The organism is Xanthobacter luteus, from assembly GCF_040049235.1.
Lineage (GTDB): Bacteria > Pseudomonadota > Alphaproteobacteria > Rhizobiales > Xanthobacteraceae > Xanthobacter.
In genome coordinates this window covers 455076-537444 of record NZ_JBDZDO010000002.1, presented here as the reverse complement: position 1 = coordinate 537444, position 82369 = coordinate 455076, and the positions used below count along the sequence as shown (strand labels likewise).

The window sequence follows — 82369 nt, the reverse complement described above, 5'->3', positions numbered from 1 at the left end:
TCGCCCCGCCGCTCTCCGCCAGCACCTTCGTGATCGCAGCCGTCAGCGAGGTCTTGCCATGGTCAACGTGACCAATGGTGCCGATGTTGCAGTGCGGCTTCGAACGGTTGAACTTCTCTTTGGCCATCGTTCTCTCTCAGTCGCTCGGGGCGCCTGCGCGGCCCGCAAAAAAGCCGCCGTGGGATAGGGGGTTTCGCGTTGGGATGCAAGAGGCGAAGGGCCGCCCGGCCTGCCCGCAGAAGCGCTCCCCCGGCACAAGCGCTTAACCCGGAGGGTGGAGCGGGTGAAGGGAATCGAACCCTCGTATTCAGCTTGGAAGGCTGCTGCTCTACCATTGAGCTACACCCGCACGGCGTTAGCGCTTATCACGGCCGCGTCGGACAAGGAAGGCCTCGCGCATCCGCCCGCCAGCGCGCGCGCGGCCGTCAATTGGCATTGGGACGGGGCGCGCCGAGGGGGGATTCCAGGCCCGCGGCCCGGGTCGGCGTGGGCAGCGCGTCGCGCGGGATCCTGGCAAACAGCCAGCGCGCCCCCGTGGCGCTCAGGTGGTGGGAGTCGCGATAGAGCAATTCCGAACCGTTGAATGCGCTGCATCGTTTCTCGTCGCACAGCAGCGTGTCGGGGAAGACCACGGTGACGTCGGGGTTCTCCCGGGCGACCTCGGCCAGGATGGCGCGCGCCGGGCCCACGGTCGCGGCGAATTCCTCGCGGCTGATGACGCTGCATTCCTGCGCGCTCACGCCGAGGAAGTCCTTTCGGACCAGGCAGCCCGTCACCTGATGCTTGAATTCCGGCACCTCGCCGAAGAGCACCACCTGCCGCCCCATCGCGCGCAGCTTGCGAACGGTCTCGTTGAGCGCCGCCTTCAGCACCCGGCGCGAATTTTCCGCGGAAAGCTCGTCGCTCCGGGCGTCGATGAGGTAATTGATGTCGGCGCCGAAATTGCTTTGGCCGAGCCAGTCGGACCAGCGCCCGGCGATATAGACGGTGCTCACGTCCTTCACCGCGGCCAGCTCGGCCATCACGCGGATGTTGAAGGCTTCGCAGCGGCTGCCGCGGCTGCGCTGGCGCGGGGAATAGCCGGTGGCGCCGATGAGCGGCGGGCACCCGGCCTTGCTCACCTGGCGCAAGGGCACGTCCTGGCCGAGATAGGCCCTGAGCCCGGGCGTCAGTGCATCGGCGTGGGAATCCCCCCAGATGAGCGCGTGATAGGGCGCCGAAGACGGTCCGCTTTCAAGAATGCAGCGATCGGCCGGGGGCAGACGCACCGTCTCCTTCAGTGAAAATCCCTGATTGTTCAAGCAGTAGCGTGTAAGCGGATTGCCCTTTTCCTGGGCCATCAGTTCCCGGGAGGCGGGCGACATGCGCCCCGCGAACCCGTTGTTGCCGACGATGGCATAGCCCACGCCGATGGCCAGGAGCATGACGCAGGCCGTCCCCAGATACCGCATCCGCAGGCTGGGAAAAAGCGCGCCCCGCCGGAACGGCGCCTCGACGAAATGCAGCGAGAAGGCCGCCAAGGCGACGGACAGCGCGATCAGAACCAGCGTCGGCACCCAACCCATGTCGCTGCCGAAATAGAGATACCCGAACACCAGCAGCGGCCAGTGCCACAGATAGAGGGAATAGGAAATTCGTCCCACATAGACGAGCGCGGGGTTGGACAACAGCGTCTTGACGGTGCCGCCGGCGCCCGACATGCCGGCATAGATGATCAGCGCCGAGCCCAGCACCGGCGGCAGCGCGGTGATGCCGGGAAAGGTCGTCTGCGACGTATAGAGCCCCATCGGCACGACGAGCAGAACAAGCCCGAGCCATGCGACCCATGGGGCGTGGCGGGAAGGGAGCGGCCGCAGCACGGGCAGAGCCAGGAGCGAGCCGGCCAGCAGCTCCCAGGCGCGCGTGGGCAGCATGTAGAAGGTCAGGCGGGGAACCTCCTGGGCGCCCCACCAGGACGCGGCGAGCGAGACCGCCGCCACGGCCGCGAGCGCCACGAAGACCGCCCGCGCCTTCAGGAAGCGCATGGCCACGATCAGGAAGATCGGAAAAAAGATGTAGAACTGCTCTTCGACCGCAAGCGACCAGGTGTGCAGGAGCGGGAGCGGCCGTTCGCCGTCGGAAAAATAGTCGACGCTACCCCAGAAATAGATATTGGAGGCAAATAGCGTTGTCGCAATGACACTTCGCCCATAATCAATCAGATCGGCGGCCGGAAACAGTGCAAAGGCCAAGCCGGTGACGCAAAAAATCATGAAGAACAAAGCTGGTATGATGCGCCGGATTCGCCGATCATAGAATTTTATGATCGAAAAATTGTTATCAACTATCTCACTGTAAATGATATTTGTAATCAAGAAGCCCGAAATCACGAAAAATACATCGACACCGACGAATCCGCCGGTGACGATCCCCCCATGAAACAAGACGACTGGAAGGATGGCCAAGGCTCGCAGGCCATCGATATCAGCGCGATACTTCATCGACTCCCCCGCCTGGTGAACATCCGCAGCGCTCCCCCCTCCCGGCAGACCGGGCCGGAGGGCATCAAGAATAGGCACACCAAGCTAGCACAGCTGGCTGCGTTGCAGCGCGGTAGGAGGCCGAAATGTTTGACCATTTTTACCTCGGGCCCGGCACCGGTGCGATCGCGAAGCGGCTGGCGCCAGCGCGTGAGGCGGCCGCTCAATCGAGCGGGGGCAAGGCCAAGGCCGTGGAGCACGCGCAGCACCTGGTGTATACTGAATTGTTGGTCGCTTTAAGCTGGATCACACCTGCCCTTTGGCGTGTTCATCTGTCTTGCCGTGTTCGCCGCCGGCCTTGCGTCCCCGGCCTTGCCTCCCCGGCCTTGCGCTAGGTTCGGCGCCGGCCCGGAAGACCTGGACATGCGGCGCTCCCGGCATGATATCGGGCTCCTATGACGGCGGCAGCGCGGCCTATCCCAGCTCGAGGGATTTTCCTTTGGCGGCCCGCACGGCGTGACGCGCAACGCGGCGGGTTCCATCGCCACCGGCACCACGGCGAACGGAACGAAATTCACCTGCGAAACGTCGTCGGCCGGATGTCGCAACGCGCATGCGCGGGGCGCCGGCCGCGCCGCCGCGGAGCGGCGTCCGCTTTGGCCCGCCGGCGGGCCAAAGCGTGCCCGGATCGGTGGCGGCACGGCGCCGCGCGGCTGCCGGGTCGAACGACGGGTGGTGGAGGGGGTTGGATTCGAACCAACGTAGGCAGAGCCAACGGATTTACAGTCCGTCCCCTTTAACCACTCGGGCACCCCTCCAAACGACGCCCGTCGTCCTCATGTCCTCCCCCGCGGGAGGAGGCCTGTCAGCCTGGCCGGTGATGGGAATTGCGCCATCGAGCCACGCGCGGCGGCGGGCGCAAGGCCCGGAACCGCGCCGAGGAGCGGCTTTATGTGAAACCGGGCGGCCCAAGTCAACCGGAAAAGTCGGCCGCGCCCGGACCCCGCTCCGCGGTGTGGACGACGCCGGAAACGGCGCCGGCCGGCGCTCGCATCCACCGGCCGGCCGCCGCGGGCGCGCACTGCGCCCTTGCGCCGGCGGCCCGGCTCTGACAAAGCCTCGCTCATGAGCGAACGCCCGCCCCGCGAGCCGCGCCGTCCCGGCGCCCGGCCCCCTTTCCCCGGCCGTCCCGGCGCCCGGCCGGCCTTTCCGCCGCGCCGCCCCAAAGGCGGGCGCCCGCCGCCCTGGGAGGGCGCGGACGACGTCGCGCTGCTCTATGGCTGGCACACGGTCGCCGAGGCGCTCGGCAATCCCAAGCGGCGCTTCCGGCGCATCCTCGCCACCGAGAACGCCATCAACCGGCTCGCCGAGGAGGGCCTCGCGCTGCCGCTCGCGCCCGAAATGGTGCGCCCCTCCGAGATCGACAAGCTCTTGGGGCCGGACGCGGTGCACCAGGGCCTGCTGGCCGAGGCCGACCACCTGCCCTCCCCGCCGCTCGCGAAGGTGGCGCAGGCGGAGCTCGTTCTGGTGCTCGACCAGATCACCGACCCGCACAATGTGGGCGCCATCGTGCGCTCGGCGGCGGCGTTCGCGGTGGGCGCCATCGTCACCACCGCCCGCCACAGCCCGCCCGCCACCGGCGTGCTGGCGAAGAGCGCCTCCGGCGGCCTCGAGCATGTGCCCTTCTGCCTGGTGCAGAACCTGGCGCGCGCGCTCGCCGAGCTCAAGGACAACGGCATGCTGGTGGTCGGCCTCGACAGCGCCGGCCCCGCCGACCTCGAGGACACGCCCCTGCGGGCGCCGCTCGCTTTGGTCCTCGGGGCGGAGGGCAAGGGCCTGCGGCAGCTCACCCGCGAGACCTGCGACGTGCTGGCGCGCATCGATCTGCCGGGCGCCATCAAGAGCCTCAACGTGTCGAACGCGGCGGCGCTCTCGCTCGGCATGGCGCGCCGCGCCCTCAAGCGTAAGTGACGCTTGGGAAAGGAAAAAACCGGGCGTATGCGTCCTTTCACGTAAGACCAATTGCCAATCGCCAGGACCGGCGAGCTCCGTCAATGTGACCGCAACGCACCCTGAGGCGAGACTCGTCCGCCGGGTGCCGGATCTGCCGAACCGGGCTTGAAGACCCGGCGCCGGTCAGACCTCGGAGGACACGCCAAGAACGCCGCGCCCGACATGCGCGCGTATTTTCTGGACATCCAAAGAGGCCGTCGGACGGCAGGGTTGCGGGAACGGGACGCGCACCGGCGGAGCCTTCGCCCGCCGCGCGGCCATCCCTGACTTTGAGATTGAAGCCGACCGGCGCCGGGCCGGGCATCGGAGCGCGGTTGCGCGCCTCCGACATGCTCCCGCGTGCCAGTTCGGCCATCAGCTTTGCGAGCGGACGTCCCCATCGGGGGCGACGGGCGGTGGCCTATGCCTCGCGCGTCCCGCTCGCGCCGTTCCAGCATTCGGGGGCTGCACCCGGAATGCGTCAGGGCTCAAGTCTGGAGGAAACGTGACATGAGTGTGGCATCAACCGTAGCGGCTGCTCCCGCGAGCCGTCCCATGAGCCGGGAGGAGAAGAAGGTCATCTTCGCGTCCTCGCTCGGCACCGTCTTCGAGTGGTACGACTTCTATCTCTACGGCTCGCTCGCCGCGATCATTGGCGCGCAGTTCTTCTCGGCCTATCCCCCGGCGACCCGCGACATCTTCGCGTTGCTGGCCTTCGCCGCCGGCTTCCTGGTGCGCCCGTTCGGCGCCATCGTGTTCGGCCGCGTCGGCGACCTGGTCGGCCGCAAGTACACCTTCCTCATCACCATCCTCATCATGGGCCTGTCGACCTTCATCGTCGGCATCCTGCCCAACGCCGCCACCATCGGCATCGCCGCCCCGATCATCCTGATCGCCCTGCGCCTCGCCCAGGGCCTCGCGCTCGGCGGCGAGTATGGCGGCGCGGCGACCTATGTGGCGGAGCACGCGCCGCACGGCCGGCGCGGCTTCTACACCTCCTGGATCCAGACCACGGCGACGCTCGGCCTGTTCCTGTCGCTGATCATCATCCTCTTCACCCGCACCGTCACGGGCGAGGCCGCGTTCGCCGACTGGGGCTGGCGGGTGCCGTTCCTGGTCTCCATCGCGCTGCTCGGCGTGTCCGTCTGGATCCGTCTGCAGCTTTCGGAATCGCCCACGTTCCAGAAGATGAAGGACGAGGGCACCACCTCGAAGGCGCCGCTGAAGGAGGCCTTCGGCAAGTGGGCGAACCTGAAGTTCGTGCTGCTCGCTCTGTTCGGCCTCGTCGCGGGCCAGGGCGTGGTGTGGTACACGGGCCAGTTCTATGCCCTGTTCTTCCTGCAATCGATCCTCAAGGTCGACGGCTACACCTCGAACCTGCTGATCGCCTGGTCGCTGGTGTTCGGCACGGGCTTCTTCGTGTTCTTCGGCTGGCTGTCCGACAAGATCGGCCGCAAGCCCATCATCCTCGCCGGCTGCCTGATCGCCGCCGCGAGCTACTTCCCGCTGTTCAACATGATCACCACCTTCGCGAACCCGGCGCTCGAGAAGGCGATCCAGAACGTGCGGGTCACGGTGGTGTCCGACCCCGCCAATTGCGGCAGCCTGTTCAACCCGGTCGGCACGCGCGTCTACACCCAGCCCTGCGACGTCGCCCGTGACTTCCTCGCGAAGTCCTCGGTGAAGTACTCCACCACGGCCGGCGCCGCCGGCTCGCCGGTGCAGGTGAAGATCAACGACACCGCGATCCCCTATGCCGGGGCCGACACAAACAAGACCGTCACGGCGGCCTTGCAGGCGGCGGGCTATCCCAGCGCCGCCACCAACAAGGACGTGATCAAGATGGCGCACCCGTTCGACATCTTCCAGCCGCGGGTGGCGACGGTGATCGGACTGCTGTTCATCCTGGTCCTGTTCGTGACCATGGTGTACGGGCCGATCGCGGCGGCGCTGGTGGAACTGTTCCCGGCCAGCATCCGCTACACCTCCATGTCGCTGCCCTACCATATCGGCAACGGCTGGTTCGGCGGCCTGCTGCCGGCCACCTCCTTCGCCATGGTGGCGGCCACCGGCGACATCTATTTCGGCCTCTGGTACCCGATCGTGATCGCCCTCATGACCTTCGTCATCGGCCTTCTGTTCGTGCCGGAGACCAAGGATCGCAACATCGATCACTGGCACTGAGGCGCCGGCGGCCCGCTTGCGGGCCGCCCGGACCCCCAGGCCGGCCCCGTCCCCCGCGCGGGGCCGTCAATTCCCCCAAAGGTCCCGGCCCCGCCTCACGGCGGGGCCGCTTTCGTTCCGGGCGCTGGCGCGGCGGCGGCTTGACGCCCGCGCCCGCCTGGAGGAATAAGGCGCGCCCGCCGGCCGCAGGCGCCGCCCGCCGTTGAGGGGCATTGGCAAGCGCGCGCCATTGCGGTCGAATGCGGGCAGGGCCGGGTTAGCACAGCGGTAGTGCAGCGGTTTTGTAAACCGAAGGTCGGGGGTTCGATCCCCTCACCCGGCACCATTTTAGGTCGAAGGGGCCTCGACTGATGCCCGCAAGGTTTTGGAAAAACTCAATTTCCCCTCGTGCATCGTCGGCTGACGGTGCGGGCTGCGCGGCGCCCGATCAGCGCGAGCACCCGGAACGCCGCCTGCCTGCTTGGGTGAGGAAGTCCACAAGCCGCTGGTTGAAGGCCGCTGGCCTGTCCAGCACTGCCAGATGGCCCGCGCCCGGCATCACCTCGAAGGCCCCTTGCGGCAGGCACGCCGACAGACGCCGACCGACCTCCTCCGGCGCCCGCCGGTCCTCCTGTCCCGTCAGGACCAGAGCCGGGACGTCCAGGGTCGGCAGCAGGGCTGAGACGTCGGCGGTGAGGATCGCCTCGAGAGTATCGAGATAGTCGGCAGCCGACATGCCCGCAATGGCATTCGCCACCAAAGCGCGGGCGGCCTCGGGACTGTCCGGGAGCACGGTATCGGCGGCATAGGCCGCGCCGAACGCCGCCATGGCGGTGCCGGCGAGCAGCGCGCGCGTTGCGGCGAGCCGCGGCGGGCCGGCGGCGCCGACGCCGGCATAGGCGCCGGTCAGGAACAAGGAGGCCACGCGATCCGGCACGGCGGCAGCGAGCGTCACCGCCATCAGCCCGCCCATGGAGATTCCCACCACATGGAAACGCTCATGGCCGAGTTGGTCCATGAGGGCGCGGCCATCCTGCGCCACCGCCGCCACGGAAAAGCCGCCGCGATTGGTGCTGCCGCCGTGGCCGCGGCAGTCCATGGCGACCAGGCTGAATTGTCCCAAGAGGGCGGCGAACGTGCTGGCCCACAGCCCCGAATGGGTGCCGAGGCTATGGATCAGCAGCACCGCCGGACCTTCTCCAGTGCGGCGGAAGGCGATGCGCTCGCCATTCACTTCGACACATTCGGCCGCCATGGCTCAGGCCTCCCGCGAGGAGAGCACACACGCCAGCAGGTTTGCGGCGAGATCGCGCCTGGGCTGCGGACCAAGATCCGGGGCAGCGCGCAGATAGTCCTTCACCGCCACCAGGGCCGCCCGCGAGCGCGATGCGAGCGTCCCGAGGAGCGGCCGCGCACCGGCGACCGCATCGCCCTCCACCACCCGGCTCACGAGGCCGATGTCCCGCGCGGTCGCCGCGTCGATCTCCTCGAGGCTCAGCACAAGGTATGACAGCGCCTTGGTCGGCACGCGCCGTAGAAGCGCCGAGAGCGCAAGGGTGGGCGGCAGATCCTTCTCCATCTCCGGCAGAGCGAACCGCGCCGAGGCGCAGGCGATGGTGACGTCGCAGGCTCCGGCGAGCGCCGCGCCAAGCCCGCGGGCGGCGCCGTTCACGCTCGCCACCACCGGCACCGGACAGGCGGCGATGGCATCGTAGAGCAACAGGATCGGCGCGATGAGCCGCTCGCGCACGTCGAGCGCTGTCGCTGTCTGCGGACTGCCAGAAGGATCACGGCCGCGGCAGAAGTCCGCGCCGGCTCCGTAGAGGTGGACGGCCTTCGCGTCCGCCGGCACGGCGCGCACCGCGGCCGTCAGCGCCGCGACCATGTCGAGGGTGAGCAGATTGCCCCGCTCCGCTCGGTCGATGACGATGCGCGCAACCGCGCCGTCCAGGCTGGTCAGGATGGCGGCGGCGCTCATGCGGCACCCGTCCGGCTCGGAGCGGCCTGCCCGGCGCCGGCGCCGCGGCGTCCGATCACGCCCTCGGCGCGCAGCGCGGCGATGCGCTCGGCCGGAAGCTTGAGCAGGCGGGCGAGCACGTCTTCCTCATCGGCGCCGAGGCGCGGAGGGAAATGAGGCGCGGGCTCGACCTCGTCGAGGAACTTGACCGGGTTGCCGGCGACACGAAGCGCCTCGCCATCCGGTCCTTGGGCTTCGACCACCATCCGGCGATGACGCACATGCGGGTCCGAGAGGCTCCTATCCAGGGTATTGACGGCTGCCGCGGGAATTTCGGCTGCCACCAAGGCGTCCACCCATTCCGTCGCCGGTCGCGAGCGGAACACCGCCTCCACGATCTCCCACAAGGCCAGGCGGTTCTCGTAGCGCCTGGCATTCACCGAAAAGCGCGGATCGTCCGCAAGCTCCGGCCGGCCGAGGACGCCGCAGAGTGCCTGCCACATGCGCTCGGTGTTGGCGGTGATCACCACGTCCGCCCCGTCGGCGCAGGCGAAGGCGCGATAAGTGGGGATGGAATCGTGCCCTCTGCCCTGGCGCCCCGGCACATGACCGGAGGCGAGGAAATAGGCGGCCTGATAGCTCAGCATGGCGATCTGGCAATCGAGCATGGCGACGTCCACCGCCCGGCCCCGGCCGCTGCGGTCGCGGTCGGCGAGCGCGGCGAGGATGCCGATCACGCCGTACATGCCGGCGGCGATGTCGCCGAGCGGGATGCCGGAGCGCACCGAGGGGCCGTCTTCGTCGCCGGTCAGCGACATGCCGCCGGACATGGCCTGGACGATCATGTCGTAGGCCGGTCGGTCCCGGTAGGGACCGTCCTGGCCGAAGCCGCTGATGGAGCACCAGACGAGGTCCGGCTTCTCGGCCGAGAGCTTGGCGTACGACAGCCCCAGGCGATCGAGGACGCCGGGGCGGAAATTCTCCACCACCACGTCGCAGGCGCGGGCGAGATCGCGCACCAGCGCCCGGCCGGCCTCGGACTTCAGGTCCACCGCGAGGCTCTTCTTGTTGCGGTTGACGCTGAGATAATAGGCGCTGTCCTCACCCACGAAATAAGGCGGCAGGCGGCGCGTCATGTCGCCCTCCGGCGCCTCCACCTTGATGACCTCGGCGCCGAGGTCGCCGAGAATCTGGGTGGCGTAGGGCCCGGACAGGAACTGGGTGAGGTCGAGCACCTTCAGGTGCCGCAGCGGGCCGCCGTCCTGCGGGCCGGCGGGAAGGATGGCGGCGGGTGCGTTCATGCGGATCTGGCCTGGTTCGGGAGGGAGAGCGGATCGGGGGCGCCCAGCGCCCGCGAGAGCGCCTCGGCGTGGCGGCGCACCAGCGCGGCAAGCTTTGCCTCGTCGGCCTCGCCGATGCGCTGCTCGGGAACAGTGACGCCGAGGCTGCCGATGACGGCGCCGCTGGCGCCGAACACCGGAGCGCTGATGCCCACCGCGCCAGCGATCTTCTGTCCGTGGGTCAGCGCGTAGCCCTGGCGGCGCACCTCTGCGAGCTCTGCTTCGAGCGCGGCGAAGGACGGCACCTTCTGCCCGCTGGCCGGCGCCACGCCGGTCACCTCAAACAGGCGCTTGCGCTCCTCCTCGGGCAGAAACGCCAGAATGGAGCGTCCGCTCGCCCCCCACGCGACCGGCAGCGGCGTATTGAGCGCCAGCTGGTAGCGCAGCAGCTGGCTGGAATCGCACTTCTCGGCGAACACCATGTGGCCTTCCGCCGGCTGGTACAGGCTCAGCACGCAGGTCTCGTCGCACGCGTCCACCACCTGCTGGAGGAACGGCCGCGCCAGGCTGCGCACGTCGAGATGGGTCTGAACCAGCGCCGAGAGGCGGAAATATTCCGGGCCCACCCGGTAGCTGCGCCGCGCCGCATTGCGCTCCACCAGCCCCTCGCGGGCGAGCAGGTCCAGCATGCGGTGGCAGGTGCTCGGGACGAGGCCCAGCGCCGCGGAGAGATCCTTGATGGTGGTCTCGCCCCGCTCGGCCATGTGGCGCAGGATCTCCACCACGCGCTGGACCGTACCCAGACTTTCGCCCTTGGCGCTCATGATGCCCTCTTGTAGGCGCCCGCCGCCGTCAGCGCCTCGACGATGCGCTCCGGCGTGAGCGGCGTTTCCGAAAAGCGAATGCCGTACGGCGAAAGCGCGTCCTCGATGGCGGCGACGATGGCCGCCGCAGCCGGGATCGTGCCGCCCTCCCCGGCGCCCTTCACCCCCAGCGGGTTCAATGGCGAGGGGCTCTCCACATGGGTGATCCGGCAGGTGGGCACGTCGGTCGCCATGGGCATGAGGTAGTCCGCGAACGTGGTCGTCACGGGCTGCGCGTTCTCGTCGTACTTCATGAATTCCATCAACGCGTTGCCGATGCCGTGGGCGACCCCGCCCTGCACCTGCCCGTCGACGATGAGCGGGTTGATGAGGTTGCCGCTGTCGTGCGCCACGCAATAGGTCAGGAGCCGCACGCCGCCGGTCATGATGTCCACCTCCGCCTCCACCACGTGGGTGCCGCTGCAATAGGAAGCCTGGGGCGGGGTGAAATAGGCGGTGTGCTCCAGCCCCGGCGCATCGCCGGCGGCCATGGAGAAGCCCGGCATGCCCTGGGAGAGCCGCGCCAGGTCGCCGAAGCCGACCTCGGGCCGGTTGCCGCTTTGAGCGACGGCCTTGCCGTCCTCGATGGCAACCTCCGCCTCCGGCACGCCGAGCGCGCGGGCGGCGAGTTGCACCACGCGGGCCCGCACCACCTCGGCCGCCATCGCTGCGGAAGAGCCCGCATTCACCGCCTGCCGGCTCGCGAAGGCGCCCACGCCGTTGGCGATGGCGGCGGTGTCGCCGATGCTCATCTCGATGTCCTCGATGCGGCAGCCGAGCCGGTCGGCGACGATCTGGGACAAGGTGGTGCGGGTGCCCTGGCCCTGATTGGTGGCGCCGGTGGCGACCAGCACCTTGCCATTCTGCTGCACCCGCACGGTCACGCCCTCGAACGGGCCCAGGCCGGTGCCTTCCACGTAGTTGGCAAGGCCGATGCCTATATAGCGGCCGGCCTTCAGCGCCGCCGCCTTGCGCGCCGCAAAGCCCGCATGATCGGCGAGCGCCAGCGCCTCGGCCTGGGCCTTCGGATAGTCGCCGCTGTCATAGATCAGCGGCTTGCCGTCGCGAAAGATCAGGCCCACCGCATAGGGCATCTGCTCGGGCTGGATGAAGTTGCGCCGACGCACCTCGGCCGGGTCGAGGCCGAGGCCCTGCGCGACCCGGTCCATGAGGCGCTCCATGGCGAACACCGCCTGGGGCCGGCCGGCGCCGCGCACCGGGGTGGTGGCCACCTTGTTGGTGAGCGCCACCTTCACGTCGAGCCGGTAGGCCGGCAGAACATAGGGCCCCGGCACGGTGGCGGAGGCGATGTAGGGCATGATCACGCCCCATGGCACGAAGGCGCCGGTATCGTGGATCAAGCTTCCGCGCACGCCGCGGATCCTGCCGTCCGCCTCGACGGCGATCTCCACGTCCCAGTGCTGGTCGCGCTCCTGGGTGGCGGCGAGGAAATGCTCGCGCCGGTCCTCGATCCACTTCACGGGCACGCCCAGCGTCAGCGCCGCGGCGGCGATCACCGCCTCCTCGGCGTAGAAGATCGCCTTCGGCCCGAAGCCGCCGCCCACATCGGGCGCGATGACGCGGATCCTCTCCGGGCTGCGGCCGAGCAGGTCCGCGATCATGCGCCGACCGATATGGGGGGTCTGGGTGGCCGACCAGACCGTGAGCAGGTCGGTGGGCCGGTCGTGGTGGGCGACGACGCCGCGCGTTTCCAGCGCCATGCCCCCGCCCCGGTGCTGGAACAGGCTCTCCCTGAACACATGCGGCGCTCCGGCGAAGGCCGCCTCCACGTCGCCGAAGGATTGGCGGAAGGCCGAGGCGAGGTTGTCCGGCAGGTCCCGGTGCGCCGTCGGCGCGCCCGGCTCCAAGGCGGCGCGGCAATCGCTCACGGCGGGAAGCGGGTCGTAGTCCACGTCCACCATCGCCGCCGCGTCCTCGGCGAGGTACCGGCTCTCGGCGATCACCACCGCCACCGTCTGGCCCACATAGCAGACCTCGTCGCGGGCCAGGCAGTGCTGGGTGCGCAGCGCCGCGATGGCAGCGTTCGGCACCAGCATCGGCATGCGCGCGCCGGCCATGGGCGCGGGCAGGTCGTCGGCCGTCAGCACGGCGACGACCCCCGCCATCTGCCGCGCGGCAGCGGCGTCGATGGACCGGATGAGCGCGTGACCATGGGCCGAGCGCACGAAGCAGGCGTGCACCATCCCCGGGATCTTCACATCGTCCACATAGCGCCCGCGGCCCGTGAGGAGCGCCGGGTCTTCAAGCCGCGTGACGCGGGCGCCGAAATGCTTCACGCCCATGGCTCAGGCCTCCCCTTCGCGCAGGCGCCGCGCCGCGTCGAGGGCGGCGGCGACGATGCCGGAATAGCCGGTGCAGCGGCACAGATTGCCGGTGATGACCTCGCGCACCTCGTCCTCGGTGGGGTCGGGATTGTCGTTCAGCAGTTCGGTGAGCGTGGTGAGCATTCCGGGCGTGCAGAACCCGCACTGGAGTGCGTGATGGCGCTGGAACGCCTCCTGAAGCACGCCGAGCATCCCCGGCGCCGGGCCGAGCCCCTCGATGGTGGTCAGGGCGCGGCCATCCACCTGCACGGCGAAGGTCAGGCACGAGCGCGCGGAGCGGCCGTCGATCAGCACCGTGCAGGCGCCGCACACGCCGTGCTCGCAGCCCACATGGGTGCCCGTCAGGTCCAATGTGTGGCGCAGGAAGTCCGCGAGCGTGAGGCGCGGCTCGATCTCGGCCTGGCGCGGCGCACCGTTCACCTCGACGCTGATCTGTCGTTTGGCGCTCATGGAGTGGTCCTCGCAGCCGCGCGCGCCGCGGCATCGCCAAGCGCGCGCTCGGTCAGCACACGGGCGAGATGGCGCCGGTAATCGACGCTCGCATGGATGTCGGCGAGGGGCTCTATCGCCCCTGCGAGGTCGGCGGCCGCACCGAGGACGGCCGGCTCGGGCGCGCGGCCGACCAGCGCCGCCTCGGCCTCGCGCAGGCGCACCGGCACGACGGCGACGCCCGCAAGCGTCAGCGAGGCACGGACGATCCGCCCGTCTGGCCCGAGCGTCAGCAGCGCGGCGGACGCGACGATGGCGAAGTCTCCGTGGCGCCGGGCAAATTCATGGAAGCCCCAGCCGTGGCCCTGAGGCCAGAGCGGAATCTCGATGGCGGCGAGAATCTCGTCCGGCGCGAGCGCGGTCGTCATGAAATCGAGCCCGAACTGCGCGAACGGCACCCGCCGCACCCCGCGCGCGGAGGCGATCTCGATCACAGCGTCGTGGGCCGCGCACATCATGGGCTGCTCGGAGGCCGGGTCGAAATGGGCGACGCTGCCGCCGAAGGTGCCGCGGTTGCGGGTCTGGCGGTGGCCCACTTGCTTCAGTGCGGCCTTGAGCAGCGGGCAGCGCCGGGCGACCAGGTCCGAGAATTCGAGCTCCCGCTGGCGCGTCATGGCGCCGATACGCAGCGTGTCGCCCGCGAGCGTGATGCCGGCGATCTCGGCGATTCCGCCGAGGTCCACCAGGTGGTCGGCGATCACGTAACGGAAGTTCATCATCGGGCCGAGGGACTGGCCCCCGGCGATGACCTTGGCGTTGTCGAGCCGCGCCAGCAGGCCGGTGGCCTCGGCGAGGCTCTGCGGCGCGTGATAGTCGAACGGTGCGGGTTTCATCGCGCGAACACGTGGATCGAACAGGCGCCGTGATCGAGCCCGGCGATGCCGCCCCCGGTGGCATGGGTGACACCCACCTTGGCGTCCGCCACCTGGTGGGCGCCGGCGCGGCCCTCCAGCTGGCGCGTCACCTCCACCGCCTGAGCGACGCCGGTGGCGCCGATGGGGTGGCCGCGCGACAGCAGGCCGCCCGAGGGATTGACGGGGATGGAGCCGCCCAGGGACGTGGCCCCGCTCTTCATCAGGGAATAGGCCTCGCCCCGCCCGCAGAAGCCGAACGCCTCGTAATACATCAGCTCGGCGATGGTGAAGGCGTCGTGGATCTCGGCCACGTCCACGTCCTCGGGCCCGATGCCGGCCATCTCGAAGGCACCTTCGGCGCCGCGGGCGGTCAGCTCCGGCCACGTCATGTCGCGGAAATGGTCGGTATAAAGGCCCGAGGTCACTTCCGATGCGGCGACGCGCACGGTCTTGCCGTCGAGCCGGCGCGCCACGTCGGCGCTGGCGAGCACCACGGCCGCGGCCCCGTCGCCGGTCGGGCAGCAATGCCAGAGCGTGAACGGCTCGGTCACCGGGCGCGCCGCCATCACCTCTTCGAGGGACACGCGCTTCCTGATCTGGGCGTTGGGGTTCAGCGCGCCATGCGCGTGCGCCTTCACGGCGACTTCAGCGAGCTGAGTCTCGGTGAGGCCGTATTCATGCATGTAGCGCCGGGCGCGCATGGCGTAGAGGGCGGGCATCACCATGCCCTGATTCACCTCCCAGTCCTCGCGCTCCAGAGGCAGCATGCCGCCGCCGAACTTGGTCAGCTTCTCCGCGCCCACCACCACCACCACGTCATGCTGCCCGCTCGCCACCGACAGCCAGCCCAGCGACAGCGCCGAGGACGAGGAGGAGCAGGCGTTCTCCACATTGATGATGGGCATGCCGGAGATGCCGAGCGTCTTCATGATGCGCTGGCCGGCGAGCATGCCGCCGAGGGCGGTGCCGCAGAACACGCCGCCGATCTCCTTCGGCTTCACGCCGGATTCAAGGATCGCCTCGCGCACCACCGGCCAGGCGATCTCCGCCAGCGTCTTGTCAGGGAACTTGCCGAACGGGATGAGCCCCGTGCCGACCACGCGCACCTCGCGCAGAGCGTTGGACGTCATGGGCGCCTCCTCAGGCGGGAACGAAGGTGTAGGTGGAGAGCGGCGCGCCGCCGGCATCGGCACCGACCACGCCAAGCGCGAGGCGCACCCGCTGGCCGATGGCGACTGCGCCCGCAGGCGCGTCGATATGGGCCAGCACCCGCAGCCCGTCCGGCAGGTCCACGTAGCCGAGCACGTAGGGCACGTCCCAGCCCTTGGGCGCCTGGTGCACCACGGAATAGGAATAGAGCTTCCCCTCGCAGGCCAGTTCCACCGGGTCGACATCCAAGGCGAGGCAATCGGTGCAAACGGCCGCGCGGGGGAAGCTCCGGGCGCCGCAGGCGCGGCATTGGCCACCCACGAGGCGCGGCGCGCCGCCCCCCCTCACCTCCACCAGCGCGGGATTGATGAGCTGAAGCGAGTCGGCATCGGCGGTCATGACGCGTTCCTCTGGACCAGCCGCGCAAGGCGGCCGCGAATGTAGGTGAAGAGCAGGGCGAGCACCGACAGACCCTCGGCCGGGCGAGACGGCGCGGGCGAGGCGTTCCGATCGGCCGGCTCGGCCTCGTCAGCAACGGGCCGCTCGGCCGCAAGGCGCGCCGCGAGATTGGCGGCGAACTGATCCACCAGCACCTGGGCCACTCCGGCGATGACGCCCTGGGCGCGGCCATATTGGGCGACGGCGCCGGCGAGGTTCACCTCGGTGGTCACGTCCACCCGCGAACCCGCGCCATCGGGCGACAGGCGGAAGACGACATCGGCCGAAGCGTTGCCCCGGCCTTTCGTCTCGGTGCCGCTGGCCTTGGCGCGGACGCTGCGCGCGGCCTCGTCCACCGCGATGATCTCTGCGCGGCCCTGGAACGCCACGGCGACCGGGCCGAGCTTCAGCTTCATCTGCCCGCGATAGGCCCTCTCCCCCTCGATGGAGGTGAGTTCCGCGCCCGGCATGCAGGGCACCAGCGCGGGGATATCCAGCAGCACCCGCCAGGCCTCTGCCGGCGGCAGGTCCACGCGGAAGGCGTTCTCTATCTTCATCAGGCCGCTCCTCGGCCGTAGCACTGGGCGTAGAGCGCGCGGGCCTCGCCTACGGTGGCGCGGCGCACGCCCGGCTGGTGGATCACGTGGCTGTCGCGCACCTCGCCCTCGGGCATCGCTCCGCCATAAAGGCCGGGGATGGCGGCGGCCGCCATCTCGGCGAGGCGCGCCTCGGGCAATTGCTCCTGCGTAAGGTGGGTCGGCGTGCCGACATCCTCGAACAAGCGGAAGAAGGCGTCGCGGATCGCCGCGACCGTGCCGCGCAGGTCATCGGCGGGCGTGGCCCCGAGGGCGAGCGCGAGCGCGCGCGCCTTCTCCGGTGCCACCGGCGCGTTGAACGCCACCACGCGCGGGATCAGCACCCCGACGCCGATGGTGTGCGGCAGATCGAGCCGCGCCTCCAGTGGCAAAGAGAGCGTATGCGCGAGCCCGAGCCGGGCGTTGCCGCACGCCATGTTGGCCATGGAGGAGGCCAGCAGGTTGTTGGCCCGCGCCGTCTCGTCGTCGGACAGGATCGACCGGCGCATGCTGCCGGCCTGGAGCCGCACGGACTCGAGCGCCAGCGCGTCGGTGAGCGGGGTGGCGAGCGCGGAGAACAGCGCCTCCACCGCATGGGTGAGCGCGTCGACCGCGGAGCCGGCGGCGGCGCGCGGCGGCAGGGTCGCGAGCGTCACCGGATCGAGGATCGCCACGTCGGGGAAGCTCAGCGGGCCGCCGCCCACGAGCTTGCGGTGGGTCGCCTCGTCCTTGACCAGGGTGAACTGGGAGACTTCGGAGCCGGAGCCCGCCGTGGTGGGCGCCATGATCATGGGCAGCGCCTTGTTGCGGAAGTTCGCGACGCCGGTCATGTCGGCGAAGCTCTTGCCGTTCGGCGCGACGATGGCGATGCCCTTGGCGGTGCAGATCACCGAGCCGCCGCCGATGGCGATGACGCCGTCGCGCGCCTCGCTGCGCACGCGCTCCGCCTCGCCATCCACATGGGCGAGACGGGCGTCGATTCCGCAACCCTCGAAGGTCGCCACGTCGAGCCCGGCGGCCCGCAGGCTCGCGAGCGCGCCGTGATAGAAGGCGGTCGCGGCGATGGCGGGATCCGACACCACCATCGCGCGCGTCATGCCGAGGCCGCGCGCGAGCGCGCCGATCTGGCCGAGCGCGCCCGGTCCGTGGACGAGGCGGGTGGGCATGTAGAAGTTTGCGATCATCGAGAAGTCCTGTCTTCGCTTCGCAAGCGGCGGGGGGACGTGCGCCGGCCCCGCCCCGATCGGTGCCGGTGGCCTATTTGTGGGTGGCGACGTATTGCGTCGCGAGGTCGGTGGTGAAATTGGCGCGCACCGCCTCGAGGCCGTAGGGCTTCGCCTTGTTCACCCTGAACAGGCTGGAGGTGAGGGGCGGACGGCGCTTGTCGGGGGCGCCGTAGACGTGGTCGCCGGTGATGCCGCCGAACGACATGGTGGCGATGCCCTCATAGGCCTTTGCGAGACCGGCCTGCGAGAGATCGCCGGCCTTGACCGCCGCCTCCAGCACCTCGGTCGCCGCCTGGGCGGACTTGTAGCCGATGGTGAAGAAGAAATCGGGCTTGGCTTCCGGAGCGTACTTCTTCTGCAGCTCCACCATGCGCGCCATGCCGGGCACGCTCATGTCGCCCCATTCCGGGCCCTCGGAGGCGATCATCAGGTTCTTCGCCATGTAGTCGTAGGCGGGGTTGTCCACCAGCACGCCGGACCAGGTGGGGAACTGGCCGAGCCACAGCGGCGCGAAATTCACGCGCACCGCATTGCCCACCATGCGCACGAACTGGGGCGGGATGGTCGTGACATAGACCAGCTGGCACCCGGCCCCCTTCAGCTGCGCCATCTGGCCGCTGAAATCCTGGTCGGCGGCGGAGAAGCGCACCACGGCGGTGATCTTGAAGCCGAGCTGCTTGGCCGCGAACTCGACACCCTCCAGGCCCGCGGCGCCATAGGGGTCGTCGCGGATCAGGGCACAAACCGCCTTGTCCTTGTAGCCCTGGTTGTTCCAGAGCTCCGCGAGCGCGTTCACCGCCATGATCTGGTAGGGCGAGCCCACCGGCAGGAGCTGGCGCTCCTTGAAGAAGACGTAGTCGTACCCGCCGGCGCCGACCAGCATCTTGTCGTCGTTCACCTGCGGCAGAACGGCGAGCGTGGTGTGGGTGCCGAACAATTGGGCGATCATCACCACGTCATTCTTGATCTTGTTGTAGGCCTGCACGGTGGGCGCCTGCTGGTTCATGTGGTCCTCGACCACCAGCTCCACCTTGTACTTGCCGGCGACGCCGCCCCGCTCCTTGTTGACGTAATCGAACCAGGTGCGGGCGCCGGCCACCACCGGCTGGCCGAGCACGGCGGCCGGCCCGGTGAGCGGCTGGATCAGGCCGAGGCGGATGGTCTTGCCGTCGAAGCCGTTGACCGGCTTCGGCTCGCTCTGGGCGACGGCGGGCGAAGCGGCGAGCGCCGCGGCGAGCGCGCCGACGCAGGCGAGCAGACGGGAAGTCGGGGCCATGGGGTCTCCTCCAGCTTTGTCTTTTTGGTGTCTCGGGTCACGTCTTGAGGGGCGGCTTGCAGCTAAGGCTTCGGCGCTGCGCGGCGGCGCGCGGCGAGCCCGGCGAGGCCACGCGGGGCGAACATGAGGAAGGCGATGATGAACAGCCCGAACAGGATCTGGTTAAGCGCGAACAGACTGACGATGCCGCCGTCGCCCGGGGTGAAGGACACCAAGGGCAGGTAAGGGCTCGCGAGCTTCACCGCCTGCGGCATGAGGGTCACGAACAGCGCGCCGAGGACCGAGCCCAGCACCGAACCGGTGCCGCCCACCACGATCATCGCGAGGTACTGCACGGCGAGCAGAAGGTCCCATTCGGTGGGCGCCGCATAGCGCACATAGCCGCCATAGAGCGCGCCGCCCGCCGCCGCCAGCATGCTCGAGACGACGAAAGCGAGGATCTTGGTGCGCGACACGCTGATGCCGATCACCGAGGCGGTCATCTCGCGGTCGCGGATCGCCATCAGCGCCCGCCCCGAGCGCGAGTTGAGGATGTTGAGCACGCACAGCCCGGCGCCGAGTGCGCAGAGCCAGATCAAGATGAACCAGCCCTGGTTTCGCGCGAGCGCGCTCCCGAACGCCGAAAGGGCCGAGAAATCGATCGGGCCGAGCTTGGCCGCGATGGCGATCGAGCGTCCGTTCGCCCCGCCCGTGAGCCACGGCATGTTCTGCCAAAGATGCAAGCCGATCAGCACCAGCCCGAGCGTCACGATGACGAGGTACTGGCCGCGCAGCCGCAAGGCGAAGGGCCCCACGAGACCACCGACGAGCCCGCCCATGAGCATGGCGGCGGCGAGCCACAGCGGCAGCGGCAGGCCGAGCTCCTGCCCCGCGAAGGCCGCCGCATAGCAGCCCACCCCCATGAAGAAGGGCTGGCCGAGCGAGACCTGGCCGGTATTGCCGGTGAGCAGGTTGAGCCCGATGGCCCCGACAGCGGCGATGCCGGCATAGTTCAGGATCGAGAGCCAGAAGTCGTTCACCACGAACGGCAGGATGAAGATCGCCCCGAGCGCGGCGGCGAGAGGACCCCAGCCGATGCTGGCGGGCGGCCGCGCGCGCCGGCTGGAGGCCGGCACCGGGACCGCCTGCGGCACTTCGGCAGCGGTCCCGGGCAGGTTCAAGGGCGCGTGCATCAACCCCTCCGCACGGCTTTGGTGCCGAACATGCCGTAGGGCCGCACCAGGAGGAACGCCGTCATCAGCAAATAGGGCATGACAAGGTGGAAGTTCTGGCCGAGGAACGGGGCGTGCTGGGCCACGTAGCTCGCGGTGAGCACCTCGGCGACGCCGATGGCGAGGCCGCCCACCACCGCGCCCACGGGGGAATCCATTCCGCCGAGGATGATGGCCGGGAAGGCGCGCAGCGCGATCAGGGAGAGCTCCGGGCTCAGCCCGCGAACCCCACCCGAGAGCATCACCCCGGCGAGCGCGGCGATGACCCCGGCGATGGCCCAGGCGAGGGCGAAGACGAGGCCGGGCGAGACGCCTTGCGCCATGGCCGCCTCCTGGTCCAGCGCCGAGGCGCGCATGGCGAGCCCCCAGCGCGAGCGGGCAAAGAACAGGTAGACAGCGAGCATCACGGCCGCGCCCACGCCGAGAGTCCACAGGTCCACTTCCAGAACCTGCACGCCGCCGACGCCGGCCATCCGCATGCCCCAGGGATCGCCGAGCGTCAGCAGGTCGTAGCCCCACACTGCGGCCGGCACCTGCTCGAGGATGATCAGCAGGCCCCAGGTGATCATGATGACCGCGAATACCGGCTTGCCGATCATCCGCCGCATGACCAGCCGCTCGATCAGCACGGCGACCAGCGCCGTGGCCGCTACCGCGAGCAGCACCGCGAGAGGGAACGGCAGGCCCAGCGCGTTGCGCAGCGCGTAGCAGAAGTAGGCGCCGCACAAGACGAGGCCACCCTGCGCGAAATTGAGCACGCCGGTCGACTTGTAGACCACCACGAAGCCCAGGGCGATGAGGGCATACATGGAGCCCAGCGACAGGCCGCCGGTGACAAGCTGGATGAGCTCGCTCATGCCGCTCTCCCGAGATAGGCTTCGATGACGCGCGGATCGTTCTGGATCTCGTGCGGGGTTCCGGTGGCCACGTGCTGGCCGAAATCGATGGCCATCAGCCGGTCGGATATGGTCATCACCATCCGCATGTCGTGCTCCACCAGCACCATGCCGGTGCCGTGGCTGCGGCGGACGTCGAGGATCGCCTCGCTGATGCGATGGGTCTCCTCGTGGTTCATGCCCGCCACCGGCTCGTCGAGCAGCAGCAGCTTCGGTTCCATGGCGAGCGCACGGGCGATCTCGATCAGCTTGCGCACGCCGTAGGGCAGGACGCCGATCGGGGTATCCGCCTCGCGCGCCAGGCCGAAGAGATCGAGAATGTCGACGACGCGCGCGCGGTTCTCCCGCTCTTCCCGCACCGTGGAGCGAAGCCGCAGCGCATTGCCGAGAAGCGAGGTGCCCATCAGGTGGTGGCGCCCGAGCAGCACATTCTCCATCACGGTGAGGTGCTCGAACAGGCCGAGATTCTGGAACGTGCGGGCGATGCCGAGGGCGGCGAGGTCCTTCGGCGGCAGGCCCACCAGATCACGGCCTTCGAGCCGGATGGCGCCTGCGGCCGGCCGGTAGAGGCCGCTCAAGCAGTTGAAGATGGTGGTCTTGCCGGCACCGTTCGGGCCGATGATGGAGAAGATCTCGCCCCCCTTCACGTCGAACGAGACGCCGGAGAGCGCCTTGACGCCGCCGAACGAGACGGACAGGTCGCGCACTTCCAGGAGGCTGGTCATCGCGGCGCCTCCCCGGAGGCGGCGGACATTTCCGCCTCCCGCGCTCCGACGATGCCGAGATAGAGCTCCCGGATCATCGGATCCTCCTTCAGGGCCGGCCCCGGACCCTCGAGCGCGATGCGCCCGCTCTCCAGGATGTAGCCGTAGTCGGCAAGGGAGAGCGCCATGTCGGCGTTCTGCTCCACCAGCATCACCGAGACGCCGCTCGCGGCGATCCGCCGGATCACCTCGCGGATCTGCGTGACGATGATGGGCGCGAGCCCGAGCGAGGGCTCGTCCAGCAGCAGCAGGCGCGGGCGCGCCATCATGGCGCGGCCGATGGCGAGCATCTGCTGCTGGCCGCCGGAGAGATAGCCGGCCGGCTGCGCGAAGCGCTCGCGCAGGATCGGGAACTCCTCCAGCACCTGCTCGAAGGTCCGCCTCGTCTCGCCGCCGTCGTGGCGGGTGAAGGCGCCCATGCGCAGGTTTTCTTCGACCGTGAGCTCGCCGAAGATGCGGCGCCCCTCCATCACCTGGGCGATGCCGCGCCGGACCAGCAGGGCGCCGCCGAGGCCGGTGATGTCGGCGCCGTCATAGGCGATCCGCCCGCGGGTGATCCGGCCGCGATGCCAGGAGAGCAGGCCCGATATGGCGCGAAGCACCGTGGTCTTGCCGGCGCCGTTGGCGCCCAGCAACGCGACGATGCCGCTTTCCGGCACCCTCAGGCTGACGCCGCGCAGCGCCAGGATGGAGCCGCCATAGACCGCCTCGACATCGTCGAGCGCGAGCAGGGGCGCAGAGTTGGATGCCGCCATGCCCTCCCCCTCAGCCGATGGTGAAGGGGTCGCGGGTGGCGCCGGACAATTCGACCCAGACCGTCTTGGTCTCGAGATATTCCTCGACCGCGCCGGCGCCGTTCTCGCGGCCGGAGCCGGACTGCTTGTAGCCGCCGAACGGGGCGTTGTAGGCCACCACCCGGTAGGCGTTCAGCCACACCGTTCCGGCGCGCACCGCGTTCGCCACCCGGTGGGCGCGCTGGATGTTGAGGCTCCAGATGCCGGCGGCGAGGCCGAACTCGGTGTCGTTGGCGATCGCGATCGCCTCCTCCTCGGTGTCGAAGGGGATCACCGAGAGTACCGGACCGAACACCTCCTCCCGCGCGATGGTCATGTCCGGCGTCACGTCCACGAGGACGGTGGGCGGCACGAACAGACCGCCCGGCCCCGCATCCGGCCCGCCGCAGGCAAGACGCGCGCCTTCGGCCACCGCGGCCCGGATCATGCCCGTGACCTTGGCGTACTGCTGGGGCGTCGCCACCGGCCCCATCTCGGTCTCCGGCATCCCTGGATCGCCGAGCCGGATGGTGCGCGCGCGCTCGATCACGCGGCCGAGCACGTCCTCCATGATCGCGCGCTGGATCACCAGCCGCGAGCCCGCCATGCAGGTCTGGCCGGAGGCGGCGAAGATGCCGGAGACGACGCCGTTGGCGGCGGCGGCCGGATCGCAGTCGTCGAACACGATGTTGGGAGACTTGCCGCCCAGCTCCAGCAGCACGCCGGTCAGGTTGTCCGCCGCCGTCTTGGCGATGGCCTTGCCGACGTCGGTGGAGCCGGTGAAGGCGATCTTGTCCACACGGCGGTCGGAAACCAGCGCCCGCCCGGCCGCCGGGCCGCCGGTGACGACGTTGTAGACGCCGGCGGGAAAGCCCGCCTCCTCCACCAGCCGGCCGAGCTCGATGGCGGAAACCGGCGTGTGCTCGGACGGCTTGACGACGAAGGTGCAGCCGGCGGCGAGCGCGGGGGCAAGCTTCCACGCCAGCAGCAGACCGGGCGAATTCCAAGGGGTGATGGCGGCCACCACACCCACCGGCTCCTTGCGGGTGAAGGCGGTGAAATTCGGCCGGTCGGACTGGAGCGTCGCCCCCTCGATCCGCTCGGGGGCACCGGCGAAGTAGAAGAACCAGTCCGGCATGTACCGCCATTGCGCTGTCATCTCGCGCAGCAGCTTGCCGTTGTCGCGGCTCTCCACGGCGGCGAGGCGATCGGCGTCGCGGGCGATCAGCTCGGCGAGCCGACGCAGCAGCGCCGCCCGTGAACGGGCGCTGGCGCGGCCCCATGGTCCATTGTCGAACGCGGCGCGCGCGGCGCCCACCGCAGCGGCCACGTCCTGCGCGCCCGCATCCGGCACCGTGGCCCAGGTTGCCCCGGCATAGGGATCGAGGCTGTCCATGCGCCGGCCGGAGGCGGCGCCGACCCAGCGTCCGTCGATCAGCATGTCATAGGCAATCGGCGCCTGAGGCGCGGGCCGATCCAGCATGGCGTTTCCTTTATTCTATTCATTAGAATTTTATTCTACATAATAGAAGCATCGCCGCGAACCAGAGTCAACCCTGCGCGGACGAGCCAAGGCGACGGCCAAGATGTCAGGCGGCTGGAATCCGAAGAACTCGCCGGTGGCGCGCAGCCCGCCCTCGGCGGAAGCGCTCCATGGAGGCCATCGGCAGGCCGGAAGGCCGATCGGGACAAGCTGACGCCAGCGGGGTTGGACGTCTTCACCTTCGATCAGGAAGCGCTCGCCTTCGCGCGGCGCACGATTTTGTCGCCAGAGTTCGACCCGATGCCCGCATCGTCATCGCGCCGGGGATGGCCGTGCGCGGGGCACCGGTTCTGCTGCTGCGGGCGGCGGGCCCAAAGCGTGGGCGCCTCGCCATCCGGCGGCCCGACGTTCCGAACGGGTGCCGCTTGGGCCATCCCAGCGTCAGGCGCCGGCAGGCGCGGCTCTGCCCGTGTCCCAAGCGCGCTGTCGCTGTGCCGCCCCCTCGCCCATGTCCATCAACGCCGCCAGGGCGGCGAACGTGGTGGCCGCCCTCACCGCCGCCGCCCTCAACGGCGGCACGCCGGGCCTAAGACAGGTCCGCGCCGAGGACGGCGGCAAGGGCAAGACCCCGATCTGGCTTTGGGAGGAGGCGGCGCGCCGACCCGTGTCGGTCGAACGCGCCGCCGGTCACGGCCGCGCCTCGAAGACCAGGTTGAAAGGGGTTTCGGCCACCCGCTTGAAACGGCGGAAGCCGGCCCTGCGAAACACCTCTGCGAGGCGCGCCTCGCCGGCCTGCGCGCCGAGCACATGGTGCCCGCCCTCCGAGATGGCGTGGGCGCAGCAGATGGTGGTGGAGGCTGCGTAATAGAGCCGGGCGATCGACGAGACGTTGTCCTCCAGGCTGTCATTGGCGAAGGGCTCCACCAGCATCACCCTCCCGCCGGGAGCGATGGCGCGGGCTGCGCGGGCCGCGGCGGCGACGGGATCGCCGAGATCGTGCAGGCAGTCGAACAGGCAGACCAGGTCGTAGCCTGCGGTCGGGAACGCGTCCGCCCGCGCCGTCTCGAACCTCACCCTGGCGCCCATCCCCGCTTCCTCAGCAAGCCGCCGTGCCTGCGCGATCGAGTCCGGATGGGCGTCGAAGCCGTGGAACTCGGAGCGCGGGAAGGCCTCTGCCATCAGCAGGGTCGAATGGCCGTGACCGCAGCCCACGTCGGCGACGCGGGCGCCGGCTTCGAGCTGGTCCACCATGCCGTCGAGGGCGGGCAGCCAATCGGCGACGAGGCTCGCCCGGTAGCAGTTGCGGTAGAGCGCCGAGACGCCGCAATAGAGCCGCCCGTCATGGTCGCCCCACGGCACGCCGGCGCCGGTGCGGAAGGCGTGCACCGCCTTCTCCACGTCCGCCCACATGGACGCGACCGTCAGCCAGCCGCTGGGGATGAAGGCCGGGCTGTCCTCGTCGGCAAGGACCATGGCCTGCTCCGCCGTCAATTCGTAGGTGCCGCTCACCGGATGGTAGCGCACATAGCCGCCGGCGACCTGCGAGCCCAGCCATTCGCGGACATAGCGCTCCGCGCAGCCGGCACGGGCTGCGAGTTCCTGCGGCGCCAGAGGCCCGGCTCCGGACATGGTCCGATAGAGGCCGAGGCGGTGGCCGAGGTGGACCATCACCCCGCCATAGCCGGCCGACAGGTCGCCGGTCGCGCGCGCCACGAAGGCGTCGCGTGTCGCGGCATCGATGATGGAATGGTGCTGGTGCATGGGGGGATCTCCGAGCTCGCTCCGTCGCGGAGCGCCGGGACATTCACCGCATCGGCCGCCCTGGGGCAGAGCCGTGCCAGCCACAATCGGGCCGATCGCGCCACGTGCCGTCGCTCTCCGCGCGATCGCGCGGCGCCCGGGCATTTTCCAGCCTGGGCCAAGCTCTTGAAGCCAAGATGCTCTAAACTGGGCGCAAGCCTTCCTCGGGAAAGCTCTGCCTCGGGAGACCGTCGCGCCGCCATGCCAGCCTCGCAGCCGATCCATGTGAGCCTCGTCGCGATACCGGAGGCTGTCGTCTCGACGCTCAGCGGCATCTTCGACGTCATGAACGCCTTCGCGATCCTGCCTGAGAGCGACGGGCTGCCGGCCGCTCCTCCGTTCAAGGTGGAGATCGTGGGGCTGTCGACCGGCCCCCTTGAGCTCGCGAGCGGCGTTCCAGTGAGCGTGCAGCGCGCGATCGCCGACGTGTCGCACACCGACATCGTCATCGTGCCGTCCGTGCTCCTCGGGGGGCAGGGCTGGCCGAAGGGGCGGCACCACCAGATCGTCGCCTGGCTCGGCGCGATGCACGAGCGTGGGGCGCTCCTGTGCTCGGCTTGCTCGGGCCTGTTCCTTCTGGCGGAGACGGGCCGGTTCGACGGGATGCCGGCCACCGTGCATTTTGGCTATGCGGACGCCTTCCGCGCCGCCTTTCCCCAGGTGCCGATTGCCGAGGAGAAGGTGCTGGTGGTCTCCGGATCGCGAGAGGAGCTGGTCACGTCGGGGGCGTCGATGACTTGGCACGATCTCGTGCTCTATCTCATAGCGCGTCATGCGGGCGCCACCACGGCGCAGGCGGTGGCACGCTTCTTCGCCCTGCAATGGCACCAGGAGGGGCTCGCGCCATTCATCGTCTTCGCCGGCCGCACCGACCATGGCGACAGCGCCGTGGCGGCGGCCCAGGCGTGGATCGCCAGGCACGCCGCAGTCGCCGAGCCGCTGGCCGAAATGGTACGTCACAGCGGCCTGTCGGAGCGGACATTCAAACGGCGCTTCCGTATTGCGACCGGCCTCAGCCCGGTCGCTTATGTCCAGCGGCTCCGCATTGAGGAGGCCAAGCGCCGCCTGGAGCGCACCGAAGCCTCGGTGGACGAGATCAGCTGGCTGGTGGGCTATGAAGAACCGGCATTCTTCCGCCGGCTCTTCCGGCGCCTTACCGGGCTCGCCCCTGGCGCCTACCGCAAGCGGTTCCGCATTCCTGACTTCGCCAGGGGGCGCAGCTAGGCCGCGATCGCCTCGTCTGGCACCATTTTCCCGATCCGGGCCGACAGCGCACCGAAGACCCCTCGGACGCCGGCAGCGCGGGCCCTCCAGGGGGCAAGCCCGGCAAAGCTGGGAAACATGCCGAAACCATTTGAAGCCTGGGCGTCCCGCTGCGGACACCATGGCCGCCACATTGGGCCGCGACCTCAGATCGATGACGGTGCAACGGCCCTGTGCAGGAGAAACCCATTTCCTTCCCGCGTTCCGGCGCCCGCGCCGGGCGGCGCCAAGCTGTGGCGCGCCGGGTTTTGGCCGGCGGCGCTTTGGCGCGGGCGCTCGCCGGGCTCATGAGCGTGCTCGCGCTCTCGGCCTGCGCCGTCGGGCCCGACTATGCGACGCCGGATCTGCCGCTGCCGGCCCATTGGAGCGGCGGCACGCAACCGGCGGCGGGCGCGCGCGCGCCGATCGCCCGCTGGTGGCGCCGGCTCGGCGACCCGGTGCTCGATGCCCTCATGGGCGCGGCCGTCGACGGCAGTCTCGACGTGGCCACCGCCAAGGCCAAAATACGGGCGGCGCGCGCCAGCTACCGCCAGCAGGTGGGCGCGCTGTTTCCTGAGCTCACCGGCACCGCCTCCGCCACCCGCGGCGACAATGGCGGGCGCATCGGCAGCGATGGCGACGTCACCGTCGGCGGCGGCTATGGCGAGTACCAGGCCGGCTTCGACGCCAGCTGGGAGATCGACCTGTTCGGCGCCAACCGGCGCGGCGTGGAGGCGGCGCGCTACGGCGCCGACGCGGCGGTGGACGACCTCGACGCCGCCTTGCTCACGTTGGTCGGCGACGTGGCGTCCAACTATCTCGACGCTCGTGGCTACCAGGCGCAGATCGCGCTCGCCCGCCGCACCGCGGCCTCCCAGCGCGCCACCGAGGCGCTGACCCGCCGCCGGCTCGAGGCCGGCGCCGCCACCGCCGTGGACACCGCCAACGCCACCGGACAGGCGGTGGGCACCGAGGCGGACATTCCCGAGCTCGAGGCGGCCTATGCCGCCAGCGTCAACCGGCTGTCGGTGCTGACCGGGCAGGCGCCGGGGGCGCTCGCCGGCGCGATGGCCAAGGCGCGGCCCGTGCCGGCGCCGGGCGCGGAGGCCCAGCGCGGCATTCCCGCCGACGTGCTGACGCGCCGCCCGGACGTGCGCGCCGCCGAGCGCCGGCTCGGCCAGTCCACCGCGCTGGTCGCCCAGGCGGAGGCGAACCGCTATCCCTCGGTCAGCCTCACCGGCACCATCAACGCCACCGGCGCGCAGCTCGGCGACCTCGCCCGCTCCTCGTCCATCAGCTGGTCGTTCGGCCCGACGCTCTCGGTGCCGATCTTCACCGGCGGCCAGCTCAAGGCGGCGGTGGAGCTGGCGGAGGCGGAGCGCGACCAGGCCTTCCTTTCCTTCAAGGCCGCGGTCCTGACCGCGCTCGAGGAGGTGGAGAACGCCGCCGTGGCGCTGGCCCGCCAGCGCACCAAGAGCGTGAAGCTCGCCGCCTCGGCGGCCGCCTATGGCGAGGCGGCGCGGCTTTCGCGCGCGCTCTACGAGGGCGGCGCGTCGAGCTTCCTCGACGTGCTCACCGCCGAGCGCGCGCGCTATGCGGCCGAGACCAGCCTGATCCAGAGCCGGGTGGCGACGGCCAAATACTACGTCGCCCTCAACAAGGCCCTCGGCGGCGGCTGGGACGGCGCGGTGGACACCGCGCGTCCCGAGGTGGTGGACCGCGACACCGGCCCGCGCTTCGCGCCGCTGCCCGTGGCGGCGACACAGTGACCGGACACGCGCCATGAACGCTTCCCCTCCCCTCGACCAGATCAGCACGGCGGCGCCGCGGCCGGCGGCCCGGCCGCGCCGGCGCGCGTACCTCTTTGGGCTCCTCGCGCTCGCCCTCGCCGCCGGCGTCTATGCCTATGTCCGGTCCGCGCCGACGCCCGCGACCACCCTCATGAGCGCGCCCGTGGTCCGCGGCGACGTGGAGGAGACGGTGCTCGCCAGCGGCACGCTGAAGCCCGCCAAGCTGGTGGCGGTGGGCTCCCAGGCGTCCGGCCGCATCACCGCCTTCAAGGTGAAGCTGGGCCAGACGGTGAAGACGGGCGATCTCGTGGCCGAGATCGAATCGGTCACCCAGGAGAACGCCTTGCGCACGGCGCAGGCGGCGCTCGCCAACGTGCGGGCCCAGAAGGCCGAAAAGGAGGCGACGCTGGTGCTCAACGAGCAGACGCTGGCGCGCCAGAGGACCATGGTGGCGCAGAAGGCGGTGTCCCAGGCCGATTTCGAGGAGGCCGAGGCGCAGGCCAAGGTCACCAAAGCCCAGCTCGCCGCCCTCGACGCCCAGATCATCGAGGCCGAGATCGCCGTGGAGACCGCGCGCGCCAATCTCGGTTACACCCGCATCACCGCCCCCATCGACGGCACCGTGCTCTCGCTCGTGGCCCAGGAGGGCCAGACGGTGAACGCGACGCAGACCGCGCCCACCATCGTCATCCTCGGCCAGCTCGACGTGATGACCGTGCGGGCCGAGATCTCGGAGGCGGACATCGTTGGCGTCGAGACCGGCCTGCCGCTCTGGTTCACCGTCGTCGGCGCCCCCGACGAGCGCTATGAGGGCAAGCTCGAATTCATCGAGCCGGCGCCGGAATCCATCAAGAGCGACAGCAGCTTCTCGAGCACGAGCAGCTCTTCTTCCTCCTCCTCGACCTCCTCCTCGTCCAGTTCCTCGTCGGCGGCGATCTACTATATCGGCGTGTTCGACGTGCCCAATCCCCGGCTCCGTCTGCGCACCTACATGACCGCCGAGGTGCACATCGTGCGCGGCCGCGCCGCCGGCGTGCTCACCGTGCCGACGACCGCGATCGAACGCGACGGGAGCGGCCCGTTTGTGCGGGTGCTGAGGTCCGACGGCTCCGTCGAGCGCCGCAAGGTCGAGGTGGGGCTCAACGACAAGGTCGCCGCCGAGATCCGCGCGGGGCTCGCGGAGGGCGAGCGCGTGGTGACGGGCGAAGCGGTCGCGGCCGGCGCCGGCCCCTCCGGCGGACCGCCGCCGCCCATGGGGTTCTGACCATGGGCGAGCCGCTGATCGAACTCCGAGGGGTGCGCCGCGAGTATCCCGCGGGCGAAGGCACCCTCTGCGTCCTCAAGGACATCGACCTCACCATCGCGCGCGGCGAGATGGTGGCCATCGTCGGCGCCTCGGGGTCCGGCAAGTCGACGCTCATGAACATCCTCGGCTGCCTCGACCGGCCGACGTCCGGCAGCTACCGGGTGGGCGGCCGGGAGACCGCCGCGCTCGACGCCGACGCGCTCGCGGCGCTGCGGCGCGAGCATTTCGGCTTCATCTTCCAGCGCTACCACCTGCTCGCGGAGCTCACCGCCCTCGGCAATGTGGAGATCCCGTCGATCTATGCCGGGGCGCCGGTCGCGGCGCGGCGGGCGCGCGCCGAAGCCCTGCTGGACCGCCTCGGCATGGCGGACCGCGCCGGCCACCGGCCGGGGCAGCTCTCGGGCGGCCAGCAGCAGCGCGTGTCGATCGCCCGCGCGCTCATGAACGGCGCCGACGTGATCCTCGCCGACGAGCCCACCGGGGCGCTCGACAGCCGCAGCGGGGCGCAGGTGCTGCGCATCCTCGACGAGCTCAACGCGGAGGGGCGCACCGTCATCATCGTCACCCACGACATGAAGGTGGCCGAGCGCGCCGGGCGCATCGTCGAGATCGCCGACGGCGAGATCGTCGCCGACCGGACCACCGCCGTCCGCCCGGGCGCCGCCGCGCCGACCGCCGCGCGCCTTGCCCCGGCGGGCGGGCTCGCCCGCTGGCGCGCCGGCGCCGACCGGCTCAAGGAGGCGTTGGCGATGGCGCTCCTCGCCATGAACGCGCACCGCCTGCGCACCTTCCTCACCATGCTCGGCATCATCATCGGCATCGCCTCGGTGGTGTGCGTGGTGGCGCTCGGGGAAGGCTCGCGCCGGCGCGTGCTCGCCAACATCTCGAGCCTCGGCACCAACACGCTGGAGATCTTCGCCGGCCGCAGCTTCGGCGACACCCGCTCGGGCCGCATCACCACCTTGGTGGCGGCCGACGCCGACGCTTTGGCGCGCCAGCATTACGTGGCCGCGGTGACGCCCACGGTCTCCACCCAGAGCACGGTGCGGTTCGGCGCGGTGGAGGCGAGCGCGCTGGTGAACGGCGTCGGCGTCGGCTATTTCGCGGCGCGCGGCACCCGGCTCGCGGCCGGGCGCTTCTTCGACGCCGCGAGCGTGAAGACGCGCGCCCTCGACGCGGTGATCGACGAGAACACCCGCAAGACCCTGTTCGGCACCGTGGCCGGCAGCCCGGTCGGCAAGGTGATCCTGGTGGGCGACGTGTTCTGCCGCGTGGTGGGCATCGCCGCACCGCAGCAGTCGGGCTTCGGATCGAGCCAGAACCTGTCCATCTATCTGCCCTACACGGCGGTGCAGACGCGCTTCCTCGGCACCCGCACGCTGCGCTCCATCACCGTCAAGGTGGCGGACGACGCACCCATGGCGGCGGCGGAGCGCGAGGTCGCCCGCTTCCTCGCTTTGCGCCACGGCCGCACCGACTTCTTCATCCTCAACACCGACGACATCCGCAGGACCATCACCTCCACCACCGAGACCATGACGGCGCTGATCGCCGCCATCGCCGTGATCTCGCTGGTGGTCGGCGGGATCGGGGTGATGAACATCATGCTGGTGTCGGTGTCGGAGCGGGTGGCGGAGATCGGCGTGCGCATGGCGGTGGGGGCGCGGCGCGCCGACATCCTGCACCAGTTCCTGATCGAGGCGGTGCTGGTGTGCCTGGCGGGCGGGGTCGCCGGCATCGCCCTCGCGCTCGCGGCGGGCGCGCTGCTCCAGGCCCTGGGCGCGAACTTCCAGCTGGTCTATTCCGCCACGTCCATGGTGGCGGCGGTGGCGTGCGCGAGCCTGATCGGCGTCCTGTTCGGCTACCTGCCGGCGCGCAACGCCTCGCGGCTCGATCCGGTGGCGGCGCTGTCGACCGCCTGAGCGCCGTCGCGGCCCGCCGTCCGGCCGGACGCGCGCCGGGTCAGGGCCGGCGCGCGCGGCGCCAGGCGGCGGGCGTGTCGCCGCAGATGCGCCGGAACATGCGGGTGAAGTGGGCCTGATCGGCGAACCCGGCGGTGAGTGCGATCTCGCGCAGCGGCATGTCGGACGTGGCCAGCAAATGCTGCACCCGGCGCATGCGCGCCTCCATGTGCCACTGGCTGGGCGGCATGCCGGTGGCGGCCTTGAAGGCGTGGCTGAAATAGGATTGCGACAGGTCGGTCAGGGCCGCCAGCTCCTCCAGCCGGATGTTGCGGAAGCTGTTGTCCTCCAGGAAGGCGGTGACCCGGCGCAGCTGGCGCGCCGACAAAGGCGAGCGCCTGGACGCCGGATTGCGGCCGAGCTGCAGCAGGTCGATGAACAGCGCGAGCACCAGCCCATCGCCATAAAGGTCGTGGCGCGCGTCCGGCCCCGTGCATTCGCGCGCGATCATGCAGGCGAGCGTGTGGATGCGCGCGTCGGTGAAGCCGAGCCGTGGCGTGCCGAGGCGCTCGGCGTCGAGCTCCTCGCCGATGCGCGCGGCGAGCGCCGGCACGTCGAAATGCAAATCCAGATGGCGCAGCTCGCCGGCCTCCTCCACCCGCGACCAGAGCGGCATGTCCGCCGGCACGAAGCTCATGTGCACCGGCGCGCTGGCGGCAATGTCCGGGCCGCGGGGGGACAGGCGAAGCTGGGTGTGGCCCTGCTCGCGCTCCAGGACGACGAACAGGCGCGCGTCCTGGGAGACGTAGCTGCCGCGCGCCCCGGCTTCGCAATGGACGTGCCAGACGTCGGCGACCACGCCGTTCCAGCTGCGCCAGCTGAGGCTGTCGATGAGCGTGATGCCCTCGATGGACGAGGTCATGCGCGGTCGAAACGCCATGGATCGAACCCCGCAGGGGCGGCGCGACCGCCGGCCCTGCCCGTTGCCGAATGGGTGCCCAAATTTAGAAAAGGTGCAAAGAGCAGCTTGCTGCGTGCTTTGGCTGGCCTGCCCTGCAATAAGAGGCCAAGAACCGTCAAACCGCAAGTGAAGCTGACAATCCGTGCTGAGATCCAGTTGGTATCAGGATCTGAAAGCCATGCTGACGATCGATTGCGTCAGTTTTTAAGTGTTCTCAACTAGCGACTTTCAGCACAGGTGAGAGAATGACTGCGAATTCCCGCATGCGAGCCCAGGCTATGTTGCTGTGTGGCGCGGCCGTCGGCGCGCTCGTCGCCGGGCCGGCGCTGGCGCAGCAGGCGGCCGTGCAACTGGAAGAGCTCAGGGTCGAGGGGAAGGACGACCCGTCGCCCACCGGACCGGTGGAGGGCTATGTCGCCGAGAACACCATCACCGGCTCGAAGACCGACACCCCCCTCATCGAGATCCCGCAGTCGGTCTCGGTGGTGACGCGCGACCAGATGGACGACCGGGCGGTGCAGAATGTCGGCCAGGCGCTCGACTATTCGGTCGGCGTGCTGGGCCAGCCGTTCGGCACCGATCCGCGCTTCGACGCCCCGCTCTTGCGCGGCTTCGACGCCGCCAACAGCCAGTATCTCAACGGCCTGAAGCTGATGCGCGAGCTCGGCGCGGTCTCCATCGAGCCCTACGGCCTCGAGCGCATCGACGTGCTGCTCGGCCCGGCCTCGGTGCTCTACGGCCAGGGCAATCCCGGCGGCCTCATCGACATGATCAGCAAGCGGCCCACCTTCACCAATTTCGGCGAGGTGCAGGGACAGATCGGCTCGTTCGACCGCTATGTGGGCGCGTTCGACATCGGCGGCGTGGTCGGCACCGATTTCGCCTACCGCCTCACCGGCCTCGCCCGCGATTCGGGCATGCAGACCGACTTCCTGAACGACAACCGCCTGTTCTTCGCCCCGGCGGTCACCTGGAAGGGTGCCGACACCTCGCTCACCATCCTCGCCAACGTGCAGTATGACGAGGTGGGCTCGCCGGTGGGCATGCCGGTGGAATACACCGTCGGCCCCTACCGCAATCTGCTCTCCACCAACCTGTTCGTCGGCGATCCCAGCTACGATTCCTCGAGCCGCACCCTGGCGAGCATCGGCTACGAGTTCCAGCACCGCTTCAACGACGTGTGGCAGGTGCGCCAGAACGGGCGCTATCTGAGCCTCGATTGGGACTACAGCAACCTCTATTACAGCAGCCTCAGCGCCACCAACCCGACGATCGCCAACCGCGGCTCCTCCAACAACAGCGAGAACCAGGGCACCTTCACCCTCGACACCCAGATCCAGGGCGATTTCCACACCGGGGCGCTCTCCCACAAGCTCTTGATGGGCCTCGACTACCGCCATTTCACCCAGGACGACCTGACCGAGTTCGGCCTCGCCCCGCCCATCAGCCTGCTGGCGCCGACCTATGGCCCGATCAATCCCGGCACGCCCTGGTACACCTCGGCGGTGAACGGCACGCTGTCCCAGACCGGCCTCTACGCCCAGGACCAGGTGCGCTACGGCAAGTGGCTGCTCACCGCCGGCCTCAGGCACGACTGGGCCAGCATCGATTCCACCACCGACACCAATTTCGGCGACACGGTCCAGGACCAGAACGACGCCGCCACCACCGGCCGCATCGGCCTCACCTATCTGTTCGCCAACGGCCTCGCGCCCTATGCGAGCTATTCCACCTCGTTCGAGCCGGTGATCGGCAACATGCCGGCCGTGCTCGGCGGCGCCGCCTTCAAGCCGACCACCGGCGAACAGTACGAACTGGGCGTGAAGTACCAGCCGGTGGGCTGGAACGCCTTCTTCACCGCCGCTTTGTACGACATCCGCCAGCAGAACGTGCTCTCGAACGAGCTGATCGGCGGCATCAACTACCAGACCCAGATCGGCGCGGTGGAGGTGAAGGGCCTCGAGCTCAGCGCCACCATGAGCCTGTCGGAAGGCTGGCGCGTGCTCGCCAACTACACCTACATGAACGCCGAGATCACCGAAGGCGAATATGCCGGCAACCGGCCCGCCAACGTGCCCGACAACATGGCCAATGTCTGGCTCCAATACACCTTCAAGAGCGGCACGCTGAGCGGGCTCGGCATCGCCGGCGGCGTGCGCTACGTGGGTTCGCGCTACGCGCTCGACGACAATTCCATCTTCCTCGACGCCAACACCCTGTTCGACGCCGCTTTGTCCTACGAGAAGGGCCCCTACAAGGCGCAGATCAACGTGAACAACATCGCCAACGAGACCTACGTCGCCAGTTGCGGCTTCTTCGGCTGCTATTACGGCAACGGCCGCACCGTGGTCGGCCAGCTCAGCTACCGATGGTAGCGGCCGCCGAAGCGGCGCTGTGGCGGCTCGACGGGGTCGGCGTCGACGCCGGCGGCCGGCAGATCCTTGAGCCGCTGACGCTGACGCTGGACGCCGGCAAGGTCTACGGGCTCATCGGACCGAACGGCTCCGGCAAGAGCACGCTCATGAAGGTGCTCGCGCGCCAGCTGGCGCCGAGCGCCGGCGCGGCCCGCTTCGAGGGGGTGGAGCTGGCGCGCTGGCGCGGCCGCGCCTTCGCCCGCAAGGTCGCCTACATGCCCCAGGCGACGCCGTCGACCGACGGCATGAGCGTGCGCGAGCTGGTGGCGCTCGGCCGCTATCCCTGGCACGGCGCACTCGGGCGCTTCGGCGCCGCCGACGCGGCGGCGGTGGCGGCGGCGATCCGGCGCACCGGGCTCGAGCGGCTCGAGGACCGGCAGGTGGACACCCTCTCCGGCGGCGAGCGCCAGCGCGCCTGGCTCGCTTTGATGCTGGCGCAGCTGAAGCAGGAGGGCGGCGGCCCGCGCTGCCTGCTGCTCGACGAACCCACCTCCGCCCTCGACGTGGCGCACCAGATGGAGGTGCTCGCCATCGTGCGCGCGCTCGCCGGTGAGGGAGCCGGCATGACCGTGATCGTGGTGCTGCACGACATCAACCTTGCCGCCCGCATCTGCGACCGGCTGGTGGCGCTGCGCGCCGGCCGGCTCCAGGCCGAGGGGCCGGCGCCCGAGATGATGCGGCCCGACACCCTGCGGGCGATCTACGACGTCGACATGGGCATCGTGCCCCACCCCGTGAGCGGTGAGCCCATGGGGTTCGTGCTGTGAGGCGCCTGTCGCGCCGGGCGGTTCTCGCCGCCGCCGCGGCGCTGCTCGCCGCCCGCCCGGCCGGGGCCGCGGCGCCGCGCGTCGCGACCCTCGACTGGGCGCTCCTCGAAACCCTGCTCGCCATGGACGTGACCCCGGTGGCGGCGGCCGAGCTGGTGCTGTTCGCGCGGGTGGCGGTCGAGCCGCCGGTACCGGCGAACGTCGTCGACCTCGGGCTGCGCGGCATGCCCAATTTCGAGGCCCTGCGCCGCGCCGCGCCGGACCTGATCTTCAACTCGGCCTATTATGTCGCCTCCGAGCCCAAGCTGCGCCTGATCGCGCCGGTGGAGACCCTCTCCATCTATGCGCGCGGCGAGCCGCCGTTCGCGCGCGCCGCCGACGCTGCAGCGCGGGTCGCCGCGGCGACCGGCCGGCCCGACGCCGCCGCCGCCCTGATCACCGCGACCGAGGACACGCTCGCCGGCTGCCGCGCCGCGCTCGCCGGCCGGCCGGCGCGCCCGCTGCTGGTCATCAATCTCGGCGACGCCCGCCATTTCCGGGTGTTCGGCCGCGACAGCATGTTCGGCGAGGTGCTGGCCCGCCTCGGCCTCGCCAATGCCTGGACCGCCGCCACCTCCTATGCCGCCTCCGCCCCGGTGGGGCTGGAGGCGCTGGCGCGCTTCGCCGACGCCGAGCTGGTGATCCTGCCGCCGGTGCCGCCCGACGCGCGCCGCATCCTGCCGCAGAGCGCCATCTGGCGCGCGCTGCCGAGCGTGCGCGAGCAGCGGGTGGTGGTGCTCGGCTCCATGAACCCGTTCGGCGGCCTGCCCACCGCCATGCGCTTTTCCCGGCTGCTGACGCAGGCGCTCACCCATCCCGCGGAGGCGCGCTTTGGCTGACGTGACGCTGCCGCGGGAGGGCTCCGGTCCGCGCCTGTCCGTGTGGTTCGCCCTCGGCGCGCTGGCGCTGGCGCTGTTCGCGGTCGGCGTGCTGCGCCGACCGGAGATCGCCGGCGACCCGGAGACCGTGCGCCGGCTTAACGCCGCCTTGCTGTGGCAGAGCCTGCTGCCGCGCGCCGCCACCGCTTTGCTGGCGGGCGCGGCCCTGGGCCTGGCGGGCGCGCTGCTGCAGCGGCTGCTGCGCAACCCCATCGCCGATCCCTCCACCATCGGCATCGCCTCCGGCGCGCAGCTGGCGCTGACGCTTTCGCTCGCCTTCGCCCCCGGCCTGCTCGCCGTCTCCCGCGAGGCGGTCGCCTTCGCCGGCGGCGCGGGCGCGGTGGCGCTGGTCCTGGCGCTCGCCTGGCGGCGCGGGCTCGATCCCGTCACCGTGGTGGTGGCGGGCATGACGGTGGCGCTGATGGCGGCGGCGGCGAGCGCCGCGGTGGTGCTGGCGCGCGGCGAATACGTGCTCTCGGTCTATATCTGGGGCGCGGGATCGCTGCACCAGCAGAACTGGAACAGCGCCGTCACCATCGGCATCCGGCTGGCGCTCGGCGGCGCGGCGGCGGTGCTGCTGCTGCGGCCGCTCGCGATGCTGGCGCTCGACGATCAGGGCGCCCGCAGCCTCGGCGTGGCGCTGCCCGCCGTGCGCGCTTTGGTGATCGGCCTCGCGGTGTGGCTGGCGGCGAGCGTGATCGCCGAGGTGGGCCTCATCGGCTTCGTCGGTCTTGCGGCGCCCGCGTTCGCGCGGCTCTCCGGCGCCCGCACCCCGGCCGAGATGCTGTGGCGCGCGCCGCTCATCGGCGCTTTGCTGCTGAGCCTCGCCGACGGGCTGGTGCTCGCCACCGCGACCGGCTCGGGCGACCTCGTGCCCACCGGCGCCATGGTGGGCCTGCTGGGCGGGCCGCTGCTGCTGTGGCTGCTGCCGAAGGTGCGGCCGACCACGCCCCCCGCCCCGCGCGCCGGCGCGGTGCGGCGCCGCGCGCGGCCCGGCCGCGCAATGGCCTTCGTCGCCGGCGGCGCGCTGCTCCTCGCCGGACTGGCGCTGACGCTCGGACCGGGACCGGACGGCTGGTCGCTCGCCACCGGCGCGCTGTTCGCCGACCTCTTGCCGTTCCGCGCCCCGCGGGTCGCGGCGGCGGCCTGCGCGGGGGCCCTCCTGGGCGCCGCCGGGGCGCTGATGCAGCGCCTCACCGGCAACCCGCTCGCCGGCCCCGAAGTGCTGGGGGTCGGCGCCGGCGCGGGGGTGGGCATCGCCGCCGCCCTCATCCTCTTCGACATGCCCGGCCGGGGCACGCAGATGGCGGCGAGCGCCCTCGGCGCGCTTATCGCCATGGCCTTCATCCTCGCCATGGGATTGCGCACCGCCTTCGGGCCGGAGCGCATGCTGCTCGCCGGCGTCGCGCTCGGCGCCACCTGCCTCGCCATCCTCTCCGCGGTGTTCGCGGCCGGCGGCTGGAACACCTTCCTGCTGCTCACCTGGATGTCGGGCTCCACCGACCGGGTGGACGCGCCCGAGGCGCTCGTGCTGGCGCTCGCGACGCTGATCCTGCTCATGCCGCTGCCCTGGCTCGGGCGCTGGATCGCCATCCTGCCGCTCGGCGCGCCGGTGAGCGCGAGCCTCGGCGTGCCGGTGGCGGCGAGCCGGCTCGCGCTCGCGCTGCTCGCCGCCCTCATGACGGCGGTCGCCGCCTTCTTCGTCGGCCCGCTCAGCCTCGTCGGGCTGCTGGCGCCGCATCTGGCGCTGCGCCTCGGGCTTGCCGGGGCGCGTCTGTTCCCCTTCGCCGCCGCGCTGCTGGGCGCCGGCCTGCTGGTGCTCGCCGATTTCCTCGGGCGCACGCTCGCTTATCCCTATCAGATCCCGGTCGGCTTCTTCGCCGCTTTGGTGGGCGGGCCGTATCTGATCTGGCTGCTCCAGCGCCGGAGCGAACGCCATGGCTGAGCTCATGGAGGCCGAGGCCCGCGTGCCCCTCACCGATCCCGAGGCCGCGCTCGCCGCCCTCGCCGATCGCTTCGCCGGCGACGCCGAGGTGGTGCGCACGGCGGCCGGCGCCGTGGTGGCGAGCCCGCGCTTCGGCCGGCTGTCGCTGGCGACCAAAAGCGGCGTGCTGGTGATCGCCTGCGCCTGCCCGACCGCGAGCGCGCTCGCTTACGCCAAGATGGCGACCGCCGACGCGCTCGCGCGCATCCCCGGCGCGGCCCCCGCTTTCGCCTGGACCGGGGCCGGCGCCGGCGGCGGCGCGCCGGCCTTCTTCCGCGAGCTCGCGGTGGTGCGCGCGCATCCGGTGACGCCGCGCATGCGCCGGGTGGTGCTGGCGGGTGACGCCGCCCATTTCGACGCCGCAGCGCTCCATGTCCGGGTGCTGATCCCGCCGCCAGGGCGCGCGCCGGTGTGGCCGCGCGCGGACGCCATGGGCCGCCTGGTCTGGCCGCAGGGCGCGGATGCTTTGGTGCCGCGCGTCTACACGGTTCGCGCCGTGGACCGCGCGCGCGGCGAGATCGCCATCGACGTCGCCTTGCACGACGGCGCGGCGACGCCCGGCGCCGACTGGGCGCGCAACGCCCGGCCGGGCGCGCGGGTCGGCCTGCTCGGTCCGGGCGGCGCGCCGTTCGTGCCGGCGGCCGTCAACCTGTTCGCCGGGGACGAGACCGCCTTGCCCGCCATCGCCCGGATGCTCGAGGCCCTGCCGGCCCGGATCGGCACCGTCCGCGTGGAAGCGCGCTGCGTGATCGAGGTTGCCGACGCGGCCGAGGAGCAGCCCTTGCGCTCGCCGGCCGCGCTCGCGGTCCGCTGGCTCCACCGCGGCGGCGCCCCGGCCGGGACCACGGACCTGATCGAGGCGGGGCTGCGCGGCGAGGCCTTCCCCACCGACCGCAGCAAGATGAAGGTCTTCGCCGGCTGCGAGCAGGCGCTCGCGCGGCGCCTGCGCACCCACCTGCTCCAGGACCGCGGCCTGCACAAGAGCCAGATCGCCGTCGCCGCCTACTGGCGCCGTGGCCATGAAGGCGTAGATATCAGCGATTGACAGCGAGCCCTTTCAGAGCCAGCCATGCTACGCCAGTTCTTTTCTTATTATGCGCCTTACAAAGGCTTGTTCCTGCTGGATTTTTCCTGCGCGATCCTGGCCGGGCTGCTGGAGCTCGGCTTCCCCATCGCGGTCAAGGCGTTCGTCGACCATCTGCTGCCGGCGCAGGACTGGAGCCTGATCCTGCTCGCCTCGCTCGGCCTGCTCGTGATCTACCTGGTGAACACCGGCCTGATGGCGGTGGTGACCTATTGGGGCCACATGCTCGGCATCAACATCGAGACCGAGATGCGCCGACGCGCCTTCGACCACGTGCAGAAGCTCAGCTTCTCCTTCTTCGACAACCACAAGACCGGGCACCTGGTGGCGCGCCTCACCAAGAATCTCGAGGAGGTGGGCGAGATCGCCCATCACGGGCCCGAGGACGTGTTCCTGGCGGTGATGACCTTCATCGGCGCCTTCCTGCTGATGCTGTGGGTGAACGTGCCGCTCGCGCTGATCACCGGCGCGATCGTGCCGGCGGTGGCGTTCGCGACCACCCATTACGGGCGCGCCATGACCGAGAACTTCCGCGCCTTGTTCGGCCGCGTCGGCGCCTTCAACGCCCGGATCGAGGAGAATGTGGGCGGCATAAGGGTAGTCCAGGCGTTCGCCAACGAGGACCATGAGCGGGCCTTGTTCGCCCTCGACAACGGCCGCTATCGCGAGACCAAGCTCGCCGCCTACCGGCTGATGGCCGCCAACATGTCGCTCGGCTATGTGGGCATGCGCCTCACCCAGCTGGCGGTGATGCTGGCGGGCACCTGGTTCGTGATCCACGGCGAGCTCACCAATGGCGGCTTCGTCGGCTTCCTGCTGCTGGTCGCGGTGTTCTTCCGGCCGCTGGAGAAGATCGCGGCGGTGGTGGAAATCTATCCCAAGGGGATCGCCGGCTTCCGCTCCTATCTCGAATTCCTCGCCACCGAGCCCGACATCACCGACCGGCCCGGCGCCCTGGTGCTGGACAAGGTGCGCGGCGCGGTGCGCTACGCGGACGTGGGCTTCGGCTACACGGCGGAAAAACCGGTGCTGCGCGGCCTGTCGCTGTCCATCGCCCCAGGGGAAACGGTGGCCTTCGTCGGCCCTTCCGGCGCCGGCAAGACCACCATCTGCGCCCTGCTGCCGCGCTTCTACGAGGTCGGCGCCGGGCGCATCACCATCGACGGGCACGACATCCGCGACGTGACGCTCGCCTCGCTCCGGCGCGCCATCGGCATCGTCCAGCAGGACGTGTTCCTGTTCGCCGGAACCATCAGGGACAACATCGCCTATGGCCGGCTCGGCGCCTCCGACGCCGAGATCCTGGACGCCGCGCGGAAGGCACGCCTCGATGACATGATCGCCGGCCTGCCGCTCGGCCTCGACACGGCGGTGGGCGAGCGCGGCGTGAAGCTGTCCGGCGGGCAGAAGCAGCGCCTCGCCATCGCCCGGATGTTCCTCAAGGACCCGCCGATCCTGATCCTCGACGAGGCCACCTCCGCGCTCGACAGCGAGACCGAGCGCGAGATCCAGCTGGCGCTGGCCGCGCTGTCGCGCGGCCGCACCACTTTGGTGATCGCCCACCGCCTGTCGACGGTGCGCAACGCCGACCGCATCATCGTCGTGACGCGCGAGGGTGTGAGCGAGGAAGGCGCCCATGACGAGCTGCTGGAGGCCGGCGGCCTCTATTCGCGCCTGGTGCGGACCCAGTCGGCCCTGTGAGGCGCCGGCCCGCGCGGCGCGCCGGGCCGGCGCCTTCTCAGTGCTTGTGGCCGCTGGCGCCGGCGCCCACCGCCTCGACCTTGTACTGGACCTTCACCGTGCCCGCCTTCTCGAAGGTCAGCGTGCCGTCGACCAGCGTGCCCTCCTTGAGCGGCTGCTTCAGGTCCATGAACATGATGTGGTAGCCGCCCGGCTTGAACGCGACGGTGCCCCCGGCGGGAATCGCCAGGCCGTCGGCCAGCGGACGCATGGTCATGACGCCATCCTTCATCGCCATCTCGTGGATCTCGACCCGGCCCGCGAACGGCGCCGTGGCGGACACCAGCCGGTCCGCGGCGCCGGCATTCTTGAGCACCAGATAGCCCGCGGCGACCTTGGCGCCGCCCGGCGTCGCGCGGGACCAGGGATGCTCGATCTCGATGCTGCCGGCCTTGAACTCGTGCGCCGTCGCCATGGGCGCGGCGAGCGCCGCCGCCCCCACCGCGGCGGCGGCCGCAACCATGAGACCACGCCGGGATACGAAGACCTTGAACATGGGACACTCCTTCAGTGGACGCTCCTCGCCAGACGTCGGCGGAGCAGGAGCGCTCGCCTCTCGGTCTGGCAAGACTTTGATGCCCGGCGACCAACGCCCCGCGTCGTGCGCCATCGAGGCAATCTTTCGTGATGCGCGCGCGTGACGCGGCTGCCGGCGCCATCCGGCTCACAGCGCCTGGGCGCGGGCGAAGGCGGCGGTGCCGGTGCGGCGCGCCTGAACGATGAAATCCGCCATCATGGCGTCGAGGATCGCCTTGACCTCGGCGGGCGCGCGCTCCGGCGTGCCGGCATCGAAGGGCGGTTCGGGGGCGTATTCGGCCAGCAGCTGCACGCCTTCCGCATAGGTGCGGTCGCGCAGCGCGCCGACCAGCGCCAGGCCGAAATCGATGCCGGCGGTGACGCCGCCGCCGGTGATCCGGTTGCGGTCGCGCACCATGCGCCCCGGGGCGGGCTCGGCGCCGAACACCGGCAGAAGCGGCTTGGTCATCCAGTGCGAGGTCGCCTTGTAGCCCTCAAGCAGCCCCGCCGCCCCGAGCAGCAGCGAGCCGGTGCATACCGAGGTGACGAATTTCGCCCGCGCCCCGCGTGCCTTCAGGAAGCGCAGGGTGGCGTCGTCCTCCATGGCGGCGAGCGTGCCGAGGGTGCCGCCGGGCACGCACAGGATGTCGAGATCGGCCGGACAGTCCTCGAAACTGGCGGACGGCGTGAAGACGAGCCCGGTGTCGCTCGCGACCGGGTCCCTGGTCTTCGCCACCACATGCGTGGTCGCCCCCATGAGGCTGGTGAGCATGTAATGCGGCCCCACCATGTCGAGGGCGGTGAACCGGGGATAGATCAGGAAGGCGATGTTCTCGGCCCCCATCCAGTGGGCCGGCATGGCGGACAGGTCGTGCGCCGCCGCGGCGGCAGGGGCGGCGGCGGGATCGAGGGCGCCGGGCGCCTGCGCCAGAACGGCCCCGGCCGCCAGCGGGCCGAGGAGCGGGCTTGCGAGCCCCGCGAGCGCGAGGTCGCGCCGCGAGAGGAGCGGGGGAATTGGCATTTCGCGCCTCACCGGAAGGTCCAGGCGACCTTGCCGTAGACGCCGCGCGCCTCGCCGGGCGCGACGCGGCCGCCATAATAGTTGTAGGGCACGAAATAGTCCTCGCCGGTCAGGTTCTTGGCCGTCAGCTGGGCTTTGAAGTTCTCGGTCTCGTAGGCGATCTTGGCGTCGATGGTGAAATAGGCCGAGGTCTCGTAGAGGTTGGCGAGGTCCACATAGGCGCCCGAGGCGGCATAGAGGCCGGCGCCGACGCTCCAGCCCTTGGCCACCGCCGGATCGAACTTGTAGTTCACCCAGAGCCGGCCGGAATTCGGCGGCACGATGTTGAGCTGGCTGCCCGCCGGGGCGACGCCGGGAATGTCGTTGACCAGCACCGCGTCCACATAGGCGTAGTTCGCCAGCACCTGCCAATTGGCGTTCGGCTGCCACAGCAGGTCCGCCTCGAAGCCGCGCGAGCGCTGCTCGCCGATCGCCTCGGAGGCGAGGCCGGTGAACACCGGCACGCCGGTGCGGTTGATCTCGAACACCGCCATGGAACCGGTCAGGCCGTAGCCGAGGTCGAACTTGACGCCCGCTTCCGTCTGCTCGGAATGCTCGGGCTTGGGCGGGCCGAGATAGATGGTGAACGGGTTCGCCTTCAGCCCTTGCGAATAGCTGGCATAGAGCGAGACGCCCTCGAGCACGTCCACCACCGCGCCGATGCGCGGCAGCGCCTGCGTGGTGTCGAGGGTTGAGGAGGACTGGAAGGCCGGCGATACGCTCTCGATGCGCATGTTGGCGAGCCTGAGGCCGGCCAGCAGATGCAGCCGGTCCCACGCCGTGGTCTGGAGCTGCACGTAAGCGCCGGCGGTCGCGTAGACGTTCTGCGCGTCGGAGATGACGTTGGCATTGCCCAGGCCCGGCCCCGGCTCGACATAGGGCGGATAGATGGGCGCCAGGAAGTTCACCGGCGGGCGCAGGAACAGGTCGAGCAGGCTGCCATACATGTAGCCGTCGTCGGAGACGCGGCTGTAGTCGGCGCCGAACAGCAGCTTGTTCTTGGTGGGGCCGACAGTGAACTCGGCGAGCGCGTTGGCGACCACCGTCGCCTCCTGCTGCTCCTGGTAGAGCGACACGTTGATCATGTTCCAGTAGGCCGGCGGGAAGCTCGGCGCGTTGCCGGTGAAATCGACCCCCGACAGGCTCGCCCCGACGAAGTTCTGCGCCAGCTCCTTGAACTGGGTGTTGGAGATGCGCGCCTGGATGCTGGTGGACCAGATCTCGTTGATCTGGTGCTCGAAGTTCGCCGTGACGCTCGCCACCCGCGAATAGGAGTCCGGCAGGCTGGCGGGGCCGATGAACATGTTCGGGTTCAGCCGGAACGCGCCGGTGACGGTGCCGGTGGCTGGCAGCCCCTGATAGTCCTGCTGCTCCCAGCTGGTGAAGCGGCCCTGGATGGTCAAGGTGGTGTCGGACTTGTTGGTGAAGGTGATCGTCGGGTTCAGCGAATAGCGGTCGGTATCCAGCACGTCGATGAAGGAGCCGGCCGAGGTGTATTCGCCGGTGAAGCGGAACAGCACGGTGCCGTCCTGGGTGAGCGGCGTGTTCACATCGAAATAGGGCTGCAGATACCGGTAGCTGCCGAAGGTGAAGCCGAGCTCGGCGAAGGCCTTCTCGGTGGGCAGCTTGGAGACCAGGTTGATGACGCCGCCGAGCGGCGCCCCGGTGCCGCCGCCGTACAGGATGGCGTTCGGCCCCTTGAGCACCTCGATGCGCTCGACATTGACGAGCGAATCCCGGTCGCCGCCATTGTAGAAAGTGGTGAGCCCGTCCACCCAGTATTCCGCCGGGAAGCCGCGGATATAGGCCGTGTTGTAGGCCGGGGTCTGGACCGGGTTGGTGCCCTGGGTGGCGCTGACGTTGCGCACCGCCTCGGCGACCGAGAGGTCGTCCTGGGCGTCGATGACCGAGCGCGGAACGACCTGGATCGACTGCGGGATCTGCTCGATCGGGGTGTTGGTGCGGGTGGCGCTCGCCGCGGTCAGCGCACGGTAGCCCTGGACCGGGCCGGCGGTGGTCTGTTCCACCGGCGGGCCCTGGGCGGCGCCCTCGGCGGGGGTGGATTCGGGCTGGACGACGAGGGTCGGAAGCGGGGTCGGCGACTGCGCGGAGGCGGCCTGCGCCATCGCGATCAGCGATGCCGAGGCGGCCCAGACGAGCCGAGGCACGCGGGGCATGGAACTTCTCCTGAAGGCGGAACGGGGTCGGTGACGTGGGGTCCGTTACGCGCTCAAAGGAGGTCCTTGGGACGTGCGGGGGTCGTGCCGGGCGGGGTCGTGCCGAGCCGCGTCCGCGCGCGGCGGCACGCCCGCGCGGGTGCGATGGAAGGCGGGCTCCGCCGCCGCGGCGGCGCGCTCGGGAAGCGGCGGCGTCAGCGCCGCGAGGGCGCAGACGGCGCACACGGCAAGATGCGCCGGGCGGCCCTTCTCGGCGCCGCCGGATGGCGCGCCGTCCGCACTCGCAAGGCACAGCGTTTCGCCGGCGGGGTCCGCGAACGCCATGCGCTCGGCGAGGGCCCCTGCGAACACGAGCTGGAACACGAGCGCATAGGCGAGCGCGACGCCGACCGCGCCCCGCATCCATCCCCAGTGCCGTTGCCGCCCCCGGCTGCCCACGCCCGCCCGCCCTGGTTGGTCTTGTCGATTAACCAAAGACTAACGTGAGATCAGGCCCCTGTCACGCCGTCGCCTGCGGCCTGCGCCCGTGCCTGTCACGCGACGGCGGGCGGGCGGTTGTAGCCGGGCGGCAGGGTGCGCTCGAAGGCGCAGGCCGCGCGCACCACGTCGTCTTCGCAATAGGAGCGGCCGACGATCTGCAGGCCGATGGGCATGCCGGCCGCAGACAGGCCCGCGCACACCGCCCCGGCCGGCTGGCCCGTGAGGTTGAAGGGATAGGTGTAGAACACCCAGGACACGAGGTTGCGGTCCTCCAGCCCCTCGGGAAGGTCGCGCCCGGCGGCGAGCGCGCTCACCGGCAGCACCGGCGAGATCAGCAGATCATAGGTCTCGAAGAACTGCCGCATCTTCTCGCGCAAGGCGTAGCGCTCGAACACGCTGGCATAATAAGAGCGCATTTCCTGCGAGAGCGCCGGCATGAGGATGTCGGCCACCGCGGGGTCCAGCAGGTCCCGCTGGTTCTCCAGCACGCCGCGCAGGCGCGTGCCGACCCCGGCATAGAATTCGGCGGTCCACAGATCGGCGGGATCGGTGTCGAACACCTGGTCCACGAGGTCCACCCGGCAGCCCAGCGCCGCGAACGTTTCGGCCGCCCGGTCGGTGGCCGCCACCACCTCCGCCTCCGGGCGGGCGTAGCCGAAGGTCGGGCTGTAGGCGATGCGCATCCCCGCCACCGCGGCCCGCGCCGCGCCCATCACGTCCGGCACCGGGCCGGCGACGCCGAACGGGTCACGCCGGTCGTGCCCGGCGACGGCGCTGAACAGCAGCGCCGCATCCTCCATGGAGCGGGCGATGGGGCCCACATGGGCGAGCGTCGGCGTCGCCGAGGTGGGCCACACGGGCACCCGGCCGAACTGGCCCTTGAGGCCGGACAATCCGGAGAAGGCGCAGGGAATGCGGATCGAGCCGCCGCCGTCGGTGCCGAGCGCGAACGGCGTGATGCCGGCGGCGACCGAGGCCGCCGCGCCGGCGCTGGAGCCGCCCGGCGTCATGGCGAGGTTCCAGGGATTGCGGGTGATGCCGGTGAGCGGGCTGTCGCCGATGGGCTTGCAGCCGAACTCGCTGGTGGTGGTCTTGCCGATCAGGATCGCGCCCGCCGCCTTCGCCCGCTCCACCGCCGGGGCGTCCACCTCGGCGACGTTGTCGGCCATGGCGCGCGAGCCGGAGGCATAGCGCACCCCCTTCACCGCCATCAGGTCCTTGGCGGAGAAGGGCAAACCGTGCAGCAGGCCGAGCGGCGCGCCGGCCATCACCGCGTCCTCGGCGATGCGGGCGGCGGCCATCGCCTGCTCCTCCAGAATCACGAAGAAGGCGTTGAGGCTGTCCTGCGTCCCGGCCGCCCGGTCGAGCGCGCGGCGCGTCAGCTCCACCGGGGAGACCTCGCGCCGCGCCACGAGGGCGCGCAGGGCGACGGCGCTCATGGTGTCGAACTCGGCGGACATGGCTTTCTCCCGGGAGCGGCGCCGGACGGCCGGCAGAGGCCGTCCGGCGCTCCCACACGTCTCGGTCAGGGCTTGAGACGTATTCGTCAGTTCAGGATGGCGAAGGCGCGCACCGGCGAGCCGGAGCCGCCCTTGAACTTCAGCGGCGCGCCGAAGAACTGGAACTCGCCCTTGCCGATCAGCTCCTCGAGATTCACCAGCCACTCCCAGTGACTCATGCCGAGCTCGCGGCACAAACGGTGCTGGGCGAAGATGTTGTCGGTGGGCTTGTCGGTGGAGGGCCCCTCGACGCCGTGCATCTTCGAGCCGCGCGCGTGCAGCCACTTGGTGGCCTCCACCGTGAGCAGCGGGTTCTTCCACACCGAATCGAGGGTGGGGTAGTTGCGGGCGTGGAAGCCGGTGCACAGCAGCACGATGTGGCCGTCCACCTTCACGCCGGCGGCGGCCTCGGCCTTGTCCATGTCCTCGGCGGTGATGTCGCCGAGGTCCGGGATGTGGCGCAGGTCGAAGCACACCGCCTTGCCCATGAACAGATCGAGCGGCATCTCGTCGATGGGCGCGCCGTCGGGCTTCACGTGGCGGAACGCGTCCACGTGGGTGCCCACATGATCGAGCATGGCGATGAAGTTGGTCTGGAAGGTCATGGCGTCGCCCTCCACACCGAGGCCGAACGCCTTCGAGCTCTCATGGCTCAGATGGGTGGTGATGACCGGCCGCTGGAACAGCTTGTGGGCCGGCATGTTGTCTTCGATGAGAAGGCTCAGATCGATGATTTTGGACATGACGTCTCCTTGACGTTTCTACACTTTTGCTGGGAACGGGTCGGATCAGGCCGCCGGCTTCTTCTTGCCGAGAAACGCCTCCATCACCTCCGGGTCGCGCGCCAGCGCCGCGCTCGGCCCCTGCCGCGCCACCCGGCCGTTGGCGATCACGTAGGCATGGTCGGCGATGGCGAGGGCGTAGGCGGCGAGCTGCTCCACCAGGAGGATGGTGAGCCCGGCCTTGTTGAGGTCGGCGAGCACGCGCATGAGCTGGTCAACGATCTTGGGCGCCAGGCCGAGCGAGAGCTCGTCGATGACGAGCAGCTCCGGCTCGGCCATCAGGCCGCGGGCGATGGCGAGCATCTGCTGCTCGCCGCCGGACATGGAGCCGGCCTGCTGGGCGAGGCGCTCCTTGAGGCGCGGGAACAGCTCCAGCACCTTCTCCAGGGTCTGCTTCGCCCGCGCGCCCTTGAGCCCGCCATGGACATAGGCGCCGAGGGTGAGGTTGTCCTCCACGCTCAGGTCGGGGAAGATCATCCGCCCCTCGGGCACCATGACGAGGCCGCGCGCCACCTTGGCATAGGCCGGCAGGCGGGTGGTGTCGGCGCCGCGGAACAGCACCTGGCCGCCGGACGGGGCGACGAGGCCGGTGGCGCCCTTCATGGTGGACGACTTGCCGGCGCCGTTGTTGCCGATGACCGCCACCAATTCGCCCCGGCGCACGGTGAGCGAGACGTCACGCACCGCCACCGCCGCGCCGTAGCGCAGCTCCATGGACTTGATGTCGAGCAGGATCTCGGCCTCGCCGGCGGCGGGGACGGGGGTGTCAGGGCGGGTCATGGCGTGGCCTCCGCCGCGTCGGCAGGCTCCAGCGCGGTGCCGAAATAGGCCTCGATGACGCGCGGGTCGTCCTGCACCACGGCCGGCGTGTCGGAGGCGATGATCTGCCCGTAATCAAGGACGGTGACGGTGTCGGCCACCGCCATGATCAGCTCCACATGGTGCTCGATCAGCAGCACCGAGACGCCGAGGCCGGCGATGCGGCGGATCATCTCCTCGAGCGCGTCGATCTCCTGGGTGGTGAGGCCGGCGGCGGGCTCGTCGAGCAGCAGCAAACGCGGCCGCGACGCCAGCGCGCGGGCGATCTCGAGCCGCCGCTGCAGGCCGAAGGGCAGGAAGCGCGCCTCCTCGTTGGCATAATCGTGCAGGTCCACGAAGGCGAGCAGGCCGATGGCGGCGCGCCGGCACTCCTCCTCCTGCCGCCGCATCGCCGGGGTGCGCAGGAGCGCGGCGCCGAGGCCGTAAGCGAGGCGCTGCTGGTAGCCGACCATGACGTTCTCGAGCACCGTCAGCTCGCCGAACAGCTCGGTGTTCTGGAACGTGCGGGCGAGGCCGAGGCGGGCGATCTCGTGCGAGCGCTTGCCGGCGAGCTGGACCCCGTCGATCTCGAACGCGCCTTCGCTCGGCCGGTAGAAGCCGGAGATGGTGTTGACGAAGGTGGACTTGCCGGCGCCGTTCGGGCCGATCAAGGCGTGCACCTCGCCCGGCTTGACGCGCAGCGAAGCCTTGTTGAGCGCGGTGAGGCCGCCGAAGCGCACCGTGAGGTCGCGGGCGACGAGCTCGGAGCGCTGCTCGCGCGCGTCGCGCTTCAGCGTCTCCGCCGCCGGGATGCCCTGCTTGGGGTCGACCGCGCGCGGGCCGGGCCGCAGCCGCTTCAGCCCCAAAGCGAGCGAGCCCATGATGCCGCGCGGCATCACGAACATCACGATCAGCAGCAGCGCGCCGTAGGCGAACTTCTGCCAGACCGCGAACTGCTGCAGGTATTCCGGCAGATAGGTGAGGATATAGGCGCCGAGGAGTGGCCCGAAGGTGGAGGCCGCCCCGCCGAGGATCACCATCAGAAGGAAGCGCACGCTGTCCGAGAAGGTGAAGATGTCGGGCGAGATATAGGAATTGAGGAAGGCGTAGAAGGTGCCGGCGAGCCCCGCCGTCACCGCCGCGGCGACGAAGGCGAGGGTGCGCAGGCCGGTCGCGTCCACGCCCAGCGCGCGGGCGGCGATCTCGCTCTGGGAGACCGCCAGCATCGCCCGGCCGTACCGGGAGATCTTCAGATTGTGCGCGGCGAGGGTGGCGAGGAACAGCACCACCGCCAGCAGGCTGTAATAGGCGTAGCCCGACAGGCGCAGGCCGAACAGGTTCGGCGCCGGGATTGAGGTGATGCCGGTGGTGCCGCCGGTCATGGACTGCCACTCGATGGCGACGTTCTCGACGATCAGGCCGAAGGCGATGGTGACCACCGCCAGATAGACGCCGCGCACCCGGACCGTCGGATAGGCCAGCAGCACGCCGAAGAAGCCGGCGACGACCGCCGCCAGCAGCGCCGCCGAGACCATGTCGAAGCCGAGGCGGATGGCGACGATGGCCCCGGCATAGGCGCCGAGCGCGAACAGGCCCGCCTGACCGAGCGAGACGAGGCCGGTCAGGCCCACCAGCACGTTCAGCCCCACGGCGATGATGCCGTAGATGAGGAACAGCATGAACAGGCGCAGCTCGTACTCGTTGCCGGACGCCAGCGGCACGGCGGCGAGGATCGCCGCGAGCGCGAGGAAGCCGAGGGAGGTGAGGTGCCTCATACCTTCATCACCTCGCGCTTGCCGAACAGGCCCTGCGGGAAGGCGAGCAGCGTCAGGATCATCACCGAGAAGCCGACGATCTCCCGCGCGGCGGTGGAGATGTAGCCCTCGACGAACTTCTCCATGACGCCATAAGCGAGCCCGGTGAGCACCACGCCCGGCGCCGAGGTGATGCCGCCGATGATGGCGACCGCGAAGCCCTTCAGGCCCGGCAGCACGCCCATGGTGGACGAGGCCTGGACCACGGGGGCAACGAGCACGCCGGCGGCGGCGCCGAGCAGGCCGGCGAGGGCGAACGAGAAGGCCACCACCGCATTGACATTGATGCCCATGAGGGCGGCGGCGCTGCCATTGTGGGCGACGGCGCGCATGGCGCGGCCGATCAGCGTGTGGCGCTGGAGCGCGCGCAGCCCCACCATGGCGACGAGCGCCACCAGCGGGATCACCAGCTCCTGCGGATAGACGCCGGCGCCGAGGATCTGGATCGACGAGGCGATGCCGGGCGAAGGCAGCGGCAGGGCATAGCCCTGGGTCTGGATGGTGGCGACGCTCTCCACCATGATGCCGATGGCGATGGTGGTGAGCATCCAGCCCACCGAGCCTTGCTGGCCGAGGAACGGGCGCACCGCCACGCGCTCCAGCACCACGCCGAACACGCCGCCGACCAGCACCGCGGCGAGGCAGGCGAGCGCCAGCGGCAGGCCGGCGGCGAGGAAATAGACCGCCAGCAGGCCGCCGATCATCAGCGTGTCGCCATGGGCGAAGTTCACCGCCTTGGCGGACGACCACATGATGTGGAAGCCGAGCGCCACCAAGGCGTAGATGCCGCCGATGGCGAGGCCCGAGAGAATATATTGCACCACCGTGCTCATGGTGGATGGCCCGTCCGATCAGGGGGTGCCCGCAAGGGGCGACAGATGCAGGCGAAGGGTGGTCGAGCGGCGGGGGACGGGCGCGCCGCCCGTCCCCCGCGCGCTCACTTGTCGTAGGGCGAGCCCTTGAAGGGGATCAGCTTGCCGTCGTGCCACACGGTGAGCAGGTAATAGTTGGGCAGCAAGGCGTCCTGGCGCTCGGGGTCCTTCTTGTCGAAGGCCGGCTTGTAGGGCGCGACCAGGCCGTCGCGGCTCACCTGGTAGAGCGCCGCCTGCACCTTCTTCCAGTCGTAGGCGCCGGCGATCTTGATGGCGTCCGCCAGCAGGTAGACCGCATCGTAGGCGTCGGCGATGCCGGAGGCGGCCTTGATGTCCTTCGGGTCCTTGATGCCGGTCTTGGCCTCGATGGCGGCGAGCACCTTCTTGCCGGTCTCGCTCTGCGCGGTCTGGAACGAATAGGTCTGCATCACCCGCACGCCGTTGGCCATCGGCCCGGCGAGCTCGCCGAGATTTCCGGAGATGCCCCAGGCGCCGATGATGGTGGGCTTCCAGCCCGCTTTGTCCATGGAGCGCAGGATCTGGTTGCCCTCGCGGTCGATGGCCCAGAAGATCGCCACGTCCGCCCCCGCGTCGCGGGCGCGGATGACCTGGGGCGTCATGTCCTGGTCGTTCCAGTTGAAGGTCTCGGCGGCCACCAGTTCCTTGCCCTTGGCGGCGAGCGCGGCCTTCACGTCCGGCAGGGCGCCGTTGCCCCAGCCGGTATTCTCGTAGAAGAAGGCGATCTTGCCGCTCTTCGAGACCTTGAGCGCCTCGTCCACCAGGAAGCGGGCCACCCACTTGTCCTTGGCCGAGATGCGGAACATGAAGTTCGGATCGCGCCCGTTCTCGATCGCCTTGGTGTTGGCCGCCCACACGCCCATGTAGGGGATGCCGATCTCGTGGATCGGGTCCACCTGGGCGAGCGCCACGGTGGAGTGGAAGCCGCCGAGCACGGCGATGCACTTGTCGGCGAGCGCGATGCGGCGGGTGTTGTCGACGCCGCGCGGCGGGGCGCCGGCGTCGTCGTACTGGATCAGCTTGAGCTTCTTGCCGAGCACGCCGCCCGCGGCGTTGATCTCGTCGATGGCGATCTCGGCGCCGAGCTTGATCGCCTGGCCCGAGAACGCGGCCGGGCCGGTGACGGCCACGGAATTGCCGATGCAGGGCTCCTGCTGGGCGAGGGCGCCGGTGGCCGACAGGCCGAGCGCCAGCGTTGCAGCCAGGAGCCGGCTGCGCAACATATTCTCTGGAAGCATGTTTTGTTTCTCCTGTCGTCTACAGGATGAGTTGGGTGAGAACACCCGAAATCACGTGCAGGGAAAGCTAGAAGGACGGCGCGACGATCGACAAAGATTAATTTCCAATCAGAGCTATCGGAAACGCCTATGAAACTAGACAATAGGCAATACCAATTGTACGTCGACCGCATTAACATATTGAAAATTATGAAATTTATCCCATTGAATGCCCATAGTTTAGGCATATGACGCCTTATCATGCAGTTTGACAATCGCTCGGGATCCGGCGAACGTTCTTCGCCGGAAGGACGGGTCATGGAAATTCGGCAGCTCAAATACTTCGTTCAGATCGCCGAGAGCGGGAATTTCTCGCGCGCCGCCGAGATCCTCCGGGTGGCCCAGCCCTCCCTCAGCCAGCAGATGAAGAACCTCGAGGAGGAGCTCGGGGTGGACCTGCTGCTGCGCCACGCCCGCGGCGTCACCCCCACCGAGCTCGGCCAGCAGCTCTACGACCACGCCCGCCGCATCCTCCAGGAGGTGGACCGGGCCAAGGACGTGGTGCGCTCCCGCTCGCGCAATCCCTCGGGGAAGGTCTCGGTGGGCCTGCCCACCTCCGCCTGCCGCGGGCTCGGCCTGCCGCTGATCTCGGCGCTGGCCGAGCGCCAGCCCCACATCACGCTGCATGTGGTGGAGGCCATGACCGGCTATCTGGACGACTTCCTCCAGCACGGCCGGCTCGATGTCGCTCTGCTCTACGACCACAAGGCGTTCGAGCACGTGGCCTGGACCGAGATGATGGTGGAGGACCTGATGCTGTTCGTGCCGCCGGGCCACCCGCTGGCGCGGGCGAAGGCGGTGCCGTTCCGCGAGATGTTCGATCTGCCCGTGGTGCTGCCCGGCGCGCCCAACGTCATGCGCACGGTGATCGAGCAGTTCGCCGCGCGCCACGACGTGGTGCCCGCCGCCATGGCGTGCGACAGCCTGCCCACCATCTCGCGCCTGGTGCGCTCGGGCCGCGCGCTCGGCGTGATGCCCCACTTCGCCTTTCTCGACGAGATGGCGCGCGGCGAGATGGTGGCGGTGCCGATCGTCGACCCGACGCCCTCCTGGCGGCTCTCCGTGGTGGTCTCCCAGCGCACCATGAACCCGAGCGGCGCCGAGGCCGTCGCCGAGGTGATGGCCGACGTGATCGCCGCCATGGTGGAGCGCGGCGAATGGCGCGCCAAGCTCACCGGAGAGAAGACCCGCGCCGAGCCCCGCGCCCTCGCCCGCTGAACGCCGCGGCAGCCCCCCGCAGATGGCGGCGTGGCCAGGCCGTCATCCCCCGTGTCCGGACGACCCGCCCACCGCCAGCGCCTCAGCCTCCGCCATGGCGCGGCGCCAGCGCAGGAATTCGTGCACCGCGGGCGACGGCTCGTGGCGCCGGTAGATCATGTAGACGTCCGCCACCAGCTTCGGCGCCACCGGGCGGAACACCACGTCGGCGCTGGTGAAGGCCTCGGTGGAGGCCGGCACCAGCGAGACCCCGAACCCGGCCGCGATCAGGCTCGGGATCGACTGGCTGTCCACCACCTGCTGCGAGACCTTCGGCAGGAACCCCGCCTCGACGCAGCTTTGGCCGAGATAGCGCGCGAACTCGGAAGAATCCGGGTGCAGCATCACGTGCTCGTCCTCGGCGAGGTCGGTCAGCGCCACCTGCCGGCGGCGCGCCAGGCGGTGGCGCTTCGGCAGGATCACCGAGATGCCCTCGTGCCAGGCGAGCGTGCTCTCCAGCTCCTCCTGCTGGGCGCGCGAGCGGTTGAAGCTGATGTCGGTGCGGTGCTCCAGCACGCCCTGCACCTGGAGCGCGGGCGCCTGCTCGTAGATCACCGTGCGCACCTGCGGGGCGTGGCGGCGATAGGCGGCGAGCCAGCCGGCGAGGCCGCCGCGCAGGATCGTGCCGGTGGCGCCGATCTCGATCTTGCCCGAGCGCCCGGCGCCGATCGCCCGCACCTGCTGGCGCGCCCGCTCGGCCTGATCGACGAGGGCGCGCGCCTGGACCCTCAGCGCCAACCCCGCGGCGGTCAGCTCCACGCGCCGGCTGGTGCGGGTGAAGAGCCTGGTGTCGAGCTCCGCCTCGAGCTGCGCGATCTGCTGGGACAGCGGCGGCTGGGAGATGTGGAGCCGTTCCGCCGCCCGGGTGAAGGACAGCTCCTCGGCCACGGCCAGGAAATAGCGCAGCTGCCGCAGATCCATACCAATTTCATATCAATCTAGTCTAACGATATATTGGACGTATTCGTCCGCCCGGGCAACTCTCCTGCCAACGGTCGGGGCGCTGGCACCGCGCTTGCTTGGCTTCCGTGACCGCCCTCCAGACCCGGACCATCAAAAAAGGACGACCTTCCATGTGCAAATTCAACATCTTGCGCCTCGGCGCCCTGACCGCCGCGACGCTCGCCGCCGCCCTCCTCGCCCCCCTCGCGCCGGCCGCGGCGGATGCTTTGGCGGAGATCGAGAAGGGGAAGGTGATCAAGATCGCGGTGCCGCAGGATTTCGCCCCCTTCGGCTCGGCCGGGCTCGACCTGAAGCCCCAGGGCTACGACATCGACATCGCCAACTACATCGGCAAGTCCTTGGGCGTTAAGGTGGAAATCGTTCCGGTGACGAGCGCCAACCGGATCCCCTATTTGCAGACCCGCAAGGTCGACCTCGTGATATCGAGCCTCGGCAAGAATGCCGAGCGCGAGAAGGTCATCGACTTCTCGGCCCCCTACGCGCCCTTCTTCTCGGGAGTCTACGGTCTTTCCGGCGCATCCATCGCCAATGCCGACGCGCTCGCCAGCAAGACCGTCGGCGCGACCCGCGGCTCGATCGAGGAGCAAGAGCTGACCAAGCTCGCCCCCGCGTCCGCCACCATCAAGCGCTACGAGGACAACAACGCCACCATCTCCGCCTTCATCTCCGGCCAGGTGGACCTGATCGCCACCGGCAACACGGTGGCGGCGGTGATCGCCGAGAAGAGCCCGGCCAGGAAGCCCGAGCTCAAGTTCATCATCAAGGACAGCCCCTGCTATGTGGGCCTCAACAAAGAGGAGCCGGCGCTGCTCGCCAAGGTCAACGCGATCATCGCCAAGGCCAAGGCGGACGGCGTGCTGGAGCAGCTCTCCCAGAAGTGGCTGAAGCAGCCGCTGCCGGCGACCTTCTGACCCCGCCCCATCCGCCACAGCGCCGGCGCCACAGCAGCGCCCCGGGGGGCAGGCCATGCTCTACCAGCTCAGTTTCGGCGATCTCCTGCCCTACTGGCAGGTGCTCGCCAAGGGTCTCCTCTTCACCGTGGTGCTCACCCTCGTCTCCACCGTCGCCGGCATCTTCGTCGGCACGGCAGGGGCCTGGGCGCGGACCTTCGGGCCGAAATGGGCCGGAACCTCAATCAGCGTTTATGTGGAGCTGATCCGCAACACGCCGTTCATCGTCCAGCTGTTCTTCATCTTCTTCGGGCTGCCGGCGATCGGCGTGAAGATGGGCGAAGCCGAGGCCGCCTTCCTCGCCATGACCATCAATCTCGGCGCCTATTCCACCGAGATCATCCGCGCCGGCATCCAGGCGGTGCCGTACGGACACTTGGAGGCCGGCGCCTCGCTCGCCATGAGCCGCTGGGAGATCTTCCGCCACATCGTGCTGAAGCAGGCCTTCATGAAGGTCTACCCGGCGCTCTCCTCGCAGATCGTCATCGTCATGCTGGGCTCGGCGGTGGTGTCGCAGATCTCGGCGGAGGACCTCACCTATGCCGCCAATTACATCCAGTCGCGCAACTTCCGCGCCTTCGAGGTCTATCTGGTGGTGACGGGGATCTACCTCCTGCTCGCCATCGCGTTGCGCGCTTTGCTCAAGGGCATCGGGCGCGCCGTCTTCCCGAGGGGGTGAGCGATGATCGAATTCAGCTTTGCCATCATCCTGGAGAACCTGCTCCTCGCCACCCGCTGGACCGTGGCGCTCTCGCTCATCGCCTTCGTGCTGGGCGGCGTGGTGGGCCTCGCCATCCTGTTCGCCCGGGTCTCGCACAACCGGGCGCTGCGCCTGGCGACCATGGCCTATATCGAGCTGTTCCAGGGCACGCCGCTGCTCATGCAGCTGTTCCTGTTCTTCTTCGGCGTCGCCCTGCTCGGGGTCGAGGTGAGCCCCTGGGTCGCCGCCTCGCTGGCGCTGACCTTCTGGACCTCGGCCTTCCTCGCCGAGATCTGGCGCGGCTGCGTGGAGGCGATCCCCAAGGGCCAGTGGGAGGCGTCCGAGAGCCTCGCGCTCACCTATGTGGAGCAGATGCGCTACGTGATCCTGCCCCAGGCGCTGCGCATCGCCATCGGCCCCACGGTCGGCTTCTCGGTGCAGGTCATCAAGGGCACGGCGCTCGCCTCGATCATCGGCTTCGTGGAGCTGACCAAGGCGGGGACCATGCTCAACAACGCCACCTTCCGCCCGTTCCTCGTCTATTCGCTGGTGGCGCTGATCTACTTCGCGCTCTGCTTTCCCTTGTCCTGGTATTCCAAACGCCTGGAGGGCCGCCTCAATGTCGCTCGTTAGCATCAAGGACGTGCGCAAGAGCTATGGCGCCAACGAAGTCCTGAAAGGCGTCTCGCTCGACATCAAGCGCGGCGACGTGGTGGCCATCATCGGCCGCTCGGGCTCCGGCAAGTCGACGCTCCTGCGCTGCATCAACGGCCTGGAGACCTTCCAGTCCGGCGCAATCACGGTGGACGGCATGGCGGTGGGCGACGGCAAGACCGACCTGCGCACCCTGCGCCGCCACGTGGGCATGGTGTTCCAGCAGTTCAACCTGTTTCCCCACCTCACGGCGGGCGAGAACGTCATGCTCGCGCCCACCGTGGTGGCGAAGGAGCAGAAGGGCGAGGCGCGCGCGGTCGCCGCGGCGCTGCTGGAGAAGGTCGGCCTCGCCGGCAAGTTCGACGCCTATCCAAGCCAGCTCTCCGGCGGCCAGCAGCAGCGCGTCGCCATCGCCCGCTCGCTCGCCATGCGGCCCACCGTGCTCTTGTGCGACGAGATCACCTCGGCGCTGGACCCGGAGCTGGTGAACGAGGTGCTCAAGGTGGTGGAGCAGCTCGCCAGCGAAGGCATGACGCTGATCCTCGTCACCCACGAGATGCGCTTCGCCCGCGACGTCGGCACCAAGCTCGTCTTCATGCACCACGGTTTGGTGCACGAGGAGGGCGACCCGAAGGCGCTGTTCGCCAATCCGGGAACGCCCGAGCTCGCCCAGTTCGTGGGCGGCATCCACTGACGCCGAGGCAACCAATGACACGGGAAGAGGACGCGACCATGGAGCGCGCGCAGCCGGCCGTCCCGGCCAAGGTGGCGGCGGCGATGGCGGCGCGCATCGTCCGCCGGATCGACGAACTGGCGCAGGTGTCGGAGACGGAGGGCGCGCTCACCCGTGTCGCCTTCTCGCCCGAGCACGCCTGTGCCGCACGCCTGCTCGTCGCCTGGATGGAGGAGGCGGGCATGGCCGCCCGCATGGACGAGATCGGCAACGTGATCGGCCGCTACGAGGGCGTCGAAGAGGGTCTGCCGGCCCTCATGGTGGGCTCGCACTACGACACGGTGCGCGATGCCGGCAAATGGGACGGCCCGCTCGGCGTCGTCACCGCCATCGAGTGCGTCGCCACCATCGCCGCGCGCGGCGCGCGCCTGCCCTATGCGCTGGAGGTGGTCGCCTTCGCCGACGAGGAGGGCGCGCGCTTCTCCTCCACTCTGCTCGGCAGCCGGGCGGTGGCCGGCACCTTCGACGAGGGGGCGCTGGAGGCGAAGGACAAGGACGGCGTGACGGCGCGCGCCGCCATGGAGGCGTTCGGCCTCGACCCGCGCCGCATCCGCCGCGCCGCGCGCCGGCGCGCCGACGTGCTCGCCTATCTGGAGCTGCACATCGAGCAGGGGCCGGTGCTCGAGGCGGAGGATCTCGCCGTGGGCGTGGTCACCGCCATCAGCGGCGCGAGCCGCTTCCTGGTGGAGCTGAACGGCATGGCGGGCCATGCCGGCACGGTGCCCATGGGCCTGCGGCGCGACGCGCTCGCCGGCGCCGCCGAATGCGTGCTGGCGGTGGAGGCGCTGTGCCGCGCCGGCGTCGGCGTCGTGGGCACGGTGGGCCAGATCACCGCCGAGCCGGGCGCCGCCAACGTCATCCCCGGCCGCGCGCGCTTTTCCATCGACATCCGCGCGGCGGACGACGCCCAGCGCCGCGAGACCGTCTCCGACGTGGTGGACGCCATCGACGAGATCGCCGCCCGGCGCAAGCTGAAGGCCCGCATCACCAAGACCCACGAGAACGGAACGGCCGCGTGCGCCCCCTGGCTGCGCGCCCAGCTCGGCGCGGCCATCGCCGCCACCGGCGGGCGCGTGCTGGAACTGCCGAGCGGGGCGGGTCACGACGGCATGGCCATGATCGACCTCGCCGACATCGCCATGCTGTTCGTGCGCTGCAAGGGCGGGGTGAGCCACCATCCGAGCGAGCACGTGGCGGAAAAAGACGTGGCGGCGGGCGCCCGGGTGCTGCTTTATGCCTTGGAGAACTTCGCCGCCCCGGCCGCCGGCAAGGCGCCCGCCCGCAAAGCGAAGGCGGAGCCGAAGCCCGCCGGCCGCCGGGCCAACAGCCATCCGAGGAAGTCATGAGCGCCGCCGTCCCCTCCTCGGCCCCAGCGAGCGCGCGGAAGGACATCCTCGCTTTCATCGATGCCACGCGCGCGGCGCAGGTCGCCTTCCTCGCCGCGCTGGTGAAGGTGCCCTCGGACAACCCGCCCGGCGACTGCGCGCCCCATGCGGCGCGGGCGGCCGAACTGCTGGAGGCGCTCGGCTTCGCCGTGGAGCGCCACGCGGTGCCGCCGGCGCGGGTGCGCGCGGGCGGCATGGTGAGCGTCACCAATCTCGTGGTGCGCGAGCGCTTCGGGCCGGGCCCGGTGGTGGCGCTCAACGCCCATGGCGACGTGGTGCCGCCCGGCCTCGGCTGGAGCGTCGATCCCTATGGCGCCGAGGTGCGCGACGGGGTGATGTACGGGCGCGGGGTCGCGGTCTCCAAATCCGACTTCGCCACCTATGCCTATGCGCTCCTGGCGCTGAAGGCGGCGGCGCAGGCGGGCGCGCGCTTTGCCGGCACGGTGGAGCTGCACTTCACCTATGACGAGGAGATCGGCGGCCTGCTGGGGCCCGGCTGGCTGCTGGAAGAGGGCATCACCAAGCCGGACTTCGTGATCTCCGCCGGCTTCTCCTACGACATCGTCACCGCCCACAATGGCTGCCTGCATCTTCAGGCGGAGATTCTCGGCCGCTCGGCCCATGCCGCCATGCCCGAGACCGGCGCCGACGCGCTGGAGGCGGCGACCGCCGTGCTGGCGGCGATCTACCACCTGCGGCGCCGCCTCAAGGAGCGGCCCTCGGCGGTCCCCGGCATCGGCGCGCCCGGCCTGACCGTGGGGCTGATCTCCGGCGGCATCAACACCAACGTGGTGCCGGACAAGGTGAGCCTGCGCGTCGACCGGCGCATCACGCCGGAGGAGGATGCGGGCGCCGCCGAGGCCGAATTGTGCGAGACCATCACCGACGCGGTGGCGGGCCTGGACGGCATCTCCTGCCGCCTCACGCGCATCCTCATCGCCACGCCCTTCGTGCCGATGCCGGGACAGGACAAGCTCGTCGCTGCGATCCAGCGCGCGGCGCAAGGCATCCTGCCGGACAAGGTGGGCACCAAGGGCGTGCCGATCTATACCGACGCGCGGCTCTATTCGGCGGCGGGCATCCCCACGGTGCTCTACGGCGCCGGCCCGCGCACCCTGACCGAGGCCAACGGCCACCGCGCCGACGAGAATCTCAAGCTCGACGACCTCCACAAGGCGACCCGCATCGTCGCCCTCGCTCTGGCGGACCTGCTCGCGCCGCGCTGAACGCGGCGGCATGAGATTTCTTCGGGTTTCAACGGGCCGGCGATTTGCTCTAGCTTCCCCGGCGGCGGCGCATGCTCCACCTTCGCGGGGGCGGGCGGATCGCGCTCCAAGCGCCGCGTGGCAGGGGGACGGCTGATGGGTGCGTTGCTTTCGCGCCGCGCGTTCGTTGCGGGACTGGCGGCGGGCGTTTCGGGTGCCGGCGCGGCGCGGGCGGCGACGCCCGCGGACTTCTCGCGCGTCCAGCGGGTGGCGATCCACCCCGCCGTGGCGATCGCCCGCGTCGGCAACAGCCAGGACGCGTTCTTCTTCGGCCCCGAGACGCCCGGCGGCCTGCCGCGCGGCCCGTTCAAGGACGCCGCCGGCGCCATGGCGAAGCAGGCGGCGCGGCTGCGCTTGTTCGGCTACGACGCCCAGGGCCGGGTGGTGGGCGAGATCACCGCCAAGGAGGCGGACATCTCCTGGAGCGTGGCGGTCGCCAACACCAAGGCGCTCTGGTACGGCGTCGACGTCGCCTTCGATCTGCCCGGCGCGCCGGCCGCCAGCCGGCGCAATCCCGGCGTCGCCGACCGCGCCGCCCTCGCCATCGTCGCCACCCCGCGCACCCTCACCGGGGCGGGCGCGCGCCCGCGCCCGCTCGACGGCGGCACCTTCAAGGGCAAGCCCGTCGCGCTCGGCGAGGTGATGACCGACCCGGAGGGCCGGCTCGTCTTCCTGCCCGGCGCGGGCACCGCTTATGCCAGCGACGGCGCCCCGCCTATGAGCGGCTATGCCGACAATGACGGCTGGGCCGACGACACCTGCGACGGGCCGGTGGATGCGGTGGTGAAGATCGGCGGCCGGGTGTTCCAGGCCGACCCCGCCTGGGTGGTGGCGGTGGGCCCCAATTACGCGCCCGCGGTGGCGAGCGGCCTGGTCTCGCTCTACGACACGGTGGACTCGACGCTGGTGGACGCCGGCATGCGGCGCGCCCCGCCGACCGAGTTCGAGCGCCACGTATGGCCGGTGTTCGAGCGCCTGGCGGACCTGCAATGGGTCAATCAGGGCTTCTTCGAGAAATACGGCTTCGGCACCGCGCGCGACTTCGGCAGCGTCGCCTGGCGCGCGCGGCTCGCCGACGGCTCGGCCGGCAATGCGGCGCTCCGGGCGGAGATGTTCGCGCTGTTCCGCGACCCCGCTTTCACCCGCGTCGAGCCCGGCCTCGAGCCGGTGCTCTACGGCGACAAGCCGTCCATGCCGCCCGACGCGGTGGAGCCGCGCCAGTGGCTGGCGCTGACGCCGCTGCAATACCGGCATCTCAAGGCCTGGGCCGAGGGCCGCTTCACCCGCGCCCCGGAGCGGCCGCGCAACCGCCTGGAGGATCACGGGCTCGCCGACCAGCCGGCGGCGCTCGACCGGGCGGCGATGGAGGCGAGCCTCGGCGGCCCGTTCCATCCCGGCATCGAATTCCCCTGGATCGCCCGCGTCGCCTGGATCTGGACCCAGGACATGCGGCTGAAGTCCGCCGCCCGCACGCCCGATCTCACCGATTACGGCGCCGTGCTCACCGCCCCCAAGGCGCTCGCCAAGGCCGGCCCGCTCGCCCGCCTCGGGCCGGGCGGCATCACCCAGTGGATGGGCCTGCCCTGGCACGCCGACTGGTCGAGCTGCCGCGCCGGCTACGAGAGCGCGGTCTCGCCCGTTCTGCCCGCCTTCTGGCCGGCGCGGGTGCCCACCACGATCCTCGCCGAGGAGGACTACAAGGTGGTGATGGACACCGCCCGCGCGATCGAGGAGCGGCGCTCCGCCTTCGCCCGCCGGCGCGACTGGGAGCGCTTCATCAGCGCGCCGACCCGCCCGCCGGTGCTCGCCGCCATGGCGCAGGACTGGTTCCGCCTCGGCCTGATCCAGGAGCGTCCCGGGCCGGCGGAAGGCCCCTTCCCCGCCCGCATGAAGGTGGAGACGCTGGTGGGCTTCGCCCATGAGCCGGAGGTCGCCTACGGCGCCAACACGCTCTACCCGCAGATCGGCACCTTCCCGCTGGTGGCGGCCAATTCCGACGACAACAGCCTGCGCCTCGTGGCCGCCGACGGCGAGGTGACGCCGATGCGCCTCTCCGCGCCGCTGGAGCGCCCCGAGGGCATGACGCGCAACCTCGACGGCAACCTCTATGTCTGCTGCATGGACGCCGGCCTGGTGCGCCGGGTGACGCCGCAGGGCGAGGTGACGCCGTTCGCCCAGGGCTTCAGCAAGCCGGTGGGCATCGCCGGCGACCGCCTGGGCAACCTCTATGTGGCGAACTTCGCGGAGAAGGGCTTCGTCAGCGTCATCACGCCGGACGGGAAAAGCCGCGTGCTGGTGCCGCCGGAGGCCGGGCTCGCCTTCCCCATCGGCATCGTCGTCACGCCGGACGGCGCGCTGCTGGTGAGCTGGGGCGGCGCCTCGGTGGCGCGCATCGAGATCGCCACCGGCAAGGTGATCGACCTGCACTGGCTCACCGATTTCCACAATCCGCGCCAGATGGCCTACGACAGCTCCTACCGCCTCTATGTGGCGGACCAGATGAACAATGCGGTGCGCCGCTTCGACCCCATGGGCGTGCCGATCCCGCTGATCCTGCGCGGGGCGACGCTCACCAAGCCGTTCGGGCTGGTGTTCGACGTCAAGGGCGACCTCTACGCCTCGCAGACCGCCGGCACGCTCATCAAGCGGGTGCAGCTGAGCGGCGAGGTGGGGATGGTGTCGGACTTCGCCGACGGCCTGCCCAATCCCGGCGGCGTCGTCTTCATCGGATGAGCGCCTGCGACCTCCTGGTCGCGGGCGCCGGACCGGCCGGCGCCGCCGCCGCCGTCACCGCGGCCCGGCGCGGGCTCGACGTGATCCTCGTCCATGACCCGCGGCCCGGCTTGGTCTGGGCGGGCGAGAGCCTGCCGCCGGGCATGGCCGACCTCGCGGCGGCGGTGTTTGCTCCCGCCGTGATCGAGGGCCACCTGCCCGCTTATGGCACCCGCGCCGCCTGGGGCGGGGAGGCGCTGGTGGCAACCGACTTCCTCGCCAATCCGCAGGGCGGCGGCCTGCTGCTCGACCGCGCGCGGTTCGACGCGGCGGCGCGGACGGCGGCGGTGGCGGCCGGCGCCCGCCTGGTCGAGGGCCGCGCCGGGGCGATCTCCGGCGCCGCCGGCGCATGGCGGCTTGCGCTCGCGGACGGGCGGGCGATTGCCGCGCGCTTCGTCATCGACGCCGCCGGCCGGGCGGCGCCGGTGGCGCGCCAGCTCGGCGCCGGGCGCGCCGCCCGCGACCGGCAGGTGGCCGTGGTCGCCGCCTTCGCCGATGCGGGCGACCCGTTCCAGGGCACCAGCGTCGAGGCGGTGGAGGACGGCTGGTGGTACACGACGCCCCTGCCCGGCCGGCGGCGCGTGCTCGCCTTTTTGACCGATGCCGACCTCTGGCAGGCGCGCGCCGGGAACTGGACCGCGCGCCTTGCGCAGACCCGCCACATGGCGCGCTGCGCCGGCCCCGCGGCGGCGGCCGCGCGGCCGCGCGCCTGCCCCGCCGAGACCGCGAGCGCGCGCACGCTGCACGGGCCGGGATGGCTCGCCGCGGGGGACGCGGCCATGACCTTCGATCCCCTGTCCTCGCAGGGCATCGCCGCGGCGGTGCTGATGGGATCGCGGGCCGGCGCCGCGGCGGCCGGCGCGCTGGGCGCGGGCACCGCGCCGGCGCTCGCCGAATGGGTGGAGGACTACCGGACGCTGGAGGCGGAGACCGCAGATCTGCGCACCTTTTATGCGCGCCTCGAACGGCGCTGGCCCGACGCCCCCTTCTGGGCGCGGCGCGCCGCTCAGCGCATGGAATAGCGCAGGCCGAGGCGCACCTGGTGGGCGGAGAGGCCGTCCACCTCGAGCGGGATGCTGCCGGCCGGCATGGGCGCGCCGACCGATCCCAGATTCACGTAGCGGTAGCCGAGGTCCATGCTGAGCACGGAGGAGAAAGCGTAGCTCACGCCCGCCGAAACGGAATAGGCGAAGCCCCAGTCGTTGCCATGGGCGTAGCCGGCCGGCGCGTCGAGCGAGACGACGCCGTAGCCGATGCCGCCGCCGAGATAGGGCGTGAAGCCGGCGAAGGTGCCGACATCCCAATAGAGGCTCGCGAGCCCGACCGTGGCGCCGGCGCCCACGTCGCCGGCGACGGTGGCGGTGCTGCCCAGGGAGAAATAGTCGATCGTGCCCTCGACGCGGAACGGCCCCGAGAACGAGTAGCCGAAGCCGCCGCCGAACGACCAGCCGGCGCCGTAGTCCGGGCTCGGATTGAGCGGCGCCGCCGCCGACGTCACCGCGCCCGAGCGCGGCGCCACATAGCCCACGTCGCCGCGCAGATACCAGCCGCTCTCCGGCCCTTCGTGCACCTCCGGCGAGGCGAGCGAGAAGTCGCCCGCTTTGCCGAGGCGCGGCGCCGGGTCCGCGGCGGACGCGCCGGCGGCGGACGCCGCGAGCACCATCGCGCTGAGGGGCAGAACCTTAACCCACATCACGGAACGACCCACGTTTCTCATGTCACGGCCGGCAGGGTGCCACGGGATGCTTAAGCAGCGATTAACCCTGACAAGAGGTTAAGGGGCGAAGGCCCAAGGCGGGTCCAAGGCAAGCGCGCGGCCGCCGGGCTGCCGCTCCGGCAGGTCGGGCGGTCCCATCCTCGCCATGAAAGGGCCCTATGGGCGGGCCGATGGAACAGCCTGATTCGGGAGCGGCCCTGATGCAGCGTGCCTTCCTCGCAGCCCTGATGCTGGTGCTGGCGGCGCCCGCCGGCGCCGCCACCCGCCGCGACGACATGATGCTCCATGTGGATCTCGCGACCCGCATCGAGCAGCGGTGCAACGCGCGCGCCATGGGCGTCGTGGGACGCGAGCAGGAGGGCATGCGGCCGGAGGAAGTGGTGGCCTATGCCTTCGCCGAGCCCAAGCTCGGCACGGGGAGCATCTCCGCCCCCGGCGCGGCGATCCGCAGCCGCGGCCACTGGTACCACCTCGCCTATCGGTGCCGCACCAGCGCCGACGGCATGGAGGTGGAGGATTTCAGCTACCAGCTCGGCGCCGAGGTGCCGCGCCCGCAATGGGACGAGCACAGCCTGGTGGAGTGAGGGCGGCGCCTGGGCGCAGACGCTCTCCTCACCGGGGAGGGGAAGGCGCACCCTGGGGCACGCGCCGCCGTCGGGCGCGCGGGGGTGCGGCGCCTGTCGGCCCGCCTTACTCCTCCGGCTCGGTGGTGAACATCAGCGGGTAGCCCTTGGCGCGGGCAAGATCCGTGGCGCGGGTGGCCTTGGTCTCGGCCACGTCGCGGGCGAACACCGCCACCACGCAGACGCCCTTCTTGTGGGCGGTGATCATCACCCGGTGCGCCTGGTCGGCGGTCATGCGGAACTCCGCCTTCAGCACCGTCACCACGAACTCGCGCGGGGTGAAATCGTCGTTGAGCAGGATCACCTTGTAGAGGCGCGGGCGCTCCACCATGGTGCGCGTCTCGACGCGCGGCCTGGTGGGCGCGGGGATATCGGTCTTGCCCATTCCGGTGGTACGCAGCTCACGTTTGCCGCGGTCAAGATTGCCGAAGTCTAGCTTGCCCATGGGCAACCCCTGACGATCGCGCGGCCGTGCCGCGCCATCTCTGCTTGCGCCTGCGAATACGCCTGCGCGGCGCACCGATCAACTGCGCGATGGCGCCGGGCGTACGATCAGCCGGCGAAAAAGGCGACCAGCCTGGGGATCACCTGCGTGGGGGCTTCGTCCATCAGCCAATGGCCGGAGCCTTCGATCATCACGCCCTCCACATTCTCGGCGGCGAGGCGCCCTTGGGCGATGAGAAACGGCCCCGAGGCCTTCTCGCCCGTCAGGACCAGCATGGGCATGGTCAGCTTGGTCTTGGCAAAGCCCGCGAAATCCGCCGCATCCTGCTCAAAGGCGCGGAACACCTCGAAGCCCGCCTGCATGCCCCCCGGCTGGGCGTAGGCCGCGGCGTAGAGCGCCCGGTCGGCCTCGGACACCGACTTGTCGGGATCGGCGGCGAAATCGTTCCAGAAATGCTCCAGATAGATGCGCTCGCGCCCCGCCACGAGGGCAAGGGCGGTCTTGCCGTAGAAATGGAAATGCCACAGGTCGCGCAGCAGCCAGACCGTGGTCCAATCCCCCACGCCGGGAAGGAACGCGTCCATCAGCGCGATGCGGCTCACCGCGTCGGGATGCTGGGCGGCGAGGGCATAGGCGACCATCAGCCCGATATCGTGGCCCGCCACGCCGTAGCGCGCGTGGCCGAGCTGCGCCATGAGGGCGTGGACGTCCTGTGCCATGGTCTTCTTGTCATAGCCCGCTTCGGGCTTCGAGCTGTCGCCGAAGCCGCGCAGATCGGGCGCGATGACCGTGTGGGTCTTGGCGAGCGCCGCGATCAGCGGCCGCCACATGTGGCTGGTCTGGGCATAACCGTGCAGCAGCACGACCGGCGTGCCGGAGCCGCTGCTCAGATAGTGCATGCGCACGCCGTCGAGATCGGCGAAGCGGCTGGCGATGGGGGCGGAAGCGGAAGCGGCGGTGCCGCCGTCGGCAGGCGCGGAAAACACCGGTGAGAGGATGGGCATGTTGCTCTCCTTGTCCGCTGCGCGCCATGGCCGCGAGCCCTGGGCGGGGGCCATGCCTTCGGCCCCGGACCATAGGCGCATCGCCGCGCGGCGGCCATCGCCAAAGTGCGATCGGCAGAAGAAAGCGCGCCTCGGAAGGTTAGGCGCCGGCGCGATTTCCGGTTAGTCTTGGCCTCAAATGATCCCGCCACGCCGGCCGCCGGCAGAGGGGCCATCGTCATGAAACTCGGACCTCGCGACGAACCCCTTCCGGCGGACGGATCTTCCGCCGCGGCCGCGCCCGTTCACAAGCACGGCCAAGCCACGCCCGGCGCCGCAACGGGCGCGGGCGCGGTGGGCGCGGGCGCGCTCGGCATCGGCTCCGTGGGCGCCTTCGCCTTGGGCGCCCTGGCGGTGGGCGCGCTCGCCATCGGCGCGCTGGCCATCGGCCGCCTCTCCATCGGCCGCGCGCGCATCAAGCGGCTGGAGATCGACGAGCTGGCGGTCGGGCGGATCGTTCCGCTGCCGCGCCGGAGGTGACCGCCGCGACCGACGCAGGCGCTCACCCAGAGCCGATCTCCCGCCCGTCCTGAACCCAGGCGCCGTCATGTCCCGGCGCGTCCGGGGCATCCATCATTTCGCCTGCGCCCCGCTCGAAATCCAAGCGCCGGCCCGGCCGCCCGGTGGACCCTCCGGACAAGCCGGAGGGTGACGGACCGGAGCGAGGGACGGCCGCGGCTGTCCCCTACCCCTTGGTCCTTCGCCCGCCCTTGCGAAACCCCTTGGTGCCCGGATCGGGTCGCGGGCGGGGACGGAAGGCGTCTTCGCTGAGCGGCACGGCGCGGTCGGTGCCGGGGCCCATGTCGTCGAGCGACGGCTTGTGAGCGCGGGTCGCGGAGGCCGGGGTTTCGGGCGGTCCGGTGCGGCTCGTCCTCCCGGAGGCGCCGGGCGCGGCGAGCGCGCCCGGCGCCCGGCCCTCGCCCGCCAGCGGCGAAGGCAGGCCCGGCCGGGACGACGCGGCGGCGCCGCCCCGCGCCTTGGCCTTGCCGGCCTCCTTCGGCGGCAGATTGGCGGCGCGGCCGTATTTGCGCGCGCCCTTGAAGCCGCCGGTCCTGTCGTCCACCGCCTCCTGGCGCGCCAGCGGATCGTCGGAGACCGCGAGCTCGGTCGCCTCCAGCCGGCGGATCTCGTCGCGCAGGCGGGCGGCGGTCTCGAAGTCGAGGTCGGCGGCCGCGGCGCGCATGCGCTTCTCGAGGTCCGCCATGACGGTCTTGAGGTTGTGGCCGAAGGCCGCCCCCTCCTCGGCGAGGCCGGCATCCACCTGCACGTGGTCGCGCTCATAGACCGAGTTGAGGATGTCGCCGATCGCCTTCTTCACGCTCTCCGGCGTGATGCCGTGGGCGGTATTGTAGGCCACCTGCTTCTCGCGGCGGCGCGAGGTCTCCGCCATGGCCCGCTCCATGGAGCCGGTGACGTGGTCGGCATAGAGGATCACCCGCCCGTCCACGTTGCGCGCGGCGCGGCCGATGGTCTGCACCAGCGAGGTCTCGGACCTAAGGAAGCCTTCCTTGTCGGCATCGAGGATGGCGACGAGCCCGCACTCGGGAATATCGAGGCCCTCGCGCAGCAGGTTGATGCCGATCAGCACGTCGAAGGCGCCGAGGCGCAGGTCACGGATGATCTCGATGCGCTCGATGGTGTCGATGTCCGAGTGCATGTAGCGCACGCGGATGCCGTTCTCGTGCAGATACTCGGTCAGGTCCTCGGCCATGCGCTTGGTGAGCACGGTGACCAGCGTCCGGTAGCCCTTGGCCGCCACCGCCCGCACCTCGCCGAGCAGATCGTCCACCTGGGTGCGCGCCGGGCGCACGTCCACCGGCGGATCGATCAGGCCGGTGGGGCGGATCACCTGCTCGACGAACACGCCGCCGGTCTTGTCCATCTCCCACGAGCCGGGCGTGGCCGAGACGTGGACGGTCTGCGGCCGCATGGCCTCCCATTCCTCGAACCGCAGCGGGCGGTTGTCCATGCAGCTCGGCAAACGGAAGCCGTATTCCGCCAGCGTCGCCTTGCGGCGGAAGTCGCCGCGATACATGGCGCCGATCTGCGGCACGGTCACATGGCTCTCATCGATGAAGACGAGGGCGTTGTCGGGCACGTATTCGAACAAAGTCGGCGGCGGCTCGCCCGGCTTCCTGCCGGTGAGCCAGCGCGAATAGTTCTCGATGCCGGCGCAGGAGCCGGTCGCCTCCATCATCTCCAGATCGTAGCGGGTGCGCTGCTCCAGCCGCTGGGCCTCCAGCAGGCGGCCCATCTTGTAGAGCTCGTCGAGGCGCACCTTCAGCTCGGCCTTGATGCCGGAAAGCGCCTGGATCAGGGTCGGGCGCGGCGTGACATAGTGCGAGGCGGCGTAGACCCGCACGCTCTTCATGTCGCCGCTCTTATGGCCGGTGAGCGGGTCGAACTCGGCGATGCTCTCCACCTCGTCGCCGAACAGCGAGACGCGCCACGCGCGGTCCTCGTAGTGGGCGGGGAAGATCTCCACGCTGTCGCCGCGCACCCGGAAGGTGCCGCGGGCGAAATCCGACTGGATGCGCTTGTATTGCAGCGCCACGAGGTCGGCGAGCAGGCTGCGCTGGTCGATGCGCTCGCCCACCTTGATGTCGAAGGTCATGGCCGAATAGGTCTCGACCGAGCCGATGCCGTAGATGCACGACACCGAGGCGACGATGATCACGTCGTCCCGCTCCAGCAGCGCGCGCGTCGCCGCATGGCGCATGCGGTCGATCTGCTCGTTGATGGAGGATTCCTTCTCGATGTACGTATCCGTCCGCGGCACATAGGCCTCGGGCTGGTAATAGTCGTAATAGGAGACGAAATATTCCACCGCATTGTCGGGGAAGAAGCTCTTGAACTCGCCGTAGAGCTGGGCGGCCAGCGTCTTGTTGGGCGCCATGACGATGGCGGGGCGCTGGAGCTTCTCGATCACCTTGGCCATGGTGAAGGTCTTGCCCGAGCCGGTGACGCCGAGCAGCACCTGGTCGCGCTCGCCCGCCTCAGCCTGCGCGCACAATTCGGCGATCGCCTGGGGCTGGTCGCCGGCGGGCTCGAAGTCGCTCTTCATGGTGAAGGGAACGCCGCCCTCGGACTTCTCCGGGCGCGGCGGGCGGTGCGGCACCCAGAGCTGGCCGTCCACCTCGGGGCGCCCGCCCTCGATCAGCTTGGAGAGCGCCTGGACGGTGGCGGAGGCGCCGGCCGATTCGAAGTCGCCCACGAGCCCCGCGGGGTCGAGGCCCAACGACGCCGCGAGTTTGGGATCGAGCGCCTGCTGGGGCGCGGGCTCGAAGTGGCGCTGGGAGCGCTCACCGAGCTTTCCGGGACGGGATGCTTTGGCCATGCGCCCAATATGGGGCCGCCGGGCGGCGGCGAAAAGGGCGCTCTGCCCGTGCCGGCCGCCCCCCGGCCGACGCGGGCAGGTCCGATGGGGCGGCTGCGGCACCACAATCCGCAAATGCCGCGCCTGTCACAATTTGAGGATTGATCGGCATCTTATGCTTCGCCTCGGGGGGATGCGCAGCCCCCCACCGGCCATGCCCGTTGGTGCCGGGCCTAACCAGCCGCGCCGAAACGACCAACAGGCCGATGCATCGGCGACGCGCCCTCGACCCCGGCCAAGCCGGATATGGTCCAAGCCCTAGGCGGCCGAGTCGGTCCACGCCCCGAGGTCCGGATCCTGGGGTGGACGGCGCGGCGGTGGACCGGCAGGCGGCGTGCCTGCCGGTCGGGCGCAGGGGCGCGCCTCGCCCACGGGTGTTGGGCCGAAGGCCCCCTCAGATGCCCCGCACCAGCGTCGAGAGCGTCAGCACGCCCCAGGCGGCGGTCATGAGATAGAAGCGGTTCATGCCCGTCACCATGGGGATGGGCGTCGCGAAGCTGATCAGGGCGACGAGCGCCAGGATCAAAGAGACGAAGAACATCAGAGCGGAAGGCTTGCCCACTTGCATGAAAGGCTCCTGTGACGGTCGGGGAAGACGGCCCGCGGCGGCGCCGCGGGCCTTACGCACACCTCCTGAGGACAGCGGCGGCCGCGCTGGCGCGCCGCCACGGCGGTCGGCGCGGACGGCTCGCACCCGTTCCGCCCGCGTCGTCCAAACGCCGGGCGCGGCGGCGCGGGTCCGCGTTCTCTCGGGGCGCAGGGCGCCGGCCCCAGGACGCAAGCGGCGGGCACCGATCAGGCCCGCCGGTTGAGCGCATGGCCGATGGCGGCGGCCACCGCCGCCTGCCACAGCACGTAGAGCAGGATGAATTGCGACACCTCGATGCCGGGCCCCACCAGGGTGGTCTGCGCCCCGGCCGACAGCGGCTCGATGATGATCCAGTCCTGGAACAGCATGCCCGCCACCGTGCCGGCGAGGATCACGCGCGCCGCAGAGCCCGCCCGCCGCAGAGCCGGACGGGCGCGCGACGCGCCGGCGAAGGTCAGCGCGGCGCCGACCAATCCCGCCGCGCCGCCGGCGAGGGCGCGCACCAGCTCCGGCCGCAGCCCCCCGCCCTCGGAATCAAGGAAATTGCCGATCTGCAGCCAGACATTGATGGCGAGCACCCAGCCCGCGACGGTGGCGAGAAAAACCAGTGCCCCCTTGACCGGCGCCAGCCCGCCCGGCGCAAGGCCGATCACCAGGACCAGCGCGAAGGCGAGCGGCGTGAACAAAGTCACGCCGCCGGTATGGATCACCAGGCCGCCGGCATCCTGAGGCAGCCCGAAGCCGAAATCCGGCACGATGCCCGACACCAGCCCCGACACGGCTCCCAGCAGTCCCCAGACGATCGTGCTCATGCCCGCCTCCTATCCGGCGCCGGCCGCATCCGGCGACGTCGCCCTGTCGCCGTGCGTCCTATAATACCATGACGCCCGCCCAACGTTCCGACTTTCTGGCCGCGGTTTGGCATTTCAGGCGATGGCGCATGGCGCGGGCGGGAGCCGGACGCCGTTGCGCTCGGCGGCATTTGCCGGTCCCCTTGGCAGGCCATCCCGAATCCGGCCCGCTGGCCGGCATTCCCGCACCGGACCGCCCACCATGCCCAACCTGTCGACGCTTTTCCCGCCGTCCCTTGCCCCGATCATGATGCTCGTCGCCTCCAACGTCTTCATGACGTTCGCCTGGTACGGGCACCTCAAATACAAGTCCTCGCCGCTGCTCCTCGCCATCATCGCCAGCTGGGGCATCGCGTTCTTCGAATACTGCCTCGCCGTGCCGGCGAACCGCATCGGCTCGCAGGTGTATTCCACGGCGCAGCTCAAGACCATGCAGGAGGTGATCACGCTGCTGGTCTTCGCCGCCTTCTCGGTGCTGTATCTGAAGGAGCCTTTGGGCTGGAACCACGCGGTGGGCTTCGCCCTCATCGCCGCGGGGGCGTACTTCGTCTTCCACGAGTTCTGACGGTGGCGGCCGCGGGCTCCGTCCGCACGCCGTGCCGCCTCTCCCCCAGGGCGAGGGGTCGCCCGCGCGCAGCGCCGGTTCGGACGCGCAGCCGTCCGCCTTCCCAGGAGAGGAGCCCCGCCCTCAGCGCGCCGGCACCACCCGCAGGATGCGCCCGTCCTCGGCGTCGGTGGCGAGCCACAGGGCGCCGTCGGGACCCTGGCGCACGTCGCGCACGCGCGCCCCGAGGTCGAGCCGCTCCTCGCCGGTGACGCGGCCATCCTCCACCTTCACCAGCACCAGCGCCTGCCCCGCGAGCGCGCCGACGAACAGCTGCCCCTTGAAGGCCGGCATCAGATCGGCGGAATAGAAGGCCGCGCCCGAGGGCGCGATGGAGGGGTCCCAGTAGAACAGCGGCGGCTCCATCCCGGCCCGGGCGGTGCCCTCGCCGATCTTGGCGCCGGAATAGTGACGGCCGAAGCTGATGACCGGCCAGCCGTAATTCCTGCCCGCCTGCGGCCGGTTCACCTCGTCGCCGCCGCGCGCGCCGTGCTCGACGGTCCAAAGCGCGCCGGTGGCGGGCTCGAGCACCGCGCCCTGCACGTTGCGGTGGCCGAGGCTGTAGATCTCCGGCCGCGCGCCCGCGGTGCCGCGGAACGGGTTGTCGGCGGGAATGGAGCCGTCAGGATTGATGCGCACCAGCTTGCCGATGGTGGTGGCGGGGTCCTGCGCCTGCTCCATGAGGTTGTAGCGGTCGCCCAAGGTGACGAACAAGGTGCCGTCGCGGGCAAAGACCAGGCGCGAGCCGAAATGGTTGCCGCCGGAATAAGGCGGCTCCTGGCGGAAGATCACTTCGAGATCGTCGAGGCGCAGCCGGTCGAGGTCGAGGCGCGCCCGGGCGACGGCGGTGGCCGCGCCGCCGTCGCCCGGCTCCGCAAAGCTCAGATAGAGGCGGCGGTTGGCGGCGAAGTCGGGATCGAGCGCCACGTCCAGGAGGCCGCCCTGGCCGCGCTCGAACACCCGCGGCACGCCGTCGAGGGGAGCGGACAGGCGGCCCTCGCGCGAAACGAGGCGCAGCCGCCCGGGCCGCTCGGTGACGAGCAGGCGCCCGTCCGGCAGGAAGACCATGCCCCAGGGATGCTCCAGCCCGGCAGCGAACGGCACCACGCGCACGGTCTCGCCGCCGAAGCGCACCGGCGCGCCGTCGGCCGGCGCGCCGGACGCCGCGGTAATCGGCAGCGCGAGGCTTGCGGCAAGGGACAGGAGAACGGCGGCCGCGGGCCCAGCCATCAACGCCCAGGGCGGCGCGCGAGGCGTGCCTCGGCCCACCGGCGCGCCGCGAGGCCGGTCAGCAGCATGGCGCCCACGACGGCGACCACGAGCAGCGCCGCCGGGGTGGTGAGCGAAGGCAGAGCCTTCAGCCCGGCGGCCGCCGCGCGCTCGATGCTCAGCACGAAGGCCACCGCGCCGATGGCGAACATGAGGGTGAGAGTCAGCGCGGCCTGGGTGACGGCGTCGCCCGCCTTGTGGGCGCGCACGGCGCGCGCGAGGAGCTTGGGGTCAGCCGCCGAGAGCGGCGGCCGCGCCGAGAAGCCGGCATGACCGAGAACACGGGAATCGAGGTCGAAAGGCTCCGACATGATGCACTCGCTCGATGTTCTTCGCCGATGCGGTGCGCATTCGCGCCGCGGCTCAGCTGATTCGACGAGAAGAAGGTGAAGTTCAACTGTGGCCCCACGGCGGACAACCATGGCGACATCGTGACGATTGGTCACGGTCCCGCGATTTTCTCCCGCGGAGCAGGGGCTTGGCGACCTCACCGGACGGGTTCAACTCCCGATCAAAGCCATCCCGGCCAAAAAGTTCCCAAAAAAAGACACCGCCGCAAAATGGCCGCCGCCGACACCGTCAGGCGGCGGCCTCGGCCGGCCGCCAGGCCATGTCCACATGGCCCGGCTCGGCGGCGACGCGGGCGAGCCAGGCGCGAACGGCGGGAAAGCCGGCGAGCGAGAAGTCCCCCTCCTCCGCCACATGGGTGTGCGCATAGAGCGCGATGTCGGCGATGGTGAGTCGGTTGCCGACGAAGAAGGCGCGACCCTCCCGGCGGCTCGCCAGATGGCGCTCCATCACCTTCAGGGCGCCGTAGCCCTCCTCCATCCAGCGATCCACATCGTGGGTGCGCAGGTCGCGCCCGCCGCGCACCTGGCGGAGCCAGAAGCGGGCGGCGGCGATGCCGGGCTCGTGGCTGTTCTGCTCGAAGAACATCCAGCGCAGCGTCTCCGCCCGGGCGAGCGGCGCCTGCGGCAGAAACAGCGTAGCCTCGGCGAGGTGGAACAAGATGGCGTTCGATTCGGCGAGGAAATGCCCGTCCACCTCGAGCAGCGGCACGCGCCCCTCGGGGTTCATCTCGAGGAATTCGGGGGTGCGGTTCTCGCCGGCGAAGATGTCCACCTCCACCAGGTGGAACGGCAGGCCGAGCTTCGCCAGCATCAGCCGCACCTTGTAGGAATTGCCGGACGACTGCGTCGAATAGAGCGTCAGCATGCGGGCCTCCTTCCCCGGCGCGGCGCGTCCCGGCGCCGGGTCTTCGCCCCTGTTTAGCCGAGAGCGCGCACAGATACACCCCGACCATGGGACACACCCCGGCGGTTGTGGCCGCACGACGATCCATCACGATTCGCGAGGTCAGCTATCGCGCTTCCTTGCTTGTTCGCGGCGCACGGCTCCTCTAGTGTCCGCGCGCCCCGGCCCAAGCGCCGCGCGGCGCAACGTGCCACATCCGCCCCGCGATCGCCGCCGAAGCCCCGCCCTGCGCGGCGCCGGCGCGCCGGGGGCGCGTCCGGAGTCCCAGGGCCATGAGCCTCATCTCGTCGGCGCTCAAGCGCATCAAGCCGTCCCCCACCATCGCCATCACCAACAAGGCGCGGGAGCTGAAGGCGGCCGGGCGCGACATCATCGCTTTGTCGGCCGGCGAGCCGGACTTCGACACGCCGGAGAACATCAAGGAGGCGGCGATCGCCGCCATCCGGCGCGGCGAGACCAAATATACCGCCGTGGACGGCATCCCCGAGCTGAAGGCCGCCATCTGCGCCAAGTTCAAGCGCGAGAACGGGCTCGACTACAAGCCCGCGCAGGTCTCGGTGGGCACCGGCGGCAAGCAGGTGCTGTTCAACGCTTTGATCGCCACCCTCGATCCCGGCGACGAGGTGGTGATCCCGGCGCCCTATTGGGTGAGCTATCCCGACATCGTCGAGTTCTGCGGCGCCAAGCCGGTGCCGGCGCTGACCCGGCTCGAGGACAATTTCAAGCTCCGCCCCGAGGTGCTGGACGCGGCCATCACCCCGAAGACCAAGTGGCTGATCTTCAACTCGCCCTCGAACCCCTCGGGCGCCGCCTACACCCATGACGAGCTGAAGGCGCTCACCGACGTCCTGCTGAAGCATCCGCAGGTGTGGATCCTTTCGGACGACATGTACGAGCACCTGGTCTATGACGACTTCACCTTCGTCACCCCGGCGCAGGTGGAGCCGCGGCTCTATGAGCGCACGCTGACCCTCAACGGCGTCTCCAAGGCCTATTGCATGACCGGCTGGCGGATCGGCTACGGCGCCGGCCCCGAGCCGCTCATCAAGGCCATGGGCACGCTGCAGTCGCAGTCCACCTCCAATCCCTCCTCCATCGCCCAATGGGCGGCGGTCGAGGCGCTGACCGGGCCGCAGGACTTCATCCCGGTGAACAACAAGGTGTTCAAGGAGCGCCGCGACCTGGTGGTGTCGATGCTGAACCAGGCCAAGGGCCTGACCTGCCCGAAGCCGGAGGGCGCGTTCTACGTATTCCCCTCCTGCGCCGGCGCCATGGGCAAGATCGGACCGTCCGGCGCCCGGATCGAGACCGACGAGGATTTCGCCGCCCAATTGCTGGAATCCGAAGGCGTCGCGGTGGTCCAGGGCTCCGCCTTCGGCCTCGGGCCGGCGTTCCGCATTTCCTATGCTACCGCCACCACCGACCTGGAGGAGGCCTGCCGCCGCATCCAGCGCTTCTGCGGCGCGCTGACCTGACGCGGCGACACGGCGAAAGAAAGGGAACCAGGGTCCAAGACAAGCGTTGGCGGAGCGTTGGAGTCGGGCTAAAGCCTTCGCGGTCGTCAGCGCTGGTCTCAGAACCCGCTTCCCATAGGAGGAACGACACCATGAAGATTGTTCTCAAAGCCGGCCTCGCGGCGGCCGCCCTCGTCGCCGTCGGCGCCGTGCCCGCCTCCGCCCAGTCGCGCGTCCAGGTCGGCCAGCTGGTCTGCACCGTGGCCCCGAGCGTGAGCTTCGTCATCGGCTCCGTGCGCGACATGACCTGCAACTTCCGTCCGACGGTCCGCGGCGCCAAGGGCGGCACCTACCGCGCCGAGGTCCGCCGCTTCGGCCTCGATCTCGGCGTGAGCGGCAAGGGCGTGCTGGTGTGGGGCGTGTTCGCCCCGTCGGCGAACGTCCCGAGCGGCGCGCTGCGCGGCACCTATGTGGGCGCCTCCGGCAACGCCACCATCGGCGTCGGCCTCGGTGCCAACGTGCTGGTGGGCGGCTCGCGCAACACCTTCGCGCTGCAGCCGCTCTCGGTCGAGGGCCAGACCGGCCTCAACCTCGCCCTGGGCGTCTCCGACCTGACGCTGCGCTGATTCGGTCCGCCGGCGCCTCGGCAACGGGGCGCCGGGCACCGCGGAAGCCTCCGCGCGCGCCCCCTCCGGGCGCGCGTTGGCGTTTTCGGCCCTTTCCGATCAATGGGTTCGCCCGCCCGCCGGCGCCCCGACCTTCCCTTGCGCCGCGCCGATGTTGCGCCCGACCGGCCGCCGACGTACCAGTCGGTGCTGGTCCATGTCCCCTGGGGGAACCCATGCGCACGTCCTTTGGCCTCGCCGCCCTCGCCTTCGCCTCCATCGCCGCCGCCACCCCCGCCGCCGCACAGTCGGCCAAGGTCCAGGCCGGCTTCCTGATCTGCAGCGTCGCCCCGTCGGTGGGCTTCGTGATCGGCTCGATCCGCGAGATGACGTGCGAGCTGCGCAGCGCCCAGGTGCAGCCCTACAACGTCATGGCCCGCTACAAGGGCACCGTCAGCCGCTTCGGCGTCGACATCGGGGTCAGCGCCGGAGGCACCTTGGGCTGGGCGGTATTCGCCCCCACCGCCAGCATCGCCCCCGGCAACATCTCCGGCAGCTATGTGGGCGTCTCGGCCGACGCGGCCTGGGCCATCGGCGGCGGCGCCAACGTGCTGCTCGGCGGCTCCAACAGCACCGTGGCGCTCCAGCCGCTGTCGCTCGAAGGCGTCACCGGCGCGGTCCTGGCGGCCGGCGTGGCCGACTTGAAGCTGGCCCTCCTGCCGAACTGAGCCGCGGCATCGCGCCGCCGGCGTCCGAGGACCGGGGGTGGCGGCGCACGGCGCCGCCGCCGAACCGGCCCACCGCCTCGCTTCCCGGGTGGACGCACCACCCGATCGCCGCGCGCGGCGGGCCGGCACCTTCCCTTGGGTCCCGATTGCGCCGCCACGGCCCGCGAAGTAGCTCTCGTTTCCCATTCCACTGGGGGGACGATCATGCGTGCCACCTTCGCCGCCACGGCGCTCGCCGTCGCCACTCTCGCCGTCGCCGATCTTGCCGCCACGCCCGCCGCGGCGCAGGCGCCCGCCCCGCCCGCCGCCAAGGTCCAGTCGGGCATGCTGGTCTGCAAGGTGGCGCCCTCCATCGGCTTCATCATCGGCTCCATGCGCGAGATGGGCTGCGAGTTCCGCAACACCGCGGGCCAGCCTTATGTGGTGCTGTCGCGCTACAAGGGCTCCATCGCCCGGTTCGGCATCGACATCGGCGCCCTGGCCCAGGACACGCTCGCCTGGGCGGTGTTCGCCCCCACCGCCACGCCTGCCCCCAGCGACATCGCCGGCGCCTATGTGGGCGTCTCGGCGGATGCGGCCTGGCTGATCGGCGGCGGCGCCAACGTGCTGCTCGGCGGCTCCAACAACCAGATCGCGCTGCAGACCGTCTCGATGGAGGGCATGGTGGGCGCCGACGTCGCCGCCGGCGTCGCCGACCTCACTTTGGTGCTGCTCCCCAACTGAGCCTGCGCCGGGTGTGTGCGATCGGCCGTTGCAATCCCTGGTCCGAAGGCGCACAAGGAAAACGGTGAATCGTGCTTCGGAGCCTGGTTCGCCGGGGGCGTGACGGGCCGGAGCGGGCCTTCCGCGTCGGCCTCCTGCACGCGGCGGAGCTTGGCGCCGCCGCGCCGTGTCGCGTCCTCGTGGGGCAAGCTCCGGGGGATTGGCGCATGCGAGGCCTGCTTCCGCTCCTGCTGCTCGGGACGGCGCTGACCCTTGCCGGCACCGGGAACGCCTCCAGCCCCACCATGCCGCAGGTCTCCGCCGGGCTTCTGGAATGCCGCGGCGAGTTCGCCACCGGCTACGGCTTCGGCTCCTCGCGCAAGGTGCGGTGCGAGTTCCGCCCCTCCATGGGCACGAACCACTATTATTCCGGCACCCTCGACCGCGTCGGCCTCGATTTCGGCATCTCCGACCAGGGCAGCATGCTGTGGGCGGTGCTCGCCACCTCGCCGAACATCGATCCCGGCGCGCTGGCCGGCACCTATGTGGGGCTCTCCACCGGCTTTGCGCTTGGTCCGGGCTTCTCGGCCAACGTGCTCGCCGCCCAGGACGCCGGACGGCAGGTGACGCTGCAGCCGCTCAGCATCTCGGCCGACAGCGGGCTCAGCGTGTCGCTGGCGAGCGCGACCTTGCGGCTCGAGAGCTCGGCGACCGTTCCCCAATAGTCACGCGCAGGTGAGCCGCCACACGCGCGTTTGACTTGCCGGTCCTCCAGCCGGGCCAGATGTTTGCGCCGGTTCGGAGGACGAGGCATGCACATTCGACGCAAACGCGGCTGGGAACTCCCGGAGGCGGCGGCAACACCCGAGGCGCTCTATCTGTCGCGCCGCGATGCGCTCGGCGCGGGCGCGGCGCTGATCGCCTCCTCGCTGCTCGCGCGGCCCGCGGCGGCGCAGCGCCTGTCCGAGATTCCCGATCCGTCCGCCGGCCTTTATCCGGCCAAGCGCAACGACGCCTATGCGCTGGACCGCGCGATCACGCCGGAGGCGCGCTCCAGCACCGTGAACAATTATTACGAGTTCAGCTACGGCAAGAACGTCGCTCCCTCCATGACGCGCTTCATGCGCCGCCCGTGGACGGTGAAGATCGACGGCATGGTGGAGAAGCCGTTCGAGATCGGCATCGACGATCTGCTCAAGAAGGTGACGCTGGAAGAGCGCCTCTACCGCCACCGCTGCGTCGAGGCCTGGTCCATGGCGGTGCCGTGGACCGGCTTTCCCATGAAGGACCTGGTGGCGCTCGCCAATCCCACAGGGTCGGCGAAGTACATCCAGATGGAAGCCTTCCTCGACCCCAAGGTGGCGCCGAACCAGCGCGACTTCCGCTACCCCTGGCCCTATGTGGAGGGGCTGACCATCGCCGAAGCGCGCAACGAGCTCGCTTTCCTGGTTACCGGCGTCTACGGCAAGCCGGCGCCGGGCCAGTTCGGCGCGCCGCTGCGCATCGCCTTGCCGTGGAAGTACGGCTTCAAGTCGCTGAAGGGCATCGTCCGCTTCACCTTCACGGACATCCAGCCGGTGAGCTTCTGGGAGCAGGTGCAGGGCTCGGAATACGGCTTCTGGGCCAATGTGAACCCCAAGGTGGCCCATCCGCGCTGGAGCCAGGCCAGCGAGGAGGACATCACCACCGGCGAGCGCCGTCCGACGCTGCTCTACAACGGCTATGGCGACTACGTGGCCGACCTCTACAAGGGCCTGGAGACCAAGAAGATCTGGTACTGAGGCCCGGGCCGCGCACCGGCCCCCCCGAACGAGAAAGGCCCCGGCGCGGCATGCGCGCCGGGGCCTTCCCCCGAACCGGACCGGGCGGCCCGCTGGCGGACCGGCGCCGGCCGGCCCCCGCCTCAGTTGACGGGCTTGGGGATCACCGACTTCCAGACCGCGATCTCGGCCGCGAAGCGCGCACCGTGGGCGTCGGGGCCGCGCTCGGCGGGCGGGAACACGTTCGTCCCCACGTCATTGAAGCGCTTGACGATGGTCTCGTCCGCCAGCGCCTTCTGCAGCGCGCCGTTGAGCTTGGCGACCACGTCCGCCGGCGTGCCCTTGGGCGCGTAGAGCCCGTGCCAGATGATGAAGTCGAAGCCCTTGAGCCCGGCCTCCTGGAGCGTCGGCAGCTGCTTCAGCACCGTGAGCCGCTCCTTGGAGGTCACCGCGAACGCCTTCACCGTGCCGGCCTGGATCTGCGGCACGGCGGTGGTGGACTGGTCGCACAGGAGGTCCACCTGCCCGCCCATCAAATCGTTCATGGCCGGTCCGGTGCCGCGATAGCCCACCTCGGTCATGGTGACGCCCAGTGCCTTCTGCAGCAGCAGGCCACACAGATGCGAGTTCGAGCCCACGCCGGCATGGGCGATGGTGGTCTTGTTGCCGCTCTCCTTCACCATCTTCAGCAGCTCGGCGATGTTGGCCGCCGGATAGTCCTTCTTCGAGAGCAGCACCATCGGCCCGTAATTGATGAGGCCGAGGGGCGCGAAGGCGTTGGTGGTCTCGTAGGACAGATTGCCGTAGAGCGCGGCGCCGGCCGCCAGCGCCACGTGGTGAATGAGGATGGTGTAGCCGTCGGGCGCCGCCTTGGCGAGGCGCGCCGCGCCCGCCGTTCCGCCCGCGCCGGCGACGTTCTCGATCACCACCTGCTGGCCAAGGCTCGCCGTCATGGACTGGCCGAGCAGGCGGGCGATGGCGTCGCTCGGCCCGCCGGCGGCGAACGGCACGATCATCGTGATGGGACGGGACGGGAAGGTCTGAGCCTCAGCCCCCGCCGTCGCCAATGCAAGTCCCGCCGCCGCGGCTGCGATCCATTTCCCGAAACGCATCATGATCCTCTCCTTGCTGGCGTTTTCCTCCCGCGGCAGCCGTGCGTCGCGCTGGCCGTTCGCGAGTTCCCGTGAGCCTTGCGATCGCGGGGCGCTTGACACGCCCCTCCGACTAACTCATCTATCCTATATCTTATAGAAGACTTGCCCGCGGAGGGCAAGTCGC

General features: G+C 70.4%; 72 protein-coding genes and 3 tRNA genes. 31 read left to right on the top strand and 44 right to left on the bottom strand.

The genetic code is table 11. The features are described from left to right. From ABLE88_RS11005 to ABLE88_RS10990, 4 genes are all read right to left on the bottom strand, one after another. Window positions 1-127 (bottom strand): GTP-binding protein (locus tag ABLE88_RS11005; RefSeq protein ID WP_250152467.1); only part of this gene is annotated, 127 nt, incomplete at its 3' end. A 148-nt stretch (window positions 128-275) separates the two neighbouring features. Next, window positions 276-349: transfer RNA gene (locus ABLE88_RS11000), tRNA-Gly, on the bottom strand. A 76-nt stretch (window positions 350-425) separates the two neighbouring features. Further along, window positions 426-2480 carry an acyltransferase family protein gene (locus tag ABLE88_RS10995; RefSeq protein ID WP_348831634.1) on the bottom strand — a complete coding sequence of 685 codons (2055 nt, stop codon included), beginning with the start codon at window positions 2478-2480 and terminating at the stop codon, window positions 426-428. Window positions 2481-3192: 712 nt separating this feature from the next. Next, window positions 3193-3277, bottom strand: a tRNA-Tyr gene (locus tag ABLE88_RS10990). 307 nt (window positions 3278-3584) lie between these two features. Between ABLE88_RS10990 and ABLE88_RS10985 the strand changes: the two genes are divergently transcribed. The 3 genes from ABLE88_RS10985 (at window position 3585) to ABLE88_RS10975 (ending at window position 6960) form a co-directional block, all read left to right on the top strand. Beyond that, window positions 3585-4430, top strand: a complete 846-nt coding sequence (locus ABLE88_RS10985) for a TrmH family RNA methyltransferase (RefSeq protein WP_348831632.1) — start codon at window positions 3585-3587, stop codon at window positions 4428-4430. Between the two features lie 531 nt (window positions 4431-4961). Continuing rightward, window positions 4962-6635 carry an MFS transporter gene (locus ABLE88_RS10980; protein ID WP_348831630.1) on the top strand — a complete coding sequence of 558 codons (1674 nt, stop codon included), beginning with the start codon at window positions 4962-4964 and terminating at the stop codon, window positions 6633-6635. Between the two features lie 250 nt (window positions 6636-6885). After that, window positions 6886-6960 (top strand) — tRNA-Thr (locus ABLE88_RS10975). 102 nt (window positions 6961-7062) lie between these two features. Here ABLE88_RS10975 and ABLE88_RS10970 read toward each other — a convergent pair. The 18 genes from ABLE88_RS10970 to ABLE88_RS10885 form a co-directional block, all read right to left on the bottom strand. After that, window positions 7063-7869, bottom strand: coding sequence for an alpha/beta fold hydrolase (locus ABLE88_RS10970; protein ID WP_348831629.1), 807 nt, complete (start codon window positions 7867-7869; stop codon window positions 7063-7065). Between the two features lie 3 nt (window positions 7870-7872). Then, window positions 7873-8592 (bottom strand): enoyl-CoA hydratase/isomerase family protein, encoded by a 720-nt coding sequence (locus tag ABLE88_RS10965; RefSeq protein WP_348831627.1) that lies wholly within the window; start codon window positions 8590-8592, stop codon window positions 7873-7875. Continuing rightward, window positions 8589-9872 carry a CaiB/BaiF CoA transferase family protein gene (locus tag ABLE88_RS10960; protein ID WP_348831626.1) on the bottom strand — a complete coding sequence of 428 codons (1284 nt, stop codon included), beginning with the start codon at window positions 9870-9872 and terminating at the stop codon, window positions 8589-8591. The genes ABLE88_RS10965 and ABLE88_RS10960 overlap by 4 nt, the downstream gene beginning before the upstream one ends. Continuing rightward, the gene (locus ABLE88_RS10955; protein WP_348831625.1) at window positions 9869-10675 is read right to left on the bottom strand and encodes an IclR family transcriptional regulator; all 807 of its coding nucleotides are present in this window, start codon (window positions 10673-10675) and stop codon (window positions 9869-9871) included. Before ABLE88_RS10955 ends, ABLE88_RS10960 begins: the two co-directional genes overlap by 4 nt. Then, the gene (locus ABLE88_RS10950) at window positions 10672-13017 is read right to left on the bottom strand and encodes a molybdopterin cofactor-binding domain-containing protein (RefSeq protein WP_348831623.1); all 2346 of its coding nucleotides are present in this window, start codon (window positions 13015-13017) and stop codon (window positions 10672-10674) included. Before ABLE88_RS10950 ends, ABLE88_RS10955 begins: the two co-directional genes overlap by 4 nt. A 3-nt stretch (window positions 13018-13020) precedes the next feature. Continuing rightward, window positions 13021-13509, bottom strand: a complete 489-nt coding sequence (locus ABLE88_RS10945; protein ID WP_348831621.1) for a (2Fe-2S)-binding protein — start codon at window positions 13507-13509, stop codon at window positions 13021-13023. Then, the gene (locus tag ABLE88_RS10940; protein ID WP_348831620.1) at window positions 13506-14381 is read right to left on the bottom strand and encodes an FAD binding domain-containing protein; all 876 of its coding nucleotides are present in this window, start codon (window positions 14379-14381) and stop codon (window positions 13506-13508) included. Before ABLE88_RS10940 ends, ABLE88_RS10945 begins: the two co-directional genes overlap by 4 nt. Continuing rightward, on the bottom strand, window positions 14378-15532 hold the full coding sequence (locus ABLE88_RS10935) for a thiolase family protein (RefSeq protein WP_348831619.1): 1155 nt from the start codon (window positions 15530-15532) through the stop codon (window positions 14378-14380). The genes ABLE88_RS10940 and ABLE88_RS10935 overlap by 4 nt, the downstream gene beginning before the upstream one ends. A gap of 10 nt (window positions 15533-15542) precedes the next feature. Then, a complete protein-coding gene (locus ABLE88_RS10930; protein ID WP_348831617.1) occupies window positions 15543-15950 on the bottom strand; it encodes a Zn-ribbon domain-containing OB-fold protein in 408 nt (135 codons plus the stop codon). Beyond that, a complete protein-coding gene (locus ABLE88_RS10925; RefSeq protein WP_348831615.1) occupies window positions 15947-16546 on the bottom strand; it encodes an SRPBCC family protein in 600 nt (199 codons plus the stop codon). Before ABLE88_RS10925 ends, ABLE88_RS10930 begins: the two co-directional genes overlap by 4 nt. Then, window positions 16546-17748 (bottom strand): iron-containing alcohol dehydrogenase, encoded by a 1203-nt coding sequence (locus tag ABLE88_RS10920; protein WP_348831614.1) that lies wholly within the window; start codon window positions 17746-17748, stop codon window positions 16546-16548. Before ABLE88_RS10920 ends, ABLE88_RS10925 begins: the two co-directional genes overlap by 1 nt. Window positions 17749-17821: 73 nt before the next feature. After that, complete coding sequence (locus tag ABLE88_RS10915; RefSeq protein ID WP_348831612.1) at window positions 17822-19066, bottom strand: ABC transporter substrate-binding protein; 1245 nt, start codon at window positions 19064-19066, stop codon at window positions 17822-17824. A gap of 62 nt (window positions 19067-19128) precedes the next feature. Then, complete coding sequence (locus ABLE88_RS10910) at window positions 19129-20238, bottom strand: branched-chain amino acid ABC transporter permease (RefSeq protein WP_348831611.1); 1110 nt, start codon at window positions 20236-20238, stop codon at window positions 19129-19131. Further along, a complete protein-coding gene (locus ABLE88_RS10905) occupies window positions 20238-21134 on the bottom strand; it encodes a branched-chain amino acid ABC transporter permease (protein WP_348831610.1) in 897 nt (298 codons plus the stop codon). The genes ABLE88_RS10910 and ABLE88_RS10905 overlap by 1 nt, the downstream gene beginning before the upstream one ends. Continuing rightward, window positions 21131-21898, bottom strand: a complete 768-nt coding sequence (locus ABLE88_RS10900; RefSeq protein WP_348831609.1) for an ABC transporter ATP-binding protein — start codon at window positions 21896-21898, stop codon at window positions 21131-21133. Before ABLE88_RS10900 ends, ABLE88_RS10905 begins: the two co-directional genes overlap by 4 nt. Next, complete coding sequence (locus ABLE88_RS10895) at window positions 21895-22692, bottom strand: ABC transporter ATP-binding protein (protein ID WP_348831607.1); 798 nt, start codon at window positions 22690-22692, stop codon at window positions 21895-21897. The genes ABLE88_RS10900 and ABLE88_RS10895 overlap by 4 nt, the downstream gene beginning before the upstream one ends. A 10-nt stretch (window positions 22693-22702) precedes the next feature. Beyond that, window positions 22703-24193 (bottom strand): aldehyde dehydrogenase, encoded by a 1491-nt coding sequence (locus ABLE88_RS10890; RefSeq protein ID WP_348831605.1) that lies wholly within the window; start codon window positions 24191-24193, stop codon window positions 22703-22705. A gap of 687 nt (window positions 24194-24880) precedes the next feature. Next, window positions 24881-25954 (bottom strand): class I SAM-dependent methyltransferase, encoded by a 1074-nt coding sequence (locus ABLE88_RS10885; protein WP_348831603.1) that lies wholly within the window; start codon window positions 25952-25954, stop codon window positions 24881-24883. 240 nt (window positions 25955-26194) lie between these two features. Between ABLE88_RS10885 and ABLE88_RS10880 the strand changes: the two genes are divergently transcribed. The 4 genes from ABLE88_RS10880 to ABLE88_RS10865 all read left to right on the top strand — a co-directional run bounded on the left by ABLE88_RS10880 (window position 26195) and on the right by ABLE88_RS10865 (window position 32253). Continuing rightward, window positions 26195-27217, top strand: coding sequence for a GlxA family transcriptional regulator (locus ABLE88_RS10880; RefSeq protein WP_348831601.1), 1023 nt, complete (start codon window positions 26195-26197; stop codon window positions 27215-27217). Window positions 27218-27489: 272 nt separating this feature from the next. Beyond that, on the top strand, window positions 27490-29004 hold the full coding sequence (locus ABLE88_RS10875) for an efflux transporter outer membrane subunit (protein WP_348831599.1): 1515 nt from the start codon (window positions 27490-27492) through the stop codon (window positions 29002-29004). Between the two features lie 13 nt (window positions 29005-29017). Next, window positions 29018-30289 carry an efflux RND transporter periplasmic adaptor subunit gene (locus tag ABLE88_RS10870; protein ID WP_348831598.1) on the top strand — a complete coding sequence of 424 codons (1272 nt, stop codon included), beginning with the start codon at window positions 29018-29020 and terminating at the stop codon, window positions 30287-30289. A 2-nt stretch (window positions 30290-30291) separates the two neighbouring features. After that, the gene (locus tag ABLE88_RS10865) at window positions 30292-32253 is read left to right on the top strand and encodes a MacB family efflux pump subunit (protein ID WP_348831596.1); all 1962 of its coding nucleotides are present in this window, start codon (window positions 30292-30294) and stop codon (window positions 32251-32253) included. A gap of 40 nt (window positions 32254-32293) precedes the next feature. On the opposite strand, the gene ABLE88_RS10860 is transcribed toward ABLE88_RS10865, so the two are convergent. Next, window positions 32294-33172 carry a helix-turn-helix domain-containing protein gene (locus ABLE88_RS10860; RefSeq protein WP_348831595.1) on the bottom strand — a complete coding sequence of 293 codons (879 nt, stop codon included), beginning with the start codon at window positions 33170-33172 and terminating at the stop codon, window positions 32294-32296. A gap of 284 nt (window positions 33173-33456) precedes the next feature. On the opposite strand from ABLE88_RS10860, the gene ABLE88_RS10855 reads away from it, so the two are divergent. The 6 genes from ABLE88_RS10855 to ABLE88_RS10830 are packed head-to-tail and all read left to right on the top strand — an operon-like array spanning window position 33457 to window position 42060. After that, window positions 33457-35568: a TonB-dependent siderophore receptor gene (locus ABLE88_RS10855; protein WP_348831594.1), complete on the top strand. Its 2112-nt coding sequence runs from the start codon at window positions 33457-33459 to the stop codon at window positions 35566-35568. Beyond that, window positions 35562-36374, top strand: a complete 813-nt coding sequence (locus ABLE88_RS10850) for an ABC transporter ATP-binding protein (protein WP_348831593.1) — start codon at window positions 35562-35564, stop codon at window positions 36372-36374. Before ABLE88_RS10855 ends, ABLE88_RS10850 begins: the two co-directional genes overlap by 7 nt. Further along, the gene (locus ABLE88_RS10845) at window positions 36371-37252 is read left to right on the top strand and encodes an ABC transporter substrate-binding protein (RefSeq protein WP_348831592.1); all 882 of its coding nucleotides are present in this window, start codon (window positions 36371-36373) and stop codon (window positions 37250-37252) included. The genes ABLE88_RS10850 and ABLE88_RS10845 overlap by 4 nt, the downstream gene beginning before the upstream one ends. 1 nt (window position 37253) lies before the next feature. Continuing rightward, the gene (fhuB, locus tag ABLE88_RS10840) at window positions 37254-39236 is read left to right on the top strand and encodes a Fe(3+)-hydroxamate ABC transporter permease FhuB (RefSeq protein WP_348831663.1); all 1983 of its coding nucleotides are present in this window, start codon (window positions 37254-37256) and stop codon (window positions 39234-39236) included. After that, complete coding sequence (locus ABLE88_RS10835; RefSeq protein WP_348831591.1) at window positions 39229-40320, top strand: siderophore-interacting protein; 1092 nt, start codon at window positions 39229-39231, stop codon at window positions 40318-40320. The genes fhuB and ABLE88_RS10835 overlap by 8 nt, the downstream gene beginning before the upstream one ends. 24 nt (window positions 40321-40344) lie before the next feature. Next, window positions 40345-42060 (top strand): ABC transporter ATP-binding protein, encoded by a 1716-nt coding sequence (locus ABLE88_RS10830; protein ID WP_348831590.1) that lies wholly within the window; start codon window positions 40345-40347, stop codon window positions 42058-42060. Between the two features lie 37 nt (window positions 42061-42097). On the opposite strand, the gene ABLE88_RS10825 is transcribed toward ABLE88_RS10830, so the two are convergent. The 10 genes from ABLE88_RS10825 to ABLE88_RS10780 form a co-directional block, all read right to left on the bottom strand. Continuing rightward, the gene (locus ABLE88_RS10825) at window positions 42098-42595 is read right to left on the bottom strand and encodes a copper chaperone PCu(A)C (protein ID WP_510182886.1); all 498 of its coding nucleotides are present in this window, start codon (window positions 42593-42595) and stop codon (window positions 42098-42100) included. 168 nt (window positions 42596-42763) lie between these two features. Further along, on the bottom strand, window positions 42764-43636 hold the full coding sequence (locus tag ABLE88_RS10820) for a DJ-1/PfpI family protein (protein ID WP_510182885.1): 873 nt from the start codon (window positions 43634-43636) through the stop codon (window positions 42764-42766). A gap of 8 nt (window positions 43637-43644) precedes the next feature. Beyond that, the gene (locus tag ABLE88_RS10815) at window positions 43645-45852 is read right to left on the bottom strand and encodes a TonB-dependent siderophore receptor (RefSeq protein WP_348831589.1); all 2208 of its coding nucleotides are present in this window, start codon (window positions 45850-45852) and stop codon (window positions 43645-43647) included. 45 nt (window positions 45853-45897) lie between these two features. After that, window positions 45898-46254 carry a hypothetical protein gene (locus tag ABLE88_RS10810; RefSeq protein ID WP_348831588.1) on the bottom strand — a complete coding sequence of 119 codons (357 nt, stop codon included), beginning with the start codon at window positions 46252-46254 and terminating at the stop codon, window positions 45898-45900. Between the two features lie 131 nt (window positions 46255-46385). Further along, the gene (locus ABLE88_RS10805) at window positions 46386-47792 is read right to left on the bottom strand and encodes an amidase family protein (RefSeq protein ID WP_348831587.1); all 1407 of its coding nucleotides are present in this window, start codon (window positions 47790-47792) and stop codon (window positions 46386-46388) included. A gap of 86 nt (window positions 47793-47878) precedes the next feature. After that, a complete protein-coding gene (locus ABLE88_RS10800; protein WP_348831586.1) occupies window positions 47879-48574 on the bottom strand; it encodes a cyclase family protein in 696 nt (231 codons plus the stop codon). 45 nt (window positions 48575-48619) lie between these two features. Continuing rightward, complete coding sequence (locus tag ABLE88_RS10795; RefSeq protein ID WP_510182888.1) at window positions 48620-49327, bottom strand: ABC transporter ATP-binding protein; 708 nt, start codon at window positions 49325-49327, stop codon at window positions 48620-48622. A 62-nt stretch (window positions 49328-49389) separates the two neighbouring features. Further along, window positions 49390-51186 carry a branched-chain amino acid ABC transporter ATP-binding protein/permease gene (locus ABLE88_RS10790; RefSeq protein ID WP_348831582.1) on the bottom strand — a complete coding sequence of 599 codons (1797 nt, stop codon included), beginning with the start codon at window positions 51184-51186 and terminating at the stop codon, window positions 49390-49392. Beyond that, a complete protein-coding gene (locus ABLE88_RS10785) occupies window positions 51183-52058 on the bottom strand; it encodes a branched-chain amino acid ABC transporter permease (RefSeq protein ID WP_348831581.1) in 876 nt (291 codons plus the stop codon). Before ABLE88_RS10785 ends, ABLE88_RS10790 begins: the two co-directional genes overlap by 4 nt. A 104-nt stretch (window positions 52059-52162) precedes the next feature. Beyond that, window positions 52163-53353, bottom strand: coding sequence for an ABC transporter substrate-binding protein (locus tag ABLE88_RS10780; RefSeq protein ID WP_510182884.1), 1191 nt, complete (start codon window positions 53351-53353; stop codon window positions 52163-52165). Window positions 53354-53650: 297 nt separating this feature from the next. On the opposite strand from ABLE88_RS10780, the gene ABLE88_RS10775 reads away from it, so the two are divergent. Then, window positions 53651-54610, top strand: a complete 960-nt coding sequence (locus ABLE88_RS10775; protein ID WP_348831579.1) for a LysR family transcriptional regulator — start codon at window positions 53651-53653, stop codon at window positions 54608-54610. 42 nt (window positions 54611-54652) lie between these two features. On the opposite strand, the gene ABLE88_RS10770 is transcribed toward ABLE88_RS10775, so the two are convergent. Then, complete coding sequence (locus ABLE88_RS10770; RefSeq protein WP_348831578.1) at window positions 54653-55570, bottom strand: LysR substrate-binding domain-containing protein; 918 nt, start codon at window positions 55568-55570, stop codon at window positions 54653-54655. Window positions 55571-55722: 152 nt separating this feature from the next. Here ABLE88_RS10770 and ABLE88_RS10765 point away from each other — a divergent pair, with 152 nt between their 5' ends. From ABLE88_RS10765 to ABLE88_RS10730, 8 genes are all read left to right on the top strand, one after another. Next, complete coding sequence (locus tag ABLE88_RS10765) at window positions 55723-56523, top strand: transporter substrate-binding domain-containing protein (RefSeq protein WP_348831577.1); 801 nt, start codon at window positions 55723-55725, stop codon at window positions 56521-56523. Window positions 56524-56578: 55 nt separating this feature from the next. Continuing rightward, entirely contained in the window at window positions 56579-57241 is a 663-nt protein-coding gene (locus tag ABLE88_RS10760) for an amino acid ABC transporter permease (protein WP_348831576.1), read from the top strand. A 3-nt stretch (window positions 57242-57244) separates the two neighbouring features. Continuing rightward, window positions 57245-57895 (top strand): amino acid ABC transporter permease, encoded by a 651-nt coding sequence (locus tag ABLE88_RS10755; protein WP_348831575.1) that lies wholly within the window; start codon window positions 57245-57247, stop codon window positions 57893-57895. Next, on the top strand, window positions 57882-58610 hold the full coding sequence (locus ABLE88_RS10750) for an amino acid ABC transporter ATP-binding protein (RefSeq protein ID WP_348831574.1): 729 nt from the start codon (window positions 57882-57884) through the stop codon (window positions 58608-58610). Before ABLE88_RS10755 ends, ABLE88_RS10750 begins: the two co-directional genes overlap by 14 nt. A 14-nt stretch (window positions 58611-58624) precedes the next feature. Beyond that, on the top strand, window positions 58625-59995 hold the full coding sequence (locus ABLE88_RS10745) for an allantoate amidohydrolase (RefSeq protein ID WP_510182883.1): 1371 nt from the start codon (window positions 58625-58627) through the stop codon (window positions 59993-59995). Continuing rightward, window positions 59992-61260 carry a M20/M25/M40 family metallo-hydrolase gene (locus tag ABLE88_RS10740; protein WP_348831573.1) on the top strand — a complete coding sequence of 423 codons (1269 nt, stop codon included), beginning with the start codon at window positions 59992-59994 and terminating at the stop codon, window positions 61258-61260. Before ABLE88_RS10745 ends, ABLE88_RS10740 begins: the two co-directional genes overlap by 4 nt. Window positions 61261-61395: 135 nt before the next feature. Next, window positions 61396-64032 (top strand): LodA/GoxA family CTQ-dependent oxidase, encoded by a 2637-nt coding sequence (locus tag ABLE88_RS10735; RefSeq protein ID WP_348831572.1) that lies wholly within the window; start codon window positions 61396-61398, stop codon window positions 64030-64032. Beyond that, complete coding sequence (locus tag ABLE88_RS10730) at window positions 64029-65093, top strand: tryptophan 7-halogenase (protein WP_348831570.1); 1065 nt, start codon at window positions 64029-64031, stop codon at window positions 65091-65093. Before ABLE88_RS10735 ends, ABLE88_RS10730 begins: the two co-directional genes overlap by 4 nt. On the opposite strand, the gene ABLE88_RS10725 is transcribed toward ABLE88_RS10730, so the two are convergent. Further along, a complete protein-coding gene (locus tag ABLE88_RS10725; protein WP_348831569.1) occupies window positions 65078-65764 on the bottom strand; it encodes an outer membrane protein in 687 nt (228 codons plus the stop codon). The genes ABLE88_RS10730 and ABLE88_RS10725 overlap by 16 nt on opposite strands. A gap of 224 nt (window positions 65765-65988) precedes the next feature. On the opposite strand from ABLE88_RS10725, the gene ABLE88_RS10720 reads away from it, so the two are divergent. After that, window positions 65989-66372, top strand: coding sequence for a DUF930 domain-containing protein (locus ABLE88_RS10720; protein WP_348831568.1), 384 nt, complete (start codon window positions 65989-65991; stop codon window positions 66370-66372). Window positions 66373-66478: 106 nt separating this feature from the next. Here ABLE88_RS10720 and clpS read toward each other — a convergent pair whose 3' ends face one another. Together clpS and ABLE88_RS10710 are read right to left on the bottom strand one after the other, a co-directional pair. Next, window positions 66479-66796 (bottom strand): ATP-dependent Clp protease adapter ClpS, encoded by a 318-nt coding sequence (clpS, locus tag ABLE88_RS10715; protein ID WP_348831657.1) that lies wholly within the window; start codon window positions 66794-66796, stop codon window positions 66479-66481. Window positions 66797-66963: 167 nt separating this feature from the next. Beyond that, on the bottom strand, window positions 66964-67860 hold the full coding sequence (locus tag ABLE88_RS10710; protein WP_348831567.1) for an alpha/beta fold hydrolase: 897 nt from the start codon (window positions 67858-67860) through the stop codon (window positions 66964-66966). Between the two features lie 219 nt (window positions 67861-68079). Here ABLE88_RS10710 and ABLE88_RS10705 point away from each other — a divergent pair, with 219 nt between their 5' ends. Continuing rightward, window positions 68080-68379 carry a hypothetical protein gene (locus ABLE88_RS10705; protein ID WP_348831566.1) on the top strand — a complete coding sequence of 100 codons (300 nt, stop codon included), beginning with the start codon at window positions 68080-68082 and terminating at the stop codon, window positions 68377-68379. A 205-nt stretch (window positions 68380-68584) separates the two neighbouring features. On the opposite strand, the gene uvrB is transcribed toward ABLE88_RS10705, so the two are convergent. From uvrB to ABLE88_RS10690, 3 genes are all read right to left on the bottom strand, one after another. Then, a complete protein-coding gene (gene uvrB, locus ABLE88_RS10700) occupies window positions 68585-71236 on the bottom strand; it encodes an excinuclease ABC subunit UvrB (RefSeq protein WP_348831565.1) in 2652 nt (883 codons plus the stop codon). Window positions 71237-71669: 433 nt separating this feature from the next. Further along, entirely contained in the window at window positions 71670-71843 is a 174-nt protein-coding gene (locus ABLE88_RS10695; protein ID WP_348831564.1) for a hypothetical protein, read from the bottom strand. A gap of 227 nt (window positions 71844-72070) precedes the next feature. Continuing rightward, window positions 72071-72676, bottom strand: a complete 606-nt coding sequence (locus ABLE88_RS10690) for a hypothetical protein (RefSeq protein WP_348831563.1) — start codon at window positions 72674-72676, stop codon at window positions 72071-72073. Window positions 72677-72917: 241 nt separating this feature from the next. On the opposite strand from ABLE88_RS10690, the gene ABLE88_RS10685 reads away from it, so the two are divergent. Beyond that, window positions 72918-73280: a DMT family protein gene (locus ABLE88_RS10685; protein WP_348831561.1), complete on the top strand. Its 363-nt coding sequence runs from the start codon at window positions 72918-72920 to the stop codon at window positions 73278-73280. A 123-nt stretch (window positions 73281-73403) separates the two neighbouring features. On the opposite strand, the gene ABLE88_RS10680 is transcribed toward ABLE88_RS10685, so the two are convergent. From ABLE88_RS10680 to ABLE88_RS10670, 3 genes are all read right to left on the bottom strand, one after another. After that, window positions 73404-74549, bottom strand: coding sequence for a PQQ-dependent sugar dehydrogenase (locus ABLE88_RS10680; RefSeq protein ID WP_348831560.1), 1146 nt, complete (start codon window positions 74547-74549; stop codon window positions 73404-73406). After that, complete coding sequence (locus tag ABLE88_RS10675) at window positions 74549-74899, bottom strand: hypothetical protein (RefSeq protein ID WP_348831558.1); 351 nt, start codon at window positions 74897-74899, stop codon at window positions 74549-74551. The genes ABLE88_RS10680 and ABLE88_RS10675 overlap by 1 nt, the downstream gene beginning before the upstream one ends. 268 nt (window positions 74900-75167) lie before the next feature. Beyond that, complete coding sequence (locus tag ABLE88_RS10670) at window positions 75168-75803, bottom strand: glutathione S-transferase family protein (protein ID WP_348831556.1); 636 nt, start codon at window positions 75801-75803, stop codon at window positions 75168-75170. Window positions 75804-76114: 311 nt separating this feature from the next. On the opposite strand from ABLE88_RS10670, the gene ABLE88_RS10665 reads away from it, so the two are divergent. The 6 genes from ABLE88_RS10665 (at window position 76115) to msrP (ending at window position 81112) form a co-directional block, all read left to right on the top strand. Further along, a complete protein-coding gene (locus tag ABLE88_RS10665) occupies window positions 76115-77317 on the top strand; it encodes a pyridoxal phosphate-dependent aminotransferase (protein WP_348831555.1) in 1203 nt (400 codons plus the stop codon). Between the two features lie 131 nt (window positions 77318-77448). Beyond that, window positions 77449-77922: a DUF992 domain-containing protein gene (locus ABLE88_RS10660; protein ID WP_348831554.1), complete on the top strand. Its 474-nt coding sequence runs from the start codon at window positions 77449-77451 to the stop codon at window positions 77920-77922. A gap of 215 nt (window positions 77923-78137) precedes the next feature. Further along, entirely contained in the window at window positions 78138-78629 is a 492-nt protein-coding gene (locus ABLE88_RS10655; protein WP_348831552.1) for a DUF992 domain-containing protein, read from the top strand. A 204-nt stretch (window positions 78630-78833) separates the two neighbouring features. After that, complete coding sequence (locus ABLE88_RS10650) at window positions 78834-79352, top strand: DUF992 domain-containing protein (protein WP_348831551.1); 519 nt, start codon at window positions 78834-78836, stop codon at window positions 79350-79352. A 206-nt stretch (window positions 79353-79558) separates the two neighbouring features. Then, window positions 79559-80056, top strand: coding sequence for a DUF992 domain-containing protein (locus tag ABLE88_RS10645; protein WP_348831550.1), 498 nt, complete (start codon window positions 79559-79561; stop codon window positions 80054-80056). An 87-nt stretch (window positions 80057-80143) separates the two neighbouring features. Continuing rightward, window positions 80144-81112: a protein-methionine-sulfoxide reductase catalytic subunit MsrP gene (msrP, locus tag ABLE88_RS10640; RefSeq protein WP_348831549.1), complete on the top strand. Its 969-nt coding sequence runs from the start codon at window positions 80144-80146 to the stop codon at window positions 81110-81112. 122 nt (window positions 81113-81234) lie between these two features. Here the strand turns inward: msrP and ABLE88_RS10635 are convergent, their stop codons facing one another. Beyond that, entirely contained in the window at window positions 81235-82203 is a 969-nt protein-coding gene (locus ABLE88_RS10635; RefSeq protein ID WP_348831655.1) for a tripartite tricarboxylate transporter substrate-binding protein, read from the bottom strand. Window positions 82204-82369 lie beyond the last annotated feature (166 nt).

What these genes read in the sequence shown, in the direction of transcription:
- ABLE88_RS10995 (WP_348831634.1), bottom strand. Translation starts at nt 2,480, where the DNA reads ATGAAGTATCGCGCTGATATCGATGGCCTGCGAGCCTTGGCCATCCTT.
- ABLE88_RS10985 (WP_348831632.1), top strand. Translation starts at nt 3,585, where the DNA reads ATGAGCGAACGCCCGCCCCGCGAGCCGCGCCGTCCCGGCGCCCGGCCC.
- ABLE88_RS10980 (WP_348831630.1), top strand. Translation starts at nt 4,962, where the DNA reads ATGAGTGTGGCATCAACCGTAGCGGCTGCTCCCGCGAGCCGTCCCATG.
- ABLE88_RS10970 (WP_348831629.1), bottom strand. Translation starts at nt 7,869, where the DNA reads ATGGCGGCCGAATGTGTCGAAGTGAATGGCGAGCGCATCGCCTTCCGC.
- ABLE88_RS10965 (WP_348831627.1), bottom strand. Translation starts at nt 8,592, where the DNA reads ATGAGCGCCGCCGCCATCCTGACCAGCCTGGACGGCGCGGTTGCGCGC.
- ABLE88_RS10960 (WP_348831626.1), bottom strand. Translation starts at nt 9,872, where the DNA reads ATGAACGCACCCGCCGCCATCCTTCCCGCCGGCCCGCAGGACGGCGGC.
- ABLE88_RS10955 (WP_348831625.1), bottom strand. Translation starts at nt 10,675, where the DNA reads ATGAGCGCCAAGGGCGAAAGTCTGGGTACGGTCCAGCGCGTGGTGGAG.
- ABLE88_RS10950 (WP_348831623.1), bottom strand. Translation starts at nt 13,017, where the DNA reads ATGGGCGTGAAGCATTTCGGCGCCCGCGTCACGCGGCTTGAAGACCCG.
- ABLE88_RS10945 (WP_348831621.1), bottom strand. Translation starts at nt 13,509, where the DNA reads ATGAGCGCCAAACGACAGATCAGCGTCGAGGTGAACGGTGCGCCGCGC.
- ABLE88_RS10940 (WP_348831620.1), bottom strand. Translation starts at nt 14,381, where the DNA reads ATGAAACCCGCACCGTTCGACTATCACGCGCCGCAGAGCCTCGCCGAG.
- ABLE88_RS10935 (WP_348831619.1), bottom strand. Translation starts at nt 15,532, where the DNA reads ATGACGTCCAACGCTCTGCGCGAGGTGCGCGTGGTCGGCACGGGGCTC.
- ABLE88_RS10930 (WP_348831617.1), bottom strand. Translation starts at nt 15,950, where the DNA reads ATGACCGCCGATGCCGACTCGCTTCAGCTCATCAATCCCGCGCTGGTG.
- ABLE88_RS10925 (WP_348831615.1), bottom strand. Translation starts at nt 16,546, where the DNA reads ATGAAGATAGAGAACGCCTTCCGCGTGGACCTGCCGCCGGCAGAGGCC.
- ABLE88_RS10920 (WP_348831614.1), bottom strand. Translation starts at nt 17,748, where the DNA reads ATGATCGCAAACTTCTACATGCCCACCCGCCTCGTCCACGGACCGGGC.
- ABLE88_RS10915 (WP_348831612.1), bottom strand. Translation starts at nt 19,066, where the DNA reads ATGGCCCCGACTTCCCGTCTGCTCGCCTGCGTCGGCGCGCTCGCCGCG.
- ABLE88_RS10910 (WP_348831611.1), bottom strand. Translation starts at nt 20,238, where the DNA reads ATGCACGCGCCCTTGAACCTGCCCGGGACCGCTGCCGAAGTGCCGCAG.
- ABLE88_RS10905 (WP_348831610.1), bottom strand. Translation starts at nt 21,134, where the DNA reads ATGAGCGAGCTCATCCAGCTTGTCACCGGCGGCCTGTCGCTGGGCTCC.
- ABLE88_RS10900 (WP_348831609.1), bottom strand. Translation starts at nt 21,898, where the DNA reads ATGACCAGCCTCCTGGAAGTGCGCGACCTGTCCGTCTCGTTCGGCGGC.
- ABLE88_RS10895 (WP_348831607.1), bottom strand. Translation starts at nt 22,692, where the DNA reads ATGGCGGCATCCAACTCTGCGCCCCTGCTCGCGCTCGACGATGTCGAG.
- ABLE88_RS10890 (WP_348831605.1), bottom strand. Translation starts at nt 24,193, where the DNA reads ATGCTGGATCGGCCCGCGCCTCAGGCGCCGATTGCCTATGACATGCTG.
- ABLE88_RS10885 (WP_348831603.1), bottom strand. Translation starts at nt 25,954, where the DNA reads ATGCACCAGCACCATTCCATCATCGATGCCGCGACACGCGACGCCTTC.
- ABLE88_RS10880 (WP_348831601.1), top strand. Translation starts at nt 26,195, where the DNA reads ATGCCAGCCTCGCAGCCGATCCATGTGAGCCTCGTCGCGATACCGGAG.
- ABLE88_RS10870 (WP_348831598.1), top strand. Translation starts at nt 29,018, where the DNA reads ATGAACGCTTCCCCTCCCCTCGACCAGATCAGCACGGCGGCGCCGCGG.
- ABLE88_RS10865 (WP_348831596.1), top strand. Translation starts at nt 30,292, where the DNA reads ATGGGCGAGCCGCTGATCGAACTCCGAGGGGTGCGCCGCGAGTATCCC.
- ABLE88_RS10860 (WP_348831595.1), bottom strand. Translation starts at nt 33,172, where the DNA reads ATGGCGTTTCGACCGCGCATGACCTCGTCCATCGAGGGCATCACGCTC.
- ABLE88_RS10855 (WP_348831594.1), top strand. Translation starts at nt 33,457, where the DNA reads ATGCGAGCCCAGGCTATGTTGCTGTGTGGCGCGGCCGTCGGCGCGCTC.
- ABLE88_RS10850 (WP_348831593.1), top strand. Translation starts at nt 35,562, where the DNA reads ATGGTAGCGGCCGCCGAAGCGGCGCTGTGGCGGCTCGACGGGGTCGGC.
- ABLE88_RS10835 (WP_348831591.1), top strand. Translation starts at nt 39,229, where the DNA reads ATGGCTGAGCTCATGGAGGCCGAGGCCCGCGTGCCCCTCACCGATCCC.
- ABLE88_RS10830 (WP_348831590.1), top strand. Translation starts at nt 40,345, where the DNA reads ATGCTACGCCAGTTCTTTTCTTATTATGCGCCTTACAAAGGCTTGTTC.
- ABLE88_RS10825 (WP_510182886.1), bottom strand. Translation starts at nt 42,595, where the DNA reads ATGTTCAAGGTCTTCGTATCCCGGCGTGGTCTCATGGTTGCGGCCGCC.
- ABLE88_RS10820 (WP_510182885.1), bottom strand. Translation starts at nt 43,636, where the DNA reads ATGCCAATTCCCCCGCTCCTCTCGCGGCGCGACCTCGCGCTCGCGGGG.
- ABLE88_RS10815 (WP_348831589.1), bottom strand. Translation starts at nt 45,852, where the DNA reads ATGCCCCGCGTGCCTCGGCTCGTCTGGGCCGCCTCGGCATCGCTGATC.
- ABLE88_RS10810 (WP_348831588.1), bottom strand. Translation starts at nt 46,254, where the DNA reads ATGCGGGGCGCGGTCGGCGTCGCGCTCGCCTATGCGCTCGTGTTCCAG.
- ABLE88_RS10805 (WP_348831587.1), bottom strand. Translation starts at nt 47,792, where the DNA reads ATGTCCGCCGAGTTCGACACCATGAGCGCCGTCGCCCTGCGCGCCCTC.
- ABLE88_RS10800 (WP_348831586.1), bottom strand. Translation starts at nt 48,574, where the DNA reads ATGTCCAAAATCATCGATCTGAGCCTTCTCATCGAAGACAACATGCCG.
- ABLE88_RS10795 (WP_510182888.1), bottom strand. Translation starts at nt 49,327, where the DNA reads ATGGAGCTGCGCTACGGCGCGGCGGTGGCGGTGCGTGACGTCTCGCTC.
- ABLE88_RS10790 (WP_348831582.1), bottom strand. Translation starts at nt 51,186, where the DNA reads ATGAGGCACCTCACCTCCCTCGGCTTCCTCGCGCTCGCGGCGATCCTC.
- ABLE88_RS10785 (WP_348831581.1), bottom strand. Translation starts at nt 52,058, where the DNA reads ATGAGCACGGTGGTGCAATATATTCTCTCGGGCCTCGCCATCGGCGGC.
- ABLE88_RS10780 (WP_510182884.1), bottom strand. Translation starts at nt 53,353, where the DNA reads ATGCTTCCAGAGAATATGTTGCGCAGCCGGCTCCTGGCTGCAACGCTG.
- ABLE88_RS10775 (WP_348831579.1), top strand. Translation starts at nt 53,651, where the DNA reads ATGGAAATTCGGCAGCTCAAATACTTCGTTCAGATCGCCGAGAGCGGG.
- ABLE88_RS10770 (WP_348831578.1), bottom strand. Translation starts at nt 55,570, where the DNA reads ATGGATCTGCGGCAGCTGCGCTATTTCCTGGCCGTGGCCGAGGAGCTG.
- ABLE88_RS10765 (WP_348831577.1), top strand. Translation starts at nt 55,723, where the DNA reads ATGTGCAAATTCAACATCTTGCGCCTCGGCGCCCTGACCGCCGCGACG.
- ABLE88_RS10760 (WP_348831576.1), top strand. Translation starts at nt 56,579, where the DNA reads ATGCTCTACCAGCTCAGTTTCGGCGATCTCCTGCCCTACTGGCAGGTG.
- ABLE88_RS10755 (WP_348831575.1), top strand. Translation starts at nt 57,245, where the DNA reads ATGATCGAATTCAGCTTTGCCATCATCCTGGAGAACCTGCTCCTCGCC.
- ABLE88_RS10750 (WP_348831574.1), top strand. Translation starts at nt 57,882, where the DNA reads ATGTCGCTCGTTAGCATCAAGGACGTGCGCAAGAGCTATGGCGCCAAC.
- ABLE88_RS10745 (WP_510182883.1), top strand. Translation starts at nt 58,625, where the DNA reads ATGACACGGGAAGAGGACGCGACCATGGAGCGCGCGCAGCCGGCCGTC.
- ABLE88_RS10740 (WP_348831573.1), top strand. Translation starts at nt 59,992, where the DNA reads ATGAGCGCCGCCGTCCCCTCCTCGGCCCCAGCGAGCGCGCGGAAGGAC.
- ABLE88_RS10735 (WP_348831572.1), top strand. Translation starts at nt 61,396, where the DNA reads ATGGGTGCGTTGCTTTCGCGCCGCGCGTTCGTTGCGGGACTGGCGGCG.
- ABLE88_RS10730 (WP_348831570.1), top strand. Translation starts at nt 64,029, where the DNA reads ATGAGCGCCTGCGACCTCCTGGTCGCGGGCGCCGGACCGGCCGGCGCC.
- ABLE88_RS10725 (WP_348831569.1), bottom strand. Translation starts at nt 65,764, where the DNA reads ATGTGGGTTAAGGTTCTGCCCCTCAGCGCGATGGTGCTCGCGGCGTCC.
- ABLE88_RS10720 (WP_348831568.1), top strand. Translation starts at nt 65,989, where the DNA reads ATGCAGCGTGCCTTCCTCGCAGCCCTGATGCTGGTGCTGGCGGCGCCC.
- clpS (WP_348831657.1), bottom strand. Translation starts at nt 66,796, where the DNA reads ATGGGCAAGACCGATATCCCCGCGCCCACCAGGCCGCGCGTCGAGACG.
- ABLE88_RS10710 (WP_348831567.1), bottom strand. Translation starts at nt 67,860, where the DNA reads ATGCCCATCCTCTCACCGGTGTTTTCCGCGCCTGCCGACGGCGGCACC.
- ABLE88_RS10705 (WP_348831566.1), top strand. Translation starts at nt 68,080, where the DNA reads ATGAAACTCGGACCTCGCGACGAACCCCTTCCGGCGGACGGATCTTCC.
- uvrB (WP_348831565.1), bottom strand. Translation starts at nt 71,236, where the DNA reads ATGGCCAAAGCATCCCGTCCCGGAAAGCTCGGTGAGCGCTCCCAGCGC.
- ABLE88_RS10695 (WP_348831564.1), bottom strand. Translation starts at nt 71,843, where the DNA reads ATGCAAGTGGGCAAGCCTTCCGCTCTGATGTTCTTCGTCTCTTTGATC.
- ABLE88_RS10690 (WP_348831563.1), bottom strand. Translation starts at nt 72,676, where the DNA reads ATGAGCACGATCGTCTGGGGACTGCTGGGAGCCGTGTCGGGGCTGGTG.
- ABLE88_RS10685 (WP_348831561.1), top strand. Translation starts at nt 72,918, where the DNA reads ATGCCCAACCTGTCGACGCTTTTCCCGCCGTCCCTTGCCCCGATCATG.
- ABLE88_RS10680 (WP_348831560.1), bottom strand. Translation starts at nt 74,549, where the DNA reads ATGGCTGGGCCCGCGGCCGCCGTTCTCCTGTCCCTTGCCGCAAGCCTC.
- ABLE88_RS10675 (WP_348831558.1), bottom strand. Translation starts at nt 74,899, where the DNA reads ATGTCGGAGCCTTTCGACCTCGATTCCCGTGTTCTCGGTCATGCCGGC.
- ABLE88_RS10670 (WP_348831556.1), bottom strand. Translation starts at nt 75,803, where the DNA reads ATGCTGACGCTCTATTCGACGCAGTCGTCCGGCAATTCCTACAAGGTG.
- ABLE88_RS10665 (WP_348831555.1), top strand. Translation starts at nt 76,115, where the DNA reads ATGAGCCTCATCTCGTCGGCGCTCAAGCGCATCAAGCCGTCCCCCACC.
- ABLE88_RS10660 (WP_348831554.1), top strand. Translation starts at nt 77,449, where the DNA reads ATGAAGATTGTTCTCAAAGCCGGCCTCGCGGCGGCCGCCCTCGTCGCC.
- ABLE88_RS10655 (WP_348831552.1), top strand. Translation starts at nt 78,138, where the DNA reads ATGCGCACGTCCTTTGGCCTCGCCGCCCTCGCCTTCGCCTCCATCGCC.
- ABLE88_RS10650 (WP_348831551.1), top strand. Translation starts at nt 78,834, where the DNA reads ATGCGTGCCACCTTCGCCGCCACGGCGCTCGCCGTCGCCACTCTCGCC.
- ABLE88_RS10645 (WP_348831550.1), top strand. Translation starts at nt 79,559, where the DNA reads ATGCGAGGCCTGCTTCCGCTCCTGCTGCTCGGGACGGCGCTGACCCTT.
- msrP (WP_348831549.1), top strand. Translation starts at nt 80,144, where the DNA reads ATGCACATTCGACGCAAACGCGGCTGGGAACTCCCGGAGGCGGCGGCA.
- ABLE88_RS10635 (WP_348831655.1), bottom strand. Translation starts at nt 82,203, where the DNA reads ATGCGTTTCGGGAAATGGATCGCAGCCGCGGCGGCGGGACTTGCATTG.